The following is a 115,343-nucleotide window of genomic DNA, read 5'->3' as shown; positions in this document are numbered from 1 at the left end:
TACATACTGATTATTATTGTCTGCGGCTAATTGAGCAATCTCTTCCCGCGCTTCTTCAAGCGTTTTACCATTACGATAAAGTATCTTGTAAGCGTTACGAATGGCATGCAGATCTTCTTTTGCAAAACCGCGACGTTTTAATCCTTCAATATTCAAACCATAAGGGGTGGCATGGTTTCCTTGTGCAATCACAAAAGGAGGAACATCTTGTGCTACACCGGAACAGCCGCCCACCATGACATGTGAACCAATCTGACAAAATTGGTGAACCGCACTCATACCACCGATTATCACATAATCACCTAAAGTGACATGTCCACCTAAAGTACCGTTATTTGCAATAATACAGCGATCGCCAATGATACAATCATGAGCAACATGGGTGTTGATCATCAATAAGTTATCATTGCCAATTTTAGTAATATTACCGCCTTGTGTCGTACCACGATGAATAGTGACACTTTCGCGGATAAGATTGCGATCACCAATAATGACTTGGGTCGGCTCACCACGATATTTCAGATCTTGGTTTACTTCACCGATAGAGGCAAATTGGTAAATCTGATTATCACGGCCAATGCGTGTATGGCCATTAATAACCACATGAGATTTGATATCTGTACCTTCACCAATCTCAACATGGCTACCAATAACGCAAAAAGGGCCAATGCGAACATTAGCACCAATTACCGCACCCTCTTCAATAATTGAAGAAGGGTGAATTACTGCGGATTTATCAATCATAAGCTAGACCTCACGGCGGCGAGCACACATCATCTCAGCTTCGCAGGCAATTTCTCCATCAACTTTAGCGACGCCTTTAAAGCGTGCAACGCCACGGCGTTCTTTAATGAATTCAACCTCAAGAACCATTTGGTCTCCAGGTAAGACAGGACGTTTAAAGCGAGCACCGTCAATAGCAGCAAAATAGTAAAGTTCACCGGGTTCCAGTTTTCCTACGCTTTTGAATGCTAAAATACCTGTTGCCTGCGCCATTGCTTCGAGGATCAGTACACCAGGGAAAATAGGTTTGCCCGGGAAGTGACCTTGAAAGAAAGGCTCATTAAAAGATACATTTTTTACTGCTCTTAGAAATTTCCCTTCTTCAAAATCAAGGACACGGTCAACCAATAAAAATGGGTAACGGTGTGGAAGTAAATCTAAAATTTCTTCGATTTGCAGAGTATGATTATCACTCATTGCAATACTCTTCCTGTCTAATAAAACTGAATCTAATTAAGAATGACACGACCTGCTGTGACTCAAAAAGGGAGTTAACGCGCAGGTCGCAAAATAGGTAACAACAACCGTCAAAGATGCTACTTGTTACTTATCGCTATTTTCTACTTGACGTTCTAGCGACTTTAGCCTTTTTTGCATTTCATCAATTCGCAGCACCAGGGCTGCGGTTTTACGCCATGCTTTATTCGGTTGTAACGGAATGCCAGAAGAATAAACCCCAGGTTCAGTGATAGGACGCATAACCATCCCCATTCCTGTTACCGTAACTTTATCACAAATTTCCATGTGACCATTGATAACACTTGCTCCACCAATCATACAGTAACGCCCAATTTTCAGGCTCCCCGCCATGATGACACCACCTGCCACAGCAGTATTGTCACCAATAATGACGTTATGTGCGATTTGGCACTGGTTATCAATGATAACACCATTACCGATAACTGTGTTATCTAATGCGCCTCTATCGATGGTAGTACATGCACCAATTTCGACACGGTCACCAATGATCACTGAGCCTAACTGAGGAATTTTAATCCAATTGCCACGCTCATTGGCATAACCAAAACCATCAGAACCAATGACAGTACCAGATTGTACTAAACAATCTTTACCAATAATAACTTCATGATAAACAGAGACATTTGCCCACAAACGGCTATTATCGCCGATATGTGCTTTTTTACCAATAAAACATCCTGCACCAATAACTACGTTATTACCTAACTCAACACCTGACTCAATGACCGCATTGGCACCAATTGAGACGTTATTCCCTAATTTAGCATCAGCGGCAATAACAGCAGAAGGATGTATATCTTGTGCTGGCGCGGGCGTAGTATCCATAATCTGAGCCATTTGTGCATAAGCCAGATAAGGATTTTTCACCACCAGTGCAGCAACAGGACAAAAAGGAAGATCAGCCTCTGTTAATACCACCGCAGCGGCCTGACATTCACTTAATTTTTCACGATAGCGACTATCGGAAAGAAAGGTAATTTGTTCACCATTTGCTAAGCCCATTGAAGCAAGACCGGCGATAGTGATATCACCATCGCCGTGTAACTGTGCATTCAATTGCTGAGCAAGATCAGCTAATCGAATTGAAAACATCTATTATTTAACCTGTTTTTGAACCTGAGCAGTAATATCTTTACCGTCTGCGAAATAAGGAACAGTGTTTGCATCTAAAATCACATCATAACCTTCTTTTTTCGCTACAGCATCAACAGCGTCTAATACACGTTTCATGATTTTATTACGCTCTTCTGCTTGACGACGGCTAAAGTCTTGCTCAAAAGCTTGTGCTTTTTGTGCATAAGCTTCACGTTTAGCAACCAGATCTTTTTCTGTATTAGCACGTTGTGTCGCATTCATGGTTGGTGCATCTTTTTGGTATTTCTCAACCGCAGTTTGTAATGCTTTACCTAAATTTTGCAATTCGGTATCACGTGATTTAAATTCATTTTCCAATTGTTTCTCTACCGCATCACGGTTAGGCACTTTTTGGAGAACTTGACCGATGTTCACAACACCTACTTTATCTGCAGCTTGAGCGCCTGCTGACATCGTCAATGCCATTCCTAGGGCAGCGGCACATAACAATTTTTTCACGATAGACTCCTTAAAACCCAAAATAAATTTTTTGTCAGATATGAGATGTCTTTTCTATATATTGAGAAAAGACATCAACTTTACTTACATCGCTACCACGTTCTACCAATATTAAACTGGAATTGCTCAGATTTATCGCCTTCGTAATCTTTAATTGGCTTCGCATAAGAGAAGACTAACGGACCTAAAGGTGATAACCACTGTAAAGCCACACCGGTTGAAACACGCACATCGCCAGCACGACTATAATCTGGCATACCAGCAGTCCAATTAGAGTTAGTGCTACTCCATTTAGTATCCCATACCGTACCCGCATCAACGAATACAGAGGTTCTGACTGATGAAGAGTATTTATCATCAATAAATGGCGTTGGTGTGATCAGTTCAAAGCTGGCGACTGCCATAGCATTACCACCGATAGCATCGCTAGATGGCTCACCTGGTTTTGGCTTACCATCTTTATCTAAATAAATTGCTTTAGGACCGATATTATTGGAACGGAAACCACGCACTGTACCAGAACCACCGGCATAGAAGTTTTCATAGAAGGGTAATTCTTTACCCCCTAAACCGTCACCATAACCTAAACGACCTTTGAACAAGGTGACCCAAGACTCTTTTTCATTTAGAGGGTAATAAGCCATACCGTCCCAAGTTACTTTATAGTACTTGTTATCAGAGCCCGGTATAGTAATACGCCCACTTAAATTACTTCTTGCCCCAGAGGTTGGGAAGAAACCACGGTTTAAGTTATTAAATGTCCATCCCATGCTGACAGTATAGTCATCCGCATTAAAGGATTCGCGTTTATCAAAACCCGGGTTTTCCCCCATACTTTCAAGATAACGCCACATCGCCACTTGAGGTTCCATCCGTGACAAGCCGTTATGCGTATAGCCTAAGCCAAGACGAGCCGAGTTATATTCATTGATAGGGAAACCTAAGGTGCCGTCTAACCCATAAGATTTATTGGTATAGCCGGATAAATCTGCATCATTAGCTCGGAAATCGTTATAGAAAATACGACCCCCTAAGCTGACACCATTTACAGTAAAGTAAGGATCAGTGACTGACAATTCAGCATACGTTGAGTAATCATTTTTACTGGCATTAATCGCAACAGCATTTCCCGTTCCTAACCAGTTATCCTGTGTTACCCCAACTTGGAAGCTGACACCACTTTCTGTACCGAAACCGACACCAAAGTTAAGTGAACCCGTATTACGCTCTTTGACACGATAAACGATATCAACTTGATCAGGTGATCCCGGAATACGCTGTGTTTCCGTTTCGACTGTTTCAAAATAACCTAAACGGTTTAAACGCTCTTTACCTTGTTCAACTAAATCGCTACCTAACCAAGCCCCTTCCATTTGACGCATTTCACGACGTAAAACTGAGTCTTTGGTTATATCATTACCCGCAAAACGGATTTGACGCACATAGAAACGATTCCCTGCATCAACGTTAACATGCAGTTTTACCGTTTTATTTTCATCATTGATTTCAGGATTTGTCATCACCCGTGGATAGGCGTATCCATAGCGACCTAATAGATTTTTAATTTCATTTTCTGTTTTGGTCACTTGAGCACCGTTATACAGTGAGCCTGGTGCGATTTGGATCAGATCTTCAATCTCTTTGGTATAGCCTGCGGTATTACCATTGATTTCGGTACTTTCAACCGTGTATTTATCACCTTCTTTCAGGTTAATAGTAATATAAATACCTTTTTTATCAGGCGTTAAGCTAACGTTTGTGGATTCAATATCAAAACGTGCATAACCACGATCTAGATAAAAACTTCGTAATGTCTCTAAGTCACCAGCGAGTTTTTGTTTCTGATATTTTTCATCAGCCGCTAAGTTCCACCAAGGCACATCATCACGTAGTTGGAAGCGGTTAACTAATTCAGCAGTACTAAATGCTTTATTACCAACAATATTGATTTGTTGAATAGTAGCTGAAACACCTTCGGCAAATACCAGTTTTAAATCAACACGGTTACGAGGAAGAGGAGTCACAACAACTTTTACTGTGGCGTTATATTTACCAACACTATAGTAGAAATCTTCAAGACCTTTCTCAATATTAGCCAACATTGTTCGGTCAAGTGTTTCACCAATACGGATATTGGAAGCATCAAGATTTTGCTTAAGCATATCTTCTTTAATTGCTTTGTTACCTGAGAAAGTAATACTCGCAATTGTTGGACGCTCTTTAACTTGAACAATAAGTACATTTCCGTCACGCAGAACCCGAACATCATCGAAGTTTCCTGTCGCAAATAATGAACGGATAGTTCGACTAATATCATCATCGCTGACCGAATCTCCAACTCGGACAGGCATGTTCAGTAATGCTGCACCAACGGCGACGCGTTGAAGACCTTCAAATTGAATGTCCTGAACTACGAATCCGTCTGAACCGTATGCAGTGGCGCTGCCCAGCAGCAGCGACGCTATAAGCAACTTTTTCATCGCCATCGTTGTTTTGTGTTTTCCTAACCGGTCCCTGCTTATTTTATTATAAGCGAGAGAAATCATTGAAAAGTGCAAGTCCCATTAACAGCATCAGTGCCATAACACCGAAACGATAACAGACATCTTGTACACGCTCAGATACCGGCCCTCCCTTTATCTTCTCGATAACCAGGAAAAGCAGGTGCCCACCATCTAAGACAGGCAGGGGAAACAAATTAATGATCCCCAGATTGACACTGATAAGTGCGATAAACATCAAATAGTAAACAAAACCTGAATCCGCAGACATTCCAGCGCCTTTAGCGATAGAAACCGGTCCACTAAGATTTGTTAACTTGACATCACCAACCACTAACTTGCCAATCATTTTGACAGTCAAACCCATTAACTGCCATGTTTTATCAGATGCTTCATATAACGCTGAAAATGGGTTGTATTGTTGCATTATCAAGTATTGCTCATCTGGCGGTAATACTTGTAGCTTCGCACCCACTTGTCCAACTTCGCTACCATCTTTCAGCGCTATTGCTGTAGGAGTAATATTTAACACCAAAGAAGCACCGTTACGTTCAACTAACAGTTCCAACGTTTTGTTGGGGCTTTGTCGAACAAAATAAGTAAATGGGTGCCAAGTATCAATTGGCTGACCATCGACTTTAACGATCCGATCCCCTGCTTGTAAACCTGCTTTTTCAGCCGCAGAGTCTGGTGTTACTTCTACAACTTTAGAGTCCAACCGTGCGCCAACAGGCATGATGCCTAGGGATACGATAGGATCTTGTCTTTCAGGATCAAAATTCCACTGTTGCAAATTCAGTATATTCTCACTCTCAGAAAGAGAGTTAGGCTGAGTTACAACGAAAGCCACCTCTTTTGCACCAATTTTACTCACTAATGCTAAACGAACAGCATTCTGATCAGGCGTTTCGATACCTGCAACGGATTTTAGTTCCATTCCCGGCGTTAATTTTGCTTGTTCTGCGATAGAGTCAGGGCGAATATCTGCAATTATTGGCTTTAATGCCGGCACCCCTATCATAAAAACAAGCCAATAAGCCACAATGGCTAATAAGAAATTTGCAATCGGTCCGGCGGCAACAATAGCGGCTCTTTGCCCGACGGTTTTATTGTTAAAAGCGAGATGACGACGCTCTGGTGCGACTTCGGCGACACGCTCATCCAACATTTTTACATAGCCACCTAAAGGTATCCATGCAACGACAAATTCGGTGCCATGTTTATCTGTTTTACGCCAAATCGCTTTACCAAAACCAATAGAAAAACGCTCAACATAAACGCCACAGCGTCTTGCTACCCAAAAATGTCCAAATTCATGTACCGTAATAAGAATACCTAAAACGATAATAAACGCGGCTAGATTCCACAGGATACCCATTGCTTACCTTTACATTTGAAAGCCAGAAGAAACTAAAAACACCAATCCAGCGAAAACAGGGATCGCCGCGGTCAAACTATCAATACGATCTAGCACACCACCATGCCCAGGGATAAGCTGACTACTGTCTTTGATGCCGGAAACACGTTTAAACATACTCTCAGCCAGATCGCCGAATACGGAAACAATCACCACGACGCCCGAAATCAGTAATAGATGGTTAGGCACTTCAGTAATTGGTGCGAAACGCGTAAATAGCCATGAAACAACACCTGCAGTGATTAACCCGCCCACCAGACCTTCCAAAGTTTTACCCGGTGATACTTTCGGTGCCATTTTATGTTTACCCATTAAACGGCCAAATGCATAAGCCCCTGAGTCCGCAGCCCAAACCAATAACATGACATACAGTAACCACCAGGCCCCTGTATATGAGTTTGTGCTATATCCCAACATACGTAGCGCCATCATGCCACAATAAAAAGGAACAATCGTCAATATACCGAACAATAACTTAAGAAGAACAGAATTTTTCCACATATTGGCTGAATTCGGATAACTGACAACTAATAAAATCGCCGCTACCCACCAAAAGAGCCCAGCCCATAAGCTATTCTTAATCATTGCTGTATCAAGCAGGTGATCAAAATCCGGTAACGAGGCTTGCATAAGAACTAAGAGTGCAGCAAATCCAACACCTGTAGCAATACGTTTACCTTGAGAATGCCAGCCGATAAATTGAGCCCATTCCCAACCCGCTAAGCCTGAAATGGCAATAATAACTAATCCAAATCCTGCGGGAGGAAGAAGAAATAAAGCAGCAATAACAATAGGGATTAGTATTAATGCAGTAATGACACGATACTTAAGCAAATTATCCTCCCAGATTTACAGTATCTGTTTCCGATGTTGTACCACCGAAACGTCTTTCCCGTTTAGCAAAAGCATCAAGTGCATTCTGAAAAACTTGTTCATCAAAATCAGGCCATAAAACCTGTGTAAAATATAACTCAGCATAAGCAATTTGCCAGATAAGGAAATTACTTATACGATGTTCTCCACCTGTACGGATCACAAGATCTACAGGCGATTGATCGTGTAAACACAAGTGTGAGGATATCGCATTTTCATTAATATCTTCGACAGCTAACTCCCCTTTTGCGAGGGAACTCGCTAATTGTTGTACACTTTGTGTAATATCCCATCGTCCACCGTAATTGGCAGCAATATTTAAATTGAGTCCGGTATTATTTGCAGTCAGTGCAACAGAGTTTTTTATTCTATCTTGTAAACGACGACTAAAGCGGCTGATATCACCGATAATTGTTAATCTGACATTGTGTTTGTGTAGGCTTTTCACTTCATTATCTAATGCAAAAACAAACAACTCCATCAAAGAACTCACCTCTTGTTCAGGGCGATTCCAGTTTTCGCTGCTAAATGCATATAACGTTAGTGATTCAATTTTATGTTTGACGGAAAAGCTAACCGCATCTCGAACTGCTTTAATTCCCGCGCGATGGCCCGTAACTCGGAGTTTCCCTTGTTTTTTTGCCCAACGTCCGTTGCCATCCATAATGATGGCAACATGCTTTGGTTTTGATGCGGATGAATCGTCACTGGATAAGTTCACTCAATTTAACCCTTTGCTAATCTGATACTGATACAGACAGTCCTCTTCGGATAACCTACGCACAAAAAAACCGTGTGACTCCACGGCCTTTGGCAAAGCCTCAAAGTTGCTAAAGCGGTTGCTTTAGTAATGAACTGTTAATTTTCATTATTGTCTTTAGTGATTTGGCAACTATACCATTAGCCAGAAAGACGAACAAACACACTCTGGTAAATATCATCATCATTATACAATTTGTGCGATAATCTGCTGTGTTTGTAACCTTGCTAATTTATCAATTTCTAAAACATCGTCGATACTTTGAGGCTCAGAGAGGTCAAAATGTTCAACCACTTTGCGATTAATTTTAGCAATATCAGTGAATTTTATTTTTTCGTTTAAAAAAGCATCAACAACAACCTCATTAGCGGCATTTAATACCGTTGTTGAAGCTTGTCCCCGTTGCGAGGCTTCGATGGCAAGTGCTAAACAAGGATAGCGCTGATAGTCTGGACGGATAAATTCTAGGGCTTGTATCTCAAAAAAATCTAATGCTTTCGCGCCCGATTCGGTGCGGTGAGGATATGCCATGGAATAAGCGATGGGCGTTCTCATATCTGGCTCACCAATTTGTGCGATAATGCTACCATCACGATAGCGAACCATTGAATGGATCACCGATTGGGGATGAATAATGACTTCCATCTCTGCTTCCGAGGCATTAAAAAAATAACGAGCTTCGATATATTCCAAGCCTTTATTCATCATAGTGGCTGAATCAACCGAAATTTTACGCCCCATTGACCAGTTTGGATGTGCGCAAGCTTGGTCTGGAGTCATTGCATCTAGCTCATCTAAAGGCGTATAGCGAAACGGCCCACCGGAGCCTGTGAGTAAAATACTGGTGATGCCATGGGCTTCTAAAGATGCATGGCCTAAATTGTCTTGAATACCTGTAGGTAAACTTTGGTAGATAGCATTATGTTCACTATCAATAGGTAAAACCTTCGCACCATATTTAGCCACCGCATCAAAGAATAAACGACCACTCGTGATCAGGGATTCTTTATTGGCTAATAAAATTCTTTTCCCTTTTTCTATCGCAGCCAGTGTAGGCTTAAGCCCCGCCACCCCTGTAATAGCAGACATCACTTGATCGGCTTCATCCAATGCAGCAATTTCATTAACAGCATCAGAGCCTGATAATATTTCCGTTTTACACGATGTATTGGCTAATAATTGTTTCAGCTCACCGGCACTTTTTTCATCTGACATCACCGCATATTTAGGCTGAAAAGCGCGACATTGCTGCGCCATTTTAGTTGCATTTTTTCCAGCCACTAAAGCAAGCACCTGAAACTCATCAGGGTTATTTTCAATGACGGATAACGTACTTGTTCCGATAGACCCTGTTGAGCCTAATATAGTTATTTGTTTCATTATTAATCAATCAGTATATCAATAACATTTTCATTAAAAGGAATTATATCAGCATGACGAGATAAATGAGGGGAAAGATGATAACTTTAATAAATAATGTGATAAAAAGAAGATATTAGGCATTTATTTTCCAGTAAATGCTCAAAAATAATGCCACATTTCAGTGGCATTATCAGAAAAAGAATAAAAATTAGAATTCCATTAACTCAGCTTCTTTCAGCGTTAATGCTTCATCAATTTTTTTAATGAACATATCAGTTAATTTCTGAATTTCATCTTGTGAACGGCGTTCATCATCTTCACTAATTTCTTTATCTTTCAGTAATGCTTTGATTTTATCATTAGCATCACGACGGATATTACGAATAGAGACACGGCCTTGTTCTGCATCTCCACGCACAACTTTGATTAAGTCTTTACGACGTTCTTCAGTTAACGGAGGCAGTGGAACACGGATGATCGCGCCTGCAGATGAAGGATTTAAGCCTAAATCTGATGCCATAATCGCTTTTTCAACAGCAGGTGCTAAAGTACGATCGAACACCGTAATTGCCAATGTGCGGCCATCTTCTGCCACAACGTTAGCAACTTGATTTAATGGAGTTGGTGCGCCGTAGTATTCTACAACAATACCATCTAATAGGTTTGGAGACGCACGGCCAGTACGAACTTTATTAATTTGGCTTTTTAGTGCTTCAACGCTTTTGTCCATGCGTTCTTGAGCATCTTTTTTGATTTCATTAATCACGTTATAAACCCTTGGGAACTGGTTATCTTCCAGACGATATCAAATTATGATATCGACATAAATGAATTGGCGTACTTTAAGATGTTAACGCCAAATTATACCATTGTCTCTGTGTATTAAGCGTGAGAAATCAAAGTTCCTTCACTTTCACCCATTACAACCCGACGTAATGCACCCGGTTTATTCATATTGAATACGCGGATAGGTAAATTATGATCTCGGGCTAATGTGAATGCAGCAAGATCCATGACTTTCAATTCACGTTCTAATACATCCTGATAAGTCAGCTTTTCATATAATACCGCATCAGGATCTTTGGTTGGATCGGCTGAAAATACACCGTCAACTTTTGTCGCTTTCAATACAACGTCAGCTTCAATTTCAATACCACGTAAACACGCAGCTGAGTCAGTCGTAAAGAATGGGTTGCCTGTACCTGCCGAGAAGATAACAACTCGGCCATGGCGTAATAAGCTAATAGCCTCAGCCCAACTGTAGTTATCACAAACACCATTAAGTGGAAATGCTGACATTAATCGTGCATTGACATAAGCACGATGCAATGCATCACGCATTGCTAAGCCATTCATCACTGTGGCGAGCATTCCCATGTGGTCACCCACAACACGGTTCATACCTGCAGCTGCTAGACCAGCGCCACGGAACAAGTTACCACCGCCAATTACGACACCGACTTGTATGCCCAATTCAACGAGTTCTTTAATTTCCTGAGCCATGCGATCAAGTACGCTCGCATCGATACCAAAACCTTCTGCGCCTTGCAGGGCTTCGCCACTCAGCTTTAATAAGATTCGCTGATATACGGGTTTTGCATTGGTTGCCATGGTGTTCTGTCCTAAGCAGATTAGTTAATTGGAGGTTTTAGATAGCCTTACTCTTTTCAAAGAAAAGCAAACTGTCAGTGGAGATTGTAACAAAACAGAACCGCCTTAAGGCGGTTCCATTAACGCAAAGCGTTATTATTTGCTCATTGCCGCAACTTCTGCTGCGAAATCAGCTTCAACTTTCTCAATACCTTCACCAACTTCGAAACGAACGAAGTTAATGATTTCAGCATTGTTTTCTTTCAGCAGATCGCCAACAGTTTTGCTTGGATCCATAACGAAATGCTGACCAGTCAGAGAGATCTCACCGGTGAATTTGTTCATACGACCAGTAACCATTTTTTCTGCGATTTCGCGTGGTTTACCTGATTGCATTGCGATGTCCATCTGGATTTGGTGCTCATGCTCAACAACATCAGCAGGCACATCTTCAGGGCGAACATATTCTGGTTTGCTTGCAGCAACGTGCATAGCAATGTGTTTGATCAGTTCTTCGTTAGCGCCTTTAGCTGCAACTAAAACACCGATGCGAGCACCGTGCAGGTAAGTACCTAACTCTTCGCCTTCTAAAATAGCAACGCGGCGAATGTTGATGTTTTCACCAATTTTTGCAACTAATGCAGTACGAGCATCTTCGAATTTCGCTTTCAGTGCTTCGATATCGTCAGTTTTGTCTGCTAATACTGCAGCCATAACATCTTTACCGAATGCGATGAAGCCAGCATCTTTAGCAACGAAGTCTGTTTCACAGTTCAGTTCAACCAGCGCACCGAATTTACCATCAGCAGCAACTTCTGCAAGGATGATACCTTCAGCAGCAACGCGACCTGCTTTTTTAGCCGCTTTTGCTTGACCTGATTTACGCATGTTGTCGATAGCTAATTCGATATCACCGTTAGCTTCAACCAGCGCTTTTTTACATTCCATCATGCCTGCGCCAGTACGTTCACGCAGTTCTTTTACCAATGCAGCGGTAATTCCAGACATTTGTTTCTTCCTCGACTTTTCTATGGGCGAGCCATAGATGTTCTCATAGCAGATGTGTAAAGGGGGCCTATTGAGGCCCCCTAACCAATATATAGCAATACCTGGTTAAATAAGGGCTCTTACGAGCATGCCTTATTATTCAGCTTCGACTAAGCCTTCTTCAGCCTGAACAGCCAGATCTTGAGAACGACCTTCACGAACAGCTGTTGCTGCAGCGGTCAGATATAATTTAACCGCACGGATTGCATCATCATTACCAGGGATAATGTAGTCGATACCATCTGGATCAGAGTTAGTATCAACGATAGCAAATACTGGGATACCCAGGTTGTTTGCTTCTTTGATAGCAATGTGTTCGTGCTCAGCATCGATAACAAACAGAGCGTCAGGTAAACCGCCCATGTCTTTGATACCACCCAGGCTGTTTTCTAACTTACCAAGTTCACGAGAACGCATTAACGCTTCTTTCTTGGTCAGTTTGTCAAAAGTACCGTCCTGAGATTGAGATTCTAAATCTTTCAGACGTTTGATTGACTGACGAACAGTTTTCCAGTTAGTCAGCATACCGCCTAACCAGCGGTGGTTTACATAAAACTGGTCACAGCTTTCTGCTGCTTCTTTAACAGCTTCAACGGCAGAGCGCTTAGTACCAACAAACAGGATTTTGCCTTTACGAGAAGCAATTTTGTTCAGTTCAACCAGAGCTTCATTGAACATTGGAACAGTTTTTTCCAAGTTAATGATATGAACTTTGTTACGCGCACCAAAGATGAATGGTTTCATTTTTGGATTCCAGTAACGAGTTTGGTGACCGAAGTGAACACCGGCTTGCAGCATATCGCGCATTGAAACAGTTGCCATTTTAGACCTCTATAAGTTTAAATTTGGGGTTATTTCCTCCACAAATCCCATACGACCGACTCATCAGCTGTAAAGATTAAACCTTTACATAAGAGCACCCCGGCGTATGTGTCGATTTGTGTGTGTCATTAACACAATTGAATGTTTTCAGATTTACTGCTATTTCTTAAACCTCACGCGGTGAAGTCATAGCCAATAACAGAACTCCGGCGCGCTTTATACCATAAATAACCTCAAGAAACCACTATTAGTTACGGTTTCACTGCCAATATATCGGTTAACAACAGCGAATAAAAAAGCGCAATATGTAAAGACAACAAACAATATAAGGCGTAATGTGCCTGATTATTGGCGATATCAAACAGATTACTCCTATCCTCTTTGATTGGCACACCCACTTTCTGCTGATATCATAAATGGTAATTAGAATTATTTCTCACCATCATAATTCATAGACCTGCAATACCATGCAATAATGATTGTATTGTGGCTTTTAAATCTATTAATGAAGAACTCAAATGGCTATTGTAATCAAGACTGAAGAAGATATTCAAAAAATGCGCGTCGCGGGTCGTCTTGCGGCTGAAGTCCTTGAAGTTGTCGCACCCTATGTAAAACCCGGCGTAAGTACAGCGGAATTAGATCGTATTTGTCATCAACATATTGTTGATGTTCAGCAAGCTATCCCTGCTTGCTTAAACTATCATGGCTTCCCTAAATCAGTGTGTATTTCTGTTAATGATGTTATTTGCCATGGTATTCCTAGTGAAGACAAAATCTTAAAAGACGGCGATATTGTTAATATTGATGTTACTGTCATTAAAGAGGGTTTTCATGGCGATACGTCAAAAATGTTTATCGTCGGTAAACCGACTATTCAAGGTGAGCGTCTATGTCGGATCACCCAAGAAAGCCTCTACCTTGCAATAAAAATGGTAAAACCAGGTATTCGCTTACGTGAATTAGGTAAAGCCATTCAAAAATTCGTTGAAGGACATGATTTTTCTGTAGTACGCGAATATTGTGGACATGGTATTGGCGAAGGTTTCCACGAAGAGCCTCAAGTATTACACTATGATGCTGATGACGGTGGTGTTGTATTACAAAAAGGCATGGCATTTACTATCGAGCCGATGGTCAATACTGGAGATTACCGTATTCGTACCATGAAAGATGGTTGGACAGTAAAAACCAAAGATCGCGGTTGGTCTGCTCAATATGAGCATACTTTAGTGGTTACCGACAATGGTTGTGAAATCATGACACTGCGTAAAGAAGAAGAGCCATTTATTTCTGCCGTATTAGTCAACGAATAAATCGCACTCTTCTAAAATGTAAAAACGACATATTTTTTCGAGGTATGTCGTTTTTTTTATTTTCAACTTTGGTAAGAAAATAGAAATGCTAGTCAGGTTACCGTTTTAACATTACTCTTAATATAATCAGCATATATGAGTGAGATGATTAACTATGATAACCTCCAATACCTTTCAAACAGCACCACCGTCCCCTTCGTTGCTGACTGAAAATACGCTAGATAGTACTTTACTAAAACACTCTATTGAACAATTTCAGTCATGGTTAGCAGATGCTTTTCATCATGATACTGATGTTGCTTTGTTACTACAAGCTCGTAGTCACTTTATCGACCAACTACTCACTCAATTATGGCGTTATACTGAATTAGCGGATCACCCTGATCTCTGTATCATTGCCGTGGGGGGGTATGGTCGCCAAGAATTACACCCTCTTTCTGACATTGACTTGCTATTTTTAAGTCAACAGCCTCTTCCTCCCCAACTTGCCGAAAAAGTGAGTCAATTAATTACCTTGCTTTGGGATATCCGTTTAGAGATAGGTGTCAGCGTAAGAACGATGGAAGAGTGCCTTTTAGAAGGACTGTCTGATTTAACTATTGCCACCAATTTACTAGAAGCGCGTCTTGTTTGTGGTAATAACGCACTCTATCAACAATTAATTAAACATATTTTTAGCCAAGGTTTTTGGCCATCGCCTGATTTCTTTGCAGCTAAAATTGAAGAGCAAGAACAACGTCATCAACGCTTTCATAGCACCAGTTATAATCTAGAGCCTGATATTAAAAGTAGTCCTGGGGGACTTCGTGATATTCACACCCTTATATGGGTCGCTCACCGCCATTTTGGCGCAACATCAATATCTGAAATGGTCAACTTTGGCTTTTTAACCCCTGCCGAAGGACAAGAATTACTCGAGTGCCAATATACCTTATGGAAGATCCGTTTTGCGCTACATTTAGTCCTCAATCGTTATGACAATAGGTTACTGTTTGATCGCCAATTAAGCGTTGCCCAACTTTTAAATTATCAAGGTGAAGGTAACCAACCTGTCGAAAAAATGATGAAGGATTACTATCGCGTTACTCGCCGTGTGAGTGAGCTAAACGATATGCTACTGCAACTCTTTGATGAAGCAATCCTCGCATTACAACCCAATGTTAAACCTCGCCCTCTTGACAAAGAATTTCAATTAAGAGGTACATTAATTGATGTTATAGACGATGAATGTTTTCTTAATGATCCTATTGCCATTATGCGGTTATTTTTACGTATGGCAGAGCATGCAGAGATAACCGGAATTTATTCGACCACACTACGCCATTTGCGTTATGCCCGTCGTCATTTAGTACAACCTTTATGTGAGTACCCACTAGCTAGACAAGTATTTATGCAAATCTTACGTCATCCTAGGGCGGTTTCGGGGGCATTTGTCCCAATGCATAAACATAGTGTATTAAGTGCTTATTTCCCACAATGGAACAATATTGTCGGTCAAATGCAGTTTGATCTATTCCATGCTTATACAGTTGATGAGCATACTATCCGTGTATTACAAAAACTTGAAAGTTTCGCTGATGATGCAAATCGAAACCGACATCCTCTTTGTGTCGATATCTACCCGAAACTACCTCAAATTGAGTTATTAAGACTTGCTGCTCTATTTCACGATATTGCTAAAGGACGACATGGTGATCACTCTTTATTAGGTGCACAGGATGTTATTAGCTTTGCTCAACAACATGGACTAAATCAACGAGAAATCGCTTTAGTTGAATGGCTTGTAAGTCATCACTTACTTATGTCTGTAACGGCACAAAGACGTGATATTCAAGATCCCGATGTTATCTTCCAATTTGCCTCTGAAGTCAAAAATGAGAGCCGTTTACGCTATTTACTCTGTCTCACTGTTGCTGATATTTGTGCAACAAACAGTAGCTTATGGAATAGTTGGAAACAAAGCTTACTGCGTGAACTATTTCTCGCTACGGCCAATCAATTACGCCAAGGGATGCACTCTATTCCAGATTTACGGGAACGTATCCGCGATCACCGTCAGCAAGCACTAACTATTTTACAACAGCAACAGGTCGATGAAGAAAAACTGCAAGCGATTTGGGCTCGTTGTCATGCGGACTATTTTTTACGTCATACTCCAGAGCAAATTGCTTGGCATGCTCAGGCACTTATTGAGCACAATAGTGCTGAGCCTATGGTATTGATTAGCCAACAAACCGAGCATGGTGGTACAGAGGTATTTATTTGGTGTGCTGACCGACCTTCTCTATTTGCTTCTGTTGCAGGTGAGCTAGATAGACGTAATTTAAATATTCACAACGCACAAATTTTTACTAATCGCGACAATATGGCAATGGATACCTTTATCGTTTTAGAGCCTAATGGTAAACCACTGGCGATTGATCGCTATCATGCTATACGCCAAGCGCTTATTCGCGTTGTATCAGCCCCTTATAACGCCAATGCCAAAACCCGTGCTTTACCAGCTAAATTACGCCATTTTGAGGTACCCACTAAAATTAACTTTATCGCCTCTAACCATAATAAACGTACTTATATGGAGTTATTTGCACGCGATCGTCCAGGCTTATTAGCTATTATAGGTAAGGTTTTTGCCGATCTTTCTCTTTCGTTACATGGCGCCAGGATCACCACTATTGGTGAGCGTGTTGAGGATTTTTTTGTATTAACAGATAACGAAAATAATGCGTTAAACCAAAAAATGAAGGATGAAGTCGTAGAAAGGTTGACAAAAGCCCTCGTTTCAAAGGATAAAATATAGAAACTCACGACAATACATATAGGAAATACTATAGATGCAAGCATTACAATCTATTATTGATAACGCCTTTGAACAACGCGCTGAAATCACACCAGATAATGTTGAACCACAGGTACGCGATGCGATTAATAACGTTATCGCTCAACTAGACAGTGGAAAATTGCGAGTTGCTGAGAAAATTAATGGTCAGTGGGTTACTCATCAATGGCTAAAAAAAGCGGTTCTACTCTCTTTTCGTATCAGTCACAATCAAGTGATCGACGGTAGCGAAAGCCGTTATTTTGATAAAGTGCCAATGAAATTTGCAAATTACGATCAAGCTCGTTTTGAAAAAGAGGGATTTCGTGTTGTGCCACCTGCTGCCGTCAGACAAGGGGCCTATATTGCTCGTAATACGGTTCTAATGCCTTCTTATGTCAATATTGGTGCTTATGTTGATGAAGGAAGTATGGTGGATACATGGGCAACCGTTGGTTCATGTGCGCAAATTGGTAAAAATGTCCATTTATCCGGTGGCGTTGGGATCGGTGGCGTATTAGAACCTTTACAAGCTAACCCAACCATTATTGAAGATAACTGCTTTATTGGAGCACGTTCTGAAATTGTTGAAGGTGTGATTGTTGAAGAAGGCTCTGTCATTTCAATGGGTGTTTATATTGGACAAAGTACCAAAATTTATGACAGAGAAACTGGCGAAATCCATTACGGTCGTGTTCCTGCTGGTTCAGTGGTGGTTTCTGGTAATCTACCTTCAAAAGATGGTCGTTACAGTTTGTACTGTGCTGTGATTGTAAAAAAAGTCGATGCTAAAACACGTGGAAAAGTGGGTATTAATGAATTGTTAAGAACTATCGACTAATATAATAACAGCGGATAGAATGAATTCTGTTCGCTGTATCTCATTCATCTTTCTATCTGGTGCCAATATATGTACGATAATTTAAAAAATTTAGGGATCCAACATCCTGAAGATATTGATCGCTATACCCTACGTCAAGAAGCTAACAACGATATTTTAAAAATTTATTTTCGCAAAGATAAAGGTGAATTCTTTGCAAAAAGTGTAAAATTTAAATATCCACGCCAACGTAAAACAATTTCTGATACTCAATCAGGACAAGGTTTTAAAGAAGTCAATGAAATCAACACTAACTTACGTTATGTGATTGAAGAATTAGATCAAATTTGCCAGCAAGATCAAGTGGAAGTGGATTTGAAACATAAAATCCTCGATGATTTACGTCACCTTGAGCACGTTGTTGCCAATAAAATTGCTGAAATTGAAGCCGATTTAGAAAAATTGACTCGTCGTTAATTAATTGTCTCAATTTTATAAGAAACACCGCTTATAACTATTCACAACTTAATAGTAAGCGGTGCTCTTTAATAAGATAGCCATGATCCATCAATTTATTGCTCAAGTAACCGATTAATTTAATTCAATAATGTAGCCCAGTTTTCCAGCCAATTTATAGCAAATACTTCTGGCTCGGCAATATCCATACTGTCTATTTTTAATATTTCACCAATACGCTTTGCTTGATGCTCTTGTAATAACGCTTCAAATTGCATACCTGCACCACAAAAATTATCGTAACTGCTATCACCTAACGCAATTAGGCCATAATGTAAATTAGGTTGATAACCGACATTATCTCGTAGCTCATAAAATAAAGGTGCTATTGTATCGGGTAAATCGCCTTGGCCGGTTGTAGAGCTTATCACCAGTACTGTTGAATATTTTTGCCAATCGGCAAGTGTACCCTCTTCATAGATATTAGCTTGATGTTTATGCTCAAGCAAAATGCGCTGCGCTTCTTCAGCAACCGCCAATGCATTGCCATAAACAGTACCAACAAAAATGCCGATTTTAGCCATAATGTCCCCTATTTCATTTATCTATAATCATAGTAAATCACATACTATATTATTGATATATAATTTATGCTCTATATTTCTTCTCTCTTTCTCTCTACAATAAATGATCTATCTACAATAAATGATTTATAAATTTTATTCCATTCTGTGCGCTCTTTAGAGAATCGCCAAAAAATATCGTTTCTAGGCATTGATTCATTTATTATTTTAGCTACTAATTTGCAAGCCCAATCAGGTACATAATTATTTTTAAAATCTTTAGATTCAAGCAAAAAGAATAAATCCCTATCCAATATTTCTAATTTTTTAACAGCATTATCATTTATCTCTTTTTTTCTTAGGTATTTGTTTTTAAATAATAATTTATATAGTTTAAGGAAAAAACCTTTATTTTCCTTTAATGATTTATTATAAGAAGATAATTGAGAAAACATATCTTTTATATTATTAAAAAAAACCTTTTTAAAATTAACATTAATCTCGTTAACTGTAGTAAAATTAGATTCATCTGCTTCTTTATAAAAACAATATAACTGATTAGATTTAAAACCCTCCATCTTTTTTATAATTTCATTAAGTTCTTCAATTGTTATTTTTATTTCACTTAACTCTATCTCAATATCTTTTTCAGGTAAAAACTGACTATCTTTATTAAAGACATTACATTTTTTTACCAAAGTTTCAATAGACATTTTGAATTGGTCAATGAGGTCGGAATTACAAATGCCATTATCAGTTTTAGAACCAATTAAATTAGATAGATTATCTATATACTCTACAGTTTTTAATAACCCTTGGCTAGAAACAGCTAACAACTCATTCATTTTCTTTTTATCTTTATCAAGTTGTTCCATCAAGGCTGTTTTTTTTGATTTTTTGTTTTTTTTGGAGGAGTCTTCTTTTTTTATTTTATCAAGATTATTTTTATTATGAGAATCATCGTTTGTTATATCAGTATTCTCTGGTTCCTTAAAAATTTTATTCGAAATAGTAGTTATATGTTGATATTTAAGAGATTTATTATTATATAATGTAAATTCTGGGTTACGCATAATTTTATTTGCTATCTTTTCTATGTCATCAGAAATCTTTTTTTCTTTTTTAGAGATAAAACTATTAATTATAGTATTTTTATTACTAAATATTTTATTAAAAAGTGTACTAGAATCATCTTTATTCTTTAGCAAAGAGGAAAATAATACATTTATATCATTAGCATCTTTTATTTCTGATACAATTACCTTATTATCAAGTATTTTTATTTTATCAGTTAATCTTTCTTTTTCAAGAATATCTTTTAATTTCTTCAGCCTATCTTTTTTTTTATTTTTTCCAAATATGTATTTTTCCAGAGCACATTTCAACTCTAATGTAAATTTAAGAAATAAAACTTCTTTATCTTTATTAACAATCATAAAGTCTCTATTACTATTACTTATAAGTAAAGATAAATCTTTTCTTCCTAAAGAAATATCATATTCTCCCAAAGAGATGTTTTTTTTATTCCCTATAGAGAGCACAAAAGTTTTATATTCATCATCTTTTCCAAATAATTTCATTGTCATTTAATCTCTTAAACTCTGTTTATGTTCTAAAATAATTACATAATTAACACCTATATTATTTCAATAAAAAAACACTCTTAGCTGATGCATAAGAGTGTTTTCTAATTTAGTCAAAAATAATTTATTTTTCAGTTGTACCTATAGACCGAATATATTCATCCATTTCAGTTTTTAAATTATCAGACTTAGGGCCAAAAATTGCTTGAATACCGGATCCAACCACCACAACACCAGCCGCTCCCAGTCTTTTCAGCTCATCACGATCGACCTTATCAATCTCTTTTACACCAATACGCAAGCGTGTAATACAAGCATCTAAGCTACTGATATTATCTTTACCACCGAAAGCAGCGACTAAAGATTGTCCCATCGCACTTTTATCCGCTTGTTTCGCGTTTTTATCTTCTACTTCTCGCCCTGGGGTTTTCAGGTTGAGTTTCACGATTAAGAAACGGAAAATAGAGTAATAAGTTATCGCATAAAGTATGCCAATAATTGGGAATAGATACAGTTTACTGCTATTGCCACTCAATACGATAAAGTCGATTAAGCCATGAGAAAAACTTGTACCGTCACGCATACCTAACAAGATACAAATAACAAATGCTAAACCGGCAAGAATGGCATGAATAACATAAAGAATAGGTGCTACGAACATAAATGAGAATTCAATTGGCTCTGTGATCCCTGTTAAAAAGGCAGTCAATGCCGCAGAAATCATGATCCCGCCAACTTTTACACGGTTTTCAGGACGTGCTGTATGCCAAATAGCAATGGCCGCCGCGGGTAGACCAAACATTTTAAATAGGAAGCCACCTGATAACATCCCCGCAGTTGGATCACCTGCCATATAACGTGGAATATCACCGTGGAACACTTGTCCTGCGCTATTTACATACTCACCCACTTGCATTTGGAATGGTACATTCCAGATATGATGCAGACCAAATGGCACTAACGCACGCTCAACAACACCATAAATACCAAATGCAACGGCTGGATTTTGATACGCTGCCCACTCAGAAAAACGTTGAATAGCAGTACCAATAGGAGGCCAAATAAAGGATAAAAGAATACCGACAAAAATCGCAATCAGACCAGAAATAATAGGTACAAAACGTTTACCTGCAAAGAAGCCTAAATACTCAGGAAGTTTAATACGATAAAAGCGGTTAAACATTGATGCGGCAATAATACCGGCAATGATCCCACCGAGTACCCCCGTATCAGTTAAACGTTGTATTTCAACACTATCAGGAGATAATCCTAAGACCCAAGGTGCCACCACCAGCATGGTTTTTGACATGATGCCATAGGCAACGACGGACGCAAGAGCTGAGACACCATCATTATTGGTAAAACCTAACGCCACACCAATAGCAAAAATCAGTGGCATATTAGAGAAAACCGATCCCCCCGCTTCTGCCATCACTTGAGAAACAGAGACAGGGATCCATGATAGTCCCGCAGACCCAACCCCTAGTAAGATACCGGCAATAGGTAGCACAGATACCGGTAACATTAAGGATTTTCCAATTTTTTGTAAAACAACAAATAGGTTTTTAAACATCAAGCAGACTCCCGAATATGGGTTGTATGTGTTATAAGTTTTTTATTTGTTTAAAGTTAAGGTAGGTTTATTCAATTAACTTATCTAATAATAAGCTCTATTTATTTTACATCATAAAATAAATCCATTATTGAATATATGATAGCTGTCACGTTTCAGTTCATATCTTTTATCAATAAAAGTAACTTTTTATATTACAACCAGTTATTGAGGAATAAATATTGCGCAAACTACCAAAACTTAAGTAAATAAGTCTTGATAGTCACGAGAGGTAAGCAATATTCAAATATCAGAAAGTACAAAATGGTGAGCTAAATCCTCACCGAATTGCTCTAATTCGGGCTTTAGACCACGCCAGCCAAACTGATTAATCAGATGTTGCCATGGCAGATCCCACTTCGCTGTTAAGTTAAGTGGCTGTTGAGTGATCGGATGAATTAAGTTTAGCTGACTTGCGTGTAACATCAAACGATGTGATTGAAAATGATTTACGACCCCACGATTTTGTCGTAAATCGCCATGGGCTGTATCCCCAATAATAGGGTGACGAATATGAGACATATGACGGCGCAATTGATGTTTACGCCCCGTTTCAGGACGTAATTCCAATAAGCTAAAACGCGATGTTGGATAGCGCCCTATCGCCACTTCTTTTTCCACTTTTGCAAGTGGCACACAATGCGTAATACAGTGTTGAATTTTAGGAGGTTGAGAGGCAAATTTGTCAGCGATTTTGTCATGCTCTTCAACAAGTGGACTATCAATTATCATTGGCTCTTCAACATAGCCACGCACAACTGCATGATACACTTTCTCCATTTGATGTTGTTCAAAACAGACTGAAAGTGTTCTTGCAACCTCGGAAGAGAGCGCCATTAATAGCACTCCGGATGTGGGTCTATCTAAACGATGAACAGGAAAAACATGCTGACCAATTTGATCTCTTAATGTTTGCATCACAAACACGGTTTCATGCCTATCAAGCCAACTGCGGTGAACAAGCCAGCCCGCCGGTTTATTCACCGCCACAAGATATTCATCTTGATAAATAATATCTAGCATCATTGACCTTATTGCTTAAATAACGCATCAAGTTCACGAAGGTGATTGAGTAAATCCACATAATCACGCGTCTCATCGTCCTTAAATGCTTCTTCATAATAAGGTGCGATAGCAAAAGCCGTCGGCAATGCCATACCACTGTTAATAAGAGAAGATAAACGAGGGATCAGAACCCATTGCAACCATTCATGCGCCTCCATTGTATCAATACAAAAAGGCTCTGAGCTTGCAAAAGCCTCATCATTAGGCGCATCCAATTGCCATAACCCTATGTTTTTCATCTCTTCTTCAATTAATAACAGTCTTGCTAAAATGTGTTGTTCTGAGGTCATTGTTTATTCCTTACATAAAATCAGAATAAGCATAACATTGGGGCTGAAAGAGTGAAAAACAAATAGAAAATAAAGGGGCCGTAGCCCCTTTAGACAAGAAGATATGATTATCTAATATAATACCTGCATCCTAGCAGAACCGTTTTATTGTCATCTGTCATCCATGATGATGAAAGTCTATATCCTGTATTAATGGAAATATCCTATTTCCTACATCCTTGATTACTTTCTTTATCACGGTTACCAAATAATCCCTTAGTTGGCGGAGGTAGAATGCCAATAATTGGTTAGTGAAACAACCCACAAAACAAAGGTAATCAATAAAGAAAAATCATCACGAAAAACAATGTATTATTAATCCATTGAAATTATTTAACAAACAAAAAAAGCATTACGCAATATTTGCATTTAGTAAGCTAAAGACGCTCTTTTTGTAAGATATATCTCACAGAAAAAATAGCTAAATGATTACCTTACTTATCAAAAACAGGGGTTAATTTTGTTAAAAATAGTGATAAATTATCTGCAAGCACTTCCCTTTTCTTTTGACCAAAAGTTTCTAGTATTACTTCACCTGAAAGATTACATACAGAAATAATATCGTTTTCAGACGCTGTTGTACCGATAAACAAAGTCGGGGTAAGCTTCAATCGTTTTTGTGTCACAAGATGTCCGATCATGTTCTCTTGTAGGCGAATAAAATCCTCTTCACTCCAAATTTGAAGCAGAGTAAAGTTGAGCGAATCAAAACGGACTTGCATATCACCAGCATATTGCGTAGTAAAATAGTCATGTAATTCAGGGCGAATAATAATTCCCATCGCTTTTTCAACTTTTTCTAATTTATCTCGACCCTTAAAAGGCTGTGGTAACCAATAAACCACATTATCTCCGGTACGAGAAATACAAGGAGAAGGAACACCATAAAGCTCATGGCTGGCAGGAGGAAACCCTGACTCTTGTTGCCATAAATCAACATAATTTTGCGTAAGCTGTTTTAATTCAGTGGAAATATCATTCATCGTTATCATCGTCTGTAGGCATAAAAAAGAGAAATATATCCCTTATGTTACCTGATAATACCGGTAATTTTGAGCGCCAATAATAAAGCGTTCATATACTCTTGATATTTCGCTAGTATAATCACGGCTCTTTCCATTTTTTGATGACATTAGGATATCGATTATGTCTTTATATCAGGGAGATAAGGCTCTCGAAGCACTATCATTAGGCAAAGAAACACAATACCACACACACTATGATGCGAGTCTATTACAAGGTGTACCTCGTCGCTTAAATCGAGATTCACTCTCTTTAACTGCTGACAATCTACCTTTTCATGGTGGTGATATCTGGACAATGTATGAGCTATCTTGGCTCAACAGCCAAGGCTTACCTCAAGTGGCTATTGGCCATGTAGAATTAGATGCAACGACAGAAAATCTCATCGAATCAAAAAGCTTTAAGCTCTATCTCAATAGCTTTAATCAAACTCGTTTTGAAAATTGGCACATTGTTGAAGAAACATTACTCAAAGATTTAACTGCTTGTGCTAAAGGCAGGGTGCATCTAACGCTTTACCCACTTTCCCATTTTACCTCACAGCCTATTGTCGATTTTGTAGGAGAGTGCATTGATAACCAACCTATTGAAATTGATAATTACCAATTCGATAGCCAATGGTTAAACGGATCAACAACAGATACACTGGTTGAGGAGACGCTTGTTAGTCATCTGCTAAAATCAAATTGCCTGATCACGCACCAACCTGATTGGGGATCTGTGATGATCCAATATAAAGGCAAAAAAATCGATCGTGAAAAACTACTACGCTATCTTGTATCCTTTAGACAGCATAATGAATTTCACGAGCAGTGTGTTGAGCGAATATTCCACGATATTATGACATTTTGTTCACCAGACACATTAACGGTTTATGCAAGATACACTCGCCGTGGAGGATTAGATATTAATCCTTGGCGTAGTAATTGTGAGTTTGTTCCAGAAACTGGTCGCTTAGCCAGACAATAACGTGAATAATGCCTGTATGTTAATATGATCTATGTTATACAGAGATCAGTTGCACTTCAGTTTGTTATTTCGGGAGAAAAAGGAGTCCTACGTGATAACTCATGTCAGCCCATTAGGTTCCATGGATCTGCTTTCACAGCTAGAAGTTGATATGCTTAAAAGAACAGCCAGCAGTGATCTTTATCAACTGTTTCGTAACTGTTCACTTGCAGTTCTCAACTCTGGTAGCCTTACTGATAGTAGTAAAGAACTGTTATCTAAATACCAAGATTTTGATATTAACGTACTGCGTCGCGAACGTGGTGTAAAATTAGAGCTAGTTAATCCCCCAGAAGATGCCTTTGTTGATGGAAAAATTATTCGCTCTCTACAAGCAAACCTATTTGCTGTACTGCGCGATATTTTGTTTGTGCATGGGCAAATAACCACGGCAAAACGCGACCTACATTTAAACCTTGAAAACAGCGCCCATATAACAAACACCATTTTCTCTATCTTACGTAATGCAAGAGCGCTGCATATCGATGAAGATCCAAATATGATCGTTTGCTGGGGCGGACACTCCATCAATGAAACAGAGTATCTTTACGGTAGAAAAGTCGGTAATGAATTAGGGTTACGCGAACTGAATATCTGTACTGGGTGTGGACCTGGGGCTATGGAAGCTCCCATGAAAGGCGCTGCAGTGGGGCACGCTCAACAACGTTATAGAAATAGCCGTTTTATTGGTGTTACAGAGCCATCAATCATCGCCGCAGAGCCACCAAATCCTCTAGTTAATGAACTTATCATTATGCCAGATATTGAAAAACGTCTGGAAGCTTTTGTTCGTATTGCCCACGGCATTATTATTTTCCCAGGGGGCGTAGGAACCGCAGAAGAGCTACTCTATCTACTTGGTATTCTGATGTCACCAGAAAACCAAGAACAAGTACTGCCACTGATTTTAACGGGTCCTAAAGAGAGTGCAGACTATTTCCGAGTACTCGATGATTTTATTGTTAATACCTTAGGTGAAGATGCACGACGTCATTATCAAATCATCGTCGATGATGCGGCTGAAGTGGCTCGTATTATGAAGAAATACATGCCATTGGTAAAAGATAACCGTCGTAGCACAGGGGATGCTTACAGCTTTAATTGGTCAATAAAAATTAATGCGGACTTACAACATCCTTTCGAGCCAACTCATGAAAATATGGCATCACTTAATTTAAGCACGCATCAATCTCCTGAAAAACTGGCGGCTGATTTACGCCGTGCATTTTCCGGTATTGTCGCAGGTAACGTAAAAGAAGTGGGAATGAAGGCGATAGAAGCTCATGGCCCTTATAAAATTCACGGTGAAAGCGATATTATGCGCCGTATGGATATTTTATTGGCGGGGTTTGTCGAACAACATCGTATGAAGCTACCTGGTGGTAGTGCCTATCAACCTTGTTACGAGATCATCAGCTAATTAATTATGGTACATTTGCTGATCATTGATGCATTAAACCTGATCCGCCGTATTCATGCGGCATCAGGTTCTTCATGCCTGACAGTGTGTGAACATAGCGTGAATCAATTGCTTAATCACACACAGCCTACTCACGCGGTTGCTGTTTTTGATGAAGATGATAGGGAAAATAGCTGGCGCCATCAGTTATTGCCGGAATATAAAGCAGGCCGCTCGCCGATGCCGGCTGATCTGCACCAACAGCTTCCAGAAATTAAAGCAATGCTACTTAACTTAGGTATAAAAAGCTGGCATTCAGGAGGCGATGAAGCGGATGATGTGGCCGCAACTTTGGCAACAAAAGTCGCTCAAGCCGGACATAATGTGACCATTATTTCAACAGATAAAGGTTATTGCCAATTACTTTCCCCTGCCATACGTATTCGTGACTATTTCCAAAAACGCTGGCTCGATCTTGAATTTATTAATCAAGAGTTTGGTGTTAAACCGACACAATTAACTGATTATTGGGGATTAACAGGCGTTAGTAGCAGTAAAGTTTCCGGTGTCCCCGGTATTGGTCCTAAAAGTGCAACAGAACTTTTGCAACTTTATCCTAATTTAGAGTCACTGTATCAACACATTGATGAAGTGCCAAAAAAATGGCAAACCAAATTGAGTGATAATAAAGAAGTTGCTTTTATTAGCCGCCAAATCACCACACTTCGCACTGATATTAAGCTAAACGGTAATTTACAACAGTTACGTTTAAAATAGTTTAATCAATAAAAAGGCTAACGCTCTGTAATCGAGAATTAGCCTGTTGATAATTTATTCATCAAAAGATGAACTTAACGCTGTGAAGTTAAAACTCGCGATCAGGACGATAAGCAGCCCAGATATTTTGGATATGTACCGTGATCTCTTCTCTGTCATGATACAAATGCTTAGCCTGAATTTTAGCATTAATGCCTTTCTCAGCTAATTCAGCTCTAATTTTATCAAGGATATGCGCAACTTCTTCATAACGCTTTTTCATCGGTAATTTTAAGTTGAATATTGCTTCACGACACCATTCATTAACTATCCACGTTGTCATTAATGCAGCCACTTTGGCAGGCTTCTCAACCATATCACACACCAGCCAAGTAATATTCTTTGACGTCGGCTCAAACTTAAAGCCATCAGCTTGATGGTGGCGCACTTGTCCTGTTTCCATTAAAGAAGGAGCCATAGGACCATTATCAACGGCATGCACCATCATGCTACGTTTAACTAATTGGTAAGTCCATCCTCCGGGACACGCCCCAAGATCAACCGCACTCATCCCACTGGCTAAGCGCTCTTCCCACTCTTCATAAGGAATAAAAACATGGAACGCTTCTTCAAGTTTTAAAGTTGAACGACTTGGTGCATCTGCTGGGAATTTTAAGCGGGGGATCCCCATATAGAATGGCGAGTTATTAAAGCTATAGGAATAGCCCACGTAACAACATCCCGGAGCAATAAAAAAGACATGGATCACCGGACGGCTATAATTTTCAACTTTTAATAAAATCTTTTCTTTACGTAATTGATTACGCAAAGGAACAGTGAATTTGCGGCAAAATTTTAATAACTCTTTGCTTTCATTGGTATCAGCGACTTCAACACGTAATTCACCTGCTTTTTCTGTACTACCTTTTAGCTGGTCAATAATGGGAGTAATACGATCTTCTGGTGGTAAGTTCTTTAATAATTCACCACAAACAAATAATTGGCGTGCGAAGATAAGTCCTCTAAAATCCACATCACGAGCAATTTTATCTGCATCACCTTCTTGATAGCATTCAAAAATGACGTAGCCACTTCCCTCTTTCACACGAGAAAAGCCATAAACACCTATTTGTCCTGCTTTATCCGTTATCTCCGCCGCGCACTCTTTTTCAAAACCAGGGCGACAATATAATGCTACTTTATTCATGGCGAGATGCCGGTGTCCTTAGACGCAAAGCGCCAATAAAAATTAAAATCCAACCAATAAGAAAACTAAATCCACCAATTGGCGTAAAATAAGATAATAACCTAACCTGTGTTAGCGCCATACAATAAAGGCTACCACTGAAAAGTAAAATGCCTAAACCAAAGAAAATACCTGCCCAATAAAGCCATAAAATGGTTTTGCGCATTAATATCGCCGCTAACCCTACAAGTAGTAAAGTATGTACGATTTGATAACGCATAGCTAACTGAATATATTCCCAATGCTGTGGCGATAAATGAGGGGCTAATTTATGGGTAGCGAATGCCCCAAAAGCCACATAAAAAAAACCACTGATTGCGGAAAACATAAGCAATGTACGACTATTCACTGTTTATTCCTTCCTGTTAGGAGCTAATTTACCTAAACAAATATTAAGAAGTTGCCAGTAATCCTAATTTTTCCTGTTCATTTGCCGCTTGAGATAAAATCCATTGACGGAAAGCAGCAATTTTTCCTAATTCAGCCTGACTGTCTTGGCAAACTAAATAAAAGGCATTTTTACTGACAAGCACATCTTGAAAAGGCCTAACTAATCGACCTGATTCAATTTCACTACGAGCCATAACATTATTAACTAATGCAACACCTTGTCCGTGTACTGCAGCCTGTATCACCATAGAGCTATGGCTAAAGATAGGCCCTTGTTGCACATTAATCTGGTTTTGGATCTCCAATTGACGAACATAAGCTTGCCAATCACGACGCGATGTATCATGTAACAGTGTATGATAAATCAGATCGGACGGGGTTTTTAGTGGTTTTTCACCTGTCAGCAAAGAAGGAGCACAAACCGGAATTAAATATTCAGCGTAAAGACGATCAGTACGCAATCCAGTCCAGTTCCCGCGGCCATAAAAAATAGCCACATCCACATCATCAGCAAGCTTATCTTCTTCGCGATCAACCGCCTGAATACGGACATCAATCCCCGGATAAGCCTGATTAAACCCTGATAACCTCGGTACTAACCACTGAATAGCAAAACTCGGCGATAAGCTCACTGTTAAAGCCCCTTTTGCGCTTCGTGCAAGTAATTTTCTTGTCGCTTCATTAATTGAAGAAAAAATTTCTTTGATATCAAGATAATAACTTTGACCTTCTTCGGTCAGTAACAAAGAACGATTGCGTCTTCTAAATAATTTTAGTCCAAGAAATTCTTCTAATGTTTTAATTTGATGGCTAACCGCTGCTTGAGTCACGAATAATTCTTCAGCCGCTTTAGTAAAACTTAAATGACGTGCTGCCGAATCAAAAACTCTAAGGGCATTTAGTGGAGGTAAACGTTTAGACATATTCTGTTGTGAAACCCCTATTTTGGCTGTTGGTAAACCCTAACGTTAGTTATTAGTTTTTTTTATGCGAAGCATTATAATTTGTCCCTTGATGATTAGCCAGTAAATACCTATAGTACTCGCACTTCCTAAGCCGGAACGAAAAGTTGTGTAGTAGCAATACTGCAAAACTTTTGGCTTTGTGGTTGTGATGTTGTGTTTGCAAGTTGTCTGGAAATTCCAGACTTTGTAGCTGATGCTACTGTTTTTTTTCACTTCCTGTACATTTACCCTGTCTGTCCATAGTGATTTTATAATGCACCGCCAAGGCGGTGCTTTTTTTATATATAATTTTACTCTAACTTCGTAACGCTGACGGACTGCACATCCTATTTTTATGCTAAATGCGCACCTACTTAGCTATTATTATGCTAAAAAAGTGTAACATCTTTTCCCCATAGGCAATAACAGCGCTGAGTAGATAAACATCTATTCCATTTTCGATGCTATAAACAAGCTCACCTTTATCGTGTTACCATAAAAATCTATCGCAATTCACAGTAAACAAATTAGCAATTTCATTATAAATAAATATTATTAACCGTATAATCTCGCGGTTAGATTTTTACTTACTATAACGGCGTTTTCTAGACTGACTAACACAAGCTCATTATGAAACCATTTTCCCCTACTGTTTTTCGCCAACAATTTCCTGCTATTGAGGAAAATATTGTTTATCTTGATAGTGCGGCTACCGCGTTAAAACCTGTAGCTATGATTGAAGCTTCAGATGAATTTTATCGCCATAGCTTAGCAACGGTTCACCGTAGCCAATATCAACAAGCTAAAAAGATGACACAACACTTTGAGCAAGCACGTCAGCAAGTCGCTCAATTACTTAACGTCGCAGATAGCGATACTATTATTTGGACGCAAGGCACCACAGGCTCACTTAATCTTATTGCTCAAGGCTATTTCCGCCCACGATTACAAACTGGTGATGAAATTATCGTTAGTGAACAAGAGCATCACGCCAATTTTATTCCTTGGTTAATGTTAGCAGAGCAGACTGGGGCAAAAATTATTCGTTGGCCGATTGAAGATAACTTTTTACCTTCAATCGCCACACTGGCGACATTACTTACGGCAAGGACAAGAGTAGTGGCAATAAGCCAAATGTCGAATATCACCGGTGCACAAATCGCCTTAGATAAAGTTTCTCAATGTGTACATCAATATGATGACTGTTTACTCGTGGTTGATGGTGCACAAGGCATAGCTCATCATGCAACGGATATCAGCGCCCTTGATATCGATTTTTATGCTTTCTCTGCCCATAAATTATATGGCCCCAATGGCCTTGGCGTATGTTATGGAAAGCGCGAACTTTTAGAAGTGATGTCTGCGTGGCAAGGGGGCGGAAAAATGTTAACCACGGCAAGCTTTAACGGTTTTGTACCCGCGGCTATTCCTCATCGCTTTGAAGCAGGCACCCCTAACATAGCTGCTGTAATTGCTTTTTCAGCAACATTAGATTGGTTACAAACGCAAGATATGGCGCAAGCCAATCAATACGCCTTAACTCTAGCAGATAAAGCACAGGCGCGTCTTGAGCAACTGGAGGGTTTTATCAGTTACCGCGCGCCTCATTCACCGGTACTCGCTTTTAATTTTGAGGGTATTCATCACAGTGATTTAGCGGCATTAATCGCGGAACAAGGTATTGCTTTACGCACAGGGCAACACTGCGCACAACCCTTAATCGATGCTTTAACCATCTCTGGCTGTTTACGCGCTTCTTTTATGCCATATAATCAACTTTCTGATATTGATAGGTTAGTTGATGCGGTTAAATTCGCACTGTCCTTATTAAAAGATGAAGATTAAATATGAGTAATAATACACAACACCCTTTTGGTCATGACATTACCTTAGATGGATTATTTCAAGACTTCCAGAAATCTAAATCATGGGAAGATAAATATCGTCAATTGATCCAACTTTCAAGAAAATTACCCGCATTACCTGATGAATTAAAAACAACAGAAAACGAAATCAAAGGGTGCGAAAATAGAGTATGGCTAGGTGTTGAGTTAAACAATGACGGCAAATACCATATTTATGGTGATAGTGATGGGCGAATTGTAAAAGGCTTACTGGCGGTTATTTTAACAACAGTTGAGAATAAGACGGCACAAGAAATAGCCAATATCGATATATTAGCTATTTTTGAACAATTAGGATTGGCTAATCAAATTAGCCAATCACGCACTGATGGTGTCAATGCCATTATTGCGCGATTAACGTCGCTGACACAGACATCTCAACCCTAACAATCAATGTGTACAACTTGTTGTATGGTGGATCAATACGCTTAAATGCTCCAAAGTGCAACTAGGTGACTAGTGCGATTGAGCACCATCAACATCGCTACAACTTGAAGTATGACGAGTACTACTCTAAATAATTCAAGGTGTAGCTAGGCGACAAGTGAATGAGTCGCTAGGAGCATACATCAGTATGTGACTAGTGCGAATGAATGCGGTCAACAACGCTACAACTTGAAGTATGACGAGTACGTTGCGCCTTAGCTAACATCTTCTTTAATACATGAGAAACGGCAATAAAACCAAAGGAAGCGGTTACCATTGTCACCGCGCCAAAACCCGCTGAGCAGTCCATACGCTTGACACCATCGGCAGTACTTTTGGCCGCACACACCGTACCATCTCCTTGAGGGTAGACTAATTGCTCGGTTGAAAAAACACAATCTATGCCTAATTTACCTTTGCTATTTTTCACAACATTAAAATCAGATTTTAAACGCTCACGTAATTTAGCGGCTAATGGATCTTGAATGGTTTTCGCTAAATCGACGACTTGGATTTGAGTTGGATCAATCTGTCCACCTGCGCCACCAGTGGTGATAACAGGAATTTTATAGCGACGACAGTAAGCTAATAATGCGGCCTTTGGTCTAACACTATCAATAGCATCAATCACATAATCAAATGAGTTTTGCATCATTTCTGCCACATTATCAACCGTAACAAAATCATCAATACAAGTAACTTTGCATTCAGGATTAATTTGCAAAATTCGCTGCTTCATCACTTCACATTTAGGCTGCCCGACATGCTCTTTTAGCGCATGAATTTGTCGATTGGTATTGGTGACACACACATCATCCATATCAATTAACGTAATAGCGCCGATCCCACTGCGAGCTAAGGCTTCTGCAGCCCAGCTACCAACGCCACCAATGCCGACAACACAAATATGTGCCTGAGAAAAATAATACAGCGCTTGTTGTCCATAAAGACGGCCAATACCAGAAAAGCGTTGCAGATAGGAGTCTGATAATGAATTTTGCATAATGCGATAACAACCTAGATAGCAGAAATAATCATGGCTATTGTTAATCAATAGCCATGGCGTTTGCTCATTTTACCGTTAATATGACAATATAAATAGTCAATCGTTTTACTGTATGGGGTTCAGTAAGGTGGGTTGCGATTTTTTTAATACCCATACACGTCCATAATGATTATAAAAACCCGCCATTTGTCCGGCTTCTTTACCAATACCATGATAAATATCGAAATGATGTCCTTTAATGGCTCCCCCCACATCCAAAGCAACCATTAAACGCATTTGGTATTGTCCAGTAAACTTACCGGTATTATCTAAAATAGGGATTTCAGCTAATAATACGGTTCCTGCGGGGATAATACTTCTATCCGAAGCCACTGACGCTTTAGCAATCAGCGGAATAGCGCTTGCCCCTCTTACTGGCGTAAAAGGTTCAGGTTTAAAGAAAACGAAAGAGGGGTTTTGTTCTAATAATTTTCTGACTTCTTGTTCACTATGCTTATCAGCCCACTCTCTAATTGCCAACATTGACATCGCTTCTTTTTCAACTTCACCATTATCAATCAGCACTTTACCAATACTGCGGTAGGGATGACCATTTTTCCCAGCATAACCAAAGAAGGTTAAAGGTTTACCATCACCATAATCGACATAGCCACTGCCTTGCACTTCCATCATAAAGTTATCCATGATGGAGTTACTATAAGCGGCAATTAAAGTGGGGCTTAAAGCACCGTTATAGATAGCCGCTCGTGAAGGCAATTTACCACGCACTTTGGCTGGCATGCGGTAGAGCGGATATTTAAAGTCACCTTGTGGCGTTAAACGTGCTTCTAAAACAGGGGTATAATATCCGGTAAATTTTACATTCCCATAATTATCTTCCCCTTCCATTTGAAAGGCTGCGATATTAAATTGACGTAATTGACGCGTATCTGCCCCTGAGCGTAACCAATTTTCCACTGCTTGATAAGTATCTTGATTACTATTGTATAGACGTGAAGATGTTTGATTTATTTGGTTAATTTGTTCAAGGTAATCTGAGCCATTAATGGGCTTGCCTTGCGTATTTGGCGAGTTAACTTCAATAAGATCTTGCTTAAGCTTACCATCTTTATACTGTTGCCCCTGATCTGTTGGACGATGGCAGCCTGTTAAGGCAAGCGCTAATATCCCCAAAAGCAACGATTTTCGCCAAGTAACCATTTTTTACTTATATTCCTACTTTAAAAAGAGTTGATGACGAGAAAGATACCAAAGCCAAATCAAGAAAGATATCGATACAGAAGTGGTTGCGGTTTTTTTAATTATCGGCTTCACCATTTAGTGTGTTATCTAAAGTATAACTGTCTAAAATTACACCTCTATGTATTATTTCTGACCGTTTTTAAAAGAAAATGGCAAAAATTACATAAAAAACTTGCAAGTTATCAGATCCTGAGTATAGTGCCCCTCTGTGGAGACGCGGGGTGGAGCAGCTTGGTAGCTCGTCGGGCTCATAACCCGAAGGTCGTTGGTTCAAATCCGGCCCCCGCAACCAATTCACAACATACGCAGTAAGTTAAAATTTATAGATTCAGTCGCGGGATGGAGCAGTCTGGTAGCTCGTCGGGCTCATAACCCGAAGGTCGTTGGTTCAAATCCGGCTCCCGCAACCAATTTCTATAAATGTTTTCGGACGCGGGGTGGAGCAGCATGGTAGCTCGTCGGGCTCATAACCCGAAGGTCGTTGGTTCAAATCCGGCCCCCGCAACCAATCCTTTCCCTAATTCTATTTTCTACAAATTCCCATTAAATACTCTCTTAATCCCTACTCTATTTACAATAACCGATATACTCCCTGTTACTCAGTTATGATTTAACTTATTGGATAAAAAAATAATAAGTTGTTACCTCTAGTAGAAAATAACTATTTATTTCCCACTAGAAGTCTCAAAAATAAGTTGTAGTTGTATAGCGAGATCAGCCTCGATCAGCTAATGTCAGTTCACCACCATTAGCAAAATAGGCTTTAATACCTTTGAAAATAGATTCAGCAACTTGTTGCTGGAATTTGGCTGTTTTGAGCTTTCGCTCTTCTTCAATATTACTAATAAAAGCCGTCTCTACTAAAATAGAAGGGATCTCAGGGGCTTTTAAAACCGCAAATCCGGCTTGATCGACCTTATTTTTATGTAGCTTATTCACGCCACCTAATAATTTTAATACCTCACTACCAAATTTTAGGCTGTCATTAATTGTCGCGGTCTGTACTAAATCAAGCATTGCGTGATCAACATAGCGATCACCACTTCGACTCACCCCACCAATTAAATCCGCTTCATTTTGGGTTTGAGCTAGGTAACGTGCGGTATTACTTGTTGCGCCTGTTTTGGATAACGCGAAAACAGAAGAGCCTCTAGCCGAGCGATTGGTAAATGCATCTGCATGAATAGAGACAAAGAGATCAGCCTGCATTTTCCGCGCTTTCGCTACTCGCACTTTTAAGGGGATAAACACATCCTCATTACGCGTCATATACGCTTTCATTTTGGCATCTTTATCAATCAAAGCTCTTAAGCGACGGGCAATTTGTAGTACAACGTCTTTCTCACGAGTTTTATATTTCCCCATCGCTCCCGGATCTTCACCACCATGGCCGGGGTCAATCATGATAATAATCGGCCTATCTCGTCCTGCTCTTCCGGGCTTACGCGTATCCGTTTGTTCAGGCACAGCTTGTTGTAAATCCCCTTCGTTATATTCACGCAATAGCGCTAATAGCGGATCATCTTCACTTGTCGCCGCATGACTTGGATAGAAATCGAGCACTAAGCGATTTTTAAATTCAGCAACTGGTTTTAAAGTAAACATTTGTGGCTGAACGGGGGTTTTAATTTCAAACACTAAACGAACCGTAGTTGGGGTATTTTGACCGACACGAATAAGTTTTAAGTAAGGATCGTTTGTTTGCACTTGACTAGCCATACCTTTCAGAACGCTATTCAGTTGGATACCTTCAAGATCAACCACAATTCTATCTGGTGCTGATAACGCAAACTGGCGATATTTCAAGGGTCTACTTGATTCGATAGTCACACGTGTATAAGTCGATGCAGGCCATACCCTGACGGCAACCACTGATGATGTTGCCGCTAAGCCAACAGGACTAACACTTAATAACAATAACGCGCCAATTCCTTTAATAAGACGACGACGTGTTTGATTATGTTCTGAATGACTCATGAAAATATTCCAAAAAAAACGATTAACATCAAAAAGTGCTAAAACAGACGGTCAAAAAATATCTGAACGAAAAACTTTACCGAATCCACACTTCACTGTCACTTAAAAACAGCACAATTACACACTTTTATACAAATATTCTGCCTTCTGTTAAAACAGTAAGATCGGATTTTACTTGCCATTTCCGCTCAAAAAGAATAAAAATACATTAAATGCGAATAAAAATTCACTTGAGAGGGGCTTTATGAAAGAGCGTAGCACCGAATTGGTCGATGGTTTTCGACACTCGGTTCCGTATATTAATGCACATAGAGGTAAAACATTTGTCATTATGCTAGGGGGAGAAGCAATAGCCCATGAGAACTTTCCCTCTATCATTAACGATATTGGGTTATTGCATAGTTTAGGAATACGGTTAGTGGTGGTTTATGGCGCTAGACCACAAATCGATGTGGCTCTTGAAGAGCAAAAAATTTCTCCGCTCTATCATAAACACACACGAATTACTGATAGTAAAACCCTTGAAGTAGTTAAACAATCTGCCGGTACTTTACAACTCGATATTACTGCTCGTTTATCAATGAGTTTAAGTAATACGCCCTTGCAAGGAGCGCATATTAATGTGGTTAGCGGTAATTTTGTCATTGCACAACCTTTAGGTGTCGATGATGGGGTTGATTATTGCCATAGCGGTAAAATTCGCCGTATTGATGAAGAAGCCATTCATCGTCAGTTAGATAACCATGCCATTGTGTTAATTGGCCCTGTTGCCGTCTCTGTTACAGGGGAAAGTTTTAATTTAACCTCTGAAGAGGTCGCAACCCAGCTAGCTATCAAACTTAAAGCACAAAAGCTTATTGGCTTTTGCTCTTCGCAAGGGGTTGTAGATGCAAGTGGCCAGATTGTGTCTGAACTCTTACCTAATCAAGCAGAAGAACGAATTCAAGCATTACAAACTACAGGCGATTATCACTCAGGTACTGTACGTTTTTTACGAGGTGCGGTAACAGCCTGCCGTCGTGGTGTTGAGCGTAGCCATTTATTAAGCTATCAAGCGGATGGTGCCATTGTTCAAGAGTTATTTTCTCGTGACGGTATTGGTACGCAGATTGTGATGGAAAGTGCCGAGAAAGTCCGTCGCGCCAATATTAATGATATTGGTGGCATATTAGAGCTTATTCGTCCATTAGAGCAACAAGGCATTTTAGTGCGTCGCTCAAGAGAGCAACTTGAGATGGAAATTGATCAATTCACTATTATTGAGCGCGATAATCTCACCATTGCTTGTGCTGCCCTCTATCCTTATCAGTCTGAAAAAATAGGTGAAATGGCCTGTGTCGCCGTTCATCCTGATTATCGTAGCTCTTGTCGAGGTGAAGTGTTGTTACAACGCATATCAACCCAAGCTAAACAGATGGGGTTAGATAAATTATTTGTGCTCACGACTCGTAGTATTCATTGGTTCCAAGAAAAAGGCTTTACGCCTGCTGAAATCGATAAATTACCTATTGAAAAACAGGCTCTGTATAATTATCAGCGCCGCTCTAAGATCTTAATTTTAGATCTACATAAAGAGTAGTTTTATTAATAAAGTAAAAAAGACAGGCTCCCCCTCTCAAAGCCTGTCTTTTGCTATTCACTATAATTATATTAATTCGTATTAAATTAAAAAATCACTCAGTAACGCAGTTTTTCAACTAATCCACTGCGGCGTTGAATACGTGTCTGGATCGCCATTTTCACCATATATTCAGAAGAATAAAGTGATAGCTTCTGCTTGGCTCGCGTTATCGCCGTATAGAGTAATTCTCGGCTAACAATAGGAGAAAATTGTGTTGGCAACACCAGTGCCGTATGGGTAAATTCCGAACCTTGTGATTTATGTACTGTCATCACATAAGCAGTCTCATGTTGCGGTAAACGACTAGGTTGAATAGCTTTCAATGTGCCATCAGGCAACTGAAAGAAAGCTTTCATTTCCCCTTCATCGTTATTAAGCATAATGCCGATATCACCATTAAATAGCCCCAATGTGCTGTCATTACGCTGGATCATAATTGGTCGCCCAATATACTCCCGCTGATAGCTATTTATAGGTCGTCGTATCAAGCGTTGGCGATGTAACAGCATCTCAATACGTTCATTTAGTCCTGTGACACCAAAAGGCCCTTCTCGCAAGGCGCACAATAAACGATATTGATTAAAGCTATGAAGAATAGTCTCTGGTGCTGCTTTTTGTGCGACTAACGATAGATAGTGATGATAAGCCTTAGCAACATCTTGAAGCATCTTCATATAGCTCTCATCGGTGTCTAATGAGATAAATTCGATGTCCTGCGGATCGGTATGTTTTTCTCGCTCAGTGCTCTCTTGTGTTACTGTCGCTTTTTTCAGTAACGTCATAGCACTCTTCACTTGTCCTTGATTAACCGCAAAAGCTAATTGACCAATACCTGAATGTGAGCCAAAACGATAACTTTTACGCAGTAAACATAGTGAATCACTGACCACCGAAACTGGCGTAGTAGAAGTCGTCATAGAAGCGGGATCTTTCTGTAATTCACCTTGTGTTAAGCGATCAATCTGCTCAAAACGGCGTTGGCTAAACCCCTGATCCGCAAAACGACAAATATCCCCTAAAACGGCTCCCGCCTCTACCGAAGCGAGCTGATCTTTATCTCCCAGAAAAATAACATGGCAATATTCCGGTAAAGCCTCAATTAAACGCGCCATCATCGGTAAATCCACCATAGAAGCTTCATCTATGACCAAGATATCAAGTTGTAGCGGATTATCGCGATGATAACGAACTTGCTGACTTTCCGGTTGAGCACCTAATAAGCGATGAATGGTTTGCGCTTGATCGGGCATCCATTTTAACTCTTCTTCACTTAGTGCCAATTGCGCTAATGCTTTACCTAATGATTCGGTCAATCTAGCTGCCGCTTTTCCCGTGGGTGCGGCTAGTTGAATAATGGGTTTTTCATTCGCCGTTAGCATGACAAAAGCAGCTAAAATCTTTGCTACTGTCGTGGTTTTCCCTGTTCCTGGGCCACCCGAAATAATCGAAATAGGGCTTGTAATAGCAACCGCTGCGGCGACTTTTTGCCAGTTAGTTTCAGCATCTGTCTTAACACTTGGGAAAAGTTGATTTAATACGTTTGTTAATTGATTTTCATCGATATCAACCACCCGTTGCTCTTGGCGAAAAAATTGCGCAATTTGCTCTTCATAACGCCACATTCTTTGTAGATAAAGTAATCCATTATCGAGAATAATAGGTGAAGGTAAGTCACTATGGCCTTGATTAACACACTCGCTCTGATTAAGCTCTGCCAGTATTTCTTTCGCTGATGGTTGCGCCATTTTCTGCCAAATGGCTTGTGAAAGCTCGGTGTGTCGTCCATCAAACAATTTATCTTGTTGTATGATATTTAACGGTAAGCAAACATGGCCCGCCCCTGTTTGAGCACTGAGATAGGCAAAAATAAACAGTAGGATAGGATTTTCATCTGCCACCAGCATTTGAGCAAAACGTAAATCTAACGGGCGCAATAGGTTTTGTGCAATTGCTTGTTCTAATAATTTAATCATTTGAATTGTTCTCACCCAGCACGTTCACTTTACTGCCGTTAACCTCAAGCGCTTCCCCTTTAAATAGCGCATCTAATGCCTCTACAAACTTTTCTTCAGGGAGATAGGTATAGACGCCATTGCCCGGGTAGTCAGCATCAATACCACGTAAGAAGAGATAGCAGATCCCACCAAAATGACGTTGGTAATCATAATCAGGTAAGCGTTGTTGTAAAAATCGATGTAGCGCTAAAGTATAGAGTTGATACTGTAAATCATAACGATGATCGCGCATTGCATTGCTCATCGCCTCTTGCGTGTAATCCTCACTCGATTCACCAAGCCAGTTAGATTTATAGTCAACCACATAATACTTGCCCTCCCAACAAAATACTAAGTCAATAAAACCTTTTAGCATGCCTTGTACTTGCTGAAAATTGAGGGCTGGACATTGCGCAGATAAATGATCGTATTGACGGGTTAATGCTGTTAACTGTGCCGCCGACATCTCCTTTTCAATAGGCAGATAGAATTGTAGCTCATCGAGTTGATGCTCCTTGGGAATATCAGCTAAACATAAGCCTTGCGCATTTAATGGGGTGTGAAAAAGGGTTTCCATCCAAGCCACCAACAATGGCGTCCATTTTTCCTCAAAACCTTGGGCAATAAGTTGCTCTTGCATCCAACTTTCATCAATAGGCTGTGAAAAATCAAGCTCTTCAAGCAAACTATGTAAAAATGTCCCCGCGACTGCACCACGAGGGAAGTGATGAATAGAGAGTTCATCGCTGTGTTGCGCTGTTTTCTCACCTTTAGCATCGGTATCTAAGCCCGGTGCGATAGATTGTACCAAGGCATCCAAATCAGCACTATCAAATAGATATCCACGAGCAGAGTGTTGTGCCGTTAATCCCGAATAACTGGTGATACGCCAATTATCATTAATTTTTCGCTTAAATATGGCGGCATCTAAAGCAATATCCGTTGTATGTGGAGATTGATATCGATGCGTTGAGGTATCACCTAACGTGATCACTTTTATATTGTCATCAAGCAATTGATTAATGGATTGATGTAATAGCTCACTATTACCCTCTTCCCCATGCTGCAACAGATATCCCAGCGCATTTTTATGCAAATCAGTTAATCCTGACTTACGTTTATTTCCTTTAACCAAAGGCGCAACACCAACATAACAACAAAATTTCGCCCGAGTTAATGCCACATACAACAAGCGTAAATCCTCTGCCAATCGCTCTTCATCAGCAAGACGCACGCTATCAGGTTGATTAAAAATATCTAATTTTGCGTAAAATTCATCTCTATCATGATAAAGCGCGCCCTTTTGTTCTTGATAATTACAGGCAAAAGGTAGACAAACAATGGGATATTCCAATCCTTTAGATTTATGAATGGTACAAATTTGCACTAGATTTTTATCACTTTCCAAACGCATTTGCTGACTTTCCGCTTGTGCATCTGGTCGAGAAATTTGCTGGGCTAACCAACGAATAAGGGCGTGCTCGCTATCAAGCTGTAATGATGTTTCTTGTAGCAACTCGCCAATATGCATGATATCGGTTAAACGTCGTTCTCCTGCTTGGCTTGCGAGTAAGTTCTCAGCGATTTGGTTTTCTATCATTACCTTACGTAGCATAGGTAACACACCACGTTTTTGCCACAAGACAAAATAATCAGCGAATTGCTCCACATAGCGGTTCCAACGCTGTTCATCTTGATTAAGTTCGTCAATTTGTTGTGCGTTAAATCCAAACAGTGCACTGGCAAGAGACGCTCTTAACACCCGTTCTTTTTCAGGGGTTACCACTGCTTGTAGTAACCAAAGTAGATCTTTGGCTTCATTGGTTTCAAACACACTTTCTCTATTGGATAAAAATACTGATTGGATAGATAACAGATCTAATGCATCTCTGATCAATAATGCTTCTCGGCGACTACGCACTAGCACCACAATATCGGCAGATGTAACAGCGCTTTTATTATCTTGTTCGATTAACCAAGCTTGTTGATTGTCACCGGCTGATAACCAGTCACGAATTTGCATCGCACATTGCGAGGCCATTAATTGTTCATAATTACCAGTTGAAAGGCTTTCACCTTCAGCTAACCAAAAATTTAATGGGGCAACCGTTTTTTGCTGGTAAATAAACTTCATATGCTGATTTTTTTCAGCCGAATTGACCTCAATAAAAGGAATATGATCAAACAAAAAAGGGGTTTTAGAACGTAAAAACAGTTTATTAACTGCACTTACCATACCCGGAGCCGAGCGCCAGTTAGTATTCAATGTATAGTGGTGATCGGTTTGTTGCCTTGCCCGAATATAGGTAAAGATATCTGCACCACGAAAAGCGTAAATGGCTTGTTTGGGATCACCAATAAATAGCAAACCACTCTCTGTATGCTCACCATAGATAGTATCAAAAATACGATACTGCTGAGGATCGGTATCCTGAAATTCGTCAATCATCGCAACAGGATAACGTTGGCGAATAGCATCTGCTAATGCTTCGCCACCTTCTCGTTGCAATGCCTTATCGAGACGCGTTAACAGATCATCAAATCCCAACTCACCACGACGCATTTTTTCATTTTCTATCCCTTGGCGTATTTCAGGGATGGCATTAGCAATGATCACATCACGTAACGTTAAACTTTGTTGGCAAAGTAGTTCGATTTCCGCAAATAAAGCGTGCTCAGGCGCAGCACCCTTTGTAGTTTTTTCATGTAGGGTTGCTTGCGAAAAACGACTTAAACAGTCAGGTAACTGATAACTTTTGGTTTCGAGTGGAGTGGCCCATGCGGTAATTTCATCGATCCATTTAGGTAAGAAACGACTACTGTAACTGCGTTTATCAACACCAGATGAAGTTATCCAATCTGCAATTTCATTGCAATGATGACGCCATAGTGTTTTAACTTTATCAATAGCCTCAATGACTGCTTGATGACGCTGTTCAACAGTCTCTTTTTTAGCGTCGAAATCAATACCTTGAATTTCGGGGCATTCACCTTGTAAATAGGGTTGAATTTCATACAGCAGTTGCTCAGGGCCAGACCAAATTTCGCTTACCGCATAGGCAACATCATAAGAAAGGGGATAACAGTGCCTGCGCCAAAAATCAGCGCAAACACGTTTTTTTAACTCATACTCATCTTGGATCAACACCTGTTCAAACAATACACCAGATTCAAAAGCGTTAGTGGCTAACATGCGCTGACAAAAACCATGAATAGTATAAATAGCGGCTTCATCCATTTGACGCTCAGCTTCTAGTAGCCATTGCGCCGCCACCATTTTATTCGGGATTTGATCTAATAATATTTGGTAAGCGTTATTGTCATTTTCTACTTGATGACGGATACAGGCTAGCCTTAACTGATGAATATTTTGACGAATACGGGCGCGTAATTCATCCGTTGCCGCTTCGGTAAAAGTAACGACTAAGATCTCTTCAACACTTAAGGGGCGATGAAATGCTGACTCGCCCCCTAATCCAAGCAGTAATCGTAAATACAATAACCCTATAGTGTACGTTTTCCCTGTTCCCGCAGACGCCTCAATGAGGCGCCTTTGATACAAAGGAAGTGTATAGGGATCTAATACCTGTGCCTGTATCACTTCACTCACTCTTTAATTTCCTCAACAGGTAATGTTTTTTGTAATTCACTCACGGTTGAATAGATTTTCCACTGTTTATTTTGCGCATAATCAGCGTTGTTACCCTCTTTCCCGATTATTTGTGAAACAAACACGAGTCCTGTCGGTTTAATTATCGCTTTTTCATAAAATTCGATTGCTTGTTTTAGCGTTACCTTATTCAGTTGGGCTAAAAACTTCTCACGACCATCATATTTTAAGTTATTACGATAGAAATCATTACGATAAAGAGAAACCTCTTCATAAAATGTTTGCGGTGGTTGTTTTACTTCATCAATAATGGCTTTTTTATATTGATTAAATTCAGCTTCACTTAGCTTTTTCAAGCGATCATAAGCTTGTTGATAAAATGCATGATAGCGCTCATTGAGATAAACAGGTGGTTTTGCATTACTTTGCAGTAAAAAGCCTAAACCGGACTGCTCGCCCATTGAAGCTTGGAAAGCAAAGACCGCATAACCTAATTGCTCTTCTGTTCTGAGTTGTTCAAAGAACCAAGGATGCACGATAGAGGATAATACTGATGTAATTGCTTTTCCTTGTAGACGCTCATAGCCAACAGGGATAAACAATTCCCCTAGCGCATTATCGGTGCTTTTAGATTTATTTTGGAATGTAACTTGATTTAATTTATCAAAAACTAATGTGTCGCCAATCCAATATTCTGTTCCTTTATTGCCTAATAATGCTTGTGCCGATTTAACTATCTCACGGCTCTGCTCTGGCGTTAAATTACCGATAATTAATGCTTGAAGCGCTGCATTTTCAATGACATCACGACGATTATCTTTAATATCTTGTAACGTTATCGACTCTAATGCCTTAAGTTTATCGGCTTCTTCATAATAAGGGATCGTATTTAAGCGACGGGCAGGTAACATTGCAGCATCATACGCTTTAAGGTTATGCGTCACTTCCAGTTGTTCACGATACCAAGATTTAGCTTGATCAAGCTCTTGCTGAGTAGCTTCAAACGTTATATAGCTTTTTAGTGTGGCATTCACTAGCTCTGGTAAATGTTGAGTATAACCATTGACTGAGAAATCGACTCCACGCCCAGAAGAAGAGGAGATATTCATGCCGGCAACAGAAGCTTGATAAGCCAGTTCACTAGAGGTTAGATCAGCAAGGTAATTGGTCAATGTTTGTATAACTTGCTGTTTAACTGTGCGATCTGCATTTTTATTCACTAAACTTAACGTCACACTGGCTTTCGGCTCATCAGAAAAATAGTGCGATGGCATATAGAATAACCGAGCATGACTGTCTTGCCATAATAATTGAGGCTTAGTGATGTTACTATCAGCATCAATAAGTGACAGATTATCAGGAATATAAGGGTTTAGTGTCGGCAATGACAATGAGATGTCGCTGGCTAATTCCTGCCATGAAGCTAATTGCTTCGCAGTAATTTTATCCACTTGATAAGGTGCATGAACAAAATAAGCTTGCTTATTTGAAGGCTCATTAGGGCTAATCACCCAAATACGCGCATTTTCTGGTGTAAGCGATCCTAGGCGAGAAAGGATCGCAGAAGGTTGATAGTCATCGGCAATAAAATCTGCATTAAGAATATTTTTAATCGGATAACGCAGCATCATATCGGAGATATCTTCAATATAGTTCATATCTCTGACAATAGAGCCATAGCGGAATGAGAGGTCAAGCACATTGGCTATTTCTTTAAAATAGCGCTCACTGACCCCTTTATTTTGGATCAGTTGAATATAAGAAAAAATCGCTGAAATAACTTTATCTTTCTCAGCAAGGCCTTTGTCTGTTAAAGAAACATAAATGGTAAATGAACCTTGGTTGCGATCGATATAGGATTCAGATGAAGCACTAATATTCTCTGCTAATCCTTGCTCTTGTAACCAAGTTGCTAGTGTTCCCGTGCTACGATTGCTAATAAGGTAGCCAATATATTCATCTGATTTACTGCGAAAATCGGCAAGATTATTATCAATACCAAATTCGATTTGTAAGGTTTTTTGTGGCTGAGCTGGGACTAAGTGGATCATTATCCCTTTTTCTTTTTCTGTCATCGCAGGCACCGTCGTTACTGGTGCTTGGGTGTTTTTATTAGGAATACGGGAAAAAGTATCAGCCGCTAATTTAGCGAGTTCGTCCAGTGATTTATTACTATAAATCACCCCATTCATTAAGTTACCAGAATAGTATGTTTGATAGAATTTCACTAATTCATCTTGTAATTTACTCTCTGGCTTATCACTTAATGTTTCTAAGTTTCCTCCCATAAAGCGAGAGCTTGGATGAGCCGGATTCAAAGTTTCGGCTCTCACTTGCCAAAAACGCATTCCATCGCGGGAGCGAGCCATGGTTAATTCCGCATTAACCGCATTACGTTCACGATCGGCATATTTAGGATCAAGTAATGGCTCCGCTAGTGCATCTGCCAAGCGATCAACAGCTTCATTAATGGCGCTATTTTCAACTTCTAAATAAAATGCGGTGCGGTAAGTGGTTGTGCTGGCGTTATGAGAGCCACCATTTTTATTTAAAAACTCTGTCAGATCCCCTGATTTTGGGTATTTGGTCGAGCCCATTAACACCATATGTTCTAAATAGTGGGCAAGACCTTGTTGGCTATCTGGATCTTCTAATGCACCGACAGGCAGAGCAACGGCGGTTAATGATTTGACCGCTTTTTTATCTGAAACCAGTAATACGGTCATATCATTAGCTAATTTAATAGCCTGATAATCACGTGGATCACTTTCACTTTTTTCAATGCTATCCGGCAATACTTGCCAAAGTGGATCTGTTGCGAAGCTGTTGATACTGACTAGCATCAATAGCAACATAATCCAAAGTTGCGATAAGTATTTTCTCATCTGATATGAGCTCCCTTATTTTTTTATAAATGGAATGATTGGCTTAAATATGGCTAACGTGGTCTGTTTTACTGCCTCAAGAAAAGGTGCATCAAGCTGATGAAATACACGTTGAATATAGATATCATTCATTTCACCTTCTCGGTTATAGCTATCGGTTAAATATTGCGTTAATACCAATTCTGCCTTGTTTTGTATCTCTTCATCATCAAATAAAAACGTCTGTGTTTTTTTATCGAAGCAAGCTTGTAACCAAGCCCAACCACTATTGGCGAATAAAGCTAAAGGTGTATTCATCCCTGTTTGATAATCTTGGATCAATCTTTCAAGGGTTGAATACGCAATATCCGCAGACACCGGTGATAGACACCATTGCGACTCTTTTCTACCATAAAAACGGCTTTCGCCAGTTCCACCACTTAAGCAGTACACGAGATGTTCTATCCATAATTGCAGTAGATCATTAGCTGTTAATGTGGCGGGTCGCCAACGGAGTAAGCCATCGGCTTGTACTTCATTTAAACGACCAATTAATGGGATCGCATTAAATTGGTATTCTATTGTGACAGAATGGGTTGCTAAACGTTCACTTCTGACTTTTTCGGCTAAAGGTTGCAACGTTTCTATTTGTTGCTCCCAATAAATTTGACCAAACGCACTAGCTGGTAATTTTCCAGCTGCTTTAATGCGTTCATAAAGTGCTTCTGTTGATGTCCCTTCGATTAAGGCTTTTAATAACCATTGGTTTAATAGATAACGTTGTAATGCATTAATGACAAAAGGCTCTTCTTCCGGTAGCTCGGTCTCTTCAATAACAAAATTCGTTTTTAGACTTTGCTGGAAAAAAGCGCGTACGGGATGGCGATAAAAGCGTGATAGTTCATCTAAAGAGACTTTCTCAATTTTTTTATTTAATGGCGTTGGAAATGCTTGGTGAGCAGTCCCTTTCCCACTTGCTGCCGGTAACCATTCAGCGGCATAAGAGCGATATAGCGCATCCGTTTTAAAGTTTTCTGGCGCAAAAGGCACTCGACTATGTTGGGTTAATAAGTGGCTGATGATACGCTGCGCACTGTCATCAACATTTAATGATGCATCTTCCCTTAAACGGAAATTTTGCCCAATATAATCTTGTAACTCTTTAATCAATACCGAAGGATTACATTCGCGATCGTCACGAATAGATTTACCAATATAACTGATATAAAGGTATTTTTCTGCTGAGCTTAATGCTTCTAAAAACAGGTAGCGATCATCATCACGACGTTTTCTATCACCTCGACGACGTTTTTCTGCCATTAAATCAAATCCTAATGGCTGAATATTACGTGGGTAGACCCCATCATTCATTCCCAATAAACAGACTGCTTTAAATGGAATTGAACGCATTGGCATTAAGGTGCAAAAATTAAGGCTTCCGGCTAAAAAGCGTTGGCTAATTTTCTCATCATCAAAACGCACTGTAAGTTCATCGCGGATCAGCACTAATGGAATTTCATGTTGATAGTGCGCCTCTAGACCATTTTTTATCACCTTTTGCCACTGTTGTGTGATAAGCGCCAATACCAGCTCTGTCTCTTCATCAGTGTCAAAAAAGGCATCAACAAGCTGTTGACCGATATCAAGCCACTCTTCTAAGTTTCGAGTTTCGCTTAATCGAGTTCGCCATTCACTTAAGGTATATAAAAAATCTGCTAGATGCCCTGCTAACTCAGCGACTAGGCCACTTGATTCATCGTAAGGCAGTACCCCTTGCCACGGCCCTGCCTCACTGTCCATCGCATAACCAAGAAGCATCCTTAATAACCCAAACTCCCACGTATTTTTTCCTGTCACAGGTAATAAAAAGGAGGCCACATTTTCATCATCTAATCCCCAACGTATACCTGACTCTTCAACCCAGCGCCGTAGTAGCTTCAACTCATTTTCAAAAATGGCAAAATGCGCAGCTAAGGCGGGTACTTCAAGTAATGCAAGCACTTGCTCTGCGGTAAAACGGCTTTGAGGTAATTCTAATAAAGTGATAAAAGCTTGTAAGACAGGATGTACTTGGCGAGCTTTTCGGTCTGAAATGGCAAAAGGAATATAACGCTCTGCGGGCGCATTACCAAATACGGCTTGAATATAGGGCGTATAGCTATCAATATCCGCCACCATAACAATAATATCTCGCGGTAATAAATCAGCATCTTGCTCGAGGAGATGTAGTAATTGGTCTTGTAATACCTCAACTTCCCGTTGTGGGCTATGGCTAGCATGAAAGGTCAAAGAGCGATCATCATTGGCGATGATCCGTTTTTTTTCACTACTTTGGTAATCCTCAAGCGTCTGACCTATTTGTGAAAAATCCTCTAAATCGAGTATATCGGCCTGAAGTTGATGCAGTAAATTATCTCTTGGTATATCAACAAAAGCATCTAACACATCGCTATATTCAAGCTCAGAAAGAAAATAGAGATTATCTTTACCTAACTTTCCCCAAGACGCTAATAGTGGATTGCCGACATTTTGCTCCCCTTCTTCATTAAATAGTGTCGATGCATTTTGTTCATCTTTAAACCAAGGTAGTTCATGAAGTTGCTGATAATGTCGAGGCTTTCTACTATTTAGACGAGCGAGGAATTTTGGATCTTGAATATCTCCCCAATAATAGCGGCAAGGATTAGTAAACAATAAATAGATTTCGGTATGTCTACCAATTGCTTGCAGTGCTTGCAAATAGACTTGTGGCAATGCTGAAATACCACAAATAAAAATACGCGATGGAAAACAGTGCGCAAGCGCCCCCATAGGCACATCATTCAAAGTAGAAATAAATTGTTGATAAAGATTAGCACGATGCCATTTAGGTTGCGCAAGATCTTCTGTATAGCGTTGCAGTGCCAACCACAGTGTTTTTTGCCAGTATTGATTGTCACTCAAGCCATCAATTAGTTGATCATTTTCCCATGCCGACAACCAATCGGGACGATAAACCAGATATTGGTCAAAGAGATCCGCCACACGCCCCGCTAGTTGATGTAATTTACGTTTGTCTTCATCATCTTTAAGATAATGTAGCAAGGGTTTAAATGCCGGATCATCAAGGTAATTAGGCAATAATGCCATTAGTTTCCATGTCATGGCATCTTTAGAAAACGCACTTTCTTTAGGTATACCTGATAATACCCGAGTAAACATTTCCCAAATAAAAGTAGCGGGTAATGGATAACGGATATTAGCAGCAATACCCAAACTTTCTGCTAATTGGATTTGTAACCACTGCGACATTCCGGGACTTTGCACTAAAATCACTTCTTGCTCAAAAGGCGATGATAGTGGCCGATTTTGCATAAAATGTACCATCAGTGATTTAAGTAGTGATAATTGATTTGAATGGTAAATATGGAACATCAGATCCTCATTTTATTAATCACATGACCAATGGTATAAGCGTGTCACATAACCTGAATGGTGGGTTATCGATCCCTCTATTTTTTGACAGCCTTCCGCTTCAATAAGTGATTGTGTCATTATTTTAAGGTTATCAACAGAGTTGAATGACATTTGCCCATAAAAAGCAAAAAGAGACGCTCCGGCTTGTTGGATAGCCACTAAGCGCTGAAAATCAACTTTTAAGGCTTGGCTATACCCTATAATAGCGACAAAGCTAATATTAAAGAATAGCAATACTGACACCATATTAATTAGCATACTATCTTCTTTTCTTTCATGATTAATTAAGTATTTATTATCAAATACAGCCTTCTTTAACTAGTGGACAGTAGTCTAGCCAACCATTATGTTGGGCTTCAATATGCAGTTTTTCCTTACCAACCAGATTAATCCATTGATAATGAGATATCTTATCTCCGCTATGACTTTTAGCCTCTCCGAGTAGTAAAGCGCTTGTCTTTCCTCTCAAAGAGAAACAGCTTTTCATATTAGGCTCAGCAGTAAAAGTACGACATTGCCATTGGTAAAGACGAGAAGGCGATAAATCCCATGTTAAGGTCATTCCCCATGACAACGCAGATCCAGCGAATAAAAAGGTCTGCTTTGCTTGTAACTCTTGCATCACCATTAATTGACATTGACGATAATGATAAGCAAAACTTGTCAGTAACGATAAACTTATCACCATAAAACCTACTGCAGCCATCAGACCGATGACACCCTGTTGCTCCTTTATTGTTCCCTGTGTCGTTATCACGAAATATTCCTTAATAGTATTGATGTTTGATAGTGTACTTTTAGGTTAATATTTTGTTTTGCTTGGAATTTTAATGATAATGATAGATAGTTAAATGCACGTTTTTTTATTGGAGAATAGTGTGTATAGGGAGTTAAGATAAATTCTGTCACCTCAATTTCTTCTTTTTCGAAGATCTGTTGCCAACCTGTTGAATCACAATTTTGCACACCACGACGTTGTTCAAGCTGACCGTTTTTTAATCTAAAACCAAAGTAATCACTCTCTTGTTCTTCTGGACTCTCCCAACGGCCGTTATTGTTCATATCGTAAACAAACAAAACACAAGAGCCATGAGGGTGATAAGGATAATGACCTATTTTAAGTGATGCAGGTAAAGAAGCTTTTTTAACAGTGCAATCACCATTGCAGTACCCTGCTCGCCTTAATTGCGTCTCCAGTAACTGCAAACGCTGTTTTAGATAAATCTCTAAACGATATTGTTGATAAGAAGAAGTTAACTCATTGATAATATAAGGATAAGCACGTCCAATACAAACTAATAAAATACTACTTATCGTCATCACAAAGAGGCACTCCATCAACATAAAACCCGCAAAATCATGATGTTGAATAGACAAAGGACGCTTTAGCATACTGAAAATGCCTTTATTGTCTGACTGCACGCTCGAATACGCCCTAATGAAGAGATAATAATTTTGACCTCTTCATCACCATTTGACAGCACAAAATGCATCGGTCGTAATGTTTGGCGTAAGCCACAAAATGTAAAGCGTGTTGCTGTAGAGCGAATAAGCTGATTGTTTAACCCTAATTGAATACTTTCTTTGGTTGTGGGTGTTGTTAACGATTTTGCCTCTAATTTATTAATAGGTGATAGCCACAATACAATTTGCACTTTGCAATTAAAGAGCAGTGAGCGTTGTTGTTGATAAGCTAAAAACGCCATCACTTCTCTTACACTTTGAACTAACTGGCGTTGGCGTAACAACTGATGATATGAGCTCAAGGATAAAGCGCTCAATATTGCTACTATAGCCATAACAATAAGCACCTCGAATAAGCTACTCCCTAAATGTTTAGAGTGGGAATAATGATTGCCTGTCATCCATGCCTCCTACTTGTTTTCCTTGTCATTGTTACTGTTTTATCTCAATAACAATGCAGGCAAAAACCAGATAGGTAAATAAAAGCTCATCAAATTTAAGAGAGGTTACGCAATACGATATTTTTTTAAGTTAATAACAATAAAATGACTATTTTTTGATATCAAAAACCCCCAATAATTAAATTCAACTATTGGGGGTCACTTCAAAGGTTCGGGCTTAGCTGGAGTGCTACATTTCAAATTTTTTTACTGGCTTCGGATCTTTACTTCCATAAATATCTGTTTGGATAGTGACTAGCAGTTCATGAAGAGTAATTTGTAAAAATTCAAGAAAATCTGGGTGAAGGAGAGTTCTATCTACGACAGACACAGGTAAGAATCGCTTCATCTCTCCCTTAAACTTTTCACTCGCAACCAATGCAGGCAAAGACTCAATTCTTGCTTGCAACCATTCCTCAAAATGCTCATTGAGCTTATAATCGGCAACCTTTTTCATTACCAGTTCAGCGTCTGGTTTAACCCCTTTCTGGTGCAACCACACCAAATCCCACATATCTCTATACCGAATACGTGAGGTTGTTGCTGGGAATGAAACCAATTTATCAGCCATGACCTCCGTGAGCTCTTCCACTCTAATAATCAGGTCAGAATAGCCACTAGGAAGCTGCTCATAGTTTTTAACAAGCGTTCGAAGGGTGTTGGTGTATGCAGGAATGTTGGCTATTTCCACTTTGATCTTCTGCTTTGGTAGGTCTTTTTTTCCTGGATTGGTAGTCACTGATATTTGCCACTTATCGACTTTTACATCTGCATAATCAGGTTCTTTTCTTAGCTCTTTTGGCTCTTTAACCACAACCTCCAAGCCATATCGTTCACCAACATATTTCTCAATACACGCTTTAATCTCAAGCAGTTGCGCTGAACAGAAGTCACGACCACCAGCAAAGTCCAGATCTTCACTAAATCTGTTTGATCCATAGCAAAGCCTAAGCGATGTACCGCCCTGAAATGTGATGTGCTTTAAAAGCCCTGTGGCGGAAAGAGCATAAAGAATGTCATAATGTAGCAATTCTTTTTCCACGACAGGCCTGTTCGCGCCGTAATCCTTTTCGATGACAATGCTGTCAACCAGCTCATTAAAATTGACAAAATCAGACATAGTTTAATTCCTCACGTTGGATGAGGTGTGTATTCCTGCCAACCTTCATTAGATCCTTAATGGCAGTCTCCTTTGTTGCAATTCTTAATGGCCCCCTTCCTTCCACCGTAGTATTGAGTATTTCAAGAGGCTTCTTGGCAGTATGGGTAACCTCAATAACGCCCCAAGGCGTTACAAACTCTCCAGACCGGCCTGTGGACATAATCGTAAGTCTGTCGATGGGGATCTGTGAAATTACACCGTACTGAGATAGAGCGGATTCCAAACTAATGTAGTTGTAGTGGCCTCGTCGAATATTTTCGGCCAGACGTTCTAAAGGGTAAGGCCCCAATGAACCTTGAGTATAGATATATACACCTTTTGATGCTCGGCGTAGCACATCATGCGCGATCAGCCGGTCAACTGATTTTTGTAATGTTTTCGGAGACTCATCAGGAAAAAGCATTTTTAAATCTTTGGTGAGGAAGATATTTCTACCTTGCTTACTGAATTTGTTAAAAACATTAATTGCTCTTATTAACTCCATATCAACCTCTACTAAATCACCCCCAACGAGGGGTTATTTTGTATATTTGAGTATAGTACATTACCTTGATATACAAATAAACCCCAATAAAGGGGGTGTTTTGTATATCAAAAACCCCCAATAATTGAATTCAACTATTGGGGGTTGTTAAGTGTTAAACCAAATTAGTGAGTTAAACTATACCGTGAACGGGTATTTTATCGCCTCGTGACACTGATAACCTTCAACACTAAAGTCATCTGTCGTGACCCAAGTTTCTATATCATCTAATGTCTTAATGTTTGGATTAATATGTAGCTTAGGTAATGGCAATGGCTCTCTTTTTAGTTGAACATCACGCATCAGAGGTAATTGGTTCTCATAAATGTGAGCATTAACTATCTTATGGAATGCTTTACCTGGTTTATGCCCTGTGATTTGAGCCACCAGCGCTAATAATACAAAGCATTGAATTTGATTAAAATTCAACCCTAATGGGACATCACAGCTACGTTGATATGAGGTTAAATAAAGCCTGTCACCGAGCAATGAAAAAGTATGTGTATGCATGCATGGACGTAAACACCCTAACGCTGTTTCTCCGGGATTATAAAAAGTGACTATCTCACCACGATCGTCAATACCGTTAGTTAAGTTATCTACCACTTTACGTAATTGATCAAAGTGCGAGCCATCAGGGCGTTGCCATTGGCGTCCTTGAACACCATAGACTCGGCCCATATCATCTTCACCCTTACGATGCGGATTATTTAACCATGCGCTATTTTCATTAGCATTCGCGTTCCACGTATTACAGCCAATAGCACGAAATTGTGCTGCATTATCATAACCACGTAAGTACCCTAATAGTTCCGCAATCGCGGCTTTGTAAAAACTTTTACGCGTTGTTATGAGTGGAAATTGGTTATTGGCAACATCATATTCCAGATCGGCATTTATCACCGTTAAACAACGGGTTCCTGTCCGTTTATTATCAATCCATTCACCTTCATCGATAATGCGTTGACACAATGCCAGATACTGCTTCATGTAGTCTCTCTTTTTTGTTAGCTAATAATAGTTAGTGTGTTGTTGGCGTCTGTGGAGTGGCTTTATCGCGACGATACGCCCACACCATAAAGATAATGCCTAATATTATCATTGGAATGGAAAGAATTTGCCCCATGCTGATACCGCTAAATAAACCTAATTGCGCATCAGGTTGGCGGAAGAATTCAACAATAATACGGAAAGCACCATAACCAATTAAGAATAACCCCGATACACTGCCCATAGGACGATTTTTGCGCACAAAGATATTCAGAATAATAAATAATACCACGCCTTCTAGGAACATTTCATAGAGTTGCGATGGGTGGCGAGGCAATACGCCGTATTGCTGAATGATAGGTAATAGTGTAGTGGGATCTTGCGCGACAAGCTGTAGATCTTCTGCACGGGAGCCTGGGAATAAAATCGCCCACGGGGTATCTAAGGTGACTCTCCCCCAAAGCTCTCCATTAATAAAGTTACCAATACGTCCTAAACCTAAACCAAATGGAATTAATGGAGCAACAAAGTCTGCGACTTGAAAAAAGTGACGTTTAGTGCGACGAGCAAACCAAATCATGGCGCAGATCACCCCAATTAAGCCACCGTGGAAGGACATTCCGCCATCCCAGACTTTAAATAGGTAAAGTGGATTATCTAAAAATACCGGTAAGTTATAGAATAAAACATATCCTAGACGCCCACCAATAAACACGCCCACAAACCCTACATAAAGTAATGTTTCGACTTCACTTTTTTGCCAACCACTGTTAGGTTTTGCCGCTCTGCGGTTTGCTAGCCATAATGCAAACACAAATCCAATCAAATACATCATGCCGTACCAGTGCAAAGATACTGGCCCGATAGAAAACATAACTGGATCGATTTCTGGAAATTTAAGGTAGTTTATACTCATTCTTCCCTACTTCACTTTATTAATGATTTTCTATCTATGGGTCGATGTGGATAACCCCTTAGACAAAAAGTTTATACGAAGGCCTATCAGATACCTCCGCGAATTAATCCACCTAATCCTTGTCTTTCCATAAAATCAGCAGACAATTTTTTTATCTCTATTGCCGTTTCAGCTTTCAACACCTGTTGCATAAAAGGCTGTAAGATAGCAGGATCTAGATGGCGCAATAAGTATTTTACCCTAGGTAAACTACGGCCACTCATGCTTAACTGACGAAAACCTAGCCCTATTAGTAGCAATGCCCCCATCGGCGTACCCGCCATTTCACCACAAACACTGACTGGTAACTGATAACGTTGGCATTCTAAAGCAATAATATTAAGCGAACGCAGTAATGCAGGATGCAAATTATCATAGAGCAGTGCTACATGGGTATTATTACGATCGACTGCAAGTAAATATTGCGTTAAATCATTGGTACCAATCGAGATAAAATCTACTCGATGTGCTAATTGCGGTAACATAAAGACCAATGAGGGGACTTCAAGCATGATCCCCACAGGTGGTAGAATGCATTCGCATTTCATTTCTCGGCTAACTTCAGCACATGCTCTTAGTAACAATGCTTTCGCTTCTTCAATTTCATCAATACTTGTCACCATCGGCAACAATATTTTCAAATTTTTAAATTCAAGATTAGCTTTTAACATCGCTCGTAGTTGGATCAGAAATATTTCTGGCTGATCAAGTAATATTCTGATCCCCCGCCACCCTAAACAAGGGTTCTCCTCATTTATCGGCATATAAGGAAGCTGTTTATCTGCACCTATATCTAAAGCACGTAGTACGACGGGTTTATTGGGAAAAAATGATAAGATTTCACGATAACGGTTTTTTTGTTCATCTTCGGAAGGAAAACCGCTTTGTAACATAAAAGGGATTTCTGTGCGATAAAGACCGACACCATCTATACCAACGCTAATACGTTGTTCATATTTAATGCTTAGCCCTGCATTTAATTGCACACTGATGGATTCACCATTTTTTAATACCGCTTGCTGTTCAAGCTGCTCTTCAGCAAGTTGACTCAATACTCTTTCTTCATCAATAATTTGCCGATATTCCTGCATGATAAAGGGTTCTGGTTCAATAAAAATCTCACCACGATAACCATCAAGAATCAGCATTCGGTTGTGAAGTAGCTCCGGTTGAATATCTGCCCCCATAATGGCAGGGATCCCCATTGCTCGAACTAAAATCGCTGAGTGTGAATGAGTCGCACCATCACGAACTATCACCCCCGCCAGTTGTTGTTCTGGCAACTCAGCCAATAGATTGGCACTAAGCTCATCCGCCACAAGAATAAAGCGATCTGGCCATGTATTTGTCGTGCTGAGATCATCATCTAAATGAAATAGTAAGCGCTGACCTAATGCTTTTAAATCTGAAGCTCGTTCTCGCATATAACTATCTTTAAGACTTGAGAACTGTGCAGAAAACTTCTCTATCACCACTTTTACTGCCCACTCAGCAACATAGCCTTGTTGTATAACCCCAGTCATTTTTTGTCTTAATTGGGGATCGTTAAGTAAATGCGAATAGAGATCGAAAATAGCCGCACTCTCTTTTTGTGAATTTGCCATAAAGCGCTTACTAAAACGGCGACACTCCGATGTCGCATCTTCTAAGGCGACCGTTAATCGGTTTAATTCACTTTTTATATCCAGTGCACTTGCTTTAAAAACATGATCTAAGGTTGGCTGAGACATCTCTTGCCAACCATATGCCATCACTACCCCCGTAGAAACGGATAGGGCTTTAATACGGCTTTGACGATATTGTCCAAATAATCCTTTCGTTTGCACTTGCGACAATATCGCCCCTAATTGGGTGGCTAGTGTCACCATAAAAGACTCTTCGCTTTCATTAAATAAGCGTCGCTCTTTTTGCTGAACCACCAGCACCCCAAGTAACTGACGACGATAGACAATGGGCACGCCGAGAAAAGCGCGCAGATCATCCTCTTTTACTTGTGGCAGATAGGTAAAATTAGGATGTTCACGAATATCAGCCAGATTAATCAGCTCAGAAAGACGTCCTACTTCACCCACCACCCCCTCATCAAATGAGAGGCTGACGGCACGCCCTTTCGGCTTTTTCAATCCTTTTGTGGCCATTAAATAGAAACAGCGATGGGGAATATCGGCAAGATAAATAGAACACACATCCGTGTGCATAGCTTGACACGTTTCTTTCACTAATAGTTCAAGTGCTTCTGGCAGACTCGCTGCCATAGCCACTTTTTCTACAATTTCCCGCAAACGTGTCAGCATAGTGTTATCTAATACCTTTTACGGCGATATCCATAGGAAGGACGAGACATAGACACTTGTTCTTGTAATGGCATAACTACTGGTGCGAACTCTTTCATCACGCGACGATATACATCTCGCTTAAAAGAGACGACTTGACGAACAGGATACCAATAGCTAACCCAACGCCAACCATCAAACTCTGGCGTTTTGCTCTGCTGAACATTAATGTCCTTGTCGTTACTTGTTAACTGCAAAAGGAACCAACGCTGTTTTTGTCCAATACAAACAGGTTTTGTGTCCCAACGCACCAAACGCTTAGGTAACTTGTAACGTAACCAGTTACGCGTGGAGGCAAGAATTTTAACATCCTTACGACTTAATCCAACTTCTTCGAACAACTCACGATACATGGCTTGTTCTGGTGATTCTCCAGGATTAATTCCCCCTTGAGGAAATTGCCATGAATGTTGTCCATAGCGACGGGCCCAAAGCACTTGCCCTTGCCGATTACAAATTACAATCCCCACATTCGGGCGGTAGCCATCATCATCGATCACCAGACTACCTCAATAACCAAACTTGAAAGATAACTCATTGTTTCATACTACCCACAAACGGTAAACCACTATCAACAGACTTTGCACAACGTGAGTATTTATCTACAATGGGAATGTCTCAACGGGGTGCTTTTTTAAGCTGAGAAAAACTCGTGGAACCTGATCCAGCTAATACTGGCGTAGGGATTTGAGTCAGGATGGCGCAATAATAACTCATTTGCCTCCTCACTCCTCAGATCCTACTTGACTTTTTACTGAGGAAAATAGCGTGTTAATAAATTCTCTTCGTTCAACTCTTTTATTCAGTGCACTAGGTTTGTTCAGTGCTTTTGCCACAAATGCACAACAAACCAAACCCACACTTACCGTCTATACCTATGACTCTTTTACCGCGGATTGGGGGCCTGGTCCGGCAATTAAAAAAGCATTTGAACAGCAATGTGATTGTGAGCTAAAACTGGTTGCCCTTTCTGATGGGGTTTCTCTCCTTAATCGTTTACGTATGGAAGGGAGTAAAAGTAAGGCTGACATTATTTTAGGGCTAGATAACAATCTTATTCATGCGGCAAAACAGACCGGACTTTTTGCACCAAGCAATATTGATACATCAAAACTGGCATTACCTGAAAAATGGACTGATGACACTTTTGTGCCTTATGACTACGGTTATTTCGCTTTTATTTACGATAAAAATCGTATTACTCATCCCCCTAAAAGCATGGATGAGTTGTTAAATAGCCAACAGCCGTGGAAAATCCTTTATCAAGATCCACGTACCAGTACCCCCGGCTTAGGCTTAATGTTATGGATGCAATCACTGTATCCAAACAATACCGCTGAGCAGTGGCAAAAATTGGCGAATAAAACACTGACAGTAACCAAAGGCTGGAGTGAGTCCTATGGCTTATTCTTGAAAGGAGAAGGGGATTTTGTGCTTAGTTACACCTCATCTCCGGGCTACCATATTTTGGCTGATAAAAAAGACAATTATGCGGCTGCTATTTTTGATGAAGGACACTATTTACAGGTAGAAGTTGCAGCCAAGCTAAAATCCAGCAAACAGCCAGAATTAGCTCAGCAATTTATGCAATTTATGCTAACCCCCGCTTTCCAAGAAACCATCCCAACCACTAATTGGATGTATCCTGTTATTGATATGCCACTACCTGAGGTCTACTCCGTTATGCCTAAACCGCAAAAGTCATTACAATTTGATGCTGATGTGGTAGCCAAAGAGCGCCAAACATGGACACGTAATTGGCAATCTGCGGTTAGCCGCTAATGGGTAAATGGCTTATCCCGGGGCTATGTGCCTCGGGATTATTACTTACCGTCGCCCTTCTCTCCTTCGGTGCTTTATGGTTTAACGCGCCAAGTGGTGATTTATCGACTATTTTTGCTGATAGTTACCTATGGCATGTGGTGCGCTTTACTTTTTGGCAAGCATTTTTATCCGCGCTATTTTCCATTTTACCGGCAATTTGGTTAGCAAAAGCGCTCTATCGACGCCAATTTGTTGGCAGAACGCTCTTTTTACGCTTATGTGCAATGAGTTTAGTTCTACCGGTGTTAGTGGCGCTATTTGGCATTTTAACTGTGTATGGTCGCATGGGGTGGCTGGCTCAAATATGCCAATGGTTAGGGATTGATTACCATTTTACGCCTTATGGTTTACAAGGCATTTTACTCGCACATATTTTTTTCAATATGCCACTGGCTACCAGAATGTTGTTACAAGCCTTGGAAAGTATTTCTACCGAGCAACGCCAATTAGCATCACAATTGGGAATGAATGGCTGGCAACGTTTTCGTTTTCTCGAGTGGCCCTATTTATGGCGACAAATCCTGCCTACTGCATCACTGATTTTTATGCTCTGCTTTGCAAGTTTCGCGACTGTATTAGCGCTGGGAGGTGGGCCTGCGGCAACAACTGTTGAATTGGCAATTTATCAAGCATTAAGTTATGACTACGATTTACATCGTGCAGCGCTATTAGCATTAATTCAGCTATTTTGCTGCTTAGGATTAGTACTTGTTAGCCAAAAATTAAAGGGAACACTCTTTGTCGGTAGTCATCAAAAACTAAGCTGGCGTGATCCTAGCGACTCATTAATCAATAAAATAACGGATAGTTTAATTATCGTACTTGCTATGCTCTTTTTACTTCCTCCGTTATTAGCGGTGATAAGTGATGGCTTAAACAGTCAATTATTAGGTGTTCTACAACAGCCGGTACTTTGGCAAGCCTTTACAACATCATTAATTATTGCACTTGGCGCTGGGGGACTTTGTGTTATTTTAACGATGATGTTGCTCTGGAGTAGTCGAGAATTACGCTTACGCCATTTTAAAAAGGCCGGACAAGCGCTGGAAATGAGTGGACTCATTATTCTGGCTATGCCGGGCATTGTATTAGCGACGGGCTTTTTTCTATTATTAAACAGCACAACCGGATTACCTGAATCCCCCTATCTTTTAGTGATCCTCACTAATGCGCTTATGGCTATTCCATATGCTTTAAAAGTACTTGAAAACCCAATGAATGATATTGCAGCCCGCTATAATCTATTATGTGCTTCCCTTAATTTGCGAGGTATTAATCGTCTACGTTGGATAGAGCTACGCGCTTTGAAAAAGCCACTATCACAAGCACTGGCTTTTGCTTGTGTCATTTCCATTGGTGATTTTGGTATTGTTGCCTTATTTGGAAATGAAACTTTTAGAACATTACCTTTTTACCTCTATCAGCAAATCGGTGCTTATCACACACAAGATGGCGCTGTCACCGCGATGCTCCTTTTGCTGTTATGTTTCACGCTTTTTAGCCTTATCGAACGCGTTTCAGGAAAATCCCATGATTAAGTTAGAGCAGCTTTCTTATACCTATGAGCACCAACATCTGACCTTTAATTTAACGGTAAAAGCGGGGGAGCGTATTGCTATTTTAGGTCCCAGTGGTGCAGGTAAAAGCTCATTACTCAGCTTAATAGCGGGTTTTCTGCCCTCAGAGTCAGGCTCATTATTTTTAAAAGGGAAAGATCATACCAAAACAGCCCCTGCCCAACGCCCTATCTCGATGTTATTTCAAGATAACAATCTTTTTCCTCATCTCACGGTAAGACAAAATATTGGTTTAGGGCTAGATCCAGGGCTAAAGCTCACTGTGGCACAGAAAGCACTATTAGAAAGTCGAGCCAAACAGGTTTCTTTAAGTGATTATCTAGAGCGTTTACCTTCACAGCTATCAGGAGGTCAACGTCAACGAGTGGCAATTGCCCGTTGTCTGGTACGTGAACAGCCTATTTTATTGTTAGACGAACCTTTTTCCGCCCTTGATCCCGCATTACGTATCGAAATGCTGACATTATTAGAACAAATTTGTGATGAAAAAAATCTCACTTTGCTCATGGTGTCTCACAGCTTAGAAGATGCTCATAAAATCGCACCAAGAGCGCTTGTTATTGATAATGGCACCATTGTCTATGATGGAAATACAGCGTCATTAATCAAAGGCGAAGTGGATCAATCACTGCTTTTAGGGATACCTTTTAATTAATCTATTGAAATATAGCGATATCGAAAGAAGCTTATTCCCCCCTACAAGCCTCTTTCGAATATTTCGAATACTTGACTATTTTTCGAATATTTCAGATAATCTAGTTATTAAAAAGGGGGAAATACTAATGAATACGATAAGTGAGAGACTTAGTGCTGAAGATATTGCATTAGCAAAATTAAGTAGCCAAGAGCTATCCGCTGTTATGGATATTAATGGCAAAACGCAGAAGCTATCCATTATAGATAAGACGGGTAATAATCATATTGTACAAATACCAAATAGTGCATTACGCCTAATGATTGAAATTCTTACTCAACTAGGGCAAGGGAATACTGTTAGTATCACACCAATCCATGCTGAGCTAACGACACAGGAAGCGGCTGATATACTCAATATGTCCCGTCCTACATTTGTAAAATTATTAGATACACGAGCGATACCCTACTCTAGAAAAGGAAATCGTAGGAAAGTTGCTTATGCTGATATTGTTGCTTATAAAAATGAATTGGAGCAAAAACGACTTGATGCCCTTGCTGAATTATCGCAATTAGATCAAGAAATGGATATGGGGTATTAATGACAAACTATACTGTTTTGCTTGATGCCTGTGTCATGTATCCAGCCCCTCTTAGAAGTTATTTAATGTATCTTGCTAATACTGGTTTATTTAGAGCACGTTGGAGTAATCAGATCCATGATGAATGGATCACTAATTTATTAGTCAACAATCCAACATTAACAGCTGAGCGACTAATACGAACCAGAGATTTAATGAATGCACATGTTCCTGATTGTTTAGTAGAAGGCTACGAACCGCTTATTTGTGGTTTAAAGCTACCTGATCCTAATGATCGTCATGTGCTAGCAGCAGCAATAAAAGGGCAGGCTCAAGCTATAATTACATTTAACTTAAAAGATTTTCCGCAAAAATACCTTAATTCTTTTGATATTTCAGCTATCCATCCTGATGAATTTTTGAGTGACATGTTTGAATTAAATCCTAGTAGCTGTATTAAAGCGGCGCAACAACATAGACAAAGCCTAAAGGATCCACCAATGACCGTAGAGACCTTTTTAGGCTGTTTACAAAAGCAGAAATTACCCCAGTTTATTTCCCATTTACGGGCATTCCAGATATTATTATAAGTACATCAACCCGTGTAATATCCCATTTCCTATCATAACAAGGCTATGATTAATATTATAATTAATAGTTAACGATCTCTTTTTCAAGCTTCAATATCTCGCTTATTAGGAAATTATGACAATTCACACAGAGCAAGGCTTTATTCTTACCCGCCATTGGAGTGATACCCCACAAGGTATCGCTGTCTCCTATTGGTTGGCGACAGAAAATGGACCGCGTAAAGTCACGGTTGCAAAGCAGTATGCTATTGGTTTTGTTGCCCAACAAAATGAAAGTATATTACGCTCAGTGGTTGGTCATAATCGCGATATTGATATTCGTCCTCTGGCGTTAAAAGACTTTGAAAGACAACCTGTTTTGGGGGTTTATTGTAAACAATACCGCCAACTTACCCAGCTTGAACAGCAATTAAAACAGTATAATATTCGCCTATATGAAGCCGATATCCGCCCACATGAACGCTATATGATGGAGCGTTTTATCACCGCGCCTGTATGGTTTCGTTATCAAAATAGTCATACTGTCACGCTAAAACCTGCCAGTGATTATCGTCCTACATTACGTACCGTCTCTTTAGATATTGAAACCAGTGAGTTTGGTGAGCTTTATTCTATTGGATTAGCCGGTTGCGGTGATAACGTTGTTTTTATGCTTAGTGACACCCTCCCAGAAGTTCAAGAAAGCCAACAACCTGAAGGCTATCGTCTGTGCTATGTAAGTAGTCGATTACAACTCCTTGAAAAACTAAATGCTTGGATACAAGAGTACGATCCTGATGCGATTATTGGTTGGAATCTTATTCAATTTGATTTGCGTATCTTGCATACCCATGCTCAGCGTTACGGGATCAATTTATTATTAGGACGACAAAATACCCCATTAGAGTGGCGTGAACATGGTTTTAAAGCGGGGCACTTTTTTGCCTCAGCACAAGGGCGTTTAATTATTGATGGTATTGATGCTTTAAAAATGGCGACATGGAATTTTCCCTCTTTTAGCCTAGAGTCAGTTGCTCAAACACTGCTAGGGGAAGGGAAAGCGATTGATACACCTTATGCCAGAATGGACGAAATCAATCGCCGTTTTAAAGAAGATAAGCCCGCCTTAGCGTATTATAACTGGCAAGATTGTGTCTTGGTTAATCGTATCTTTGATACCACACACTTAATGGAATTCTTATTAGAAAGAGCCAGTGTAACAGGACTGGCAGCAGATAGAAGTGGTGGCTCTGTCGCAGCATTTACTCACCTCTATTTACCCTCAATGCATCGTCTTGGTTATGTTGCCCCCAATCAGGGTGAAAAACCCGAAGAGCATAGCCCTGGTGGTTTTGTCATGGACTCAACACCGGGTCTCTATGACTCAGTGGTGGTACTGGACTATAAAAGCCTATATCCCTCTATTATTCGTACCTTTTTAATCGATCCGGTGGGTATGATTGAAGGTATGCATCACCCTGATAGCACACATGCCGTTCCCGGTTTTCGTCAAGCGTGGTTTTCACGAGAAAAACACTGTTTACCCACCATTGTTTCACAAATCTGGCATGAACGAGATAATGCTAAACGTCATAACAACGCCCCGCTCTCTCAAGCATTGAAAATTATTATGAATGCTTTTTATGGTGTATTAGGCTCGGTAGGCTGTCGTTTTTTTGATCCTCGATTGGCTTCATCAATTACTTTACGTGGTCATGAAATTATGAAAAAGACCCGTGAATTAATTGAGTCAAAAGGCTATCAAGTGATTTATGGTGATACTGATTCTACTTTTGTTTGGCTTAAAGCCGCTCATAACGAAGTACAAGCAGAGCAGATCGGTCGTCAATTAGCGCAAGATGTTAATCAATGGTGGAAAAGCTATCTGACTGAAACTTACCAGCTTGATAGCCAATTAGAGCTTGAGTACGAAACCCATTATCGCCGATTCTTGATGCCCACTATTCGAGGCATGGAAACCGGAAGTAAAAAACGTTATGCAGGGCTAAGTCATGATAAAATGGTGTTTAAAGGATTGGAAACGGTCAGAACAGACTGGACACCACTGGCGCAAGCGTTTCAAAAAGAGCTTTATACACGCATCTTTAATCAGCAACCTTATCAACAGTTTATTCGTGATTATGTTGCTGATACGCTATTAGGAAAATATGATGATAGACTGGTTTATCGAAAAAGATTGCGACGAAAATTATCAGACTACCAGCACCATATCCCCCCTCACGTCAAAGCAGCTCGATTAGCGGATGACTATAATCAATTACAAAATAGGCCGCAACAATATCAGCAAGGCGGTTGGATTAGTTATATAATTACTCAATTGGGGCCAGAGCCGTTAGAGCATATCACTTCGACACCTGACTATGAACACTACATTAATAAGCAATTAATGCCGATAGCAGATGCTATTTTGCCATTTCTACAAGATGATTTTTCTACCTTGTTAAATGGGCAAATGACGCTCTCTTTTTAAGATGTGTTATTTTGCAGGTGACGGCTTGCTTTGCATCTATTAACATAACGCCCCTTTGGTGATAATCACCTTTTTTCTCATCTTGAGAAAGATACTATTTTTTATCCCGTAGATTGGATGACAACACCGCAATACTGCATTCATTAATAATGATTTTATAAATTATATATTTGAGAGCTGAGTTTATATATATGCCTTTTACTCTTGGTCAACGTTGGATTAGCGATACAGAAAGCGAACTTGGACTAGGTACTGTTGTGGCAATTGATGCCCGTATGGTGACCTTACTTTTTCCTGCATGTGGCGAAAATCGTCTTTATTCCCGCCATGATGCCCCAATAACGCGGGTGATGTTTAATGTGGGGGATACTGTCACCAGTCATGAAGGCTGGAAGCTCGCCATCGACAACGTTGTGGAAGATAATGGCTTACTTATTTATCACGGCGTACGTTTAGATACCGAAGAGCCAGCACAACTGCGTGAAGTATTCTTAGATAACAAACTCACTTTTAATAAGCCACAAGATCGTCTTTTTGCTGGTCAAATAGACCGTATGGATCGTTTTGCTTTACGCTATCGTGCGCGTAAATTTATGAGCGAACAGTTTAAGCAAGCACAAAGTGGTCTACGTGGTATTCGCGCAAGTCTTATTCCTCATCAGCTCTATATTGCTAATGAAGTGGGTAAACGTCATAATCCACGCGTTTTATTAGCGGATGAAGTTGGGCTGGGTAAAACTATCGAAGCGGGTATGATAATCCACCAGCAAATCATGGATGGACGCGCTGAGCGTGTTTTAATTATCGTTCCTGAAAGCTTACAACATCAGTGGTTAGTTGAGATGTTACGTCGTTTCAACCTACGTTTTTCACTGTTTGATGATAGCCGTTATAGCGAATCTTTATTAGATAGCGATAATCCTTTCGAAACAGAGCAGATGATCATTTGCTCATTAGACTTTGTGCGTAAAAACAAACAACGCTTTGAACACCTTGTTGAAGCGACTTGGGATATGTTAGTTGTCGATGAAGCCCACCATCTGGTATGGAGTGAAAAGGCACCAAGCCGAGAATACCAAGTTATCGAAACGCTAGCTGAAGCGATCCCTTCTGTATTGTTATTAACCGCAACACCGGAGCAACTTGGTCAAGAAAGCCATTTTGCCCGCTTACGTTTGCTCGATCCTAATCGTTTCCACGATTACAACGAATTTATTAATGAACAACAAAAATATCGCCCCGTAGCCGATGCGGTAACCATTTTGCTTTCAGAAGATGATTTAAATAACGAACAGCAAAATAGCATCAGTGAGATGATCAGCGAGCAAGATATAGAGCCGTTGCTAAAAGCCTCTAATACCCAAGGTGAAGAGCGTACAAAATCTCGCCAAGCACTTATTCATATGTTGATGGATAGACACGGTACGGGTCGTCTGTTATTTCGCAATACTCGCTCCGGCGTCAAAGGCTTCCCTAACCGACTGTTGCACGCAATAAAAATGCCACTACCAACTCAGTATCAAACCGCCATTAAGGTGGCTGAGATTATGGCAGCGAAAAAGAGCCTCGAAGTACGAGCAAAAGAGATGCTCTATCCTGAACGTATCTACCAAGAGTTTGAAGGTGAAAATGCCACATGGTGGAACTTTGATCCACGCGTTGAATGGCTACTAGGCTTTTTAACCGCCAATCGTCATGAAAAAGTATTAGTCATTTGTGCTCAAGCCGCCACAGCATTGCAATTAGAACAAGTTTTACGTGAACGTGAAGGTATTCGTGCTGCAGTATTCCATGAAGGGATGTCTTTACTTGAACGAGATCGTGCAGCCGCTTATTTCGCCTCAGAAGAGGAAGGCGCACAAGTGTTACTATGTTCTGAAATCGGTTCAGAAGGGCGTAACTTCCAATTTGCTAATCAACTAGTGATGTTTGATCTCCCCTTTAATCCTGATTTATTAGAACAACGTATTGGTCGTCTTGATCGTATCGGTCAAAACCGCGACATTGATATCAGTGTGCCTTATCTTGAAGGAACCGCTCAATCTGTTCTATTACGTTGGTATCACGAAGGGTTAGATGCATTTGAACATACCTGCCCGACGGGTCGTACAATTTATGACAACGAATATGATGCGCTAGTCAATTATCTTGCTCAACCTAATGAACTAGGTGATTTTGATAAGTTTATCGTTTCTTGTCGTAAGCAACATGATGAGATGAAACTCAAACTAGAACAAGGTCGTGACCGTCTATTAGAAATGCACTCTAACGGCGGTGAAGTTGGCGTTGAGTTAGCGAATAAGATTGCAGAGCAAGATAACGATCCCGATCTGGTTAACTTCGCCTTAAACTTATTTGATATTGTGGGCATTAACCAAGAAGATCGTAGTGATAGCTTAATTGTATTAACGCCATCAGATCATATGTTAGTTCCTGACTTCCCAGGATTACCGCAAGATGGTTGTACAATTACCTTTGATAGAGAGCACGCACTCTCTCGTGAAGATACGCAATTTATCAGTTGGGAACATCCTATTATCCGTAATGGATTAGATTTAGTCTTATCTGGTGATGCAGGTAGTTGTGCGGTTTCTTTATTGAAAAACAAAGCATTACCTGTAGGTACGCTATTAGTTGAACTGATTTATGTCGTAGAAGCGCAAGCCCCTAAACACCTTCATTTAACTCGCTTCTTACCGGCAACTCCAGTACGCTTATTACTTGATTTAAAAGGTAATAATCTTGCATCACAAGTTGAATTTGAAAGTTTTAACCGCCAATTAAATGCGGTGAATCGCCACACATCCAGCAAATTGGTCAATGCGGTACAAAATGAAGTTCATCATGTACTAAAAGCATCAGAATCCTTAATGGAAGCGGAAGCGAAAACGCTAATTGAACAAGCGAAGCAAGAAGCAGACAACGCATTAACACATGAGTTATCACGCTTAGAGGCATTACGTGCCGTTAACCCAAATATACGTGATGACGAAGTTGAAGCAATTGAAAATGAGCGCACGCATATTCTTAACCACTTAGATGAAGCGACATGGCGCTTAGATGCGATCCGTTTAATTGTTGTTACCCACCAATAATCACTGTTAAAACGGGGGAAAGCTTTATCTCCCCCGTTATTTTGCTGAGATATCCACTATGATGGAAGTTTATAACCCCCCCACTGATCCTTGGTTACACGTTTTATATCAAGATGAGCATATTATTGTTGTTAATAAACCCAGTGGATTGCTATCTGTACCCGGCAAAGCGCTAGAACATCACGACAGCATTATGTCGCGTATAAAAGCCGATTATCCTGATGCGGAATCTGTTCATCGCCTTGATATGGCCACGAGTGGTGTGATGGTTGTTGCGCTTAATAAAGCCGCCGAGCGTGAATTAAAACGCCAATTTCGTGAACGAGAGCCGAAAAAAACCTATATTGCCCGTGTCTGGGGAAAGCTTGAAAAACCACAAGGGTTAGTAGATCTGCCGTTGATCTGCGATTGGCCTAATCGACCTAAGCAAAAAGTGTGTTATGAAACAGGAAAGTCTGCACAAACTTTTTATGAAGTGATGGAATATGAAGAAAATGCAACGCGGGTAAAACTATCACCAATAACCGGACGCTCCCATCAGCTACGGGTTCATATGCTAGCATTAGGTCATCCTATTTTAGGGGATCGTTTTTATGCTCATCCGCAGGCAAGAGCACTCGCACCTCGCCTGCAGTTACATGCTCAGGAATTATTTATTACGCATCCGGCCTTTCATTCACCGATACATTTTGAATGCCTGGCAGATTTTTAACCTGTCTTACGACACTAAAACGGTCACCGAACTTAGTGAAGCAAGGAGCAGACAGAGCGCTAATCCTATTACCCCAACAAGAACACGGACGTTTGACATTGATATAGTTCCTTTTATAAGAGAATGAGAGTGAAATAATTAAATTTCACTTATATTTTACCGTGACAAATAATAATCTCAACTAAGACTGAGTTATCTTCATCACGGATTAATTCTCTCTTTTCTCATCTTTATTTACAAGATGTTAACGAAATCCTTTTTCTTTTTTAATCAAATCGTAAGCAACTTGGATAGCTTGTGCTTTTTGTTTTGCAATTTCCATCATCTCCGGTGGTAAACCTTTTGCAACCAATTTATCAGGATGATGTTCTCCCATTAATTTTCGATAAGCTCTTTTTATTGTTTTAACATCATCACCCTCTTTAATACCTAACACTTTATAGGCGTCAGAAAGCGTTGGGCCTTGAGTTTGTGGCTGATAATTTTGCCCTTGTTGATAATGAAAACTTTGCCCCGCCTGCATCATGGCTAATATATGTTCAAAACGGGCGCGAGAAAATCCGAGCTCATCAATAATAATAAACAGCATTTTACGTTCGTTAGGATGTAACTGCCCATCAGCAAATGCGGCTTGTAATTGAATTTCCAGAAACATCTGCAGTAAATCACAACGACCGGCACAAATTTGGCGAACACGTTGTAAGGTGGCTCTAAGTGGGAAATCAACCTCTTTACCTTCTCGAAACGCCTGTTGTGCTGCTTGACGTGCTGCCCCATGTAAATTCATTCTATCCATTAACGTACTGGCTAATGTGATATCGGTTTGTGTCACTCGTCCTTTGGATTTGGTTAAATGCCCTAAGACTTGGAATGTGGCAGCAAAGAAATAGGCTTGTCTATCACGATTATAGCGCCCACCATAGCTTAATTTACTTCTTTGTACGTCATAAAGGTGTCCTAGAAAAACCCCAATCACAATGCCCCAAAAGCCGATCCCGGCAAAACTACCGATGATAAGGCCTAATAATTTTCCCCAATAGCGCATAGACTCCTCAAATCTTCAATGCCCTGCTCACAATTTTGCATTATCATACTATTCATTTGCTTTCACACCTAACATCAAGCAAGCTCAAATAAACTTTTTCTTAAAATGATGAGGTTTTCGCTAGCTGCTTGCACAGAGATAATGCTGTTTTCGTTTAAATTGTGTTAAAGTAAAATAAGTGACCAAACGAATAACTTTAGCGTTGTTATGCAGCACGAAATACCGCACAAACGCGGTGTTTTTTTGTTTCTAATAAAGCTATAAACCGATTTCAACATAGAAACATCGAAAAAAGGGAACTGCTCTTTTTTCGGTTACCGTTAGAACAATGTTCAGGACGTTGGGCTAGTGTTGCATAACTCCCTGCGTTAGTTTCTCGCTATTTAGCAGTAGAAGCCACTGATGACGGAAGCACATAAATACTCATGAAAAAAAGTTATCCCACACTGCTGGCCACCTTAGTTTGGGCCACAATTTATGCTCAGCCTGCATATGCTGATCTTGCCTCTCAATGTTTACTGGGAGTCCCTGTTTATAATAAGCCATTAGTCGAAGGCGATCCTAACTCATTACCTGTCACCATTACGGCTAAGGATATGCAAGGGGAATACCCACGCATGATCCAATATAGAGGCAATGTAGACATTAAACAGGGAAATCAAACATTAAGCGCAGATAATGTTGAGTTGACCCAAACAGAAGGTGAAACACCATTAAGAATGGTCACCGCGACAGGTAATGTCTCTTATGATGATCCACAAATCATCTTAAAAGGCCCACGTGCTTGGTCTAATCTAAATAATAAAGATACTGATATCGAAGAAGGTAAATACCAAATGGTGGGCCGACAAGGCCGTGGCTACGCGAATAAAATGCAAATGCGTGGCGAAAACCGCTATACCATTATGGATAAAGGGATGTTTACCTCTTGTCTACCCGGCGACGATAGTTGGAGTGTTGTCGGCTCTGAGGTTATCTTAGATCGTGAAGAGCAAGTAGCAGAAATTTGGAATGCACGTTTTCGTGTTGCTAACGTCCCAGTCTTCTATAGTCCTTATCTGCAATTACCGATTGGCGATAAACGTCGCTCTGGTTTCTTAATTCCTAATGGTAACTATTCTCGTAGTTCTGGGTTTGACTTCCAACTGCCTTACTATTGGAATATTGCCCCTAATTATGATGCGACTATTACCACGAATTATATTAGTCGCCGTGGTTTAAAGCTCGATAATGAATTTCGTTATTTAACAAAACCGGGTCGCGGTACGATTGCGGTTGATTGGATCAACCACGACAGTCAATACAATAAAGATAAAGCAGACGAAAAAGCGGGTTATCTGGCGCGTGATTCTGCTACACGTTGGTTATTCTATTGGGGTCACAGTGGGGTGATGAACAATGTGTGGCGCTTTAATGTTGACTACACAAAAGTCAGTGATAACAAATATTTCACCGACTTTACTTCGCAATATGGTAATACCACTGATGGTTATGCGACGCAAAAATTCAGTACCGGTTATGCTCAGCAAAATTGGAATGCCACATTAACCACTAAACAGTTCCAAATTTTCTCAGATAATAAAGATGCAAGGGCTTATCGTGCTGAGCCGCAGCTTGATCTTAATTATTATAAAAATGATATTGGCCCATTTGATTTTCGTACTTATGCACAATTTGTCCGCTTTACCAGTGTCGGAGAAAACACCCCTGAAGCGAACCGTTATCATATAGAGCCAACCATTTCCTTACCTGCCTCCACTGGCTGGGCAAGCTTTAATAATGAGTTTAAATTGATGGCGACTCATTATGATCAAGATATTCCTGATGCTTATAAGAAGAAGTATCCACATCAAAAACTTGATGATAGCGTCAACCGCGTACTACCACAATTTAAGTCAGATATGAAAGTGGTATTTGAGCGCCAATATGACACTAACGATATTACGCAAACGTTAGAGCCACGAGTACAATATCTGTATGTACCGTATAAAGATCAGTCTAATATCAATAACTTTGACTCAGCGCTATTACAATCCAACTATAGCGGACTTTTCCGTGACAGAATGTACGGTGGTCTAGATCGCATTGCTTCTGCAAACCAATTAACGGCGGGTGTTACTTCACGTTTTTATGACAGTGAACTGGTTGAACGTTTTAATATTTCTGTTGGTCAAATCTATTTCTTTGAGCGTCCGAAAACAGGTTCATCGAATGAAATTATCAATAGCAAAGATGAAACCGGATCTATGGTATGGGCAGGCGATGCATATTGGCGTATTACTGATACTTTAGGTATGCGTGGTGGTTTACAATATGACCGTCGTTTAGGCAGTGTCTCTATGGGTGATGCGATTATGGAGTATCGCCGTGATAGCGACCATCTCTTACAATTGAGCTATCGTTATGTAGACCGTGATTATATTCAAGCAACACGGGTTCGCCCTTATGATGGCGGCGTCAATCAACTACCAGAATACCAAAAAGGCATTTCTCAAATTGGTGTTGTCGGCAGTTGGCCTTTAGCAGAACGTTGGGGACTGGTCGGCGCTTATTACTTTGATACCAAAGATTCAGAGCCAGTAAGCCAAATGGTTGGCTTACAATATAACACCTGTTGCTGGGCGGTAAACGTTGGTTATGAACGTAAAATTGTTGGCTGGAAAGAAGACCACAGCGATATTGACAACAAATGGTCAATCAATTTGGAACTCAGAGGCCTAAGTAACAATCATAGTTTAGGTAGTCAAAAAATGCTTGAGCGCGGTATCTTACCTTATCAAAGAGCGTTTTGATTAACCCAAACGACAAAATTGGCTGAATGAATATGTCATCGCGCAAAATGCGGAAAACACATAATGGGAAACTTATGAAAAATTGGAAAACGCTGGTTATCGGCTTAATGATCACGGTTGGTGCAGCCACCAGCACAACCACTTTTGCAGCACAAGAACTCAACCGCGTATCGGCTATCGTCAATAACGGTGTCGTTCTGGAAAGCGACGTCAATAGAATGTTACAAACGGTGCAAATGAATGCCAAAAATGCCGGGCAAGAAATGCCTGATGAGCAAGTTTTGCGCCAACAAATCTTAGAGCGCTTGGTGATGGATAACATCATCTTGCAAATGGCTCAACAGATGCAAATTGATATTCCTGAAGCTGCCGTTGAGTCAACCATTCAAGGGATTGCCGCAGAAAATAACCTGACACTAGAGCAGTTAAAAAAACGTCTTGCTGCCGATGGGATTGCCTATAACGATTATCGTCAAGATATTCGTAAAGAGATGATGTTAGCAGAAGTGCGTAATAACGAAGTTCGTCGTCGTATTACGATTTTGCCACAAGAAGTGGACTCATTAGCTAAACAAATTGAAAGCCAAGCAAGCCAAAGTATTGATCTTAATCTTAGCCATATCTTAATTCCATTATCAGAAAATCCATCACCTGCAGAAATTGAAAAAGCACAGCAAGTGGTGAACCGTATTAAGAACCAGCTAAAAAACGGTGCTGATTTCGGAAAATTAGCTGCCACTTATTCTGCCGATCCACAAGCACTTAATGGTGGTAATATGGGATGGGCATCAATTGATGAGTTACCGACAATCTTTGCTAAACAGCTTGCTAATGCACAAAAAGGTGAAATTGTCGGGCCACTGCAATCAGGTGTTGGTCTACACATTATTAAAGTCAATGATATACGTGGTGCTTCAAAAACCGTTTCTGTGACTGAAGTAAAAGCACGCCATATCTTACTAAAAAGCTCGCCTATCATGAATGATGAGCAAGCTTATGCCAAACTACAGAAAATTTCCGCCGATATTCGTAGCGGTAAAATCAGTTTTGCGGATGCGGCTAAAGAGTATTCTGAAGATCCCGGTTCAGCATTACGTGGCGGTGAGTTAGGATGGTCAATGCCTGATATTTATGATCCAGCTTTCCGTGACGCGTTGATGCGTTTAAACAAAAATGAATTAAGCCAACCTGTGCGCTCTAATTTTGGCTGGCACTTAATTGAACTTGAAGATACGCGTAGCGTTGATAAAACAGATGCAGCGAATAAAGAACAAGCTTACCGCTTACTGTTTAACCGCAAGTTTAATGAAGAAGTGCAAAACTGGATGCAAGAGTTGCGTGCAGGCGCTTATGTGAAAATAATGAACGAGAATAATGCAAACTAAGCTAAAAAAACCCCTCGTTATCACCCCCGGCGAACCCGCCGGGGTTGGTCCTGACCTGATTATTTCATTAGCACAGTCACAGTGGGCACTTCCTTGGGTAGTATGCGCTGATCCTCAATTATTACGAGCAAGAGCACAGCAACTCAATCTCCCACTCACTTTAGTTGAATATTCCCCAGATAATCCACCTACAGCACATATCCCTGGCCAAATTTGTGTACTTGCCGTTGAATTAACCGACCCTTCGGTTGTCGCAGGTACACTTAATACTGCCAATGGCCACTATGTGGTACAAACGCTTGCTCGCGCTTGTGATGGATGTTTAAACGGAGAGTTTTCTGCTTTAGTCACAGGGCCGGTACATAAAGGGGTTATTAATGATGCCGGTGTGCCATTTACAGGGCATACAGAGTTCTTTGCCGATCGTAGCCATTGTCAACGAGTGGTGATGATGCTGGCAACGGACACTTTAAGAGTCGCTCTCGCCACCACACACCTGCCCTTAAGAGAAGTTGCTGATGCGATTACGGGTGAGTTGCTTAATGAGATCATCACCATTTTAAACCATGATCTAAAAACCAAATTTGGCATCTCATCACCACATATTTACGTATGCGGTCTAAATCCTCATGCTGGAGAAGGCGGTCATATGGGGCGTGAGGAGATCGATATTATTGAACCCGCATTAGAGCAATTACGCCAACAAGGTATTCAACTTCATGGGCCTTACCCTGCGGATACCTTATTCCAGCCTAAATATTTAACACATGCAGATGCTGTGCTTGCGATGTATCACGATCAAGGATTACCTGTGCTAAAATATGAAGGTTTCGGTCGTGCTGTGAATATCACGCTCGGTCTACCTTTTATTCGTACATCTGTTGATCATGGGACCGCCCTTGAACTTGCAGGTACTAAAAGCGCAGATGCTGGCAGTTTTCGCACCGCATTAAATTTAGCCATTAATATGATACAAAATTGTAATGAATAATAGAGTCCATCAGGGGCACTTTGCCCGCAAACGCTTCGGGCAGAACTTTTTAACAGACAGCTATATTATTGAAAGTATTGTTGAATCTATTTATCCACAACCCGGTGAAGCCGTTATTGAAATCGGTCCTGGTTTAGGCGCGCTTACTGAGCCGGTGGGGGAAAGAATGGATAAAATGACGGTCGTCGAAATTGACCGTGATTTAGCTGCACGCTTAGAAGTTCACCCTACATTAAAAGATAAGCTAACCATTATTCAGCAAGATGCGATGACGATTGATTTTGCCCAATTAGCAAAAGAGCGTCAGCAACCTCTGCGGGTTTTTGGTAACCTACCTTATAATATTTCAACGCCATTAATGTTCCATCTATTTAGTTTTGCTGATGCCATTTCTGACATGACTTTTATGTTGCAAAAAGAGGTGGTTAATCGCCTAGTGGCAAGTCATGGTAGTAAAACTTATGGCCGCTTAAGTGTCATGGCACAATACCACTGCCAAGTCATTCCTATTATTGAAGTGCCACCAAGCTCATTTAGGCCAGCCCCGAAAGTAGATTCTGCCGTTGTGCGTCTGATCCCTTATAAGGAAAAACCCTATCCGGTGACAGATATTGCTATGTTAAGCCGTATCACATCACAAGCCTTTAATCAGCGCCGTAAAACGTTACGTAATAGCTTAGGTGGACTACTTACAGCAGAAGATATGCTGGCATTAGATATTGATCCCACTGCACGCGCAGAAAATATTTCTGTTGAGCAATACTGTAAAGTGGCAAACTGGTTATCATCACAACAGCAACACGCTGAGTGAAATAGCGCACACTAGACCTAGGAGGTATTATGTTTACTTCATCCAAAGTGGCGATACAGGTACAAAGCGTTTACATTGAGAGCCAATCTTCGCCAGAAGAACAGCGCTATGTTTTTGCTTATACCATCACCATACATAACTTGAATAAACATGCTATTCGCCTCCTACGTCGCTATTGGTTGATCACCAATGCACAAGGAAATACCACTGAAGTTCAAGGTGAAGGGGTTGTTGGTGAACAACCTCTGATTGAAGCTGGCTCACGGTATCGTTATACCAGTGGCGCAGTTCTTGAAACGCCGATGGGCACCATGGAAGGTCATTATGAAATGATTGACGCACAAGGACGTCTGTTTCAAATTGACATCCCTGTTTTCCGCCTTGCTATCCCTACATTGATAAATTAATTATGGCTACTTATTTAATTGGCGATGTTCACGGCTGTTATCGTGAATTACGCCAACTTCTCAATCAAGTTAATTTCGACGCCAATCAAGATACACTTTGGTTAACGGGGGATCTGGTTGCTCGAGGACCTGATTCACTTGAAGTATTGCGTTTTGTCAAAAGCTTAGGCTCAGCGTTAAAACTCGTATTAGGGAATCACGATCTGCATCTACTGGGGGTATTTGCAAAGATTAGTCGTAATAAACCCAAAGATAAGCTTAATGAATTACTCAATGCACCAGATGCTGATGAATTAATTAATTGGTTACGACGTCAACCGCTATTACAAGTTGATGAAGAAAAGAAAATCGTTATGGCACACGCAGGTATTACCCCTCAGTGGGATTTAGCAACAGCTAAAAAATGTGCCCGAGAAGTAGAAGCCATATTAAGTAGCGATAGTTACCCCCTTTTCATTAATTCCATGTATGGTGATATGCCCAATAATTGGTCACCCGAATTAACTGGCTTACCGCGATTACGCTTTAGCACCAATGCTTTTACTCGTATGCGCTATTGTTTTCCTAACGGGCAGTTGGATATGATTTGTAAAGATAAGCCTGAAAATGCACCTGCGCCATTAAAACCTTGGTTTGATTTACCTAATCAACTACCGAATGATTACAGTATTATCTTTGGCCACTGGGCCTCTTTAGAGGGAAAAGGCACCCCTGAAAACATCTATGCGCTAGATACTGGCTGTTGCTGGGGCGGTGTTCTAACCTGTCTACGTTGGGAAGACAAACGTTATTTTATCCAACCTAGTCTCACACATTTACCATAATTTTGTAGCGTCAAGATAGCATAGGTGTTGATTTATTTTACTATGCTATCTGGGCTATCTGGGCTATCTACTCTCTTCTGAGAGCCATCACAAAGATAACTTGATTTAAATCAATAGGTTATTTTTTCTCAAAACAAATTAAGTAGCTTTTTTATAACAACAAGCAGAATTCACCGCTATATTGCGCTATTTATTATAGATTATTCTTTATAAAGATATTTATTAAAAGATAAATAATGAATATTTAATTATAGGGTACTCTTTATAGCTAATTATATTTTAGTTATAGTAACTATTCATATTTAAATATGAATATATTAATAAATTAATAAAAATAAAAAGGAGATATTTAATCTCCTTTTTTATTTAAATTTTGTTATTTTCTTCTTTTTAATATTTCAAAACAGTAGTTATGCGAATTATTTTCATCTGCCTCATGGTATTCCATAAAAGTAGAATCCCACTCATCAGGCTCATAATCGGGGAAGGTTGTATCACCAATCACTTCAGCATCAATATGAGTAAGGTATAATTTATTCGCCATTGGTAGGAATTGCTCATAAACCTTACCGCCACCAATCACCATGATTTCATCATTATTTTCAGCAACTTGTAGTGCTTCTTCAACGGATTTCACCCAAACAACATTGTCATCATTTCCAGGCTGACTGCTTAATACAATATTGAGTCGATTAGGTAAAGGACGCCCGATAGACTCATAAGTCACCCGGCCCATAATAACGGGTTTATTTAATGTATTTTTTTTAAACCATGCGAGATCACCCGGTAATGTCCAAGGCATCGCCTTTTCCATACCAATAATACGATCCGCCGCTAATGCTGCGATTAAACTAATATTCATTTACATACCTACGGGTAAAAATGGGAAAACTATTTATACTATACGGAAAGCGAAAACTTGAGTCGATACAATTTATGCTTCACCGATAATAAATAATTGCTTTATACAGGAAGTGTTAACTTAATCATGAAAGCTTTAAACATTATAATAGTGCTATATGGCAGTTGCTATTATATTTGAAAATTCTTTAGGTGTTTTTACAATTACTTTACGCTCATTACAGGCGCGAGAACCTTACTTTTTTCTCATCGTAAAAAATGTAGCACCTTATCAATAACATGCGAAAAGAGGCACTGCCACTTCTCATTGACTGGCTTATAGCACTTTTAACATTAAAGTATCACTTTTCGTTAAGGCAATCATACGATTGATAAAAATAGAGAGTATTAGTTGCAAATCTACGTTAAAAAGACTCTTACACCATTTTCTCTTTCATCAACACTCTCTTAAGCTCCCCTCTTTTTTATCGCTATGTAACATCAATATGAGTCAGTTCGAGTACAGGTGAAAAATTGTGATACGCTTTTATTACTTAGGATTAATAGTCGTTTACTTGCCTTTGTTAGTTAAAGTTTGTCAATAAAAAATGGCTCAATAAAGTGCTAAGTGTCGTGCTGGTTGGTTTAAAAATTAAAGTAGTGTTAAAGAAACAAAGATCTCTTTAATAAAAAGAATTAAAATAGGTGTAACGGATTATTAATGAATCAAAATTCCAATCCTTATCGTCCCTTAAGTAATCAATAATATCCAGTAAAATATCTTTATATTTATCTTTAAGATCATCACACTCATTTTCTATTTGTTCTAAAATATCCTCATAATTATTTCTAATAATATTAGCAATGGTATATTTCATTTCATCACTATTTTCATTCTTAGTAAAAATATTTTGCATTCTTCTATTATGTTTAGTGATAAAACTCTCGTCTTCCATTGTCATTTTTTTAGCTTTAATAATATCTTTTTTTTCTAACACTCCTAATGTAAGCATATCATCTACAAACTTTTGAACGTCTTCATTATTTCTTAATTTATTAGTTAGAAAATTTAATATTGATTTTTTAAAAGCATCGTTAATATAGTTTACCGTATTAAATTCCATTGCTTTATCAATAAAACATTTAGTTATATTGACAATAAACGCTTTATCCATCTCCACCGAATAAATATTATACATTATAGTAACTAAATTCATTATTGAATTAATTAATTCATTATTATCTTTTCTATTAATCTCTTTACAAACATAACTTAATGCCATATCAATATGTTGTTTATAGTTAAAATCACTATAATATACCATATCATCGCACTTTGGGTGATATTTCTTTAATTGTTCAAACATTTCTTTTGGATAATGATTAATTACATTGAAAGCAATGTTCATTATAGTAATAAAGTCTCCTTTTGTTTTTGATTGTTCATAAAGATAACATTGTATTAATCTTTTAACATCATCATGACAATCATTTTTTATTGCAAAACTTAAATTTAAAAAAAATGTCTCTAAATGTTTATTCTTAAAGCTAACAAAATCTGAGTTAATTAGCTTACAGTTTTTAAAATATACTTCCCCTCCATTTCTCATCAAAATGGATAATGTATTAATTTTAGCATGTTGACTTTTGTCTAATAGAAAAACCACCCCAACATTAATATTAAAAACACTCTTTATAAAAAATGATATTTTAGATAGTAAAGTAATCTTTTCCCTTTCAATATAAAGACTTGAAAGTGTATTTAACACATTGTTGATTTTATTTTTTATTTGGTATTTCTCTTTTATATTTTCATAGTATTTTTTTATTGAAGTAACGTTATCAGAATTATTTCTTATATGCATAAAAACTCCTTATTCATAGTAAAACTATCCTTTATTTACTTACATCTTCATACAAAAAAAAGCCCTTATTACTAAGGGCTATAAATATCAAAAAACAAATAAGATTTAGAAATTAATTTTCAATATTGCATTAATACCACTCGAATTGATATCACTATTATATTGACCTTGATAAGAGATACCGAAAGTGGTTGATTTACTTAACTGCGCATCAACACCTAGACCAACACCAAATAAATTATCTAGTTTACCACCTCGTAGTGATGCCTCACCTGAATTGGATAACCATAGACGTGATTCAGGGCGATTATCACCAAACAGATGGCTTGCTGATATATCACCTTTTAATGCCATATTAATATTGCCTGCCATAAATGGATATCCACCACGTAAACCAACCGTAGCAACTTGAATATCTTGTGCATCTGTTTTAGTGGTAAACTTCATATTACCCACATTTTCATTGATATTATCAGTGGATACTCTTAACCAACTAAATCCAGCATAAGGTTCAATTGAGTACTGGCTAGTATTCAATTGAGTATAAGCACCTTCTAAAAAGAATTGACTAATTTTCGCATCGTAACTGGTTGAGTTATAACCTGCAGTTTGTCCTATCCAGAGTGTTCTTTTGGCATCTCTATCTTGGTTTGTATGTGTAAATCCATAATTTAATGAGGCAACATCATAAAGATTAGAGATCCCATAAGCACCAATATGAATATCATTACTATCTATCTTTCCATATTGATTACCTTTATATTTGGTGGAGCCTGCACCGAAAAATAGACCCGCTTTAGTATTTTCAGTAACATCAATTTCAGCACCTAATAACCCAACATAGAAATCAACATCCATATCACTGTGGCCATAATCCGTCTTACCCCACTGACCCATGCCGCTGATCCAAATACGCGCATTACTATTACCTAGTTGTGCATGACGACCATCACCGATACCAATAGCCTGATCTTTCACTGTACGAGTTAAACCCAATACATTAACAATACTGGCATTATTGGCATTTAAATACATATCACTACCCAATGATTGATAAGTGGTTTTCAGATCATTTTCATTCATCGGTAATACAGCATTAAATAGCTCACCATCTCCTGCATTATCTAATGCATTAGCAATAGCACGACCATTTTCATTATCAGCAAAGGTGGCTAAAGTCGTATTTTCTTTCTTAGTTAAACTACCACTGATGGTTTTATCTGTTATCGTGATATGTTTATCAAATAAAGCATAATCATTATTGGTGACAGTCGTGGTTGTGGCTGACTCTGCAACCACACGGTTACTGGCTAACATTTTCGTTTTAGTGCGATTATCAACTAAACTATCTGTATTCACCTCACCGACAACAACACTATTATTAAGATAAATATCTTTTAGTTGCCCAACATTATCCGCCCCCACATCAATATCGGCTCCTTGATTAAGCACTAAGTTACCAATATTAACATTGTGTCCTGCGGTCACTAAATAACGACCTTTATCATTAATATTAATGTTTACTTTATGGTTTTGGTTTGAGGTTAATTGGCCTTTTTGAGTAAAAGTATCGTTATAACGCTCAATAATACCTAATTTCCCACCATTAACATTGACGGCTTGCGTCCCAAAAGATCCGCTAAAGCCATATAAAGTACCTTGTTCGACAGTTGTACCACCACGGTAACTATTATTTCCCGTCATGACTAACGTACCTTCGCCTCGCTTCACCAAAGCACCATCATATAAGCCAGCATCAATTTTAGCTTGAATAGCATCAGCGCGTTTTTGGTAATATTCTTGACGCCATTTTTCAGCATCTTCTTGGCTAACAATATGCGATGTAGGATCAGGATTGCCATCATTAATCACAAAATCAGTACCGAGATGATAATCACCTCCTGCCGCAATACCTTTTTCGGTATATTCTTTCAACCATGCGAGATCTTCTTGCTTACGTAGATCTAAAGCTGTTTGGGAAATATCATTAGTCCACACATCAAGCGGTGTCGCATTTAGGTTATATTCAAATTTACCTAGCAATTGACCCGGACCATACATCCCTTTATCTAAATCTGGTGTTCCCCACCCATAACGTACATCAGGAGTACCTTCTGCGGCCGTCCAGCTCTCATATAAAGAGCCATCAGGATCACGATGGTTAGCGGTAGTGAACATGACATCACGAACTTGAATGGCGTTCATGGAAGGATAACGAGACATTAATACTCCCATCGCCCCCGTCACATGAGGAGCTGCCATTGAAGTACCGCTAAAGGTATCCCAACCTGGATTTCCCTCTTTATCAACCACTGTAGAATAGATATTTCGACCCGGTGCAACCACTGTCCACCATTTTGCATTACCCGCTTCATTGAAGACTTTTTCTAATACATAACCGGTGTTATCCGCATTTTGCTTCAATCCTGCCACCGCAATCCAATGCTGTTCGGCTTCGGGATTAAAATAAGGATAAAGAGGACGATAATAAGGTTGAGCAAAGTCGCGATTACCCGTTGTAAAGACCTGAACAACATTCGTTCCTTTAACTGCATCATAAGCAGCATCAACAAAGGAAGGTTTATCACCATAGACTTTTTTAAAGTAGAAATATTCGTATTCTGTCTGTGCCGTGGTGTTAACAGGCATATGTATCGTGGTATTACCACCATCAGGCCCCTCTGTTTTATCTGTATTAATAATACGCGGGTTAGTCCCCCAGCTATTATTAATCACTTGCGCACCCGCATCGACCATCGCTTTCCAGCCAGTATAGAAATAGGTATAGTCTTGATAAGGGCCATAGTTATTGCTGTCTGTTGCCCCAGTATTCCCTAAATAAATATCAGCCCCCCACGCCACACCATGCATACCATTACCATCACGGTTAGCCCCCACAGTACCAGTGACATGTGTGCCATGGGTATCATTCACCCCTTTGATCCAATTACCATCAACATCAAAGACTTGGCCTTTTTCATAATGTCCGCCCATTTCTTGTGGATAGCGCATTCCCGTAGAGCCATATTCACCTTTGGCTTTTACTGCATGAAAACGAGATCCACTCAACTCTTGATGTGAGAGCAGTGCACCAGAGTCCATCACCCCGACTTTAGCACCTTGACCATGAAAACCCAGAGCATAAGCACTAGAGGCATTCATGGCTGCAAGCCCCCAGTCTTTTTGATATTCAGGGCTTTCCCAACTTTGTTTATTACCTAATTGTCCAACTTCTGAATATGCAACAGCATAGCCAGAAAAAAGAAGTGCCGAAGTAATAAGGGAGAGTTGAAATAGAGAGTTTGTGGTATTTTTTTTCTGATTAATGGGATGGTGACTTAAAGCTATTTCTTTGTTCATTCTGTACCTTCTGTTATGTTGAAAGGGATAACATTAATTAAGGAATAAAAACAAAAGACGTAGCGATCCTCTCTTTTTTATAACAATAATTACTTGAGGGATCTCTCAAATATACGAAGCTAAACCACAAAAATAGATAGATTGCCTAACAAATCACAACTTAATAGTTTAATTAAACAATTTTAAAACATAATCTAATATTATATAAATAAATAGATTTAACGTTTTCTACGGTAATACTGACAGCTTTCAATAGCTAAATAAAGCTGATAAAAAGCAAACCAATAAAAAAACATAATAGCTAAATTAATTAACAATTTATTTTATAATCTGATTTAGCTATTTAATTCTAGTATGAAAAATTTATTTTTCTTAATTTTATAGTAATAAAAAAACAGTATCTTTATTTTAAAAATACTGTTTTTATTTTAATTTTTGACGTGATATTACTTAATTTTTATTCTGATGGCGTGATTTCCATTTGCCCCGCAATCCCTTTATCCGCATTTTCGAGTATTTGGCTATAATAAACAAAAGGGAAATGGGAATAAGAAGGCTGTTTTAGCTCAACTAATAATTCACTCTGTTTTTCGATCCACACTGTATCTTTCCAACCAAAATCAGCAGGCGCTGGTTTTTGTCCATCATGATTAATCACTTTAAAACGTGCACCTTCAATATGAAAAGGTTGTGGTGTTTCCACTGTCACTAACCAACGTTCCCAGCCATTTTGTTTACCGACAAGATCGATCCTTGATAACTCCCAACGCGCATTATTAATACCAGGAGGACTGTTTTGTAATTGGATCGTTCTCGGTTGAATTGAGGTGGTAATTTGTGTGTCATCCACCACCAACTGTTGTGGAACTTTATCGGTAACCAGTGACATCAGTCCAGTAGGCTTGATGGTTAGCACATTGGTATTGCGCAATAAGTTAGAAGGTTCAAAAATACCACGTAATCTATCCATAAATCCGGCACTTTGCCCAGCAGTGATAGTCACTTCTTCGCCTTCTGATAGATCAATAAGAATTTCACGTCGCTCACCCGGTGCCATAGGAATAGATTTCAATTCTACCGGTGATGTTAACAAACCTTGATCAGAGGCTATCAGATAGAGTGAGCGACCATCATTCGCCGATAACTCATAGCGTCGGGCATTCGAGGCATTAACTAAGCGTAAACGAATCCAACCTCTTGATACTTCAATATAGGGATCTTCACAGCCATTCACTAATAATGTGTCACCATAAAATCCCTCTGTCGCGGCTTCTTTGTCGTACTGTGGCGTTCCAAAGTTATCAAGGCGTTTATCTTGAAGAATAATAGGAAAGTCATTTACCCCATAATGTTTAGGCAATGGTAACGATTTGCTCTCTTCGTCTTCAACAATCCACATGCCTACCAATCCGTTATAGACATGAGGCGCCATTTTAAAAGGCGTATTCGCATGATACCAGCAGGTGGCCGCTTTTTGACGAATAGGCAACACCGGTGACCAATAGGCTCCCGGAGACATCATCCTTGCAGCTCCACCTATTTGTGTTCCCGGAACTAATAAGCCACTTACGGTCATAGAAACGGGTTCATTAAGGCGATTGCTATAAATCAGTTTGACATCATCACCGCTTTTTACTTTGATTGTCGGACCCGGCATTGAGCCATTAATGCCCCAGACTTCTGTTTTTTGTGTGCCATCAAAGGCCCAATGCACTTTTTGTAACGTTACAAAAAGAGGCTGACCATTACGTGATTCAAGTAATGGGGGAATAGGTAGTTTTCTATCACTAACTGATCCTGCACGAACAGATGAAGATAATGAGCCCAGACATACCGCTAAGCCTGAAGCCTGTAAAAACTGGCGACGACTAAATGACATACTTTCTCCGCAACAAAATACCCATATTCCTATCCCACGAGTGAGGATCAACTGATAGGAAAAAAGCTGCTGTGATATTTAAAGACAAAAGACTTAAATCAAATTATGACAGCATAATAACGCGGATATGACATAAATCCTAAAAATAGTTGATAACTTAGTGCATTTTAATTTATTAAAGACAATATCCGTCCGAAAATCGGGATATATTCAAACGATCAATCAACCTATAAGGTTTATTGTTAGCCATTATAAAGTATATAATTAAACCATTAAAATCATAATGTTATAAAAATGCCAAATCAAATCGATTTGGCATTAGGTATAATAAACAATTAAATAAATTACAGACCGTTAATTTAACTTACCTGCAAAATCGCGTTTATTCATTTCTTCCACTTCTTTATCAAGCTCTTCAATTTTAGCCTTCATGATCTGACGACAATCTTCAGCTAATTCTCTCACCTGATCTTTGTTATATTTTGATACATCAATGGGAGGCAACATTTCAACAATCACGTAGCCATTATTCCAGCGATTTAATTTTATCTTACCTTGTGTGGTAGAGACACAAACAGGCACAATAGGCACCCCCGCTTGCATCGCCGCGTGAAAAGCCCCTGTTTTAAAAGGTAATAAACCACGTCCTCGGCTACGTGTTCCTTCTGGAAACATCCATACAGAGATTTTTTTCGCTTTGATTTGCTCTGCAACCTGAGTGATGGTGCTATGGGCTTTAGAGCGATTACCTCTATCAATCAAAATATTGCCAGTGATCCAATAAAGCTGTCCAAAGAAAGGAATAAACACCAAGCTTTTTTTGCCCACCGTCACGGTATTAGGTTGTACCGCATTCGACATTGTCACCATATCAAAGTTATTTTGATGGTTACCAATATAGATACTGGGTCCATAACTTTTAGCTTCTTTAGGAAAACGCTCAACTAATTTGATCCCAAAGACATGTGATAATTTGCCGAATAAACGTCCATAAGTCATTACGTGTTTCGGATTTCTGGGAGAAAACATGCAATAGATCATCCCAAAAGTCACCACAATAATGGTGTACAGAATGACAATAATGCCTCGAATAATGGCTAGCATAAGCTTTTAGCGTCCTAATAATAAGTGGGTCATATGACCCACTAATCTACATTGAAAGTTAAAATTAATGAGTTTCGATATCTATATGATCGATACTTTGTGCACCACGAGGGAGCGAGGTTCCACGACGACCACGTTTGGCTTTAAATGTCTGTAATTCATTCATCGACATCGTGAGTTTACGTTTACCAAAATGCAATGTAACACTGGCATTTTCTGGTAATACCCGCAACCAAGCGACTTTATCTTCACCACTTGCAGCCTGTGAAGCAGGAATAGAAACCATTTGGTTACCTTTTCCTTTTACCATAGTTGGCAACTCAGAGGCTTCAAAAATCAGCATTCGCCCACCCTGAGTAATGATCATGATCAAATCACTCAATTCATCATTTAAGCGTTGAGGTGGTAATGGTAATGCATTTTCAGGTAATGTTAATAATGATTTACCAGCTCTATTTTTAGAGGTTAAGTCATCAATACTACAGATAAACCCATAACCAGCGTCGGATGCCATTAAGATCTTATCGCTACTTTCCCCCATCACTACATGACGTAATTGAGCCCCTTTTTGGACTTTTAATCGTCCAGTTAAATCATCACCTTTACTACGGCCTGATGGTAATGCATCAACATCAACAGTATAACTTTGACCCGTGGTATCAATCAGATGTACCGCTTGATTGCTCATCCCTTCAACTGCATCAAAATAATCATCCCCTGTTTTAAAGCCCACTGATTTCGCATCAATGTTATGGCCTTTTTGGCAACGGATAAGCCCTTTTTCGGACATGATCACGGTAACCGCTTCAGGGTGAAGATGTTTTAATGGGATAGGCTCATCGCCAACATCACCACTAAAATAGCTAATCTCTTCTGCTTTTAATGTTTGTTGTTGACCATCAACAGTAAATGTGAGGGCTTCATTTTTTGCTATTAACACGATTTGTTCGATAACATCACTTTGCTCTTTGCCTAATGCAACTAAGCGAGTGCCTCGACCTTTCTTATTCATCTCATTTAGATGTTCTGCAGATATCGCCAGAATACGTGTTTTATCGGTGATAATAACTAACCAATGTTGATTGTTTTTCTTTTCTGCATCGACTAAGAAAGGCGCTAGCAATTCTGTTTCATCTGAAACCGTTAACAACCCTTTACCGGTTTTATTTTTTGTCTCCATCTCTTCATAACTGAGTACGGAGCCATAACCCTCTTTTGTTGCCAGTAAATACTCCTGTTTAGCGGCTCCCGCTAACATATATTTTACGCTGGCGTCAGGGGGGAAGGTCAATTTACCGGTTAAAGGCTCACCTTGGCTACGGCCTGATGGCATGTCATTGGGACTTAAACTATAGCTTCTACCCGTTGAATCAAGGAACAATACTGGCTGGTTGCTCATACCCCGTACCGCACTATGATAACTGTCTCCGGCACGATAACTCATGGTACTAGGATCAATTTCGTGCCCTTTCGCACTACGCACCCATCCCATTTCAGAAAGCACAATAGTCACAGGCTCTGATGGCAACATATCTTGTTCATTAACCACTTTCGCCTCTTCTTGAGGTCGAATAGGAGAACGTCGTTCATCACCAAACTCTTTAGCGTCTGCCTCTATCTCTTTTTTCAATAACGTATTGAGACGGCGAGGAGAATTTAGCAGTTTTTCAATACTGTCGCGCTCTTTTTCCAGTTCATCACTTTCAGCTTGCAGTTTTATCTCTTCAAGCTTAGCTAAGTGACGTAAACGTAACTCTAAAATCGCTTCTGCTTGAATATCTGATAATGCAAAACGACGCATTAATTCCGCTTTTGGCTCATCTTCATAACGGATGATCTCAATCACTTCATCAATATTGAGATAAGCGATTAATAAACCTTTTAGAATTTCTAAACGGCGTAATACTTTTTCTAAGCGATGGTTTAAACGATTGGTTACGGTTTGACGGCGATAAACTAACCACTCATTTAAAATGGTTAATAGCCCTTTCACAGCAGGACGGTTATCTAACCCAATCATATTGAGGTTAACGCGATAACTTTTCTCTAAGTCTGTATTTACAAATAAGTAATACATGACTTGTTCTAAATCGACGCGATTACTACGAGGAACAATTACCAATCGAGTAGGATTTTCATGATCTGACTCATCACGTAAATCATCAACTAAAGGCAATTTTTTCGCTCGCATTAATGCAGCAATTTGTTCAAGTACCTTAGCACCAGAGACTTGATGAGGGAGAGCTGTTATCACCGCACAACCCTCTTCTTTTTGCCAAACAGCACGCATTCTAATAGAACCACGTCCTGTTTTATAAATCTTTTTGATATCCTCAGGAGCGGTGATCACTTCCGCTTCTGTTGGATAATCAGGTCCTTGTACATATTGCATAACATCAGATAACCCAGCATCAGGATTATCTAATAGCATGGTTAATGCTTGGCCGATTTCCCGCGCATTATGTGGCGGAATATCCGTTGCCATACCGACAGCAATCCCCGTTGTCCCATTTAATAAAATATTAGGTAAACGAGCAGGCAACATTTTTGGCTCTTGCAGGGTGCCATCAAAATTGGGGATCCAATCAACAGTACCATGTCCCAATTCGCTTAGCAGGATCTGTGAATATTTAGATAAGCGAGACTCGGTATAACGCATAGCTGCGAAAGATTTTGGATCATCCGGAGCCCCCCAGTTACCTTGCCCATCAATTAATGGATAACGATAAGAGAAGGGTTGCGCCATCAATACCATGGCTTCATAACAGGCGCTATCACCGTGGGGATGATATTTACCTAATACATCCCCCACTGTTCGTGCTGATTTTTTAAATTTAGCACTGCTGTTTAAACCTAATTCAGACATCGCATAGACGATACGACGCTGTACTGGCTTTAACCCATCGCCAATAAAAGGCAATGCACGATCCATAATCACGTACATTGAATAATTGAGATAGGCATTTTCCGTAAATAAGTGGAGCGGTTGGCGCTCTACACCATCATGAGTCAGTTCACTCATTCAATATTTTCCTCAGACGCTTGGTGAGTTCCATTACACTTCGATGTCAACTTCGTCGCCTTTTTCTTGCAACCAGTTACGGCGATCTTCAGAACGTTTTTTGGCAAGTAACATATCCATCATGCCCAACGTTTCTTGATAATTTTCATCATCAATCACCAATTGCACTAAACGACGTGTATTAGGATCAAGCGTTGTCTCACGTAATTGCAGTGGATTCATCTCACCTAAGCCTTTAAAGCGTTGCACATTTGGCTTACCTTTTTTACGGCTAAGGCGTTGCAAAATAGCGTTCTTTTCTGCTTCATCAAGGGCATAACTCACTTCTTTACCTAAATCGATACGATAAAGAGGTGGCATAGCCATATAGACATGACCTTGCTTTACTAATGCCGGGAAATGACGAACAAATAAAGCACAAAGCAAAGTGGCGATATGTAAACCATCGGAGTCCGCATCCGCAAGGATACAAATTTTTCCGTAACGTAATTGGCTTAAATCATCACTATCAGGATCCATCCCAATCGCCACAGAAATATCATGCACTTCTTGTGACGCTAATACTTCATCAGAAGAGACTTCCCAAGTATTAAGAATTTTACCACGTAGAGGCATAATCGCTTGATATTCACGATCGCGAGCTTGTTTAGCAGAGCCACCCGCAGAGTCCCCTTCAACTAAGAAGAGTTCGGTATAACGTAAATCTTGCGAAGTACAATCTGCTAATTTACCCGGCAATGCAGGCCCCGAAGTCAGTTTTTTTCTTACCACTTTTTTAGCCGCACGCATACGTCGTTGCGCACTGCTAATAGCCATTTCTGCGAGTAATTCACCGACTTGAACGTTTTGGTTTAACCATAAACTAAATGCATTTTTTACTGCACTAGCAACAAAGGCACTGGTTTGACGTGACGATAGACGCTCTTTGGTTTGTCCTGCAAATTGAGGATCTTGCATTTTTACTGATAACACATAAGCACAACGCTCCCATGTATCATCTGCGGTTAATTTAATGCCTCTTGGCAATAAATTATGGAATTCACAAAACTCGCGCATGGCATCTAATACACCTTGGCGCAAACCATTAACGTGTGTACCACCTTGTACGGTTGGAATGAGGTTCACATAACTTTCTGTGAGTAAATCGCCTCCTTCCGGCAACCAAAGCATTGACCATTCAACGGCTTCGTTATCACCTTCAAATTTCCCTGTAAATGGCTCTTCAGGCAGGCGAACAAATTCAGCGACAGCTTCACTTAAATAGTCTGTTAAACCATCAGCGTAACACCACGTTTCTTGGGTATTATTGACTTTATCGGTAAAAGAGACATTGACGCCTGGGCACAACACCGCTTTGGCTTTTAATACATGAGATAAGCTTTTTGATGAGAAACGAGGAATATCAAAGTAAGTGCTATCCGGCCAGAAATGAACACTGGTTCCTGTATCTCGTTTAGCACACGTACCTATTTGATGTAGCTCTTCAACTTTATCACCGTTCTCAAAAGCAATTTGATATATTTTGCCTTCTCGGCGCACGGTGACTTCTATACGCTTTGATAACGCATTAACCACTGAGATCCCGACACCATGCAAGCCACCAGAGTATTGGTAGTTTTTATTGGAGAATTTTCCTCCGGCATGAAGATGGGCAAGGATCAGCTCAATAGCAGAGACTTTCAGTTCTGGATGGATATCAACCGGCATTCCTCGCCCATTGTCGATAACCTCAATAGAATGGTCTGCATATAAGATAACTTCGACCTTGGTTGCATGCCCCGCAAGCGCCTCGTCCACGCTATTATCTATCACTTCCTGTGCCAAATGGTTCGGTCTAGTGGTATCGGTATACATACCAGGACGCCGACGTACAGGCTCTAGACCATTAAGAACCTCAATATCCTTTGCATTATAACTTGATTGAGTCATTGTTTTAATCTGCGGTTCACTGTTTGAGAATACTGTTTATAATAACAGGTGTTAGCGGTAATATGATATTCATTTTTGAATTGAGACATCAACCCCAGTATTGCAGGTTAATGAGTCGAAAACGATGTTATTTTCAAAAACTGAACAATTTCCGGGAAAAAACGTTCAAAATTAACAAAAGCATGGTTTCCTCCCTGCTCTACTGTTTGCTTACAAGCGCCAAGATATGAAACCGCTTGACGATAATCAAGTATTTCATCTCCAGTTTGTTGAAGCAACCAAATAAGTTCGGGGGAAGTTATCGTAGGAATACGTAAGGCAAGTAACTCATCCATATGGTGAGGTGCTAATCTATACTTTTGATGAGTATAAGGATTTTCATTATCGCCTAAAAAATCCTGTAGCAAATCAAACGGGCGAACCGCGGGATTCACCACCACTGCAGGTAAATGAAAACGTTGTGATAACCAAATAGCAAGATAGCCCCCCAGCGACGAGCCAATTAATCCTAACTTATCATTGGCATTATCTTTTACTAATTTTTCAATTAATTGAGCGGCTTGCTGAGGATAAGGGGGTAATTGGGGTACAAGTAGCTCAATATCAGGATGAGTGACTGATAACCATTGTTTAAACCCTTGCGCCTTGGCTGATTGAGGCGAGCTATTAAAACCATGTAAATAGAGGATACGAGACATGACTTAATAGCCATCCGCGTCAAGATCTGGACAAAAATCTTTACCCGCTAGACGATGTACTTGAGTATCAATATTCCTCTTACCCTGTGCAGATAATGATAACTCCAAATAGCGCCAACCTGGTGAAACGGTATCTAAAGAAAAATTAGTACAATGCGGGCGAAACTGAATACAGGTAGAGGGTGTTGCTAATAAGCGAATACCATTCCACATTTCATCCATTTCTTGATGAATATGACCACATAGCATCATTTTTATTTGAGGGTGATCTTTAACACGCTCAGCTAACTGGTGAGAGTTTCTTAAACTATGTTGATCTAACCAAGTACAGCCAGAAGGCATCGGATGATGATGCAATAAGATCACAGTATCTCTTTCTTTGTGGCTTTCTAGACAGCGTGTTAGCCAATCTAACTGACAGTCAGATAACTCGCCATGGGGAACACCTTGAATTTGGCTGTCTAATAATAACAATTGCCAATGTTCACCAATTAACACTTGTTTTGCCGACAGAATGCCTGCCTGATTTAAAGCATCAATCATTGCTGGTTGATAATCATGATTACCGGGTAACCACACACAAGGTGAAGGTAATCTTGCAATCCCATCAGCAAAATGCTGATAAGCTGCAAAGGATTGATCTTGAACTAAATCCCCAGTAGCAACAATCAAATCAATTGATAACCCTTGCTGTTTAATCGCGTCCAATACCGCATGATAGCTACGATAGGTATTAATTCCCAACAAGGTATCATCCACATTAGCAAAAAGGTGGGTATCTGTGATTTGTAATATTCTAACGGTGTGTTGTTGATCCACCGACAATTCAAGCTGGCTTTCCAAAAGGTTTCCTTGTTTCTCTCTTACTAGCCGTTATTTTAACGTAATTTTGTATTAAAGATCTGCCACCCAATACACATTTCAAAAGATTATTGAGAAATATTCTCGCTACCAGTCACATTTTTTATCTCTTATGTTCAAGCTTAATCGATTGTATATTCATATACTTTAAAGATAATTACGTCATTTATCATATCTTTTCATAGTGACGAATAAAGTTTCTTTTGGCAATTATCACAACCAATCTTTTCTTAAGGTGACATGATGAAGTTGTAACCACTGAAGTGCGATGACAGAAGCAGCATTATCAATTATCCCTTCTTCAACCCATTGATAAGCCTGCTCTCGGCTGACGACATGAACACGAATATCTTCATTTTCACAAGCTAGCCCATGTATGCCTGTTGCTGTTGTGGCATCCACTTCCCCTACATAGACATACATCCGCTCACTGGTTCCTCCGGGGCTTGAAAGGTAACTTACAATGGGCTTACAACGACCTATTGTGATCCCAGCTTCTTCTGTGGCTTCCCGTCTTACCACCTCTTCAGGGCTTTCTCCTTCTTCCACCATGCCGGCAATCACTTCTAATAACCAAGGTGTTTGACTTGTTTCATAAGCTGGAATACGAATTTGTTCGATTAATACAACTTCGTCTCGTTTAGGATCATAAGCCAATAAAACACCCGCATGACCACGTTCGAACACTTCTCGCTTAACTTCTGCACTCCATCCTCCCTTAAATAAACGGTGTTTGAAACGATACTCGTTCATACGGAAAAAGCCTTTATAGCGTGTTTTTTTACTTATCAGCTCAACATCATTACGTGTATATAAAAATGGTGTATTTTCCTTTTTGTTCATACAATATTCCTCTGGTTATACTTAAGTCTTTTTTTATTGCATACGTTTAATACAGATTTAAAGATATTTGCCCGCAAATCCTGTAAAGTTAACCTAAAATAAAAGGATATGGCACAAATGGCTACCCCTACTTAGGGAAACAATCTGCTAGAATTGTTTCTATACAAGATTAACAGAGGCAACTCAGCGAAACTGTTGCAACAAGGAATTAAAATGAAAAAACTGCTCTCTCTTTTAGTCACGATGAGTTTGGCAGGATTCAGCACTGCAAGTCAGGCTGAGGATCTGCTACAAGTTTATCAAAAAGCAAAGGACAGTAACCCAGAATTACGTAAGTCATTAGCTGAACGCAATCAAGCTTTTGAGAAAATCAATGAGGCACGTAGCCCATTATTACCACAATTAGGATTAGGCGCTTCTATTGATTATAAAAGTGGCTATCGTGATGCTAAAAATACCGAGTCTAACTCTCTTGGTGCGAATTTAACGCTGACCCAGACTATTTTTGATATGTCTTTATGGCGTCAATTGACCATGCAAGAAAAAACGGCGGGTATGAGTGATGTTACCTATCAAACAAGCCAACAACAGCTTATTTTAGATACCGCAACAGCTTATTTTAATGTTCTGCGTGCCATTGACTCCTTATCATTTATTGAAGCACAAAAAGAGCAGGTGTATCGCCAATTAGATCAAACTACACAGCGTTTTAATGTAGGACTTGTTGCGATTACTGACGTACAAAATGCGCGTGCAAACTACGACAGCGTGTTGGCACAAGAAGTGGCTGGACGTAATGAACTGGATAACGCATTAGAAAAACTGCGCCAAGTCAGCGGTGTGTATTATATTAATCTGGCTTCACTTAATATCGCACGTTTTTCCACCACTCCACCAGACGCCATTGATAAACTGTTAAAAGACGCAGAAGAGCGTAACTTAAGTTTACTCAGTGCTCGTTTAGGTCAAGATTTAGCACGTGAAAATATTCGTTTAGCGCAATCAGGCCATTTGCCAACCGTAAATTTAAATGCTTCAACGGGTGTCTCAAACAGTCATAATCACGGTAGTGCTTTACCACCAGAAACACCTGCTAACAGCCGTAATAGCTATAATGGTCAAAGCAGCATCGGACTCTCTTTAAGCATTCCATTATATACAGGTGGCAGAACGAGCTCACAAGTAGAACAAGCTCAATATGGCTTTACCAGTGCCAGTGAGCAGTTAGAATCGGTATACCGTTCTATCGTACAAATTGCACGTTCTTCTTATAACAATATTTCAGCCTCCATCAGTAGCATTAAGGCCTATCAACAAGTGGTTGTGTCAGCGCAAAGCTCTTTAGATGCAACTGAAGCTGGCTACCAAGTGGGTACTCGTACTATTGTTGATGTCTTAAATGCAACTACAACGCTTTATGATGCTAAACAAAAATTATCAAGTGCACGTTACGACTATTTGATTAACCAATTAAATATCCAATATGCACGTGGTACCTTAAACGAAAATGACTTAATTCAGTTAAATAATGCGTTGGGTGAAGAGATTTCCACTTCCCCTGACAACATTATTCGTCCATTAACAAGTCCCGTACTGAATACGACAAATTAATCGTTAATAGACACCGTTAACCATCAAAACCGCTTACAGTGATATACGAGTAAGCGGTTTTTTTTATACACTAGCGAGAAAAAACATTTTTGGTTATAAATAGATTAAAAATAAATTCACCTAATGCCTATTACTTAAGTTTATAAATAACCCAATCATTATTTGTTTAATAAATAGAGGATTTAGCTGATTTCATTGCCATTATCCCTATGAAGATCACAAATTTCTGCTAATCGCTGATGATTAGGTGTTTCTTATTTATTTTCTAACCTATTTAACCTATCCTAGCTTTTATTTTGAACGTTTTACTTTTTATGGATCTTACCAATATGACAATGAAACGTACCAAATCGATTAATCGCGATGCTTTTCGTAAAGCATTTCGCCCTTATCGTCTGGCGCCTGTTGCCATCGCCATCACCGCGGTATTCGCCCTTTCAGGGTGTGAAGAGAGTGATGAGACGGTTTCACTGTATATGAATGCACAAGAATGTGCGCAAGCGAATCCATCACAAGCAGCACAATGTGAAGATTCTTACCGCACGGCATTACAAGAAGCGCAACGTACTGCACCTAAATACGCAACAATGGAAGATTGTGTTGCTGAATTTGGTGATGCGCAATGTACACAAACTGCCTCAATTGATGGTAACCCCGTTAACACCGAAAACGCCAATAACCTCAACCCTGATAGTTCACAAATGGCACAAGCTAACTCTGGTGGTAGCTTCTTTATGCCACTGATGGCAGGTTATATGATGGGGCGTTTAATGGGGGGTGGCGCACCAGCACAGCCTTTATTTAGCTCGCGTAATCCAAGCAGCCCAGCTAATGGTAAGTTTGTTGATGCAACGGGTCGTAACTATGGTCCTGCTGTCGGTGGTCGTCAAATGAACGTCCCTAAAACAGCCATGACACCAAAACCATCTACAACATCAACCATTACGCGTGGTGGCTTTGGTAATACCGTTTCACGACAAGCGGCAGCTCAACGTGCAAGCGCGACGAATAACAACCGTAGCTCAACAGGCTCCTCTTCATATCGTGCAGGTGGTTAATTAAACCATGAAACGCGAACAAATTATTGAACGTCCTGATTGGCGCGAAAAAGCGACTGAATATGGTTTTAACTTCCATACCATGTATGGCGAGCCTTACTGGTGTGAAGATGCTTATTATCAATTCTCAATGGAAGAAGTGGAAACATTAGAAGAAACCACGGAAGAGCTTCATCAGATGTGCTTACAAGTCGCTGATAAAGTGGCTAATAGTGAAGAGCTATTGACTCGTTTTCAAATTCCTCGCCATTGCTGGGATTTTGTCCGTGAGTCATGGAAAACCTCGCAACCATCGCTTTATTCACGTCTTGATTTAGCTTATGACGGTAAGGGGCCGGCAAAATTACTCGAAAATAATGCCGACACACCAACTTCATTGTATGAGTCTGCTTTTTTCCAGTGGATCTGGCTTGAAGATCAAATCAATGCGGGTCGTTTGCCACAAAATGCCGATCAATTTAATAGTATCCAAGAAAAATTGATCGACAGATTCGCTCAATTGCGTGATCAATATGGTATGCGTTATCTGCATATGTCATGTTGCCAAGATACGCAAGAAGATCGCGGTACAGTACAATATTTACAAGATTGTGCAGAAGAAGCCGAAGTCGCTACCGATTTCGTTTTTATTGAAGATATTGGTTTAGGTGAACGGGGTGAGCTGACCGATCTACAAGACCAGATCATCAGCAATATGTTTAAACTCTATCCTTGGGAGTTTATGTTCCGTGAAGATTTCTCGACCAAACTTGCTGATGCAGGGATCCGTTGGTTAGAGCCAGCTTGGAAAAGTATTATTTCCAACAAAGCGTTACTGCCAATGCTGTGGGAAATGTTCCCTAATCATCCTAATTTATTACCGGCTTATTTTTATGACGGTAAAGCGCCAGATTCATTATCACGCTATGTCATCAAACCGCTCTTTTCACGAGAAGGGGCGAATATTCGTATCGTTGAAAATGGTAAAGATATCGCTGTTGCTGATGGCCCTTACGGTGAAGAAGGCTTTATTGTTCAGGACTTCCATCCACTGCCAAAATTTGGTGATAGCTATACATTAATTGGTAGCTGGCTAGTTAACGATCAATCTGCAGGTATTTGTATTCGAGAAGATAAAGAGCTTATCACGCAAGATCTGTCTCGTTTCTATCCACATATTATTTTAGATTAATAACGCAATTGCTGTGATAGCAAAACTTATTGTCTAGCATTGACCCCCTCCCCGCCCTGAACTAAAGGGCGGGGTTTTATGGCACACCTAAAAAATAAATTTAGCCTTAACATTCTATCAATTAGTTTTATTGAATATTTTACCCAATTTGAAAGGTCATCATGCTAAGTGATTTATTAATAATATCATTATTTAATAAAGTTACTTTTTCATCCGGCTGTTTTAAACCGAGTAGATATAATGCAGGTAAAAAATGTTCTGCTGTTGGGTGTGCGAGTTGCCCTTCTTGCGTTGATAAAATGGTAAAAAGCGCTTCAGGCACTTTATCACTTTGTAAACAGCGCTCTACTGTTTCACTAAAAGATAATGCCCAAGAGTAAGGCTCTGCTTGGTCATTTTGCCAATCCATCATTCTTAAATTATGAACGATATTACCACTGCCAATCACTAATACACCTTCTCTACGTAGTTCAACCAGTTTTTTTCCAAACTCATAGTGCCACTGTGGCGATTGGTTAGCATCAATACTTAACTGAACAACAGGAATATTAGCATTAGGGTACATCTTCTCTAATATTCCCCAACTACCGTGATCAAATCCCCATTGCTCCATATCCAGTTTTAATTTCATCGGATCAATCAGATCTTCAATTAATGCAACGAGACCAATGGAGCCTTTTGCAGGATATTCTATTTGGTATAACTCTGGTGGAAATCCATAAAAATCATGAATTGTTTTAGGATGAGTCATCGCTGTAATATAAGTCCCTTGCGTATACCAATGCGCTGAGATGACTAATATTGCTTTAGGCTTAGGCAGTGTCTCTCCTAACGTCGTCCAGAGGCGAGTATATTTATTATCTTCCAATACATTCATTGGACTGCCATGTCCAACAAATAGCGCTGGCATCAATTTTCTGTCCATAATCACCTCTTATCATCTTGCTATCTATGGCATTTAGCATACTGCCTTCTTACTTGAAATATAGTCAAAGAAGTGTGAAATAGTTATTCAAAAAATATGAAAAAGCCACTTAGGGAAACTTAAGTGGCTTGAATAAGTGTGTGTGTGTTTTCAGTGTCGTTTTAACTTGTTAATTTCAGCCCGCTTTCTTCTCCTCGCGAAGACGATAAGCCACTAAATCTTCAATCGTTAACACTGGCATATCATGCTGTTTAGCAAAAGTGACAACTTCTGGCGCTCTGGCCATGGTGCCATCGTCATTGGTTAATTCACATAACACGGCAACAGGTTTAAAACCCGCTAACGTTGCTAAATCAATAGAAGCTTCAGTATGTCCACCACGTGTTAATACACCACCAGGTTGCGCTCGTAATGGGAATACGTGACCTGGACGATTTAAATCACTTGGTTTTGCATTATCAGCAGCAGCTGCACGTACTGTCGTTAAACGGTCTGCTGCTGAAACTCCCGTAGTCACCCCTTGGGCCGCTTCAATAGTTACCGTAAATGCGGTATGAAAATGACTGGTGTTATTTTCTACCATCATAGGTAAATCGAGTTGTTGACGGCGCTCTTCGGTAATACAGACACACACAATACCACTGCCATGACGAATAGACATCGCCATTTGTTCTGTGGTCATGGTTTCTGCGACAAATACCATATCGCCTTCATTTTCACGGTTCTCATCATCAAGCACCATCACACCTTTACCGGCACGAAGGGCTTCAAGCGCACGCTCAACACGCTCTAATGGAGAGCCAAATTCGGAAAGTAGCGTCTGATTCATGGTAAAAAAACCTCAATAATTAATGAAAGTTACCAGAACCAGGGCAGTCTTAGGAGTGGATCTCTGCTGTATAAATAGACAAGCAGAAACAACAGGAATGGATACAAGGATCCCACTGATGCTATTTTATTCTCTCCCATCCAGACTTTAACTGTCGGCTCCAGAATTACACTGGATCTGCTGACCTTTGCATCACATTGGTAATACAAAGCGCTCGCGGGCTTTACCTGATTATTCAGGTATCTACCGCCGGTGGGGACTTTCACCCCGCCCTGAGATAAACAGGGAAACTATACGCTTTAAAATAATAAGAGGCAATCCCAATCCACAATAACCCTTGTCAAATCACACTAATCTGTTATTGATAGGCAAAGAATTTAACGATTTATCATAAAAATATAACAATAATATCGATATCAGGTTTTATTCCCACAGCCCTCATATTACACTTAGCATAGCTTTCTATTTTATTGTGAGGACTATCCATGCTGGACCCAAAAAAAATTGAACAAGTCGCTCGCCAAATCCAAAATGTACTACCACAAGGTATCAAAGATTTAGGTGATGATATTGATAAGAAAATCCGTGCAATACTTCAATCTCAATTAAACAAATTAGATTTGGTTAATCGCGAAGAATTTGATGTGCAAACACAAGTGCTGTTACGTACTCGCGAAAAATTGGCTCGTTTAGAGCAACGTTTAAATGAGTTGGAAGCAGGACAACAAACTGAAGTAGCCCAAGTTGAAATAACTGAAACTATTGTAGAAGCAAAAACTGACGATAAAGCATAAGCTATCACAATATGATCTATTACTCCCTGTATCACTGCAAAAGATACAGGGTAGTTTATTAAAAACAGAAAATTAGCACCCTAGGTATCACTATTCCAATTATAATAAACCGCAAAGTGATATCCCGCTATCTTCGCTCTCTTTAAAATTAGTGCAAAGATAAGTAACAAAGCAGAAACTCATCATCAATAACGCATAAAATTAATTATGAAAAATGATTTAATAGCTTAATTAATAGACTAATTAGTCCTATTTTAAGGTATTAAAAAAGCACTCATTAGAGTGCCCTTTCAATTATAATAAACAGCTTAATTATTTCTTTTTAATGGCATTAATAATATTAGTTGTGGAAATACCATCTTCAAAATTAAGTACTTTCACTTCACCACCCGCAGCCCACACCTCTTTACTGCCAGCAATGTCTTCGGGTTTATAATCGCCACCTTTTACTAAAATATCAGGCAATACTGATGCAATTAAACGCTGTGGGGTATCTTCTTCAAACGCGACAACCCAATCAACTGCCCCTAACGCGCCTAATACGGTCATTCGTTGCTCTAATGGGTTGACTGGGCGACTTTCACCTTTTAATCGTTTAGTTGATGCATCACTATTTACCGCAACAATCAGGCGATCACCCAATTTACGTGCATTAGCTAAATAACTAACATGCCCAGCATGAAGAATATCAAAACAACCATTTGTCATCACTATGCGCTCACCACGTTGACGCGCTAAAGCAACCGCTTGTTTGAGTTGTGACTCTTCCATAATACCAAAGCCGTTATCAGCACGCCCGCGAATAGCATTTTCAAGCTCAATAGGAGAAACCGTTGACGTTCCCAGTTTCCCCACAACCACACCAGCCGCAGCGTTGGCAAGAAAGCACGCTTCCGCTAATGGTTTGCCTGCAGCTAACGCAGTAGCAAGCACGCCGATAACCGTATCTCCCGCCCCTGTCACATCATAAACTTCTTGTGCTTGAGTGGGTAAATGCAATGGCGCTTCATTGGCTTGTAATAAACTCATGCCCCGCTCTGAACGAGTGATCAATAGTGCATCAAGTGCTAAATCTTTTACTAGTTGAGTGCCCTTTTCTACTAGCTCATCATCTGTATGACAAACGCCCACCACTTGCTCAAATTCTGACATATTCGGTGTTAAAAGTGTGGCACCACGGTAGCGTTCAAAATCACTGCCTTTAGGATCGATTAGTACCGGCACACCTGCTTTTTTAGCTAATTGGATCATTTGCTGTACGTGAGAAAGTGCACCTTTAGCATAATCCGATAAAATTAAGGCACCAATTGAGGGTAATGCTTGTTGAATACGCTCATAAATTGGCTCTGGAGAGACATTGCTAAATCCCTCTTCAAAATCAAGGCGGATAAGTTGTTGGTTACGTGATAGGACACGTAATTTAGTAATAGTTGGATGTGTCGCAATAGAGACGAAATCACAACGCACATTAACCTGACTTAATGTATTGCTTAATGCTTTTGCCGCTTCATCGATGCCGGTTAACCCCACTAAACGAGAATTAGCCCCTAAAGAAGCAATATTCATTGCAACGTTAGCTGCACCACCCGGACGCTCTTCTATGGTATCTACTTTTACCACAGGCACTGGTGCTTCTGGTGAGATCCGACTTGTAGGACCATACCAATAACGGTCTAACATGACGTCACCGACAACCAGCACATTGGCTTTATTAAAATCCGGCAGCGTTACTTTCATCCCATACTCCACATTATTTTCAAAAATAAGCCGAAATAATACCATAACTTGTTACGTAAAAAGCGAAACTCATCAGAATAGTGTGAACAAAAAAGAGCGTTTATTCATCTAACCATTTTTGTTTACTACTCAATACACATTGCCGTTCTGTGATAAAACAATCTTCATCAACAACCGCAGGTAATGTTTGTAATGCAAGATGATGAAGCTCATTACGTAAGGTGACATAAGCTTGAGTTAATAACTGAGCCTCTTGTTCACTCATCACTTGGTATTTTGCCATTAATTCCAAAATTCGCACATTATCAGACCAACGGGTCAAAGCCGGATATTGATGTGAAAAGCGCAATACCAAATATTGTGCGATAAACTCAATATCAGTGATCCCCCCTGATGAGGCTTTTAAATCAAATGTATTGCTTTGAGTGGGTGCCAAATGCTGTACCATTTTTTGGCGCATCTCACGCACTTCCTGCTGTAGTACAGTTGCGTTACGTGCTAAACATAGTGTTTCATGGCGAGTACGTGCAAACATCTGCTGTAATTGGTCATCGCCATAAATCATTCTTGCACGAATTAATGCTTGATGCTCCCAAGTCCAAGCTTCATTTTTCTGGTACTCATCAAAGGCTTGAATAGTGCTTACCAACATACCTGATTCACCAGAAGGACGTAAGCGTGCATCTACTTCATATAACACGCCGGAAGAGGTTCTGGTGCTAAATAGATGAATAATACGCTGCGCTAAACGTAAATAGAATTGGCGAGCATCAATCTGTTTTGCCCCCGTTGTCAGAATATTCATTGGGCAATCTAATAAAAAAACCAAATCTAAATCAGAACTATACCCTAATTCCCAGCCCCCTAATTTGCCATACCCAACGACCGCAAAACCTAAACCGTCTCGTTGCGCTAAATGCGCAGGTTCCCCATAGCGTTTCACCATATAGGACCATGCTTGGTGAACAACGGCATGGATAATGGCTTCCGCTAAATAGGTTAGGTGATCGCTGACTTTCATCACCGGTAATACCCCTGCAATATCCTCTGCGGCAATACGCAATAGCTGGGCTTGTTTAAATTGGCGTAATGCTTCTAAACGTTGCTCTTCATCTTCTTCTGGCACACGCAATAAATATTGACGTAATTCGTCCTGATAGGCATTTAATGGTAATGGTTGATAGAGGGAATGAGGATCGAGTAATTCATCCAATAATAATGGATGTCGTGTTAATTGTTCAGCAATCATCGGTGATGCAGCACATAAGCGCACTACGTGGGTTAATACCTCATCAGACTCTTGCATTAACTCTAGATAAGTGGTTCGACTTACAATGCCCAATAACAACGGGGTGATACGCTGTAAGATCACCAACGCTTGTGGTTGAAGACACACTTTAGCCAATAATTTAGGCATTAGCGCATCAAGCACGTCACGCCCTCTAGGCCCTATAGTACGTTTACTGATATCTTGGCGAAACAGTTGCAGTGTTTGACAAATAGCTTGCCTATCTTCTGCCGTTAGCCCTTGATGAAAAAGCGTTGCGCTATCAGGTAAACGCCCTAATAACCATAATCGCTTAAATTCGCTGACATCTTCTTCATCTTCATTTTCATCATCTTCGCCAATCAGTTGCGTAAAAATAACGGAAACAGCCTGCATTTTTTGGTTAATTTGTTGATAGAGCATTTGCCAATCGTCAAATCCCATCGCAAACGCCAGTCGTGCCTTATCTTCAAGATTGTCAGGTAACGTTTGTGTTTGTTGATCCGCAATAGATTGAAGAAGATTTTCTAATCGACGTAAGAAAAGATAGCTATCTGCTAACTGTGATGTTTCTTGTGCAGAGAGTAATTCCAATTTAGCAATGACATTAAGCACCGTTAATAGTGAATGACTTTGTAGCTCAGGCTCTCTACCGCCTCGAATTAATTGAAAAACCTGAGTAATAAATTCAATTTCACGTATCCCCCCCGCTCCAAGCTTTATATTATCAATCATCCCTCGACGACGTACTTCACGACTTATCATCGATTTCATATTACGAAGAGATTGGATCACACTAAAATCGATATAGCGACGATAAACGAAAGGGCGCAACATTTGGCGTAAGATTTGGCAATACTCTCTTTTTTCTGCCCCCAAAACACGCGCTTTTACCATTGCATAGCGCTCCCAATCACGTCCTTGCTCTTGATAATAATCTTCAAGCGCGGCAAAGCTCATCACTAAAGGGCCACTTTCGCCAAAAGGACGTAAACGCATATCTACACGATACACAAAACCATCCATTGTATGTTGATCTAACACTTTAATCAGTTTTTGCCCTAATCGGGTAAAAAACTGAGCATTATCTAATTCACGTCGCCCACCTTGAGTCACACCATTTTCAGGATAAGCAAAAATAAGATCGATATCAGAAGAGAAATTCAGTTCAAATCCACCTAACTTGCCCATTCCCAAAATAAGTAATGGCTGAGGTTTTCCCTCACTATCACAAGGCGTTCCCCATTGTTGGCAACATTGCTGATATAGCGTATCTTTGGCGACACTAATCAAGGTTTCCGCGAGTACACTCAATTGTTTGAGCGTACAGGGTGTATCACAGAGTTGGAAAAATTGTGACCAGGCAATACGCACTAATTGTTGATGACGGAACTGTCGTAAAATGGCCATCAAGTCATCTTCATTATCAACATGAGTGAGTTGTTGCTTTAATTGAGATGAGTAATTTTGCCACTCATCACTAACAGGTGGTGTTTGTCTGATTTCCGTTAACCAGTGAGGATTGACACGTAAATGCTCGGTTGCAAAGGGGCTAAAGGCAAAAAATTGCTGCTCTCGCTCACTAAAAGGGGCAAGCTCGTTGAGCTTTGTAGAAAACGTGCATTGTGCTTTATCCCATAATTGTTGAAACACACTGTTAGCAGACATAATAAACTCTCAATTGTCAGAAAATTAAGCGATAGCCAGCAACCACGCCATTGCAGATAATTTAAAATTCAGCCATAACACATGATAATAATCCGTTGCGCGGGTAAAGGATAACAACGAAAGATTATCGAGTGCTTGCTGCATTGATTCAGGTAACTGAGGCTGCTTTTTACACCAATCAGAAAACAGTGCTAACATAGCGGGCATAGTGAGTGTTGGTGGCGTCGGATTAGCAAAAATAGCTTCTTCTAACGCTTGAATAGCCGCTAACCACTTAGTCAGTTGTTCCGCTATTGTGTCATTAGGTGCAAGATTGACCACACTTAACGATAATGCGGGCTTATCTTTAGCAAGATAATAACCACGGGCAGCTTTACTGCGTGAAGCAAGTCGTAATCCCCCTTGTTCACCTAAAAAAGTCGCCAAAGCAATCACATCCGCCACTTGGCCTTTTTTTAGCTCCAGTTCAAACTCTTCAATAGGTAATTCATATTGCGCTGTACGAATAGTGCCTTTATCTAGCACCACTTCAATTTGACTCTCTAAATAATCCACCAGCCAAATTTCACGATGAAAATCGGTATGAAAAAGAACCTTTAATTGTGCTTGTAATGCCGTTAAATCGCTCTTATCCGGCCAAATTTCTGCTGGGAAACGGGTTAAATCGAGGGTTGGCTCATTTAATGTCACATTATATTCTGGGCGTTGATGTAACCCCGCAACCACTTTACCCGCTGTTTTAATTGTCATTTCATAATGAGAGTCAATGCCACGGATACGTAGCCCCATGTCCCAATTACGCATCTGATTATCGGAGGTTTCAAAGTAAAGATTAGTCAATTTATGCGGTGGTGTATGCTGGTATGGCAAAGTCAGAATGCGCTGAATAATCTGAGGAATAGCGGCAGGTATCGCACTAAGTTTGAGTTCGGTTTCTAATTGGCTCATTCTATTTCCCTTAAGTAAATCAATCGATTAGTAAAATATTTAACGCATTGTTATTTCGCAAATGGTAGTCTATTCACAATAATGAATAAAAGGCAGATTACCCTTATATTCTATCAGTTAAGACTGTTCTCATTCTGGTTTACTATTTGCTTACGCAAACTTTACTCTTTAGTATCAGTAAAAATATTCTCTTGTATAGATAAAAAAGTTGAAAACATAATGCGAAAATTACCTTTACTTTTTCTTTCCTTACTTGGCTTAGGCGTTTCTCTGAGCTCACACGCAGAAACTCGTTATGTTTCCGATGAATTATCCACCTATGTTCACAGTGGCCCTGGTAATCAATACCGTATTGTTGGCTCATTAAGTTCAGGGGCAACAGTTACGGTACTTTCTCGTAATGCCGCTACAGGTTATGTGCAAATCAAAGACGATAAAGATCGGACAGTTTGGTTACCAGAAAATCAATTAAGTACACAACCGAGTATGCGCACTCGCATTCCGGCTATGGAAAAAGAAATTCAAACCCTACGCGATAAATTAGCGAATATCGACCAAAGCTGGAACCAGCGCACAATTGACATGCAAAATAAAGTGTCAAACAGCGATGAAATTATCAATGGTTTGAAAAAAGAAAATGAGCAGATGAGAACAAAATTAGCGGTTGCTGAGAAAAAACTCGATTTTGCTAATCAACAATTAGATGATAGGCAGCGTGATATCATCTTACAGTGGTTTATGTATGGTGGTGGTGTTGCCGGTGCTGGTCTTATTTTGGGTTTAATATTGCCACATATTATTCCTCGTCGCCGTAAGCGTAATGACCGTTGGATGAATTAATCACAGGCAATTAAGGATCAAGATCCCGTGAAAATCTATCTTGTTGGTGGTGCTGTGCGCGACCAACTATTAAATTTACCGGTAAAAGACAGAGATTGGGTAGTGGTTGGCGCAACGCCAAAGACACTATTACAACAAGGCTACCAACAAGTGGGTAAAGATTTTCCGGTCTTTCTTCACCCTGATACTCACGAGGAGTACGCTTTAGCGCGTACCGAACGAAAATCAGGCTCAGGTTACACGGGATTTACCTGCTATGCAGCCCCTGATGTGACCTTAGAAGATGATTTGCAACGGCGTGATTTAACCATTAACGCCATTGCTTACTCTGCTAAAGGTGAATATATCGATCCCTATCATGGCATTGATGATATTCATGCCAAATTACTGCGCCATGTTTCTGATGCATTTAGTGAAGATCCATTAAGGGTACTACGTGTCGCTCGTTTTGCGGCTCGTTTTGCCCCTTTAGGTTTTACAATAGCGCCGGAGACGATGTCATTGATGCAAGAGATGACAAACAGCGGTGAATTAAATGCCCTCACGGCTGAACGAGTGTGGAAAGAAACGGAAAAAGCACTTCACAGCCAAGCCCCACAAGTCTATTTTGAGATCTTACATCAATGTGGCGCTCTAAAAATACTTTTCCCTGAAATTAATGCACTCTTTGGCGTTCCTGCCCCTAAAAAGTGGCATCCTGAGATTGATACGGGTATCCATACCATGATGGTATTAGCCATGGCCAGCCGGTTGACTGACGATATCGCGGTACGTTTTAGCGCACTTTGTCATGATCTCGGTAAAGATGTTACCCCGGTAGAAAATTGGCCTCACCATCATGGACATGGCCCTGCGGGTGTTCCTTTAGTTGAGGCTCTGTGCCAACGTTATCGTATTCCTAACCAGATACGTGATCTCGCCAAACTGGCAGCCAAATATCACGATCATCTCCACCGCATAGAAAAAATGCGCCCCTCAAAAATAATTCGACTTTTCGATGCGATTGATGCTTGGCGCAAACCAGAACGCATCGATCAACTCGCTATAATTAGCGAGGCCGATGCAAGGGGACGCCAAGGAGCAGAAAATTTGCCTTATCCCCAAGGAATATTTTTTCGTCAAGCCTTTAAGATTGCCAATCAAGTTGATGTTAAATCAATTGTCAGTCGTGGTTTAAAAGGCAGTGCCATACGAGAAGCATTAACTAAACAAAGAGAAGTCGCGATAATAGAATGGAAATCGCGACTTTAACTATTGTGTGTGGCAAATATTAAGCGTAACGCTCAATAATCACCCCGACGTTGGCGGCTTGTGCTATCGCCCCTGGTTTAGCTAATTTTATTTTGACACGTGGTACAGAAAACTGAGTTATCAGTAGCTGTGCCACTTCTTCAGCAACACGCTCGACTAATTCAAAACGTCGCTTTTCCACATACTCTATTATGGCGTGACTGACACTGGCATAATCTAAACAGTGAGCAACATCATCGGTTTGGGATGCGCGTTTATTATCCCACTCCATTTCGATATCGAACACTAACTTTTGCTTAATGGTTTTTTCCCAATCATAAACACCGATTGTGGTTATTACTGATAATTGTTCAATAAATACGATATCCATCACGTCATCTCTTATTTTTTCTGCTCATCGGATACCACTTCCGATGAAATATGCGTATTATCCATACATGTCTAACGAACGTTCATCAACATTGGAGAATACAAATGAGTGCTAACGCACTTGGAATGATCATCTTCGCCTATTTGTGCGGCTCAATCTCCAGCGCGATTTTGATTTGCCGACTGGCAAGACTCCCTGATCCAAGAAAATTTGGCTCTGGTAATCCTGGCGCCACCAATGTGCTACGTATTGGTGGTAAACTTGCAGCGGCATCTGTGCTTATCTGTGACGTCCTAAAAGGGATGATCCCCGTTTGGCTCGCCTATTACCTAAATGTGCCTCCCTTTTATCTCGGTATTGTCGCAATAGCGGCTTGTCTAGGCCATATTTACCCTGTTTTTTTCCACTTTAAAGGCGGAAAAGGGGTTGCTACTGCATTTGGCTCTATCGCTGCTATTGGTTGGGATCTTAGCGGACTGATTGCGGGAACATGGCTACTAACTGTTTTACTCAGTGGCTATTCCTCACTGGGTGCTATTATCAGTGCATTGCTTGCCCCATTTTATGTCTGGTGGTTTAAACCCGAATTCACTTATCCCGTTGCACTATTATCATGCTTAGTACTTTACCGTCATCATGACAATATTCAACGTTTATGGCGAGGACAAGAGAGTCGCATTTGGCATAAGCTGAAAAAAAAGACAGAGAAAACAGATAAAGAGATAATCCAAGAAGCCAAAGAGCAAGAAAAAGAAGATTAACGCTTATCCTTATTAAAAAAAGGTCATTTATTAACTAAGTGACCTTTTTTATTTAATAATTAAATTCTATTATAAAATATAAATAAATTAAAAATAATCACACATAAAAAAAACACCCTTTTTATATTCGAAAAATAAAAATAATAAATAACATTATTAATAATACCCTTCTATATTTAGATTAAATATATCAACATTGGTTTTATTTATTACAAAAAAACATTAAAAATAAAAATCTTAAATAAGATAAACTTATATAAAAAATCAAATTTAACGAAATAAATAGCTTGAAAAAAAACCAACTTACATCTATTAATTAATAACCATAAAAAAATAATCATTTAACTCTGTGAAACATTGGAGTTCACCATGCTACAAAAAATATCTGCCAATAAAATTGCATTAATAAAAAGAATGCAACTTAGTACTCCTACATTAGTCGATATTCTCGATAGTTTAGGAAAAACCATTGTATTAAATAGTCAATTAAAAAGTATTAACCTAGAAAACTTTTATTCTGTTGGACAAGCTTATACTGTGCAATGGAAATTAATTAGAAAACAAAAATCTATTTTAAATAAACAACCTTCTACGTGGGAACAAGTTAGTTCTTTTTTAGTCCCTGAAATAACAGATGCAAAAGGATTATTCTATATAGCCGGAGGACATGAACTAATAACAGAAGCAGCACTTGCAGGTGGCATGAGTTGTACTTATTTTGAAAAATTAGGCTTTGAAGGAGTTATTTTAGGGGGAGCGGTACGAGACAAGAAAGATCTCACCAATCTAACCATTCCAGTCATTGCCACCAATCTTACTCCTACAGATACACAAGGCGCTTATTTTGTCAGTGAGACTGGCACTCAATGCACCATTGAGCATGCCACAATCTGTAGTGGTGATTTAGTGATATCCGACCCTAATGGCACCGTGATTATCCCTTTTTCACTCGTCGATAATGTTCTAGAAGAAGCGATTAAGATAGATAGCATTGAAAATAACATGCTAGAAAAAATCAAACATGGACAACGTTTACCAGAACTTATCAATATAACGGGACGTATATAATAAATAAAGGTGACTGACCATGATAAATATTCATACATTGGGTCCTGCAGGAACAAACTGTGAGAAAGCCGCTTATTATTGGCTAAATAAAAATAATCAACAAGGAAATATTATTCTTCACCCTACATTAGAAACCGCAGTAAAAGAAATGGAGGTAAGCCAAAATAGTATTCTATTAGGTTGTATTGTTTATCCTTTTTTACACAATATTGTTTTTAATAATCTCTCTTTTATCAAATTAACAGATTGTTTTGTTATGGATACCCATAACATGCTATTTGCTAGCCGATTTAATAATATTAAGGAGATAAAAAAGTTAGGTTCTCATCCCGCACCACAAGATCTATTTAGAAAAATAACAGAACTCGATAATATTGAAAGAGTTCTTTTTAATTCAAATAGTGAAGCAGCACTTCAATGTGGTTTAGGGCGAGTAGATGGCTGTATTACCACACTTAGTGCAGCTAAAAAATATCATTTAAATATTTTATATGATTTTGGCCCTGTCCCTATGGGATTTTCTATTCATTCAAAATTAAATTAAGTAATTAATTACATCACAACAGTCAAAACGTTAATTATCTAGTCACTTGGTTAATAAAAAGGAAAAAACTATGAGCTTATATTTATCTAGTGAAATGATCTCTTATGATATGGATCTAAATAGAAACGAAGGTGAAGAAAGTAAAATTCAAGCTAAATTTATTCATGGCTCTAATTTTACAATGGCATTTTGGACATTTAAAACTAATGCCATTATTCCTGAACATAAACATGAACATGAAACTGCCACATCTATACTAAAAGGCTCTTTGAAACTGACGGTAAATAACCGCATTGTTTATTTACATGCTGGCGACTCTTTTATTATTCCCTCATGGGCCGTTCATCACGCAATTGCTTTAGAGCCTTCTGAGGTTATTGATGTCTATACCCCCGTTAGAGAAGACTATGTTGCAAGGCAAAATGGCGTCATTAAAACCTATTTAGAAACATCTCAACCCCAAGGATAACAAAAAGCGAGGATCACCTCGCTTTTTCTATTCTTACTATAATCGCAGGAGCACTTTCTATGTTTAGCACCTATAATATTGATGTTTTAACAGAACAAAATCATCAATATTTACCAATAGAAAACACCCTATCATTACAGAATATATTTTCCATCTCTTGGCACCCATCATTATGGAAATCTTTACCCGCCAAGCAACTCCCTGAATACCCAGATATACATGCCTTAAATTATTGCAAAGAAAAGCTTAAGCATTATCCCCCGCTAATTTTAGCTTCCGAAATCAGAGCATTTAAAAATTTATTAAAACTTGTTGCAAATGGTGAAGCTTTTCTTCTGCAAGGAGGAGACTGTGCAGAATCTTTTGATGATTGCCAAGCCACTATTATCCGTGATTTAACATTCACTTTATCGCAAATGTCCGCATTAATTGAACAATCAACGGGATTGCCGGTGATTAAATTAGGTCGTATGGCTGGACAATACGCTAAACCTCGTAGCCAAGCATTTGAAACACAAAATGGCTTAACTTTACCCAGCTATCGAGGAGAAATTATTAATGGTCTTGATTTTTCAGTTAAAAGTAGAGAGCCAGATCCGATTAGAATGATAACTGCCTATCATCACTCAGCAGCGACCTTAAATCTGTTACGTGCGATGAATTATACACAATATACTAAGCAACAATGGGCCTTGGATATTAACGCTCATCCTGGCTCTACAGAGCCTGAGCATTATTTCCATTTGCTAGAACAACTCTATCATTCACAACATCATATTATTAATAAACAGCCCGATACCTCTTCTTATTATGTTAGTCATGAAGCTTTGTTACTGCATTATGAGGAATCGATGACTCGTCAAGATTCCATTGACAACAAATGGTATAACTGTTCAGCACATATGGTTTGGGTAGGAGAACGAACAACCGATATTGATCATGCCCATATCGAGTACCTACGAGGTATTGAAAACCCTATCGGTATAAAATGCAGCACCAGAATGTCAGGAGAAAAACTGATTAAGCTAATAGATACTCTTAACCCGAGCAATGAAGTTGGAAAAATTATCTTAATCATTCGCGTGGGTAAAGATGCTATTCATGCATATCTTCCGGAATTAGTAAGAACGGTAAAAGAACATCAACGAGCGGTTATTTGGCAAATAGATCCAATGCATGGCAATACACAATCAGCAAATGACAGTATGAAAACCCGACATTTCAATGATATTGCCGAAGAAACTCGTGCTTTTATTCATATTTTACATGAGATGGGCATACAGGCTGGGGGGATACATTTAGAAATGACCGGACAAGAAGTCACTGAATGTACTGGAGGATTACAACAAATTCGATACACTGACCTAAGTCATGGTTATCAAACTTTATGTGATCCTCGTCTTAACCGGACACAGTCATTAGAGTTAGCGTTCTTGGTTGGACGGCATTGGCATAATTCACTTTAATTGTAACCAAACATAAGTGCTTAGTACTTAAGCCAAGCACTTATCATTACCAACACCGCCAATGGCTAATTATTTATCCGCTAAAGCAGGTAATTCAGCTAAAGGCCAACGCGGTCTCACTGTCACCCCTAAAGGCCCTTCGGTACCACCTTTAAAACGGATCATCCCCGCCAAAGCAATCATGGCACCATTATCGGTACATAACTCAGGGCGAGCATAAAACACTTCCCCTCCGAGTTGTTCCATTATCATTGCCATTTTGGCGCGTAAAGTACGGTTAGCACTTACCCCCCCCGCCATCACTAAGCGTTTAAAGCCTGTTTGCTCTAATGCTCGACGACATTTTATTGCCAAAGTATCTACTACGGCATCTTCAAAAGCACGCGCAATATCTGCTCGAGTTTGCTCTGAATCATCGTTTTGACGAATAGTATTAGCGGCAAAGGTTTTTAAACCAGAGAAACTAAAGTCGAGTCCGGGTCTGTCTGTCATGGGACGAGGAAAAACAAAACGTCCTTCTACACCTTGTTGTGCCATTTTTGATAAAACAGGGCCGCCGGGATAATCAAGCCCCAATAGCTTGGCTGTTTTATCAAATGCTTCACCAGCAGCATCATCAATAGACTCACCTAACAGGGTATATTCCCCAATCCCTGTTACACTAATTAATTGTGTATGCCCCCCCGAGACAAGTAACGCCACGAAAGGAAAATCTGGCGTTTTCTCTTCAAGCATCGGCGCTAATAAATGTCCTTCCATATGGTGAACTGGAATAGCAGGCACATCCCATGCAAACGCCAGAGAACGACCAATAGTCGCCCCCACCAGCAATGCCCCTACCAGCCCTGGTCCTGCAGTATAAGCGACCGCATCAATATCTTTTGCAGTTAAATTTGCTTCTTTAAGGGCGGCTTGGATCAGTGGCACTGTTTTGCGGATATGATCTCGTGAAGCAAGCTCGGGAACAACACCACCATAGTCGGCGTGCAGTTTTATTTGGCTATAGAGTTGATTCGCTAACAGACCGGCTTTATCATCGTAAATTGCGATACCGGTTTCATCGCAAGATGTTTCAATACCTAAAACTCGCATGACGCTTCCAAATTCTTCCTCGCGCAATGGCGTAATGGATCGATTGTAGCATTATTTCGCTAATTTAATACGCCTTCGCCACAACTTTTACATACCAGTATGTGACAAATTTCTTTTTCTGGTCTATAATTATCCACCTATTTTACATGATTTAAATGTGTGGTTAGCAACTATCACGTTGTGTTTTGAATAAATTAAGACACAAAAGTGAGAGTTTGCGTTTCAATTTTGTGCATCTCTTTACAAAGTGCCCTGCTTTGAAGTAAAATTCCGCACCATTTTAAATGTCGGCTGGCTAAAATCATGCCAGCACAAACCGATTTCTATTGAGGTGAGAGGCACATGCCGGTAATCAAAGTACGTGAAAACGAGCCATTTGACGTTGCTCTTCGTCGTTTCAAACGCTCTTGCGAAAAAGCAGGCGTATTAGCAGAAGTTCGTCGTCGTGAATTTTATGAAAAACCAACGACTGAGCGTAAACGCGCTAAAGCATCAGCAGTAAAACGTCACGCTAAAAAATTAGCTCGCGAAAACGCACGTCGTACTCGTCTGTACTAATATTTTGCGGCTGATACCGCAATTTATGCAGACACTGTAGTCGCAGTTAAAAGGCCGTGCTTTCTTATGAGAGCGCGGCTTATTCTCGTTCAACAACAGGCGTAAAAGGGCTTATGGCTGGACGAATTCCACGTTCATTTATCAATGATTTATTAGCACGAACCGATATCATCGATCTTATCGACGCTCGTGTGCCGCTTAAAAAACAAGGCAAAAATCATTCAGCGTGTTGTCCGTTTCATAATGAAAAAACGC

General features: G+C 39.7%; 94 protein-coding genes, 3 tRNA genes and 2 riboswitches (2 of these 99 running past the window's edge). Of the genes, 40 read left to right on the top strand and 57 right to left on the bottom strand.

Annotated elements, in window-relative coordinates; translation table 11 throughout:
* The 13 genes from lpxA to rpsB form a co-directional block, all read right to left on the bottom strand.
* Positions 1 to 744, bottom strand: partial view of an acyl-ACP--UDP-N-acetylglucosamine O-acyltransferase gene (lpxA, locus tag AACV00_RS03110; RefSeq protein WP_004245460.1) — the 5' portion only. The gene continues 60 nt to the left of window position 1, outside the view; the window shows 744 of its 804 coding nt (coding positions 1-744); it begins with the start codon at positions 742 to 744; its stop codon lies beyond the left edge, outside the window.
* Between the two features lie 3 nt (positions 745 to 747).
* Positions 748 to 1,200: a 3-hydroxyacyl-ACP dehydratase FabZ gene (gene fabZ, locus AACV00_RS03105; RefSeq protein ID WP_004245462.1), complete on the bottom strand. Its 453-nt coding sequence runs from the start codon at positions 1,198 to 1,200 to the stop codon at positions 748 to 750.
* Positions 1,201 to 1,326: 126 nt separating this feature from the next.
* A complete protein-coding gene (lpxD, locus tag AACV00_RS03100) occupies positions 1,327 to 2,355 on the bottom strand; it encodes a UDP-3-O-(3-hydroxymyristoyl)glucosamine N-acyltransferase (RefSeq protein WP_004245463.1) in 1,029 nt (342 codons plus the stop codon).
* A gap of 3 nt (positions 2,356 to 2,358) precedes the next feature.
* Positions 2,359 to 2,856, bottom strand: coding sequence for an OmpH family outer membrane protein (locus AACV00_RS03095; RefSeq protein ID WP_004248713.1), 498 nt, complete (start codon positions 2,854 to 2,856; stop codon positions 2,359 to 2,361).
* Positions 2,857 to 2,948: 92 nt separating this feature from the next.
* Positions 2,949 to 5,342, bottom strand: a complete 2,394-nt coding sequence (gene bamA, locus AACV00_RS03090) for an outer membrane protein assembly factor BamA (RefSeq protein ID WP_004248714.1) — start codon at positions 5,340 to 5,342, stop codon at positions 2,949 to 2,951.
* 40 nt (positions 5,343 to 5,382) lie between these two features.
* On the bottom strand, positions 5,383 to 6,735 hold the full coding sequence (gene rseP, locus AACV00_RS03085) for a sigma E protease regulator RseP (protein ID WP_063108635.1): 1,353 nt from the start codon (positions 6,733 to 6,735) through the stop codon (positions 5,383 to 5,385).
* 9 nt (positions 6,736 to 6,744) lie between these two features.
* Positions 6,745 to 7,608: a phosphatidate cytidylyltransferase gene (cdsA, locus tag AACV00_RS03080; RefSeq protein ID WP_071425818.1), complete on the bottom strand. Its 864-nt coding sequence runs from the start codon at positions 7,606 to 7,608 to the stop codon at positions 6,745 to 6,747.
* Between the two features lies 1 nt (position 7,609).
* The gene (gene ispU, locus AACV00_RS03075) at positions 7,610 to 8,311 is read right to left on the bottom strand and encodes a (2E,6E)-farnesyl-diphosphate-specific ditrans,polycis-undecaprenyl-diphosphate synthase (RefSeq protein ID WP_155195897.1); all 702 of its coding nucleotides are present in this window, start codon (positions 8,309 to 8,311) and stop codon (positions 7,610 to 7,612) included.
* A 282-nt stretch (positions 8,312 to 8,593) separates the two neighbouring features.
* The gene (ispC, locus tag AACV00_RS03070; RefSeq protein ID WP_004250250.1) at positions 8,594 to 9,787 is read right to left on the bottom strand and encodes a 1-deoxy-D-xylulose-5-phosphate reductoisomerase; all 1,194 of its coding nucleotides are present in this window, start codon (positions 9,785 to 9,787) and stop codon (positions 8,594 to 8,596) included.
* A gap of 190 nt (positions 9,788 to 9,977) precedes the next feature.
* Positions 9,978 to 10,535: a ribosome recycling factor gene (frr, locus tag AACV00_RS03065; protein ID WP_004245470.1), complete on the bottom strand. Its 558-nt coding sequence runs from the start codon at positions 10,533 to 10,535 to the stop codon at positions 9,978 to 9,980.
* A gap of 116 nt (positions 10,536 to 10,651) precedes the next feature.
* Positions 10,652 to 11,380, bottom strand: coding sequence for a UMP kinase (gene pyrH / locus AACV00_RS03060; protein WP_004245471.1), 729 nt, complete (start codon positions 11,378 to 11,380; stop codon positions 10,652 to 10,654).
* Between the two features lie 135 nt (positions 11,381 to 11,515).
* A complete protein-coding gene (tsf, locus tag AACV00_RS03055; protein WP_004248719.1) occupies positions 11,516 to 12,367 on the bottom strand; it encodes a translation elongation factor Ts in 852 nt (283 codons plus the stop codon).
* Positions 12,368 to 12,502: 135 nt separating this feature from the next.
* Positions 12,503 to 13,228 carry a 30S ribosomal protein S2 gene (rpsB, locus tag AACV00_RS03050; RefSeq protein WP_004245475.1) on the bottom strand — a complete coding sequence of 242 codons (726 nt, stop codon included), beginning with the start codon at positions 13,226 to 13,228 and terminating at the stop codon, positions 12,503 to 12,505.
* A gap of 518 nt (positions 13,229 to 13,746) precedes the next feature.
* Between rpsB and map the strand changes: the two genes are divergently transcribed.
* The 4 genes from map (at position 13,747) to AACV00_RS03030 (ending at position 18,659) form a co-directional block, all read left to right on the top strand.
* Complete coding sequence (gene map, locus AACV00_RS03045) at positions 13,747 to 14,544, top strand: type I methionyl aminopeptidase (protein ID WP_004245478.1); 798 nt, start codon at positions 13,747 to 13,749, stop codon at positions 14,542 to 14,544.
* 154 nt (positions 14,545 to 14,698) lie between these two features.
* Positions 14,699 to 17,344 (top strand): bifunctional uridylyltransferase/uridylyl-removing protein GlnD, encoded by a 2,646-nt coding sequence (gene glnD / locus AACV00_RS03040; protein WP_161680189.1) that lies wholly within the window; start codon positions 14,699 to 14,701, stop codon positions 17,342 to 17,344.
* A 34-nt stretch (positions 17,345 to 17,378) separates the two neighbouring features.
* A complete protein-coding gene (dapD, locus tag AACV00_RS03035; protein ID WP_004245480.1) occupies positions 17,379 to 18,203 on the top strand; it encodes a 2,3,4,5-tetrahydropyridine-2,6-dicarboxylate N-succinyltransferase in 825 nt (274 codons plus the stop codon).
* Positions 18,204 to 18,272: 69 nt separating this feature from the next.
* Positions 18,273 to 18,659, top strand: a complete 387-nt coding sequence (locus tag AACV00_RS03030) for a DUF3461 family protein (protein WP_004245482.1) — start codon at positions 18,273 to 18,275, stop codon at positions 18,657 to 18,659.
* Positions 18,660 to 18,778: 119 nt separating this feature from the next.
* Here the strand turns inward: AACV00_RS03030 and AACV00_RS03025 are convergent, their stop codons facing one another.
* From AACV00_RS03025 to syd, 6 genes are all read right to left on the bottom strand, one after another.
* Positions 18,779 to 19,222: a flavodoxin gene (locus AACV00_RS03025; protein WP_004245484.1), complete on the bottom strand. Its 444-nt coding sequence runs from the start codon at positions 19,220 to 19,222 to the stop codon at positions 18,779 to 18,781.
* 71 nt (positions 19,223 to 19,293) lie between these two features.
* Positions 19,294 to 20,787: a hypothetical protein gene (locus AACV00_RS03020; RefSeq protein WP_104731814.1), complete on the bottom strand. Its 1,494-nt coding sequence runs from the start codon at positions 20,785 to 20,787 to the stop codon at positions 19,294 to 19,296.
* Positions 20,788 to 20,908: 121 nt separating this feature from the next.
* Positions 20,909 to 22,357, bottom strand: a complete 1,449-nt coding sequence (ptsG, locus tag AACV00_RS03015) for a PTS glucose transporter subunit IIBC (protein ID WP_004249509.1) — start codon at positions 22,355 to 22,357, stop codon at positions 20,909 to 20,911.
* 282 nt (positions 22,358 to 22,639) lie between these two features.
* Positions 22,640 to 23,419 carry a tRNA pseudouridine(65) synthase TruC gene (gene truC, locus AACV00_RS03010; protein ID WP_004250244.1) on the bottom strand — a complete coding sequence of 260 codons (780 nt, stop codon included), beginning with the start codon at positions 23,417 to 23,419 and terminating at the stop codon, positions 22,640 to 22,642.
* A gap of 8 nt (positions 23,420 to 23,427) precedes the next feature.
* Positions 23,428 to 23,751, bottom strand: a complete 324-nt coding sequence (locus AACV00_RS03005) for a YqcC family protein (RefSeq protein WP_104459443.1) — start codon at positions 23,749 to 23,751, stop codon at positions 23,428 to 23,430.
* Positions 23,752 to 24,224: 473 nt separating this feature from the next.
* Positions 24,225 to 24,773 (bottom strand): SecY-interacting protein, encoded by a 549-nt coding sequence (syd, locus tag AACV00_RS03000; protein WP_036970662.1) that lies wholly within the window; start codon positions 24,771 to 24,773, stop codon positions 24,225 to 24,227.
* Between the two features lie 163 nt (positions 24,774 to 24,936).
* Between syd and queF the strand changes: the two genes are divergently transcribed.
* The 3 genes from queF to xni all read left to right on the top strand — a co-directional run bounded on the left by queF (position 24,937) and on the right by xni (position 27,997).
* On the top strand, positions 24,937 to 25,782 hold the full coding sequence (gene queF / locus AACV00_RS02995) for an NADPH-dependent 7-cyano-7-deazaguanine reductase QueF (protein ID WP_004245492.1): 846 nt from the start codon (positions 24,937 to 24,939) through the stop codon (positions 25,780 to 25,782).
* 91 nt (positions 25,783 to 25,873) lie between these two features.
* Positions 25,874 to 27,241 carry a nucleotide 5'-monophosphate nucleosidase PpnN gene (gene ppnN / locus AACV00_RS02990; protein WP_004249505.1) on the top strand — a complete coding sequence of 456 codons (1,368 nt, stop codon included), beginning with the start codon at positions 25,874 to 25,876 and terminating at the stop codon, positions 27,239 to 27,241.
* Positions 27,242 to 27,247: 6 nt separating this feature from the next.
* Positions 27,248 to 27,997 carry a flap endonuclease Xni gene (gene xni / locus AACV00_RS02985; RefSeq protein ID WP_017628582.1) on the top strand — a complete coding sequence of 250 codons (750 nt, stop codon included), beginning with the start codon at positions 27,248 to 27,250 and terminating at the stop codon, positions 27,995 to 27,997.
* Positions 27,998 to 28,085: 88 nt separating this feature from the next.
* Here the strand turns inward: xni and rlmM are convergent, their stop codons facing one another.
* Genes rlmM through AACV00_RS02970 form a run of 3 tightly spaced genes read right to left on the bottom strand, consistent with a single transcriptional unit; the run spans position 28,086 to position 30,535 of the window.
* Positions 28,086 to 29,183 carry a 23S rRNA (cytidine(2498)-2'-O)-methyltransferase RlmM gene (gene rlmM / locus AACV00_RS02980; protein ID WP_004245495.1) on the bottom strand — a complete coding sequence of 366 codons (1,098 nt, stop codon included), beginning with the start codon at positions 29,181 to 29,183 and terminating at the stop codon, positions 28,086 to 28,088.
* Complete coding sequence (locus AACV00_RS02975) at positions 29,176 to 29,571, bottom strand: DUF423 domain-containing protein (protein ID WP_004245496.1); 396 nt, start codon at positions 29,569 to 29,571, stop codon at positions 29,176 to 29,178. Before AACV00_RS02975 ends, rlmM begins: the two co-directional genes overlap by 8 nt.
* 43 nt (positions 29,572 to 29,614) lie before the next feature.
* A complete protein-coding gene (locus AACV00_RS02970) occupies positions 29,615 to 30,535 on the bottom strand; it encodes a transcriptional regulator GcvA (RefSeq protein ID WP_004245498.1) in 921 nt (306 codons plus the stop codon).
* A 651-nt stretch (positions 30,536 to 31,186) separates the two neighbouring features.
* Between AACV00_RS02970 and csdA the strand changes: the two genes are divergently transcribed.
* Together csdA and csdE are read left to right on the top strand one after the other, a co-directional pair.
* Positions 31,187 to 32,401: a cysteine desulfurase CsdA gene (gene csdA / locus AACV00_RS02965; protein ID WP_104731815.1), complete on the top strand. Its 1,215-nt coding sequence runs from the start codon at positions 31,187 to 31,189 to the stop codon at positions 32,399 to 32,401.
* A 2-nt stretch (positions 32,402 to 32,403) separates the two neighbouring features.
* Positions 32,404 to 32,847: a cysteine desulfurase sulfur acceptor subunit CsdE gene (csdE, locus tag AACV00_RS02960; RefSeq protein WP_004245500.1), complete on the top strand. Its 444-nt coding sequence runs from the start codon at positions 32,404 to 32,406 to the stop codon at positions 32,845 to 32,847.
* 193 nt (positions 32,848 to 33,040) lie between these two features.
* Here the strand turns inward: csdE and tcdA are convergent, their stop codons facing one another.
* The gene (tcdA, locus tag AACV00_RS02955; RefSeq protein WP_004245501.1) at positions 33,041 to 33,889 is read right to left on the bottom strand and encodes a tRNA cyclic N6-threonylcarbamoyladenosine(37) synthase TcdA; all 849 of its coding nucleotides are present in this window, start codon (positions 33,887 to 33,889) and stop codon (positions 33,041 to 33,043) included.
* A gap of 108 nt (positions 33,890 to 33,997) precedes the next feature.
* Positions 33,998 to 35,092, bottom strand: a complete 1,095-nt coding sequence (gene mltA, locus AACV00_RS02950) for a murein transglycosylase A (RefSeq protein WP_004245504.1) — start codon at positions 35,090 to 35,092, stop codon at positions 33,998 to 34,000.
* Positions 35,093 to 35,349: 257 nt separating this feature from the next.
* Between mltA and AACV00_RS02945 the strand changes: the two genes are divergently transcribed.
* The 3 genes from AACV00_RS02945 (at position 35,350) to AACV00_RS02935 (ending at position 35,642) form a co-directional block, all read left to right on the top strand.
* Positions 35,350 to 35,426 (top strand) — tRNA-Met (locus AACV00_RS02945).
* A 41-nt stretch (positions 35,427 to 35,467) separates the two neighbouring features.
* Positions 35,468 to 35,544, top strand: a tRNA-Met gene (locus tag AACV00_RS02940).
* A gap of 21 nt (positions 35,545 to 35,565) precedes the next feature.
* Positions 35,566 to 35,642, top strand: a tRNA-Met gene (locus AACV00_RS02935).
* Positions 35,643 to 35,848: 206 nt separating this feature from the next.
* Here the strand turns inward: AACV00_RS02935 and amiC are convergent.
* Positions 35,849 to 37,111, bottom strand: coding sequence for an N-acetylmuramoyl-L-alanine amidase AmiC (gene amiC / locus AACV00_RS02930; RefSeq protein WP_004245505.1), 1,263 nt, complete (start codon positions 37,109 to 37,111; stop codon positions 35,849 to 35,851).
* Positions 37,112 to 37,355: 244 nt separating this feature from the next.
* Between amiC and argA the strand changes: the two genes are divergently transcribed.
* The gene (gene argA, locus AACV00_RS02925) at positions 37,356 to 38,690 is read left to right on the top strand and encodes an amino-acid N-acetyltransferase (RefSeq protein ID WP_004249500.1); all 1,335 of its coding nucleotides are present in this window, start codon (positions 37,356 to 37,358) and stop codon (positions 38,688 to 38,690) included.
* A gap of 98 nt (positions 38,691 to 38,788) precedes the next feature.
* Here the strand turns inward: argA and recD are convergent, their stop codons facing one another.
* From recD to rppH, 14 genes are all read right to left on the bottom strand, one after another.
* Positions 38,789 to 40,705 carry an exodeoxyribonuclease V subunit alpha gene (gene recD / locus AACV00_RS02920; RefSeq protein ID WP_112843583.1) on the bottom strand — a complete coding sequence of 639 codons (1,917 nt, stop codon included), beginning with the start codon at positions 40,703 to 40,705 and terminating at the stop codon, positions 38,789 to 38,791.
* On the bottom strand, positions 40,698 to 44,336 hold the full coding sequence (gene recB, locus AACV00_RS02915) for an exodeoxyribonuclease V subunit beta (RefSeq protein WP_161680191.1): 3,639 nt from the start codon (positions 44,334 to 44,336) through the stop codon (positions 40,698 to 40,700). The genes recD and recB overlap by 8 nt, the downstream gene beginning before the upstream one ends.
* Entirely contained in the window at positions 44,333 to 47,221 is a 2,889-nt protein-coding gene (ptrA, locus tag AACV00_RS02910) for a pitrilysin (protein ID WP_012368315.1), read from the bottom strand. Before ptrA ends, recB begins: the two co-directional genes overlap by 4 nt.
* A gap of 15 nt (positions 47,222 to 47,236) precedes the next feature.
* On the bottom strand, positions 47,237 to 50,614 hold the full coding sequence (gene recC, locus AACV00_RS02905) for an exodeoxyribonuclease V subunit gamma (protein WP_049257360.1): 3,378 nt from the start codon (positions 50,612 to 50,614) through the stop codon (positions 47,237 to 47,239).
* Positions 50,615 to 50,629: 15 nt separating this feature from the next.
* Entirely contained in the window at positions 50,630 to 50,914 is a 285-nt protein-coding gene (locus AACV00_RS02900; protein ID WP_004245514.1) for a hypothetical protein, read from the bottom strand.
* Between the two features lie 40 nt (positions 50,915 to 50,954).
* Positions 50,955 to 51,413: a DUF2509 family protein gene (locus AACV00_RS02895; protein ID WP_004249493.1), complete on the bottom strand. Its 459-nt coding sequence runs from the start codon at positions 51,411 to 51,413 to the stop codon at positions 50,955 to 50,957.
* Positions 51,410 to 52,048 (bottom strand): prepilin peptidase-dependent protein, encoded by a 639-nt coding sequence (locus AACV00_RS02890; RefSeq protein ID WP_036918972.1) that lies wholly within the window; start codon positions 52,046 to 52,048, stop codon positions 51,410 to 51,412. Before AACV00_RS02890 ends, AACV00_RS02895 begins: the two co-directional genes overlap by 4 nt.
* Positions 52,042 to 52,521: a prepilin-type N-terminal cleavage/methylation domain-containing protein gene (locus tag AACV00_RS02885; RefSeq protein WP_012368318.1), complete on the bottom strand. Its 480-nt coding sequence runs from the start codon at positions 52,519 to 52,521 to the stop codon at positions 52,042 to 52,044. The genes AACV00_RS02890 and AACV00_RS02885 overlap by 7 nt, the downstream gene beginning before the upstream one ends.
* 229 nt (positions 52,522 to 52,750) lie before the next feature.
* The gene (locus AACV00_RS02880) at positions 52,751 to 53,680 is read right to left on the bottom strand and encodes a nucleotidyl transferase AbiEii/AbiGii toxin family protein (RefSeq protein ID WP_004245519.1); all 930 of its coding nucleotides are present in this window, start codon (positions 53,678 to 53,680) and stop codon (positions 52,751 to 52,753) included.
* Complete coding sequence (abiEi, locus tag AACV00_RS02875) at positions 53,673 to 54,206, bottom strand: type IV toxin-antitoxin system AbiEi family antitoxin (protein WP_004245520.1); 534 nt, start codon at positions 54,204 to 54,206, stop codon at positions 53,673 to 53,675. The genes AACV00_RS02880 and abiEi overlap by 8 nt, the downstream gene beginning before the upstream one ends.
* 177 nt (positions 54,207 to 54,383) lie before the next feature.
* Positions 54,384 to 55,235, bottom strand: a complete 852-nt coding sequence (locus tag AACV00_RS02870; RefSeq protein ID WP_004245521.1) for a thymidylate synthase — start codon at positions 55,233 to 55,235, stop codon at positions 54,384 to 54,386.
* Positions 55,236 to 55,266: 31 nt separating this feature from the next.
* Entirely contained in the window at positions 55,267 to 56,151 is an 885-nt protein-coding gene (gene lgt, locus AACV00_RS02865; RefSeq protein WP_004245522.1) for a prolipoprotein diacylglyceryl transferase, read from the bottom strand.
* An 86-nt stretch (positions 56,152 to 56,237) separates the two neighbouring features.
* Positions 56,238 to 58,484, bottom strand: a complete 2,247-nt coding sequence (gene ptsP, locus AACV00_RS02860) for a phosphoenolpyruvate--protein phosphotransferase (RefSeq protein WP_004249490.1) — start codon at positions 58,482 to 58,484, stop codon at positions 56,238 to 56,240.
* A gap of 8 nt (positions 58,485 to 58,492) precedes the next feature.
* The gene (gene rppH / locus AACV00_RS02855; RefSeq protein ID WP_004245524.1) at positions 58,493 to 59,023 is read right to left on the bottom strand and encodes an RNA pyrophosphohydrolase; all 531 of its coding nucleotides are present in this window, start codon (positions 59,021 to 59,023) and stop codon (positions 58,493 to 58,495) included.
* A gap of 112 nt (positions 59,024 to 59,135) precedes the next feature.
* A riboswitch (TPP riboswitch) is annotated at positions 59,136 to 59,227 on the top strand.
* Between the two features lie 64 nt (positions 59,228 to 59,291).
* Between rppH and thiB the strand changes: the two genes are divergently transcribed.
* The 8 genes from thiB (at position 59,292) to rluA (ending at position 70,005) form a co-directional block, all read left to right on the top strand.
* Positions 59,292 to 60,305 carry a thiamine ABC transporter substrate binding subunit gene (gene thiB, locus AACV00_RS02850; RefSeq protein ID WP_004245525.1) on the top strand — a complete coding sequence of 338 codons (1,014 nt, stop codon included), beginning with the start codon at positions 59,292 to 59,294 and terminating at the stop codon, positions 60,303 to 60,305.
* Entirely contained in the window at positions 60,305 to 61,885 is a 1,581-nt protein-coding gene (gene thiP, locus AACV00_RS02845; protein WP_046334723.1) for a thiamine/thiamine pyrophosphate ABC transporter permease ThiP, read from the top strand. The genes thiB and thiP overlap by 1 nt, the downstream gene beginning before the upstream one ends.
* Positions 61,878 to 62,579, top strand: coding sequence for a thiamine ABC transporter ATP-binding protein ThiQ (gene thiQ, locus AACV00_RS02840; protein ID WP_004245527.1), 702 nt, complete (start codon positions 61,878 to 61,880; stop codon positions 62,577 to 62,579). The genes thiP and thiQ overlap by 8 nt, the downstream gene beginning before the upstream one ends.
* Before the next feature lie 127 nt (positions 62,580 to 62,706).
* Complete coding sequence (locus tag AACV00_RS02835) at positions 62,707 to 63,159, top strand: helix-turn-helix domain-containing protein (RefSeq protein WP_004245528.1); 453 nt, start codon at positions 62,707 to 62,709, stop codon at positions 63,157 to 63,159.
* Entirely contained in the window at positions 63,159 to 63,728 is a 570-nt protein-coding gene (locus tag AACV00_RS02830) for a PIN domain-containing protein (RefSeq protein ID WP_017827532.1), read from the top strand. The genes AACV00_RS02835 and AACV00_RS02830 overlap by 1 nt, the downstream gene beginning before the upstream one ends.
* 115 nt (positions 63,729 to 63,843) lie before the next feature.
* Entirely contained in the window at positions 63,844 to 66,198 is a 2,355-nt protein-coding gene (locus tag AACV00_RS02825; RefSeq protein WP_107337099.1) for a DNA polymerase II, read from the top strand.
* Between the two features lie 191 nt (positions 66,199 to 66,389).
* The gene (rapA, locus tag AACV00_RS02820; RefSeq protein WP_161680193.1) at positions 66,390 to 69,293 is read left to right on the top strand and encodes an RNA polymerase-associated protein RapA; all 2,904 of its coding nucleotides are present in this window, start codon (positions 66,390 to 66,392) and stop codon (positions 69,291 to 69,293) included.
* A 58-nt stretch (positions 69,294 to 69,351) separates the two neighbouring features.
* Positions 69,352 to 70,005 (top strand): bifunctional tRNA pseudouridine(32) synthase/23S rRNA pseudouridine(746) synthase RluA, encoded by a 654-nt coding sequence (rluA, locus tag AACV00_RS02815; protein ID WP_104731823.1) that lies wholly within the window; start codon positions 69,352 to 69,354, stop codon positions 70,003 to 70,005.
* A 244-nt stretch (positions 70,006 to 70,249) separates the two neighbouring features.
* Here rluA and djlA read toward each other — a convergent pair whose 3' ends face one another.
* Positions 70,250 to 71,050 (bottom strand): co-chaperone DjlA, encoded by an 801-nt coding sequence (gene djlA / locus AACV00_RS02810; RefSeq protein ID WP_161680195.1) that lies wholly within the window; start codon positions 71,048 to 71,050, stop codon positions 70,250 to 70,252.
* Between the two features lie 425 nt (positions 71,051 to 71,475).
* On the opposite strand from djlA, the gene lptD reads away from it, so the two are divergent.
* From lptD to apaH, 6 genes are read left to right on the top strand one after another with little or no spacing between them, the layout of a single operon-like run.
* A complete protein-coding gene (gene lptD / locus AACV00_RS02805) occupies positions 71,476 to 73,842 on the top strand; it encodes an LPS assembly protein LptD (RefSeq protein WP_004245537.1) in 2,367 nt (788 codons plus the stop codon).
* Positions 73,843 to 73,889: 47 nt separating this feature from the next.
* Positions 73,890 to 75,227: a peptidylprolyl isomerase SurA gene (gene surA, locus AACV00_RS02800; protein ID WP_004245538.1), complete on the top strand. Its 1,338-nt coding sequence runs from the start codon at positions 73,890 to 73,892 to the stop codon at positions 75,225 to 75,227.
* Positions 75,217 to 76,218, top strand: a complete 1,002-nt coding sequence (gene pdxA / locus AACV00_RS02795) for a 4-hydroxythreonine-4-phosphate dehydrogenase PdxA (protein ID WP_004245539.1) — start codon at positions 75,217 to 75,219, stop codon at positions 76,216 to 76,218. Before surA ends, pdxA begins: the two co-directional genes overlap by 11 nt.
* Positions 76,211 to 77,029 (top strand): 16S rRNA (adenine(1518)-N(6)/adenine(1519)-N(6))-dimethyltransferase RsmA, encoded by an 819-nt coding sequence (rsmA, locus tag AACV00_RS02790; protein WP_004249482.1) that lies wholly within the window; start codon positions 76,211 to 76,213, stop codon positions 77,027 to 77,029. The genes pdxA and rsmA overlap by 8 nt, the downstream gene beginning before the upstream one ends.
* Before the next feature lie 29 nt (positions 77,030 to 77,058).
* Positions 77,059 to 77,436 carry a Co2+/Mg2+ efflux protein ApaG gene (gene apaG, locus AACV00_RS02785; protein WP_004245543.1) on the top strand — a complete coding sequence of 126 codons (378 nt, stop codon included), beginning with the start codon at positions 77,059 to 77,061 and terminating at the stop codon, positions 77,434 to 77,436.
* Between the two features lie 2 nt (positions 77,437 to 77,438).
* Positions 77,439 to 78,260 (top strand): bis(5'-nucleosyl)-tetraphosphatase (symmetrical) ApaH, encoded by an 822-nt coding sequence (gene apaH / locus AACV00_RS02780; protein WP_004245544.1) that lies wholly within the window; start codon positions 77,439 to 77,441, stop codon positions 78,258 to 78,260.
* A 376-nt stretch (positions 78,261 to 78,636) separates the two neighbouring features.
* On the opposite strand, the gene folA is transcribed toward apaH, so the two are convergent.
* From folA to nudF, 10 genes are all read right to left on the bottom strand, one after another.
* Positions 78,637 to 79,122 (bottom strand): type 3 dihydrofolate reductase, encoded by a 486-nt coding sequence (gene folA / locus AACV00_RS02775; protein WP_036907440.1) that lies wholly within the window; start codon positions 79,120 to 79,122, stop codon positions 78,637 to 78,639.
* A gap of 661 nt (positions 79,123 to 79,783) precedes the next feature.
* Complete coding sequence (locus tag AACV00_RS02770) at positions 79,784 to 80,965, bottom strand: hypothetical protein (RefSeq protein ID WP_036918979.1); 1,182 nt, start codon at positions 80,963 to 80,965, stop codon at positions 79,784 to 79,786.
* Positions 80,966 to 81,070: 105 nt separating this feature from the next.
* On the bottom strand, positions 81,071 to 84,325 hold the full coding sequence (gene pta, locus AACV00_RS02765; RefSeq protein ID WP_161680196.1) for an autotransporter Pta: 3,255 nt from the start codon (positions 84,323 to 84,325) through the stop codon (positions 81,071 to 81,073).
* Between the two features lie 457 nt (positions 84,326 to 84,782).
* Positions 84,783 to 86,204: a cell division protein FtsP gene (gene ftsP / locus AACV00_RS02760; RefSeq protein WP_004250218.1), complete on the bottom strand. Its 1,422-nt coding sequence runs from the start codon at positions 86,202 to 86,204 to the stop codon at positions 84,783 to 84,785.
* 354 nt (positions 86,205 to 86,558) lie between these two features.
* A complete protein-coding gene (locus tag AACV00_RS02755; RefSeq protein WP_004245551.1) occupies positions 86,559 to 87,308 on the bottom strand; it encodes a 1-acylglycerol-3-phosphate O-acyltransferase in 750 nt (249 codons plus the stop codon).
* Positions 87,309 to 87,372: 64 nt separating this feature from the next.
* Positions 87,373 to 90,330, bottom strand: coding sequence for a DNA topoisomerase IV subunit A (gene parC / locus AACV00_RS02750; protein ID WP_004245552.1), 2,958 nt, complete (start codon positions 90,328 to 90,330; stop codon positions 87,373 to 87,375).
* A 33-nt stretch (positions 90,331 to 90,363) separates the two neighbouring features.
* Positions 90,364 to 92,259 carry a DNA topoisomerase IV subunit B gene (parE, locus tag AACV00_RS02745; RefSeq protein WP_110706920.1) on the bottom strand — a complete coding sequence of 632 codons (1,896 nt, stop codon included), beginning with the start codon at positions 92,257 to 92,259 and terminating at the stop codon, positions 90,364 to 90,366.
* Between the two features lie 107 nt (positions 92,260 to 92,366).
* Positions 92,367 to 92,957, bottom strand: a complete 591-nt coding sequence (gene yqiA, locus AACV00_RS02740; RefSeq protein ID WP_049217645.1) for an esterase YqiA — start codon at positions 92,955 to 92,957, stop codon at positions 92,367 to 92,369.
* Positions 92,958 to 92,960: 3 nt separating this feature from the next.
* Entirely contained in the window at positions 92,961 to 93,800 is an 840-nt protein-coding gene (gene cpdA / locus AACV00_RS02735; RefSeq protein WP_004250217.1) for a 3',5'-cyclic-AMP phosphodiesterase, read from the bottom strand.
* Positions 93,801 to 94,031: 231 nt separating this feature from the next.
* Positions 94,032 to 94,661, bottom strand: coding sequence for an ADP-ribose diphosphatase (gene nudF, locus AACV00_RS02730; RefSeq protein WP_017827538.1), 630 nt, complete (start codon positions 94,659 to 94,661; stop codon positions 94,032 to 94,034).
* A 213-nt stretch (positions 94,662 to 94,874) separates the two neighbouring features.
* Between nudF and tolC the strand changes: the two genes are divergently transcribed.
* The 3 genes from tolC (at position 94,875) to AACV00_RS02715 (ending at position 98,501) form a co-directional block, all read left to right on the top strand.
* Positions 94,875 to 96,272, top strand: a complete 1,398-nt coding sequence (gene tolC, locus AACV00_RS02725) for an outer membrane channel protein TolC (RefSeq protein ID WP_004245559.1) — start codon at positions 94,875 to 94,877, stop codon at positions 96,270 to 96,272.
* Positions 96,273 to 96,601: 329 nt separating this feature from the next.
* Complete coding sequence (locus tag AACV00_RS02720) at positions 96,602 to 97,330, top strand: DUF1190 family protein (protein WP_004249472.1); 729 nt, start codon at positions 96,602 to 96,604, stop codon at positions 97,328 to 97,330.
* Between the two features lie 7 nt (positions 97,331 to 97,337).
* Positions 97,338 to 98,501, top strand: coding sequence for a glutathionylspermidine synthase family protein (locus tag AACV00_RS02715; RefSeq protein ID WP_020946201.1), 1,164 nt, complete (start codon positions 97,338 to 97,340; stop codon positions 98,499 to 98,501).
* 139 nt (positions 98,502 to 98,640) lie between these two features.
* Here AACV00_RS02715 and ygiD read toward each other — a convergent pair whose 3' ends face one another.
* Together ygiD and ribB are read right to left on the bottom strand one after the other, a co-directional pair.
* Complete coding sequence (ygiD, locus tag AACV00_RS02710) at positions 98,641 to 99,426, bottom strand: 4,5-DOPA dioxygenase extradiol (RefSeq protein WP_004249471.1); 786 nt, start codon at positions 99,424 to 99,426, stop codon at positions 98,641 to 98,643.
* Positions 99,427 to 99,601: 175 nt separating this feature from the next.
* Positions 99,602 to 100,255 (bottom strand): 3,4-dihydroxy-2-butanone-4-phosphate synthase, encoded by a 654-nt coding sequence (ribB, locus tag AACV00_RS02705; RefSeq protein ID WP_004245565.1) that lies wholly within the window; start codon positions 100,253 to 100,255, stop codon positions 99,602 to 99,604.
* A 124-nt stretch (positions 100,256 to 100,379) separates the two neighbouring features.
* A riboswitch (FMN riboswitch) is annotated at positions 100,380 to 100,539 on the bottom strand.
* A gap of 201 nt (positions 100,540 to 100,740) precedes the next feature.
* Between ribB and ubiK the strand changes: the two genes are divergently transcribed.
* On the top strand, positions 100,741 to 101,049 hold the full coding sequence (gene ubiK / locus AACV00_RS02700) for a ubiquinone biosynthesis accessory factor UbiK (RefSeq protein ID WP_004245566.1): 309 nt from the start codon (positions 100,741 to 100,743) through the stop codon (positions 101,047 to 101,049).
* A 312-nt stretch (positions 101,050 to 101,361) separates the two neighbouring features.
* On the opposite strand, the gene hldE is transcribed toward ubiK, so the two are convergent.
* From hldE to AACV00_RS02685, 3 genes are all read right to left on the bottom strand, one after another.
* Positions 101,362 to 102,786 carry a bifunctional D-glycero-beta-D-manno-heptose-7-phosphate kinase/D-glycero-beta-D-manno-heptose 1-phosphate adenylyltransferase HldE gene (gene hldE / locus AACV00_RS02695; RefSeq protein ID WP_036905068.1) on the bottom strand — a complete coding sequence of 475 codons (1,425 nt, stop codon included), beginning with the start codon at positions 102,784 to 102,786 and terminating at the stop codon, positions 101,362 to 101,364.
* Between the two features lie 100 nt (positions 102,787 to 102,886).
* Positions 102,887 to 105,721 (bottom strand): bifunctional [glutamate--ammonia ligase]-adenylyl-L-tyrosine phosphorylase/[glutamate--ammonia-ligase] adenylyltransferase, encoded by a 2,835-nt coding sequence (gene glnE, locus AACV00_RS02690; protein ID WP_049209809.1) that lies wholly within the window; start codon positions 105,719 to 105,721, stop codon positions 102,887 to 102,889.
* A 24-nt stretch (positions 105,722 to 105,745) separates the two neighbouring features.
* Positions 105,746 to 106,669 carry a CYTH domain-containing protein gene (locus tag AACV00_RS02685; RefSeq protein WP_110706919.1) on the bottom strand — a complete coding sequence of 308 codons (924 nt, stop codon included), beginning with the start codon at positions 106,667 to 106,669 and terminating at the stop codon, positions 105,746 to 105,748.
* A gap of 219 nt (positions 106,670 to 106,888) precedes the next feature.
* Between AACV00_RS02685 and AACV00_RS02680 the strand changes: the two genes are divergently transcribed.
* Positions 106,889 to 107,509, top strand: a complete 621-nt coding sequence (locus tag AACV00_RS02680) for a TIGR04211 family SH3 domain-containing protein (protein ID WP_012368329.1) — start codon at positions 106,889 to 106,891, stop codon at positions 107,507 to 107,509.
* A 27-nt stretch (positions 107,510 to 107,536) separates the two neighbouring features.
* On the top strand, positions 107,537 to 108,760 hold the full coding sequence (locus tag AACV00_RS02675) for a multifunctional CCA addition/repair protein (RefSeq protein ID WP_161680198.1): 1,224 nt from the start codon (positions 107,537 to 107,539) through the stop codon (positions 108,758 to 108,760).
* Between the two features lie 19 nt (positions 108,761 to 108,779).
* On the opposite strand, the gene folB is transcribed toward AACV00_RS02675, so the two are convergent.
* Positions 108,780 to 109,130 carry a bifunctional dihydroneopterin aldolase/7,8-dihydroneopterin epimerase gene (gene folB / locus AACV00_RS02670; protein WP_004245575.1) on the bottom strand — a complete coding sequence of 117 codons (351 nt, stop codon included), beginning with the start codon at positions 109,128 to 109,130 and terminating at the stop codon, positions 108,780 to 108,782.
* Between the two features lie 104 nt (positions 109,131 to 109,234).
* Here folB and plsY point away from each other — a divergent pair, with 104 nt between their 5' ends.
* From plsY to AACV00_RS02645, 5 genes are all read left to right on the top strand, one after another.
* Positions 109,235 to 109,891, top strand: coding sequence for a glycerol-3-phosphate 1-O-acyltransferase PlsY (gene plsY, locus AACV00_RS02665; protein ID WP_004245577.1), 657 nt, complete (start codon positions 109,235 to 109,237; stop codon positions 109,889 to 109,891).
* Positions 109,892 to 110,260: 369 nt separating this feature from the next.
* The gene (locus AACV00_RS02660) at positions 110,261 to 110,959 is read left to right on the top strand and encodes an RraA family protein (RefSeq protein ID WP_004249461.1); all 699 of its coding nucleotides are present in this window, start codon (positions 110,261 to 110,263) and stop codon (positions 110,957 to 110,959) included.
* Between the two features lie 19 nt (positions 110,960 to 110,978).
* Positions 110,979 to 111,503, top strand: coding sequence for a prephenate dehydratase domain-containing protein (locus tag AACV00_RS02655; protein ID WP_004245580.1), 525 nt, complete (start codon positions 110,979 to 110,981; stop codon positions 111,501 to 111,503).
* 70 nt (positions 111,504 to 111,573) lie between these two features.
* Positions 111,574 to 111,972: a cupin domain-containing protein gene (locus AACV00_RS02650; RefSeq protein ID WP_004245582.1), complete on the top strand. Its 399-nt coding sequence runs from the start codon at positions 111,574 to 111,576 to the stop codon at positions 111,970 to 111,972.
* A gap of 59 nt (positions 111,973 to 112,031) precedes the next feature.
* Positions 112,032 to 113,438, top strand: coding sequence for a 3-deoxy-7-phosphoheptulonate synthase class II (locus tag AACV00_RS02645; RefSeq protein WP_004245583.1), 1,407 nt, complete (start codon positions 112,032 to 112,034; stop codon positions 113,436 to 113,438).
* 69 nt (positions 113,439 to 113,507) lie between these two features.
* On the opposite strand, the gene tsaD is transcribed toward AACV00_RS02645, so the two are convergent.
* Positions 113,508 to 114,530: a tRNA (adenosine(37)-N6)-threonylcarbamoyltransferase complex transferase subunit TsaD gene (tsaD, locus tag AACV00_RS02640; protein ID WP_004245584.1), complete on the bottom strand. Its 1,023-nt coding sequence runs from the start codon at positions 114,528 to 114,530 to the stop codon at positions 113,508 to 113,510.
* Positions 114,531 to 114,872: 342 nt separating this feature from the next.
* On the opposite strand from tsaD, the gene rpsU reads away from it, so the two are divergent.
* Positions 114,873 to 115,088, top strand: coding sequence for a 30S ribosomal protein S21 (gene rpsU / locus AACV00_RS02635; RefSeq protein ID WP_001144069.1), 216 nt, complete (start codon positions 114,873 to 114,875; stop codon positions 115,086 to 115,088).
* A 113-nt stretch (positions 115,089 to 115,201) separates the two neighbouring features.
* On the top strand, positions 115,202 to 115,343 hold the 5' portion of the coding sequence (dnaG, locus tag AACV00_RS02630) for a DNA primase (RefSeq protein ID WP_004249459.1). Its footprint extends 1,607 nt past the window's final position; the window shows 142 of its 1,749 coding nt (coding positions 1-142); its start codon is at positions 115,202 to 115,204; the stop codon falls past the right edge of the window.

This window comes from Proteus sp. G3927, assembly GCF_963894685.1.
GTDB lineage: Bacteria > Pseudomonadota > Gammaproteobacteria > Enterobacterales > Enterobacteriaceae > Proteus > Proteus mirabilis.
Note: the sequence above shows the minus strand (reverse complement) of the source record. Positions and strands in the feature narration are given on the sequence as shown.

Excerpts from the sequence above, each read along its gene's own strand:
- surA (WP_004245538.1), top strand. The coding sequence starts at position 73,890 with ATGCGGAAAACACATAATGGGAAACTTATGAAAAATTGGAAAACGCTG.
- abiEi (WP_004245520.1), bottom strand. The coding sequence starts at position 54,206 with ATGGAGTTAATAAGAGCAATTAATGTTTTTAACAAATTCAGTAAGCAA.
- rsmA (WP_004249482.1), top strand. The coding sequence starts at position 76,211 with ATGAATAATAGAGTCCATCAGGGGCACTTTGCCCGCAAACGCTTCGGG.
- AACV00_RS02970 (WP_004245498.1), bottom strand. The coding sequence starts at position 30,535 with ATGTCTAAACGTTTACCTCCACTAAATGCCCTTAGAGTTTTTGATTCG.
- tolC (WP_004245559.1), top strand. The coding sequence starts at position 94,875 with ATGAAAAAACTGCTCTCTCTTTTAGTCACGATGAGTTTGGCAGGATTC.
- dapD (WP_004245480.1), top strand. The coding sequence starts at position 17,379 with ATGCAAGCATTACAATCTATTATTGATAACGCCTTTGAACAACGCGCT.
- nudF (WP_017827538.1), bottom strand. The coding sequence starts at position 94,661 with ATGAACAAAAAGGAAAATACACCATTTTTATATACACGTAATGATGTT.
- rapA (WP_161680193.1), top strand. The coding sequence starts at position 66,390 with ATGCCTTTTACTCTTGGTCAACGTTGGATTAGCGATACAGAAAGCGAA.
- tsf (WP_004248719.1), bottom strand. The coding sequence starts at position 12,367 with ATGTCTGGAATTACCGCTGCATTGGTAAAAGAACTGCGTGAACGTACT.
- AACV00_RS02720 (WP_004249472.1), top strand. The coding sequence starts at position 96,602 with ATGACAATGAAACGTACCAAATCGATTAATCGCGATGCTTTTCGTAAA.
- lpxD (WP_004245463.1), bottom strand. The coding sequence starts at position 2,355 with ATGTTTTCAATTCGATTAGCTGATCTTGCTCAGCAATTGAATGCACAG.
- glnE (WP_049209809.1), bottom strand. The coding sequence starts at position 105,721 with ATGTCTGCTAACAGTGTGTTTCAACAATTATGGGATAAAGCACAATGC.
- AACV00_RS02825 (WP_107337099.1), top strand. The coding sequence starts at position 63,844 with ATGACAATTCACACAGAGCAAGGCTTTATTCTTACCCGCCATTGGAGT.
- AACV00_RS02680 (WP_012368329.1), top strand. The coding sequence starts at position 106,889 with ATGCGAAAATTACCTTTACTTTTTCTTTCCTTACTTGGCTTAGGCGTT.
- ubiK (WP_004245566.1), top strand. The coding sequence starts at position 100,741 with ATGCTGGACCCAAAAAAAATTGAACAAGTCGCTCGCCAAATCCAAAAT.
- recD (WP_112843583.1), bottom strand. The coding sequence starts at position 40,705 with ATGATTAAATTATTAGAACAAGCAATTGCACAAAACCTATTGCGCCCG.
- AACV00_RS02660 (WP_004249461.1), top strand. The coding sequence starts at position 110,261 with ATGCTACAAAAAATATCTGCCAATAAAATTGCATTAATAAAAAGAATG.
- xni (WP_017628582.1), top strand. The coding sequence starts at position 27,248 with ATGGTACATTTGCTGATCATTGATGCATTAAACCTGATCCGCCGTATT.
- AACV00_RS02890 (WP_036918972.1), bottom strand. The coding sequence starts at position 52,048 with ATGCTAAAGCGTCCTTTGTCTATTCAACATCATGATTTTGCGGGTTTT.
- parE (WP_110706920.1), bottom strand. The coding sequence starts at position 92,259 with ATGACTCAATCAAGTTATAATGCAAAGGATATTGAGGTTCTTAATGGT.
- rluA (WP_104731823.1), top strand. The coding sequence starts at position 69,352 with ATGATGGAAGTTTATAACCCCCCCACTGATCCTTGGTTACACGTTTTA.
- queF (WP_004245492.1), top strand. The coding sequence starts at position 24,937 with ATGTCTTTATATCAGGGAGATAAGGCTCTCGAAGCACTATCATTAGGC.
- AACV00_RS02885 (WP_012368318.1), bottom strand. The coding sequence starts at position 52,521 with ATGACAGGCAATCATTATTCCCACTCTAAACATTTAGGGAGTAGCTTA.
- tsaD (WP_004245584.1), bottom strand. The coding sequence starts at position 114,530 with ATGCGAGTTTTAGGTATTGAAACATCTTGCGATGAAACCGGTATCGCA.
- pyrH (WP_004245471.1), bottom strand. The coding sequence starts at position 11,380 with ATGGCAACCAATGCAAAACCCGTATATCAGCGAATCTTATTAAAGCTG.
- AACV00_RS02900 (WP_004245514.1), bottom strand. The coding sequence starts at position 50,914 with ATGCTAATTAATATGGTGTCAGTATTGCTATTCTTTAATATTAGCTTT.
- ispU (WP_155195897.1), bottom strand. The coding sequence starts at position 8,311 with ATGGATGGCAACGGACGTTGGGCAAAAAAACAAGGGAAACTCCGAGTT.
- ptsG (WP_004249509.1), bottom strand. The coding sequence starts at position 22,357 with ATGTTTAAAAACCTATTTGTTGTTTTACAAAAAATTGGAAAATCCTTA.
- AACV00_RS02645 (WP_004245583.1), top strand. The coding sequence starts at position 112,032 with ATGTTTAGCACCTATAATATTGATGTTTTAACAGAACAAAATCATCAA.
- rpsB (WP_004245475.1), bottom strand. The coding sequence starts at position 13,228 with ATGGCAACTGTTTCAATGCGCGATATGCTGCAAGCCGGTGTTCACTTC.
- ftsP (WP_004250218.1), bottom strand. The coding sequence starts at position 86,204 with ATGTCATTTAGTCGTCGCCAGTTTTTACAGGCTTCAGGCTTAGCGGTA.
- ribB (WP_004245565.1), bottom strand. The coding sequence starts at position 100,255 with ATGAATCAGACGCTACTTTCCGAATTTGGCTCTCCATTAGAGCGTGTT.
- pdxA (WP_004245539.1), top strand. The coding sequence starts at position 75,217 with ATGCAAACTAAGCTAAAAAAACCCCTCGTTATCACCCCCGGCGAACCC.
- AACV00_RS02685 (WP_110706919.1), bottom strand. The coding sequence starts at position 106,669 with ATGAGCCAATTAGAAACCGAACTCAAACTTAGTGCGATACCTGCCGCT.
- pta (WP_161680196.1), bottom strand. The coding sequence starts at position 84,325 with ATGAACAAAGAAATAGCTTTAAGTCACCATCCCATTAATCAGAAAAAA.
- fabZ (WP_004245462.1), bottom strand. The coding sequence starts at position 1,200 with ATGAGTGATAATCATACTCTGCAAATCGAAGAAATTTTAGATTTACTT.
- rseP (WP_063108635.1), bottom strand. The coding sequence starts at position 6,735 with ATGGGTATCCTGTGGAATCTAGCCGCGTTTATTATCGTTTTAGGTATT.
- AACV00_RS03025 (WP_004245484.1), bottom strand. The coding sequence starts at position 19,222 with ATGGCTAAAATCGGCATTTTTGTTGGTACTGTTTATGGCAATGCATTG.
- AACV00_RS02870 (WP_004245521.1), bottom strand. The coding sequence starts at position 55,235 with ATGAAGCAGTATCTGGCATTGTGTCAACGCATTATCGATGAAGGTGAA.
- plsY (WP_004245577.1), top strand. The coding sequence starts at position 109,235 with ATGAGTGCTAACGCACTTGGAATGATCATCTTCGCCTATTTGTGCGGC.
- AACV00_RS03030 (WP_004245482.1), top strand. The coding sequence starts at position 18,273 with ATGTACGATAATTTAAAAAATTTAGGGATCCAACATCCTGAAGATATT.
- thiQ (WP_004245527.1), top strand. The coding sequence starts at position 61,878 with ATGATTAAGTTAGAGCAGCTTTCTTATACCTATGAGCACCAACATCTG.
- apaG (WP_004245543.1), top strand. The coding sequence starts at position 77,059 with ATGTTTACTTCATCCAAAGTGGCGATACAGGTACAAAGCGTTTACATT.
- apaH (WP_004245544.1), top strand. The coding sequence starts at position 77,439 with ATGGCTACTTATTTAATTGGCGATGTTCACGGCTGTTATCGTGAATTA.
- map (WP_004245478.1), top strand. The coding sequence starts at position 13,747 with ATGGCTATTGTAATCAAGACTGAAGAAGATATTCAAAAAATGCGCGTC.
- AACV00_RS02655 (WP_004245580.1), top strand. The coding sequence starts at position 110,979 with ATGATAAATATTCATACATTGGGTCCTGCAGGAACAAACTGTGAGAAA.
- folB (WP_004245575.1), bottom strand. The coding sequence starts at position 109,130 with ATGGATATCGTATTTATTGAACAATTATCAGTAATAACCACAATCGGT.
- hldE (WP_036905068.1), bottom strand. The coding sequence starts at position 102,786 with ATGAAAGTAACGCTGCCGGATTTTAATAAAGCCAATGTGCTGGTTGTC.
- ptrA (WP_012368315.1), bottom strand. The coding sequence starts at position 47,221 with ATGAGAAAATACTTATCGCAACTTTGGATTATGTTGCTATTGATGCTA.
- AACV00_RS02830 (WP_017827532.1), top strand. The coding sequence starts at position 63,159 with ATGACAAACTATACTGTTTTGCTTGATGCCTGTGTCATGTATCCAGCC.
- amiC (WP_004245505.1), bottom strand. The coding sequence starts at position 37,111 with ATGAGTCATTCAGAACATAATCAAACACGTCGTCGTCTTATTAAAGGA.
- rpsU (WP_001144069.1), top strand. The coding sequence starts at position 114,873 with ATGCCGGTAATCAAAGTACGTGAAAACGAGCCATTTGACGTTGCTCTT.
- ptsP (WP_004249490.1), bottom strand. The coding sequence starts at position 58,484 with ATGCTGACACGTTTGCGGGAAATTGTAGAAAAAGTGGCTATGGCAGCG.
- AACV00_RS02715 (WP_020946201.1), top strand. The coding sequence starts at position 97,338 with ATGAAACGCGAACAAATTATTGAACGTCCTGATTGGCGCGAAAAAGCG.
- ispC (WP_004250250.1), bottom strand. The coding sequence starts at position 9,787 with ATGAAACAAATAACTATATTAGGCTCAACAGGGTCTATCGGAACAAGT.
- recC (WP_049257360.1), bottom strand. The coding sequence starts at position 50,614 with ATGTTCCATATTTACCATTCAAATCAATTATCACTACTTAAATCACTG.
- argA (WP_004249500.1), top strand. The coding sequence starts at position 37,356 with ATGAAAGAGCGTAGCACCGAATTGGTCGATGGTTTTCGACACTCGGTT.
- AACV00_RS03005 (WP_104459443.1), bottom strand. The coding sequence starts at position 23,751 with ATGACCTCAGAACAACACATTTTAGCAAGACTGTTATTAATTGAAGAA.
- lptD (WP_004245537.1), top strand. The coding sequence starts at position 71,476 with ATGAAAAAAAGTTATCCCACACTGCTGGCCACCTTAGTTTGGGCCACA.
- parC (WP_004245552.1), bottom strand. The coding sequence starts at position 90,330 with ATGAGTGAACTGACTCATGATGGTGTAGAGCGCCAACCGCTCCACTTA.
- AACV00_RS02770 (WP_036918979.1), bottom strand. The coding sequence starts at position 80,965 with ATGCATATAAGAAATAATTCTGATAACGTTACTTCAATAAAAAAATAC.
- AACV00_RS02880 (WP_004245519.1), bottom strand. The coding sequence starts at position 53,680 with ATGTCTGATTTTGTCAATTTTAATGAGCTGGTTGACAGCATTGTCATC.
- folA (WP_036907440.1), bottom strand. The coding sequence starts at position 79,122 with ATGAATATTAGTTTAATCGCAGCATTAGCGGCGGATCGTATTATTGGT.
- mltA (WP_004245504.1), bottom strand. The coding sequence starts at position 35,092 with ATGGTTACTTGGCGAAAATCGTTGCTTTTGGGGATATTAGCGCTTGCC.
- ygiD (WP_004249471.1), bottom strand. The coding sequence starts at position 99,426 with ATGGACAGAAAATTGATGCCAGCGCTATTTGTTGGACATGGCAGTCCA.
- AACV00_RS02835 (WP_004245528.1), top strand. The coding sequence starts at position 62,707 with ATGAATACGATAAGTGAGAGACTTAGTGCTGAAGATATTGCATTAGCA.
- AACV00_RS02755 (WP_004245551.1), bottom strand. The coding sequence starts at position 87,308 with ATGCTAGCCATTATTCGAGGCATTATTGTCATTCTGTACACCATTATT.
- csdE (WP_004245500.1), top strand. The coding sequence starts at position 32,404 with ATGAGTAATAATACACAACACCCTTTTGGTCATGACATTACCTTAGAT.
- djlA (WP_161680195.1), bottom strand. The coding sequence starts at position 71,050 with ATGCGCTATTGGGGAAAATTATTAGGCCTTATCATCGGTAGTTTTGCC.
- thiP (WP_046334723.1), top strand. The coding sequence starts at position 60,305 with ATGGGTAAATGGCTTATCCCGGGGCTATGTGCCTCGGGATTATTACTT.
- glnD (WP_161680189.1), top strand. The coding sequence starts at position 14,699 with ATGATAACCTCCAATACCTTTCAAACAGCACCACCGTCCCCTTCGTTG.
- tcdA (WP_004245501.1), bottom strand. The coding sequence starts at position 33,889 with ATGCAAAATTCATTATCAGACTCCTATCTGCAACGCTTTTCTGGTATT.
- AACV00_RS02650 (WP_004245582.1), top strand. The coding sequence starts at position 111,574 with ATGAGCTTATATTTATCTAGTGAAATGATCTCTTATGATATGGATCTA.
- csdA (WP_104731815.1), top strand. The coding sequence starts at position 31,187 with ATGAAACCATTTTCCCCTACTGTTTTTCGCCAACAATTTCCTGCTATT.
- rlmM (WP_004245495.1), bottom strand. The coding sequence starts at position 29,183 with ATGAATAAAGTAGCATTATATTGTCGCCCTGGTTTTGAAAAAGAGTGC.
- lgt (WP_004245522.1), bottom strand. The coding sequence starts at position 56,151 with ATGAGTATAAACTACCTTAAATTTCCAGAAATCGATCCAGTTATGTTT.
- AACV00_RS03020 (WP_104731814.1), bottom strand. The coding sequence starts at position 20,787 with ATGACAATGAAATTATTTGGAAAAGATGATGAATATAAAACTTTTGTG.
- syd (WP_036970662.1), bottom strand. The coding sequence starts at position 24,773 with ATGAATGATATTTCCACTGAATTAAAACAGCTTACGCAAAATTATGTT.
- truC (WP_004250244.1), bottom strand. The coding sequence starts at position 23,419 with ATGCTAGATATTATTTATCAAGATGAATATCTTGTGGCGGTGAATAAA.
- bamA (WP_004248714.1), bottom strand. The coding sequence starts at position 5,342 with ATGGCGATGAAAAAGTTGCTTATAGCGTCGCTGCTGCTGGGCAGCGCC.
- yqiA (WP_049217645.1), bottom strand. The coding sequence starts at position 92,957 with ATGTCTCGTATCCTCTATTTACATGGTTTTAATAGCTCGCCTCAATCA.